The 115,343-nt window shown below is 71.0% G+C and carries 101 protein-coding genes and 4 tRNA genes (2 of these 105 running past the window's edge); 76 read left to right on the plus strand and 29 right to left on the minus strand.

The genetic code is table 11. The annotated features are described in order from the left end of the window. Positions 1 to 658: the 3' portion of a tRNA (adenosine(37)-N6)-threonylcarbamoyltransferase complex transferase subunit TsaD gene (gene tsaD / locus DEO23_RS12365; protein ID WP_109276341.1), read on the plus strand. 407 nt of this gene lie to the left of the window's left edge; the window shows 658 of its 1,065 coding nt (coding positions 408-1,065); its start codon lies off the left edge, out of view; the stop codon is at positions 656 to 658. Positions 659 to 736: 78 nt separating this feature from the next. Beyond that, positions 737 to 809: transfer RNA gene (locus DEO23_RS12370), tRNA-Arg, on the plus strand. A 91-nt stretch (positions 810 to 900) separates the two neighbouring features. Here the strand turns inward: DEO23_RS12370 and DEO23_RS12375 are convergent. After that, positions 901 to 3,150 (minus strand): bifunctional alpha,alpha-trehalose-phosphate synthase (UDP-forming)/trehalose-phosphatase, encoded by a 2,250-nt coding sequence (locus DEO23_RS12375; RefSeq protein WP_109276342.1) that lies wholly within the window; start codon positions 3,148 to 3,150, stop codon positions 901 to 903. Positions 3,151 to 3,549: 399 nt separating this feature from the next. Here DEO23_RS12375 and lysA point away from each other — a divergent pair, with 399 nt between their 5' ends. The 5 genes from lysA (at position 3,550) to rho (ending at position 10,821) form a co-directional block, all read left to right on the plus strand. Beyond that, complete coding sequence (gene lysA / locus DEO23_RS12380; protein ID WP_165831830.1) at positions 3,550 to 4,962, plus strand: diaminopimelate decarboxylase; 1,413 nt, start codon at positions 3,550 to 3,552, stop codon at positions 4,960 to 4,962. A gap of 144 nt (positions 4,963 to 5,106) precedes the next feature. Then, entirely contained in the window at positions 5,107 to 6,432 is a 1,326-nt protein-coding gene (locus tag DEO23_RS12385; protein WP_109276344.1) for a homoserine dehydrogenase, read from the plus strand. Positions 6,433 to 6,437: 5 nt separating this feature from the next. Beyond that, complete coding sequence (gene thrC, locus DEO23_RS12390) at positions 6,438 to 7,496, plus strand: threonine synthase (protein ID WP_109276345.1); 1,059 nt, start codon at positions 6,438 to 6,440, stop codon at positions 7,494 to 7,496. A gap of 10 nt (positions 7,497 to 7,506) precedes the next feature. After that, complete coding sequence (gene thrB / locus DEO23_RS12395) at positions 7,507 to 8,421, plus strand: homoserine kinase (RefSeq protein ID WP_109276346.1); 915 nt, start codon at positions 7,507 to 7,509, stop codon at positions 8,419 to 8,421. 270 nt (positions 8,422 to 8,691) lie between these two features. Further along, positions 8,692 to 10,821: a transcription termination factor Rho gene (gene rho / locus DEO23_RS12400; protein ID WP_109276347.1), complete on the plus strand. Its 2,130-nt coding sequence runs from the start codon at positions 8,692 to 8,694 to the stop codon at positions 10,819 to 10,821. Positions 10,822 to 10,968: 147 nt separating this feature from the next. Here rho and DEO23_RS12405 read toward each other — a convergent pair whose 3' ends face one another. Genes DEO23_RS12405 through DEO23_RS12415 form a run of 3 tightly spaced genes read right to left on the minus strand, consistent with a single transcriptional unit; the run spans position 10,969 to position 14,209 of the window. Beyond that, positions 10,969 to 11,934: a carbohydrate ABC transporter permease gene (locus DEO23_RS12405; protein WP_109276348.1), complete on the minus strand. Its 966-nt coding sequence runs from the start codon at positions 11,932 to 11,934 to the stop codon at positions 10,969 to 10,971. Continuing rightward, on the minus strand, positions 11,934 to 12,920 hold the full coding sequence (locus tag DEO23_RS12410) for a carbohydrate ABC transporter permease (RefSeq protein ID WP_109276349.1): 987 nt from the start codon (positions 12,918 to 12,920) through the stop codon (positions 11,934 to 11,936). The genes DEO23_RS12405 and DEO23_RS12410 overlap by 1 nt, the downstream gene beginning before the upstream one ends. Then, on the minus strand, positions 12,917 to 14,209 hold the full coding sequence (locus tag DEO23_RS12415) for an ABC transporter substrate-binding protein (protein ID WP_109276350.1): 1,293 nt from the start codon (positions 14,207 to 14,209) through the stop codon (positions 12,917 to 12,919). The genes DEO23_RS12410 and DEO23_RS12415 overlap by 4 nt, the downstream gene beginning before the upstream one ends. Before the next feature lie 237 nt (positions 14,210 to 14,446). Here DEO23_RS12415 and DEO23_RS12420 point away from each other — a divergent pair, with 237 nt between their 5' ends. The 17 genes from DEO23_RS12420 (at position 14,447) to DEO23_RS12500 (ending at position 30,352) form a co-directional block, all read left to right on the plus strand. Continuing rightward, the gene (locus tag DEO23_RS12420) at positions 14,447 to 16,450 is read left to right on the plus strand and encodes an aldo/keto reductase (protein WP_109276351.1); all 2,004 of its coding nucleotides are present in this window, start codon (positions 14,447 to 14,449) and stop codon (positions 16,448 to 16,450) included. Further along, a complete protein-coding gene (locus DEO23_RS12425; RefSeq protein WP_240613386.1) occupies positions 16,447 to 17,451 on the plus strand; it encodes a LacI family DNA-binding transcriptional regulator in 1,005 nt (334 codons plus the stop codon). Before DEO23_RS12420 ends, DEO23_RS12425 begins: the two co-directional genes overlap by 4 nt. A 198-nt stretch (positions 17,452 to 17,649) precedes the next feature. Continuing rightward, positions 17,650 to 17,862, plus strand: a complete 213-nt coding sequence (rpmE, locus tag DEO23_RS12430; RefSeq protein ID WP_109276352.1) for a 50S ribosomal protein L31 — start codon at positions 17,650 to 17,652, stop codon at positions 17,860 to 17,862. Positions 17,863 to 17,965: 103 nt separating this feature from the next. Continuing rightward, complete coding sequence (gene prfA, locus DEO23_RS12435) at positions 17,966 to 19,099, plus strand: peptide chain release factor 1 (RefSeq protein WP_109276353.1); 1,134 nt, start codon at positions 17,966 to 17,968, stop codon at positions 19,097 to 19,099. Continuing rightward, positions 19,096 to 20,040 carry a peptide chain release factor N(5)-glutamine methyltransferase gene (gene prmC, locus DEO23_RS12440; RefSeq protein ID WP_240613387.1) on the plus strand — a complete coding sequence of 315 codons (945 nt, stop codon included), beginning with the start codon at positions 19,096 to 19,098 and terminating at the stop codon, positions 20,038 to 20,040. The genes prfA and prmC overlap by 4 nt, the downstream gene beginning before the upstream one ends. A 5-nt stretch (positions 20,041 to 20,045) precedes the next feature. Continuing rightward, positions 20,046 to 20,987, plus strand: a complete 942-nt coding sequence (locus DEO23_RS12445; RefSeq protein WP_109276354.1) for an L-threonylcarbamoyladenylate synthase — start codon at positions 20,046 to 20,048, stop codon at positions 20,985 to 20,987. Next, complete coding sequence (locus DEO23_RS12450) at positions 20,984 to 22,117, plus strand: MraY family glycosyltransferase (protein ID WP_109276355.1); 1,134 nt, start codon at positions 20,984 to 20,986, stop codon at positions 22,115 to 22,117. Before DEO23_RS12445 ends, DEO23_RS12450 begins: the two co-directional genes overlap by 4 nt. A gap of 1 nt (position 22,118) precedes the next feature. Further along, positions 22,119 to 22,622, plus strand: coding sequence for a Cg1360 family ATP-synthase-associated protein (locus DEO23_RS12455; protein WP_109276356.1), 504 nt, complete (start codon positions 22,119 to 22,121; stop codon positions 22,620 to 22,622). Positions 22,623 to 22,895: 273 nt separating this feature from the next. Next, complete coding sequence (gene atpB, locus DEO23_RS12460; RefSeq protein WP_165831831.1) at positions 22,896 to 23,741, plus strand: F0F1 ATP synthase subunit A; 846 nt, start codon at positions 22,896 to 22,898, stop codon at positions 23,739 to 23,741. Between the two features lie 64 nt (positions 23,742 to 23,805). Further along, positions 23,806 to 24,039, plus strand: coding sequence for an ATP synthase F0 subunit C (gene atpE / locus DEO23_RS12465; RefSeq protein WP_109276357.1), 234 nt, complete (start codon positions 23,806 to 23,808; stop codon positions 24,037 to 24,039). Between the two features lie 11 nt (positions 24,040 to 24,050). After that, on the plus strand, positions 24,051 to 24,599 hold the full coding sequence (locus DEO23_RS12470) for a F0F1 ATP synthase subunit B (RefSeq protein WP_109276358.1): 549 nt from the start codon (positions 24,051 to 24,053) through the stop codon (positions 24,597 to 24,599). A gap of 9 nt (positions 24,600 to 24,608) precedes the next feature. Then, the gene (locus tag DEO23_RS12475) at positions 24,609 to 25,424 is read left to right on the plus strand and encodes a F0F1 ATP synthase subunit delta (protein ID WP_109276359.1); all 816 of its coding nucleotides are present in this window, start codon (positions 24,609 to 24,611) and stop codon (positions 25,422 to 25,424) included. 78 nt (positions 25,425 to 25,502) lie between these two features. Then, on the plus strand, positions 25,503 to 27,128 hold the full coding sequence (gene atpA / locus DEO23_RS12480) for a F0F1 ATP synthase subunit alpha (RefSeq protein WP_109276360.1): 1,626 nt from the start codon (positions 25,503 to 25,505) through the stop codon (positions 27,126 to 27,128). Positions 27,129 to 27,200: 72 nt separating this feature from the next. Beyond that, complete coding sequence (locus DEO23_RS12485) at positions 27,201 to 28,115, plus strand: F0F1 ATP synthase subunit gamma (RefSeq protein ID WP_109276361.1); 915 nt, start codon at positions 27,201 to 27,203, stop codon at positions 28,113 to 28,115. 47 nt (positions 28,116 to 28,162) lie between these two features. Then, complete coding sequence (atpD, locus tag DEO23_RS12490; RefSeq protein WP_109276362.1) at positions 28,163 to 29,638, plus strand: F0F1 ATP synthase subunit beta; 1,476 nt, start codon at positions 28,163 to 28,165, stop codon at positions 29,636 to 29,638. Then, positions 29,635 to 29,904, plus strand: coding sequence for a F0F1 ATP synthase subunit epsilon (locus DEO23_RS12495; protein ID WP_109276363.1), 270 nt, complete (start codon positions 29,635 to 29,637; stop codon positions 29,902 to 29,904). The genes atpD and DEO23_RS12495 overlap by 4 nt, the downstream gene beginning before the upstream one ends. A gap of 16 nt (positions 29,905 to 29,920) precedes the next feature. Then, on the plus strand, positions 29,921 to 30,352 hold the full coding sequence (locus tag DEO23_RS12500; protein WP_109276364.1) for a DUF2550 family protein: 432 nt from the start codon (positions 29,921 to 29,923) through the stop codon (positions 30,350 to 30,352). A gap of 19 nt (positions 30,353 to 30,371) precedes the next feature. Here the strand turns inward: DEO23_RS12500 and DEO23_RS12505 are convergent, their stop codons facing one another. Continuing rightward, positions 30,372 to 31,610: an N-acetylglucosamine-6-phosphate deacetylase gene (locus tag DEO23_RS12505; RefSeq protein WP_109276365.1), complete on the minus strand. Its 1,239-nt coding sequence runs from the start codon at positions 31,608 to 31,610 to the stop codon at positions 30,372 to 30,374. 37 nt (positions 31,611 to 31,647) lie between these two features. Then, entirely contained in the window at positions 31,648 to 32,373 is a 726-nt protein-coding gene (gene nucS / locus DEO23_RS12510; RefSeq protein ID WP_109276569.1) for an endonuclease NucS, read from the minus strand. Positions 32,374 to 32,546: 173 nt separating this feature from the next. Between nucS and DEO23_RS12515 the strand changes: the two genes are divergently transcribed. The 3 genes from DEO23_RS12515 to DEO23_RS12525 are packed head-to-tail and all read left to right on the plus strand — an operon-like array spanning position 32,547 to position 35,683. Continuing rightward, a complete protein-coding gene (locus DEO23_RS12515; RefSeq protein ID WP_133249876.1) occupies positions 32,547 to 33,689 on the plus strand; it encodes a hypothetical protein in 1,143 nt (380 codons plus the stop codon). After that, on the plus strand, positions 33,686 to 34,729 hold the full coding sequence (locus DEO23_RS12520) for a DUF8094 domain-containing protein (protein WP_109276367.1): 1,044 nt from the start codon (positions 33,686 to 33,688) through the stop codon (positions 34,727 to 34,729). Before DEO23_RS12515 ends, DEO23_RS12520 begins: the two co-directional genes overlap by 4 nt. A gap of 48 nt (positions 34,730 to 34,777) precedes the next feature. Further along, positions 34,778 to 35,683, plus strand: a complete 906-nt coding sequence (locus tag DEO23_RS12525) for a co-chaperone YbbN (protein WP_109276368.1) — start codon at positions 34,778 to 34,780, stop codon at positions 35,681 to 35,683. A gap of 6 nt (positions 35,684 to 35,689) precedes the next feature. On the opposite strand, the gene glgB is transcribed toward DEO23_RS12525, so the two are convergent. Then, a complete protein-coding gene (gene glgB / locus DEO23_RS12530) occupies positions 35,690 to 37,903 on the minus strand; it encodes a 1,4-alpha-glucan branching protein GlgB (protein ID WP_165831832.1) in 2,214 nt (737 codons plus the stop codon). A 4-nt stretch (positions 37,904 to 37,907) separates the two neighbouring features. After that, the gene (locus tag DEO23_RS12535) at positions 37,908 to 39,941 is read right to left on the minus strand and encodes a maltotransferase domain-containing protein (protein WP_109276369.1); all 2,034 of its coding nucleotides are present in this window, start codon (positions 39,939 to 39,941) and stop codon (positions 37,908 to 37,910) included. Between the two features lie 195 nt (positions 39,942 to 40,136). Between DEO23_RS12535 and DEO23_RS12540 the strand changes: the two genes are divergently transcribed. From DEO23_RS12540 to DEO23_RS12580, 9 genes are all read left to right on the plus strand, one after another. Then, a complete protein-coding gene (locus tag DEO23_RS12540; protein WP_476695648.1) occupies positions 40,137 to 41,198 on the plus strand; it encodes an AAA family ATPase in 1,062 nt (353 codons plus the stop codon). 13 nt (positions 41,199 to 41,211) lie between these two features. Then, complete coding sequence (locus DEO23_RS12545; RefSeq protein ID WP_109276370.1) at positions 41,212 to 42,108, plus strand: DUF58 domain-containing protein; 897 nt, start codon at positions 41,212 to 41,214, stop codon at positions 42,106 to 42,108. Beyond that, entirely contained in the window at positions 42,095 to 42,586 is a 492-nt protein-coding gene (locus DEO23_RS12550) for a hypothetical protein (RefSeq protein WP_240613388.1), read from the plus strand. Before DEO23_RS12545 ends, DEO23_RS12550 begins: the two co-directional genes overlap by 14 nt. Beyond that, positions 42,577 to 43,599, plus strand: coding sequence for a vWA domain-containing protein (locus tag DEO23_RS12555; protein WP_109276371.1), 1,023 nt, complete (start codon positions 42,577 to 42,579; stop codon positions 43,597 to 43,599). The genes DEO23_RS12550 and DEO23_RS12555 overlap by 10 nt, the downstream gene beginning before the upstream one ends. Before the next feature lie 10 nt (positions 43,600 to 43,609). Next, complete coding sequence (locus DEO23_RS12560) at positions 43,610 to 44,629, plus strand: vWA domain-containing protein (protein ID WP_109276372.1); 1,020 nt, start codon at positions 43,610 to 43,612, stop codon at positions 44,627 to 44,629. Continuing rightward, complete coding sequence (locus DEO23_RS12565) at positions 44,626 to 45,612, plus strand: hypothetical protein (RefSeq protein ID WP_109276373.1); 987 nt, start codon at positions 44,626 to 44,628, stop codon at positions 45,610 to 45,612. Before DEO23_RS12560 ends, DEO23_RS12565 begins: the two co-directional genes overlap by 4 nt. Continuing rightward, positions 45,590 to 46,765 (plus strand): cysteine desulfurase family protein, encoded by a 1,176-nt coding sequence (locus tag DEO23_RS12570; RefSeq protein ID WP_109276374.1) that lies wholly within the window; start codon positions 45,590 to 45,592, stop codon positions 46,763 to 46,765. The genes DEO23_RS12565 and DEO23_RS12570 overlap by 23 nt, the downstream gene beginning before the upstream one ends. Positions 46,766 to 46,888: 123 nt before the next feature. Continuing rightward, positions 46,889 to 47,968: a tRNA 2-thiouridine(34) synthase MnmA gene (gene mnmA, locus DEO23_RS12575; protein ID WP_109276375.1), complete on the plus strand. Its 1,080-nt coding sequence runs from the start codon at positions 46,889 to 46,891 to the stop codon at positions 47,966 to 47,968. After that, positions 47,965 to 49,119, plus strand: coding sequence for a uroporphyrinogen decarboxylase/cobalamine-independent methonine synthase family protein (locus DEO23_RS12580; RefSeq protein ID WP_109276376.1), 1,155 nt, complete (start codon positions 47,965 to 47,967; stop codon positions 49,117 to 49,119). The genes mnmA and DEO23_RS12580 overlap by 4 nt, the downstream gene beginning before the upstream one ends. 75 nt (positions 49,120 to 49,194) lie before the next feature. Here the strand turns inward: DEO23_RS12580 and DEO23_RS12585 are convergent, their stop codons facing one another. The 3 genes from DEO23_RS12585 to DEO23_RS12595 form a co-directional block, all read right to left on the minus strand. Next, positions 49,195 to 49,860, minus strand: a complete 666-nt coding sequence (locus DEO23_RS12585; protein ID WP_109276377.1) for a DUF6320 domain-containing protein — start codon at positions 49,858 to 49,860, stop codon at positions 49,195 to 49,197. Beyond that, complete coding sequence (locus DEO23_RS12590) at positions 49,857 to 51,341, minus strand: alcohol acetyltransferase (RefSeq protein ID WP_109276378.1); 1,485 nt, start codon at positions 51,339 to 51,341, stop codon at positions 49,857 to 49,859. The genes DEO23_RS12585 and DEO23_RS12590 overlap by 4 nt, the downstream gene beginning before the upstream one ends. Positions 51,342 to 51,486: 145 nt before the next feature. Then, complete coding sequence (locus DEO23_RS12595) at positions 51,487 to 52,647, minus strand: YeiH family protein (RefSeq protein ID WP_109276379.1); 1,161 nt, start codon at positions 52,645 to 52,647, stop codon at positions 51,487 to 51,489. A 70-nt stretch (positions 52,648 to 52,717) separates the two neighbouring features. Here DEO23_RS12595 and DEO23_RS12600 point away from each other — a divergent pair, with 70 nt between their 5' ends. Further along, positions 52,718 to 53,638 carry a LysR family transcriptional regulator gene (locus tag DEO23_RS12600; RefSeq protein ID WP_109276380.1) on the plus strand — a complete coding sequence of 307 codons (921 nt, stop codon included), beginning with the start codon at positions 52,718 to 52,720 and terminating at the stop codon, positions 53,636 to 53,638. A gap of 197 nt (positions 53,639 to 53,835) precedes the next feature. Here DEO23_RS12600 and DEO23_RS12605 read toward each other — a convergent pair whose 3' ends face one another. Both DEO23_RS12605 and DEO23_RS12610 read right to left on the minus strand, forming a co-directional pair. Beyond that, positions 53,836 to 55,404, minus strand: a complete 1,569-nt coding sequence (locus tag DEO23_RS12605) for an HNH endonuclease signature motif containing protein (protein WP_165831833.1) — start codon at positions 55,402 to 55,404, stop codon at positions 53,836 to 53,838. Between the two features lie 222 nt (positions 55,405 to 55,626). Beyond that, positions 55,627 to 56,229 (minus strand): GNAT family N-acetyltransferase, encoded by a 603-nt coding sequence (locus tag DEO23_RS12610; RefSeq protein WP_240613389.1) that lies wholly within the window; start codon positions 56,227 to 56,229, stop codon positions 55,627 to 55,629. A 53-nt stretch (positions 56,230 to 56,282) separates the two neighbouring features. Here DEO23_RS12610 and ligA point away from each other — a divergent pair, with 53 nt between their 5' ends. From ligA to DEO23_RS12625, 3 genes are read left to right on the plus strand one after another with little or no spacing between them, the layout of a single operon-like run. Continuing rightward, positions 56,283 to 58,763: an NAD-dependent DNA ligase LigA gene (ligA, locus tag DEO23_RS12615; protein ID WP_109276383.1), complete on the plus strand. Its 2,481-nt coding sequence runs from the start codon at positions 56,283 to 56,285 to the stop codon at positions 58,761 to 58,763. 25 nt (positions 58,764 to 58,788) lie between these two features. After that, positions 58,789 to 59,667: an RCC1 domain-containing protein gene (locus DEO23_RS12620; protein ID WP_240613390.1), complete on the plus strand. Its 879-nt coding sequence runs from the start codon at positions 58,789 to 58,791 to the stop codon at positions 59,665 to 59,667. A gap of 4 nt (positions 59,668 to 59,671) precedes the next feature. Beyond that, on the plus strand, positions 59,672 to 60,268 hold the full coding sequence (locus DEO23_RS12625) for a TIGR03086 family metal-binding protein (protein ID WP_109276384.1): 597 nt from the start codon (positions 59,672 to 59,674) through the stop codon (positions 60,266 to 60,268). Positions 60,269 to 60,312: 44 nt separating this feature from the next. Here DEO23_RS12625 and DEO23_RS12630 read toward each other — a convergent pair whose 3' ends face one another. From DEO23_RS12630 to DEO23_RS12640, 3 genes are all read right to left on the minus strand, one after another. Beyond that, a complete protein-coding gene (locus DEO23_RS12630) occupies positions 60,313 to 60,594 on the minus strand; it encodes a hypothetical protein (RefSeq protein WP_109276385.1) in 282 nt (93 codons plus the stop codon). 41 nt (positions 60,595 to 60,635) lie between these two features. Next, entirely contained in the window at positions 60,636 to 62,924 is a 2,289-nt protein-coding gene (locus DEO23_RS12635) for a RecQ family ATP-dependent DNA helicase (protein WP_109276386.1), read from the minus strand. Between the two features lie 102 nt (positions 62,925 to 63,026). Continuing rightward, complete coding sequence (locus DEO23_RS12640; protein WP_109276387.1) at positions 63,027 to 63,212, minus strand: hypothetical protein; 186 nt, start codon at positions 63,210 to 63,212, stop codon at positions 63,027 to 63,029. Between the two features lie 173 nt (positions 63,213 to 63,385). On the opposite strand from DEO23_RS12640, the gene DEO23_RS12645 reads away from it, so the two are divergent. The 8 genes from DEO23_RS12645 (at position 63,386) to DEO23_RS12680 (ending at position 74,528) form a co-directional block, all read left to right on the plus strand. Next, a complete protein-coding gene (locus tag DEO23_RS12645; RefSeq protein WP_165831835.1) occupies positions 63,386 to 64,372 on the plus strand; it encodes a RelA/SpoT domain-containing protein in 987 nt (328 codons plus the stop codon). Positions 64,373 to 64,438: 66 nt separating this feature from the next. Further along, positions 64,439 to 65,290 carry a GNAT family N-acetyltransferase gene (locus tag DEO23_RS12650; protein WP_109276389.1) on the plus strand — a complete coding sequence of 284 codons (852 nt, stop codon included), beginning with the start codon at positions 64,439 to 64,441 and terminating at the stop codon, positions 65,288 to 65,290. 105 nt (positions 65,291 to 65,395) lie between these two features. Then, the gene (gatC, locus tag DEO23_RS12655) at positions 65,396 to 65,692 is read left to right on the plus strand and encodes an Asp-tRNA(Asn)/Glu-tRNA(Gln) amidotransferase subunit GatC (protein WP_109276390.1); all 297 of its coding nucleotides are present in this window, start codon (positions 65,396 to 65,398) and stop codon (positions 65,690 to 65,692) included. Positions 65,693 to 65,694: 2 nt separating this feature from the next. Continuing rightward, positions 65,695 to 67,218 (plus strand): Asp-tRNA(Asn)/Glu-tRNA(Gln) amidotransferase subunit GatA, encoded by a 1,524-nt coding sequence (gene gatA, locus DEO23_RS12660; RefSeq protein ID WP_109276391.1) that lies wholly within the window; start codon positions 65,695 to 65,697, stop codon positions 67,216 to 67,218. Further along, positions 67,218 to 68,729: an Asp-tRNA(Asn)/Glu-tRNA(Gln) amidotransferase subunit GatB gene (gene gatB, locus DEO23_RS12665; RefSeq protein WP_109276392.1), complete on the plus strand. Its 1,512-nt coding sequence runs from the start codon at positions 67,218 to 67,220 to the stop codon at positions 68,727 to 68,729. The genes gatA and gatB overlap by 1 nt, the downstream gene beginning before the upstream one ends. A 434-nt stretch (positions 68,730 to 69,163) precedes the next feature. Further along, entirely contained in the window at positions 69,164 to 70,729 is a 1,566-nt protein-coding gene (locus tag DEO23_RS12670; RefSeq protein ID WP_109276393.1) for a pyridoxal phosphate-dependent decarboxylase family protein, read from the plus strand. Continuing rightward, positions 70,726 to 72,096, plus strand: coding sequence for a lysine N(6)-hydroxylase/L-ornithine N(5)-oxygenase family protein (locus DEO23_RS12675; RefSeq protein ID WP_109276394.1), 1,371 nt, complete (start codon positions 70,726 to 70,728; stop codon positions 72,094 to 72,096). Before DEO23_RS12670 ends, DEO23_RS12675 begins: the two co-directional genes overlap by 4 nt. 53 nt (positions 72,097 to 72,149) lie before the next feature. Continuing rightward, a complete protein-coding gene (locus DEO23_RS12680; protein ID WP_109276395.1) occupies positions 72,150 to 74,528 on the plus strand; it encodes a GNAT family N-acetyltransferase in 2,379 nt (792 codons plus the stop codon). A 15-nt stretch (positions 74,529 to 74,543) separates the two neighbouring features. Here the strand turns inward: DEO23_RS12680 and DEO23_RS12685 are convergent, their stop codons facing one another. Beyond that, entirely contained in the window at positions 74,544 to 75,377 is an 834-nt protein-coding gene (locus DEO23_RS12685; protein ID WP_109276396.1) for a helix-turn-helix transcriptional regulator, read from the minus strand. Positions 75,378 to 75,455: 78 nt separating this feature from the next. On the opposite strand from DEO23_RS12685, the gene ilvD reads away from it, so the two are divergent. Next, a complete protein-coding gene (ilvD, locus tag DEO23_RS12690; RefSeq protein WP_109276397.1) occupies positions 75,456 to 77,291 on the plus strand; it encodes a dihydroxy-acid dehydratase in 1,836 nt (611 codons plus the stop codon). Here ilvD and DEO23_RS12695 read toward each other — a convergent pair. The 4 genes from DEO23_RS12695 to DEO23_RS12710 are packed head-to-tail and all read right to left on the minus strand — an operon-like array spanning position 77,261 to position 81,443. Beyond that, complete coding sequence (locus DEO23_RS12695; protein WP_109276398.1) at positions 77,261 to 78,241, minus strand: sulfite exporter TauE/SafE family protein; 981 nt, start codon at positions 78,239 to 78,241, stop codon at positions 77,261 to 77,263. The two genes, ilvD and DEO23_RS12695, sit on opposite strands and share 31 nt — an antisense overlap. Before the next feature lie 57 nt (positions 78,242 to 78,298). Continuing rightward, positions 78,299 to 79,633 carry a sulfate adenylyltransferase subunit 1 gene (locus DEO23_RS12700; RefSeq protein ID WP_109276399.1) on the minus strand — a complete coding sequence of 445 codons (1,335 nt, stop codon included), beginning with the start codon at positions 79,631 to 79,633 and terminating at the stop codon, positions 78,299 to 78,301. Further along, complete coding sequence (gene cysD, locus DEO23_RS12705) at positions 79,633 to 80,541, minus strand: sulfate adenylyltransferase subunit CysD (RefSeq protein ID WP_109276400.1); 909 nt, start codon at positions 80,539 to 80,541, stop codon at positions 79,633 to 79,635. The genes DEO23_RS12700 and cysD overlap by 1 nt, the downstream gene beginning before the upstream one ends. After that, positions 80,538 to 81,443 (minus strand): phosphoadenylyl-sulfate reductase, encoded by a 906-nt coding sequence (locus DEO23_RS12710; RefSeq protein ID WP_109276401.1) that lies wholly within the window; start codon positions 81,441 to 81,443, stop codon positions 80,538 to 80,540. Before DEO23_RS12710 ends, cysD begins: the two co-directional genes overlap by 4 nt. Positions 81,444 to 81,939: 496 nt before the next feature. Here DEO23_RS12710 and DEO23_RS12715 point away from each other — a divergent pair, with 496 nt between their 5' ends. From DEO23_RS12715 to DEO23_RS12740, 6 genes are all read left to right on the plus strand, one after another. Beyond that, positions 81,940 to 83,697 carry an acetolactate synthase large subunit gene (locus DEO23_RS12715; RefSeq protein WP_109276402.1) on the plus strand — a complete coding sequence of 586 codons (1,758 nt, stop codon included), beginning with the start codon at positions 81,940 to 81,942 and terminating at the stop codon, positions 83,695 to 83,697. 3 nt (positions 83,698 to 83,700) lie between these two features. Further along, positions 83,701 to 84,279, plus strand: coding sequence for an acetolactate synthase small subunit (gene ilvN, locus DEO23_RS12720; RefSeq protein WP_109276403.1), 579 nt, complete (start codon positions 83,701 to 83,703; stop codon positions 84,277 to 84,279). A gap of 113 nt (positions 84,280 to 84,392) precedes the next feature. After that, positions 84,393 to 85,424: a ketol-acid reductoisomerase gene (ilvC, locus tag DEO23_RS12725; RefSeq protein WP_109276404.1), complete on the plus strand. Its 1,032-nt coding sequence runs from the start codon at positions 84,393 to 84,395 to the stop codon at positions 85,422 to 85,424. A gap of 258 nt (positions 85,425 to 85,682) precedes the next feature. Next, positions 85,683 to 87,290 carry a phosphoglycerate dehydrogenase gene (gene serA, locus DEO23_RS12730; RefSeq protein ID WP_109276405.1) on the plus strand — a complete coding sequence of 536 codons (1,608 nt, stop codon included), beginning with the start codon at positions 85,683 to 85,685 and terminating at the stop codon, positions 87,288 to 87,290. A gap of 103 nt (positions 87,291 to 87,393) precedes the next feature. Then, positions 87,394 to 88,446, plus strand: coding sequence for a 3-isopropylmalate dehydrogenase (locus DEO23_RS12735; RefSeq protein WP_109276573.1), 1,053 nt, complete (start codon positions 87,394 to 87,396; stop codon positions 88,444 to 88,446). Between the two features lie 56 nt (positions 88,447 to 88,502). Beyond that, entirely contained in the window at positions 88,503 to 89,594 is a 1,092-nt protein-coding gene (locus tag DEO23_RS12740) for a branched-chain amino acid aminotransferase (RefSeq protein WP_109276406.1), read from the plus strand. Positions 89,595 to 89,625: 31 nt separating this feature from the next. Here the strand turns inward: DEO23_RS12740 and DEO23_RS12745 are convergent, their stop codons facing one another. Then, positions 89,626 to 90,201, minus strand: a complete 576-nt coding sequence (locus DEO23_RS12745) for a TetR/AcrR family transcriptional regulator (protein WP_133249877.1) — start codon at positions 90,199 to 90,201, stop codon at positions 89,626 to 89,628. A 171-nt stretch (positions 90,202 to 90,372) separates the two neighbouring features. Between DEO23_RS12745 and DEO23_RS12750 the strand changes: the two genes are divergently transcribed. Both DEO23_RS12750 and DEO23_RS12755 read left to right on the plus strand, forming a co-directional pair. Next, the gene (locus DEO23_RS12750; RefSeq protein WP_109276408.1) at positions 90,373 to 91,170 is read left to right on the plus strand and encodes an FAD-dependent monooxygenase; all 798 of its coding nucleotides are present in this window, start codon (positions 90,373 to 90,375) and stop codon (positions 91,168 to 91,170) included. A 138-nt stretch (positions 91,171 to 91,308) separates the two neighbouring features. Further along, on the plus strand, positions 91,309 to 91,587 hold the full coding sequence (locus DEO23_RS12755; RefSeq protein WP_133249878.1) for a hypothetical protein: 279 nt from the start codon (positions 91,309 to 91,311) through the stop codon (positions 91,585 to 91,587). A gap of 15 nt (positions 91,588 to 91,602) precedes the next feature. Here DEO23_RS12755 and DEO23_RS12760 read toward each other — a convergent pair whose 3' ends face one another. The 4 genes from DEO23_RS12760 to DEO23_RS12775 are packed head-to-tail and all read right to left on the minus strand — an operon-like array spanning position 91,603 to position 94,477. Further along, complete coding sequence (locus tag DEO23_RS12760) at positions 91,603 to 92,181, minus strand: AAA family ATPase (RefSeq protein WP_109276410.1); 579 nt, start codon at positions 92,179 to 92,181, stop codon at positions 91,603 to 91,605. Position 92,182: 1 nt separating this feature from the next. After that, positions 92,183 to 92,716 carry a GNAT family N-acetyltransferase gene (locus tag DEO23_RS12765; RefSeq protein WP_109276411.1) on the minus strand — a complete coding sequence of 178 codons (534 nt, stop codon included), beginning with the start codon at positions 92,714 to 92,716 and terminating at the stop codon, positions 92,183 to 92,185. A 31-nt stretch (positions 92,717 to 92,747) separates the two neighbouring features. Further along, complete coding sequence (locus DEO23_RS12770; RefSeq protein WP_109276412.1) at positions 92,748 to 93,413, minus strand: hypothetical protein; 666 nt, start codon at positions 93,411 to 93,413, stop codon at positions 92,748 to 92,750. Continuing rightward, entirely contained in the window at positions 93,410 to 94,477 is a 1,068-nt protein-coding gene (locus DEO23_RS12775; protein ID WP_109276413.1) for a CPBP family intramembrane glutamic endopeptidase, read from the minus strand. Before DEO23_RS12775 ends, DEO23_RS12770 begins: the two co-directional genes overlap by 4 nt. A 250-nt stretch (positions 94,478 to 94,727) precedes the next feature. On the opposite strand from DEO23_RS12775, the gene DEO23_RS12780 reads away from it, so the two are divergent. From DEO23_RS12780 to DEO23_RS12805, 6 genes are all read left to right on the plus strand, one after another. Next, complete coding sequence (locus DEO23_RS12780) at positions 94,728 to 95,480, plus strand: OBAP family protein (RefSeq protein ID WP_109276414.1); 753 nt, start codon at positions 94,728 to 94,730, stop codon at positions 95,478 to 95,480. A gap of 123 nt (positions 95,481 to 95,603) precedes the next feature. After that, positions 95,604 to 96,362 carry a class I SAM-dependent methyltransferase gene (locus DEO23_RS12785; protein WP_109276574.1) on the plus strand — a complete coding sequence of 253 codons (759 nt, stop codon included), beginning with the start codon at positions 95,604 to 95,606 and terminating at the stop codon, positions 96,360 to 96,362. A 94-nt stretch (positions 96,363 to 96,456) separates the two neighbouring features. Then, positions 96,457 to 96,864: a YciI family protein gene (locus DEO23_RS12790; RefSeq protein ID WP_109276415.1), complete on the plus strand. Its 408-nt coding sequence runs from the start codon at positions 96,457 to 96,459 to the stop codon at positions 96,862 to 96,864. Positions 96,865 to 96,894: 30 nt separating this feature from the next. Continuing rightward, complete coding sequence (locus DEO23_RS12795; RefSeq protein WP_109276416.1) at positions 96,895 to 98,097, plus strand: RNA polymerase sigma factor; 1,203 nt, start codon at positions 96,895 to 96,897, stop codon at positions 98,095 to 98,097. 10 nt (positions 98,098 to 98,107) lie between these two features. Beyond that, positions 98,108 to 98,665 carry a glycine cleavage system transcriptional repressor gene (locus DEO23_RS12800; protein ID WP_109276575.1) on the plus strand — a complete coding sequence of 186 codons (558 nt, stop codon included), beginning with the start codon at positions 98,108 to 98,110 and terminating at the stop codon, positions 98,663 to 98,665. Beyond that, a complete protein-coding gene (locus DEO23_RS12805) occupies positions 98,665 to 99,435 on the plus strand; it encodes an NTP transferase domain-containing protein (protein ID WP_109276417.1) in 771 nt (256 codons plus the stop codon). The genes DEO23_RS12800 and DEO23_RS12805 overlap by 1 nt, the downstream gene beginning before the upstream one ends. An 87-nt stretch (positions 99,436 to 99,522) precedes the next feature. On the opposite strand, the gene DEO23_RS12810 is transcribed toward DEO23_RS12805, so the two are convergent. Then, on the minus strand, positions 99,523 to 102,072 hold the full coding sequence (locus tag DEO23_RS12810) for a DEAD/DEAH box helicase (protein ID WP_109276576.1): 2,550 nt from the start codon (positions 102,070 to 102,072) through the stop codon (positions 99,523 to 99,525). A 137-nt stretch (positions 102,073 to 102,209) separates the two neighbouring features. Between DEO23_RS12810 and DEO23_RS15980 the strand changes: the two genes are divergently transcribed. Both DEO23_RS15980 and DEO23_RS12815 read left to right on the plus strand, forming a co-directional pair. Then, complete coding sequence (locus tag DEO23_RS15980; RefSeq protein ID WP_133249879.1) at positions 102,210 to 102,434, plus strand: hypothetical protein; 225 nt, start codon at positions 102,210 to 102,212, stop codon at positions 102,432 to 102,434. A gap of 156 nt (positions 102,435 to 102,590) precedes the next feature. After that, the gene (locus DEO23_RS12815; RefSeq protein WP_240613392.1) at positions 102,591 to 103,604 is read left to right on the plus strand and encodes a trypsin-like serine peptidase; all 1,014 of its coding nucleotides are present in this window, start codon (positions 102,591 to 102,593) and stop codon (positions 103,602 to 103,604) included. A 137-nt stretch (positions 103,605 to 103,741) separates the two neighbouring features. Here DEO23_RS12815 and DEO23_RS12820 read toward each other — a convergent pair whose 3' ends face one another. Further along, the gene (locus DEO23_RS12820) at positions 103,742 to 104,734 is read right to left on the minus strand and encodes a 3-methyladenine DNA glycosylase (protein ID WP_420808027.1); all 993 of its coding nucleotides are present in this window, start codon (positions 104,732 to 104,734) and stop codon (positions 103,742 to 103,744) included. Positions 104,735 to 104,869: 135 nt separating this feature from the next. Between DEO23_RS12820 and DEO23_RS12825 the strand changes: the two genes are divergently transcribed. From DEO23_RS12825 to DEO23_RS12845, 5 genes are all read left to right on the plus strand, one after another. Further along, positions 104,870 to 105,646 carry a fumarylacetoacetate hydrolase family protein gene (locus tag DEO23_RS12825; protein ID WP_109276419.1) on the plus strand — a complete coding sequence of 259 codons (777 nt, stop codon included), beginning with the start codon at positions 104,870 to 104,872 and terminating at the stop codon, positions 105,644 to 105,646. A gap of 95 nt (positions 105,647 to 105,741) precedes the next feature. Further along, positions 105,742 to 107,271: a glutamate--tRNA ligase gene (gene gltX / locus DEO23_RS12830; RefSeq protein WP_109276420.1), complete on the plus strand. Its 1,530-nt coding sequence runs from the start codon at positions 105,742 to 105,744 to the stop codon at positions 107,269 to 107,271. 279 nt (positions 107,272 to 107,550) lie between these two features. Continuing rightward, positions 107,551 to 107,622: transfer RNA gene (locus DEO23_RS12835), tRNA-Gln, on the plus strand. Positions 107,623 to 107,662: 40 nt separating this feature from the next. After that, positions 107,663 to 107,735, plus strand: a tRNA-Glu gene (locus DEO23_RS12840). A 104-nt stretch (positions 107,736 to 107,839) separates the two neighbouring features. Beyond that, positions 107,840 to 107,912, plus strand: a tRNA-Glu gene (locus DEO23_RS12845). A gap of 481 nt (positions 107,913 to 108,393) precedes the next feature. On the opposite strand, the gene DEO23_RS12850 is transcribed toward DEO23_RS12845, so the two are convergent. After that, positions 108,394 to 109,128 carry an IclR family transcriptional regulator gene (locus DEO23_RS12850; RefSeq protein ID WP_109276421.1) on the minus strand — a complete coding sequence of 245 codons (735 nt, stop codon included), beginning with the start codon at positions 109,126 to 109,128 and terminating at the stop codon, positions 108,394 to 108,396. Positions 109,129 to 109,286: 158 nt separating this feature from the next. Between DEO23_RS12850 and leuC the strand changes: the two genes are divergently transcribed. The 6 genes from leuC to DEO23_RS12880 form a co-directional block, all read left to right on the plus strand. After that, positions 109,287 to 110,768, plus strand: coding sequence for a 3-isopropylmalate dehydratase large subunit (leuC, locus tag DEO23_RS12855; protein WP_240613393.1), 1,482 nt, complete (start codon positions 109,287 to 109,289; stop codon positions 110,766 to 110,768). Between the two features lie 117 nt (positions 110,769 to 110,885). Next, positions 110,886 to 111,491: a 3-isopropylmalate dehydratase small subunit gene (gene leuD / locus DEO23_RS12860; protein WP_109276422.1), complete on the plus strand. Its 606-nt coding sequence runs from the start codon at positions 110,886 to 110,888 to the stop codon at positions 111,489 to 111,491. 126 nt (positions 111,492 to 111,617) lie between these two features. Further along, on the plus strand, positions 111,618 to 112,934 hold the full coding sequence (murA, locus tag DEO23_RS12865; RefSeq protein ID WP_109276423.1) for a UDP-N-acetylglucosamine 1-carboxyvinyltransferase: 1,317 nt from the start codon (positions 111,618 to 111,620) through the stop codon (positions 112,932 to 112,934). Between the two features lie 5 nt (positions 112,935 to 112,939). After that, a complete protein-coding gene (locus DEO23_RS12870) occupies positions 112,940 to 113,632 on the plus strand; it encodes a DUF2867 domain-containing protein (protein WP_109276424.1) in 693 nt (230 codons plus the stop codon). 61 nt (positions 113,633 to 113,693) lie between these two features. After that, positions 113,694 to 114,695 carry an NAD(P)H-dependent glycerol-3-phosphate dehydrogenase gene (locus DEO23_RS12875; protein ID WP_109276425.1) on the plus strand — a complete coding sequence of 334 codons (1,002 nt, stop codon included), beginning with the start codon at positions 113,694 to 113,696 and terminating at the stop codon, positions 114,693 to 114,695. 13 nt (positions 114,696 to 114,708) lie between these two features. After that, positions 114,709 to 115,343 carry the 5' portion of a D-alanine--D-alanine ligase family protein gene (locus tag DEO23_RS12880; RefSeq protein WP_109276426.1) on the plus strand. The gene runs 481 nt beyond the window's last position, so 635 of the gene's 1,116 nt are visible here — the first part of the coding sequence; its start codon is at positions 114,709 to 114,711; its stop codon lies off the right edge, out of view.

Below are 115,343 nucleotides of genomic sequence, written 5' to 3' on the forward strand. Positions count from 1 at the left end.
CATCGTCTCCGGTGGGCACACCTCCGTCCTCCACGTGAAGGACCTGGTGCGCGACCCCATCGAGCACCTCGGCGACACCCTGGACGACGCCGCCGGCGAGGCCTTCGACAAGGTCTCCCGCCTGCTGGGCCTGGGATACCCGGGTGGCCCCGCGATCTCCAAGGCCGCCGTGGGCGGGGACCCGGAGGCCTTCTCCTTCCCTCGCGCGATGCTGCGGCCCGGCGACGCCCCCTACGCCTTCTCCTTCTCCGGTCTGAAGACCGCCGTGGCGCGCACGGTCGAGACCATCGAGCGCGCCGGCGACGCCGTCCCGGTCGCCGACATCGCCGCCTCCTTCGAGCAGGCGGTCGTGGACGTGCTGGTCACCAAGTCGCTGCGTGCGGTCCAGGAGAAGGGCCTCGAGACCCTCGTGATCGTCGGCGGGGTCGCGGCGAACCAGCGTCTGCGGGCGGTCGCCCAGGAGCGCTGCGACGCCGCGGGCGTCGAGTTGCGGATCCCGCCGATCCGCCTGTGCACCGACAACGGCGCGATGATCGCCGCCGTCGGCGACCTGCTCGTGCGCGCCGACGCCGAGGCTGACGGGCTCGGCATCGCCGCGGACCCCTCGGCCGTGCTGCACGGCGCGCAGCTGCCGCTGCCTGCCGGCTTCCAGGTCTGAGACCTGTGCCTCACTCCCGGCGACGAGCCCGGGTGCGGACGTGCACGACCGCGTCCTCGCGCTAGACTGGCTCGGTCCGCCCGCGTAGCTCAGTGGATAGAGCGTCTGCCTCCGGAGCAGAAGGTCGTAGGTTCGAATCCTGTCGCGGGCACCGGAAGAGCCCCCGGCCCCGGATCCTCGAGATCCGGGACCGGGGGCTCCGTCGTGCGTCCGGGGAGGGACCGACGCCCGCGCCGGGCCCGTCACCTCTCCCTGCGCAGCTCCAGCAGACGCTCGAGCACCTCGGCGACGTCGTCGGTGTCCTCGATCCGGAACGACGCGGACGTGTCGCCCTCGCCGATCCTGATGCCCAGGTCCTCGTCGGTGAGCTCGGCGAAGACGTTCTCGTCGGTCACGTCGTCCCCGAGGTAGAGCACCGCGTCGGCGGCGGCCGCCCGGGCCAGGGCGCGCACCGCGGTGCCCTTGTGCGAGTCGACCACGGAGAACTCCACGACCTCCTTGCCCGGCGTGACCGTGACGTCGGGGAGCGTGCGCGCGTACTCGAGGGCCGCCTCGGTCGCGTTGCCCGCGCCGCGGCCCCTGGCCTGACGGGTGTGCAGCACGGCGGAGGCAGGCTTTACCTCGACCTCGGAGCCGGGGTACTGGTCGGCGATGTTCTGCAGGCGGCGGGTGATCGAGTCCAGGAGGCTCTGGCGGTTCTCGTCCATGGTGATCGTGCCGGCGTCGAGCACATCGGCATGGAGGTCCGAGGGCAGGGCGCCCACCTCGGCGCCGTGCGAGCCCACCAGGGCGACCGAACTGGGCATGCCCGCATGGTGGTGGAGGTTCTCCAGGGCACGCCCGGAGACCAGGGCGACGTTCACCCCCGAGAGCTCGGTGAGGTCACGCAGGGCACCCATCGACCGGGGGTCCGCCTGCACGGCGTCACGGTCGGCGACGATCGGCGCCAGGACCCCGTCGAAGTCCGAGGCCACGAGGATCCGGGGGGTCCTGGCGAAGGAGGCGAGCGCGTCGTCGAGCTGTTCGCGGCCCGGGGCGTCATGACCGCTCAGACGCACGGTCCGTTCCACCGGGGCGGCGGGGGAGCCGGCGTTCTGCAGCTCCTCGAGGAACGCCCGCGCCCACGACTGCACGTCGTGGTCGAGCACCTGACGCCGCAGGGAGGTCATGGCCTCGTGCTGCTCCTCGGCCGGCATCGTCAGGGCCCGCAGGGTCGCGGACTTCAGCTCGTCGATGTCATGGGGGTTCACCAGCAGGGCGGCCCGGAGTTCGTCGGCCGCTCCCGCGAACTCCGAGAGCACCAGCACGCCCTGCACGTCCGGACGGGAGACGACGTACTCCTTGGCCACCAGGTTCATGCCGTCGCGCAGAGCCGTCACCAGGACGACGTCGGCCGCCATGTACAGCGCCGTCATGTCCTTGCGGTCGAAGGAGCGGTGCAGGTAGGAGATCGCGGGGCGCCCGATCGGGGCATGGTCGCCGTTGATGCGCCCGACGGTCAGCTCGACCTCGTCGCGCAGCTGGCGGTAGGCGTCCACGCGCTCGCGGGACGGTGTGGCAACCTGGACGAGAACGGTCTCCCGGGGGTCGATCACGCCGTCGTTCAGCAGCTCGCCCCAGGCCTTCAGGCGGTGACGGATGCCCTTGGTGTAGTCCAGGCGGTCAACGCCCAGCACGATCTTCTTCGGGGAGCCGAGCTCCCGCCGCAGCTGCGCGGCGCGCTCGTGGATGTCCTGATCGTCGGTGAGCTCGGCGACCGCCTCGGTGTCGATCGAGATCGGGAAGGTCTGGGCGGTGACCTCACGGGGCTCGACGGCGCCGATCCCGGGGACGGTCACCGTGCGCTGGTCGATGTGGGAGCCCAGCAGCTGGCGCACCGCGTTGAGGAAGTTCAGCGAATCGCTCTCGCGCTGGAAACCCACCAGGTCCGCGCCCAGCAGGCCCCTCAGCACCTGGTTGCGCTTGGGCAGCTGGCTGAACAGCTCGACGGGCGGGAAAGGGATGTGGTTGAAGAACCCGATGCGTACGTCGGGCCGTTCGGAGCGGATCATCTCGGGGACCAGCTGCAGCTGGTAGTCGTGCACCCAGATGGTGCCACCGGGGGCCGTCACCGCGGCGGCCTCGTGCGCGAAGCGCCGGTTCGCACTCACGTAGGTGTCCCACCAGGTGCGGTGGTAGACGGGGTCCACGATCACGTCGTGGTAGAGCGGCCACAGGGTGGCGTTGGAGAAGCCCTCGTAGTACTTCTCGATGTCGGTCCCGTCGAGAGCGACGGGGTAGAGGTGCATGCCGTCGGCCTCGAAGGGCTCGGGCGCCTCGCCGGGGGAGCCGGCCCATCCCACCCAGGCCCCGGAATCCACACCCCGCATGACGCTCTCCATCGCGGTGACCAGGCCGCCGGGGCTCGTCACCCACTCGGTGGCGCCGTCGGGAAGGGTCTTGGCGTCGACCGGGAGCCGGTTGGCGACGACGACGAGATCATGAGTGGGCATGGGGGCCTCCTCGGGGTGGTGGATGACACCGACGACACTAGCAAGTGGGCGGGGTCACCCGGACCGCCCGGCCGTCGCGGACGGACACTCGCAGCGGGGGAGCAGATCATCCGTTACGCGCGCGCTGACCTGCGACGTCGGTGGTGGTCGGTGCGTGCTGTCCGAGCACGGGGCGAGCACCGCACCCCGCCCGCACGGGACGGGAGGTGCACGTTCCGGGCGCGCGGCCTCGTGCGGGGCCTCAGAGCGTGGACGCGCTCTGCGCAGCGCGGCGCCCGCCGCATAGGCTTCCCCGGGAGTTCTGTGCCGCGGCCCTCTGCGCCGCCCGGTGCGGCACGGCCCGCCCGGACCCCTCAGCCCGACCCGCCGACCAGCCCGACCCAGAGGAGGCCTCGCGCCATGCGAGCCCATGAAGCAGGAGCACTGCACGGCAACGACGCCGCCCCCACCTGGCTGCCCTATCCCGCCGACGTCAACGCCCTGATCCCCGGGCTCTGGTCCTCGACCTGCCGCAGGGACGCCGAGGGCGCCCTAGAGGTCGGAGGGGTCAGCGTGACGAGGATCGCCGAGGAGGCAGGGACCCCGACCTTCGTGGTCGACGAGACCGACTTCCGGGAGCGCGCCCGCGCCTTCCGGGACGCCTTCGCCACGGCCTTCGCCCCGCACGCCGGAGCCGACGTCTACTACGCGGGCAAGGCCTTCCTGTGCGGCGCGGTCGCCCGCTGGGTCCAGGAGGACGGGCTGGGGCTGGACGTCTGCACCGGCGGTGAGCTCGCGATCGCCCTGCGTGCGGGCTTCCCCGCCGAGCGCATCGCCCTGCACGGCAACAACAAGTCCGACAGCGAGATCCGGCGCGCGCTCGAGGCGGGCGTGGGCCGGATCGTGATCGACTCCCTGCCCGAGATCGAGCAGGTCGCCGAGATCGCCGGCCAGCTCGACGTCACCGCTCCGGTGATGCTGCGCGTCACCACGGGCGTGGAGGCGCACACCCACGAGTTCATCGCGACCGCCCACGAGGACCAGAAGTTCGGGCTCTCGATCACCTCCGGCGACGCCTTCACGGCCGTGCAGCAGGTGCTCGCGAGCGACCGGCTCGCCCTGCACGGGCTGCACTCGCACATCGGCTCCCAGATCTTCGACGTCGGCGGCTTCGAGGTCGCCGCCCGGCGGGTCCTCGACCTTGTCGCCCGGATCCGGGCCGAGCTCGGCCACACGATCGACCACCTCGACCTCGGCGGCGGGTTCGGCGTCATGTACAACACCCAGCACACGCCGTCGACCCCGGAGCAGCTGGCCGGCGGCATCGCGGGGATCATCGAGAAGGAGTGCCACGAGCTCGGGCTCGAGGTCCCGCACGTGGCCTTCGAGCCCGGTCGCGCGATCGCCGGCCCCTCCACGCTGACCCTGTACGGCGTCGGCACCGTCAAGGACGTCCGGCTGGGCGGGCCGCACCACCGTCTCTACGTCTCGGTCGACGGCGGGATGAGCGACAACGTGCGCACCGCCCTGTACGACGCCGACTACTCGTGCCTGCTGGCGAGCCGCGTCAGCGACGAGGCCCCCGAGGTGGTGCGCGTGGTGGGCAAGCACTGCGAGAGCGGCGACATCGTCGTCAAGGACGAGTACATGCCGCTCGACGTGCAGCGCGGCGACCTCGTCGCCGTCCCCGTCACCGGCGCGTACTGCTACTCCCTCGCCTCCAACTACAACCACGTGCCCCGCCCTGCGGTGATCGCCGTCAAGGACGGCCAGTGGCGCACCCTCGTGCGCCGGGAGAGCGAGGACGACCTGCTGGCCCTCGACGTCGGCTGAGGACGACCGGTCGAGGGACCTCGGCCGAGGACACAGAGCGACCCATGGCGACCCGTTCGCTCGTACGGTGCGGATACAGTGCAGCGTGACCGCAGGCCACACCGGACATCGCGTCGCCACCCGGAGAACGCGGAAGGACCCCTGATGACAGATCCCCTGCCCGACCACGCACCGCTGCGCGTCGCCGTCCTGGGCGCCGGCACCGTCGGAGCCGACGTGCTGCGTGTGATCCGCACCAGCGCGGACGCGCTCACCCATCGCATCGGCGCCCCGCTCGAGGTCACCGGGATCGCCGTCACCGACCTCGCCCGGGACCGCGGGGAGCACGTGGACCGCCGGCTCCTCACCGACGACCCGGCCCTCGCGATCCGCGACGCCGACATCGTCGTGGAGCTGATGGGCGGCATCGAGCCCGCCCGCACCCTGCTGCTGGAGGCCATGGCGCACGGCGCGAGCGTCGTCACCGCGAACAAGGCCCTGCTCGCCAAGGACGGGGTCGCCCTCTACGAGGCGGCCGACGCCAACGGCGTGGACCTCCACTTCGAGGCCGCCGTCGCCGGGGCGATCCCGCTGGTGCGCCCGATCCGGGAGTCCCTCGCCGGCGACCACATCCAGAAGGTGCTGGGCATCGTCAACGGCACCACCAACTACGTGCTGGATGCGATGACGCGCACCGGCGCCTCCTTCGACGACGCGCTCGCGACGGCGAAGGAGCTCGGATACGCCGAGGCCGATCCGACGGCGGACATCGAGGGCCACGACGCGGCAGCGAAGGCCGCCATCCTCGCCTCGCTGGCCTTCCACACCCGGGTCTCCCTCTCCGACGTCCACTGCGAGGGCATCACCACCGTCACGCCGGAGGACATCGCCGCGGCCGGCCGCATGGGCCGGGTCATCAAACTGCTCTCGATCGTCGAGCGCGTCGAGGAGGAGGGCACCGAGCGGGTCTCGGCCCGCGTGTACCCGGCGATGCTGCCCGACAGCCACCCGCTGGCCTCGGTCTCCGAGGCCTACAACGCGGTGTTCGTCGAGGCGGACGCCGCCGGCTCCCTGATGTTCTACGGCCAGGGTGCGGGCGGTGCGCCCACCGCCTCCGCCGTGCTCGGGGACCTCGTGACCGTCGCCCGTCAGCGCGTCCACGGCGGATTCGGCCCCCGGGAGTCGCGCTACGCGGACCTCGGCATCATCCCGCTCGACGGGCTGCGCAACGCCTTCTACGTCTCGCTGACCGTGCAGGACAAGCCGGGCGTGCTCGCCGAGGTGGCCGGCACCCTGTCCTCCCACGGCATCTCGATCTCCACGATCCACCAGGAGACCGTGCCCGCTGCGGAAGGCGATCCCGAGCGCGCCCGGATCGGCATCGCGACCTACCGGGCGCTGGAGTCCGCACTGGAATCGGCGCTCGACGACCTCGACAGCTCCGGCGCGGTCCTGGGCATCGATTCCGTCATCCGCATCGAAGGAGAATGACACGCATGGCACACCAGTGGCGCGGCGTCCTCGCCGAGTACCGCGAGCACCTCCCGTTCTCGGACGAGGACACCCTGCTGACCCTCGGTGAGGGCGGCACCCCGCTTGTGCACTCGCCGACGCTCTCCGCGACGGTCGGGGCCGACGTGCACATCAAGGTCGAGGGCATGAACCCCACCGGCTCCTTCAAGGACCGGGGCATGGTCTCGGCGATGAGCAGGGCCGTCTCCGACGGCGCGAAGTCGGTCGTGTGCGCCTCCACGGGCAACACCAGCGCCTCGGCGGCGGCCTACGCGACGCGGGCGGGCATCACCTGCGCGGTGCTGCTGCCCCAGGGCAAGATCGCCGCCGGCAAGCTCGCGCAGGCCGTCGTCCACGGAGCCCGGCTGATCCAGGTCGAGGGCAACTTCGACGACTGCCTGGAGATCGCCCGCAAGCTCGACGCCGCGCACCCGGTCGAGCTGGTGAACTCCGTGAACCCGTTCCGCCTGCAGGGCCAGAAGACCGGTGCCTTCGAGGTCTGCGACGCGCTCGGGAAGGCCCCGGACATCCACGTCCTGCCGGTCGGCAACGCCGGCAACATCTCCGCCTACTGGATGGGGTACACCGAGTACCGCGACAAGGGCATCACCTCGTCCGCCCCTGCCATGTGGGGCTTCCAGGCCGAGGGCGCGGCGCCGTTCAAGGCCGGCCGTCCGATCACCGACCCGGAGACCGTGGCGACCGCCATCCGCATCGGCGCACCGGCGTCGTGGAACCTCGCCGTGGCCGCCCGGGACGACTCCGGAGGACTCATCGACGCCGTCTCCGACGAGCAGATCCTCGACGCCCAGGGGCTCCTGGCCTCGGAGGTCGGGATCTTCGTCGAGCCCGCATCGGCCGCGGGCGTCGCCGGGCTGCTCCAGCAGGCCGACAAGGGCGAGGTCCCGCGCGGCGCCACCATCGCGATCACCGTGACGGGCAACGGCCTCAAGGACATCGACACCGCCCTCAGCCGCCAGGACCTCACGCCCACCGTGATCCCGGTGGACGTCGAGGCGGCGGCCGAGGCGATGGGTCTGTGAGGAGCTGCAGGTGAGGATCTCGACCGAGCGGGTCGCCGTGCGCGTGCCCGCCACCAGCGCGAACCTCGGCCCCGGCTTCGACGCCCTGGGACTCGCGCTGGCCCTGCACGACGACCTGGAACTGGAGGCCACGACCGGCCCCGTGGAGGTCACCGTCGAGGGCGAGGGCGCGAAGGACGTGCCGACGGGGGAGGAGCACCTGGTCGTCCGGGCCCTGCGCCGCGGGCTCGACCATGCCGGTGCCCCGCAGGTCGGGGTGCGCCTGCACTGCCGCAACCGCATCCCCCACGGACGGGGCCTGGGCTCGAGCGCGGCCGCGACCGTGGCCGGCCTGATGCTCGCGCGCCAGCTGCTCGGCGACCCCGAGGCCCTCGACGACCAGTCGGTGCTCGACCTCGCCACCGAGATGGAGGGCCATCCCGACAACGCCGCGCCCGCGCTGCTGGGCGGTGTCGTGCTCTCCTGGACGGACCGCGTGGGCGCCCGCGCGGTGCGGCTGCAGGTCGCCCCCGATGGCATCGACCCCGTCGTGCTGCTGCCGTCGGCGACGCTGGCGACCAGCTCCGCGCGCTCGCTGCTGCCCGAGACGGTCCCCCACGCGGACGCCGCCTTCACGGCGGGCCGGGCGGCGCTGCTCGTCCACGCCCTCGCCACCGACCCCGCGCTGCTGCTCCCGGCGACAGAGGACCGTCTGCACCAGGACCATCGAGCACCCGGCATGCCGCAGAGCGTCGAGCTCGTGCGGGTGCTGCGCAGCGAAGGGTACCCCGCCGTGATCTCCGGCGCCGGTCCGTCGGTGCTGGTGATGGCGGGCGGTGACGGTGCCCTCGCTCCGCTCGTGCGCCGTGTCGTCGACGATCCCACGGGATGGCGGATCGCCCGTGTCGGACTCTCGTCGAACGGTGCAGTGCCTGTGGTACCTTGAATCCGCGTCCGATCACGTGATCGGCCCGGCACTGCGCCGGCGACCACGACCCGGAGACCACCGCACCGAGAGTGCTGAACGGTCGAGGGTGAGGACGTACCCCAGAGATTCCCCGGCGACGCCGCATTCGTGTGCTCCCGTGCGCGAGAACGCACGGCCGCCCCGGGGAGAGGACTGCCGTGGATCCCGTCGGCATCGCCGGCCCGGTCGCTGGGCAGCCCACGCACTCATCACGGACGCGCAGCGCGCGATCCACAGGAAGGAACCTGGGTGAACGACACCACCGCACCGCAGGGCGACAGCGCGTCGCTCGCGGCGAAGAAGCTTCCCGAGCTGCAGCAGATCGCTGCGGGTCTCGGCATCAAGGGGGCGCGTCGCCTCCGCAAGGGCGAGCTCATCGACGCGATCACCGGCGGCGGCTCGCCGCGTGGCAACTCCGCCCCCGCCGACGGCGCCGACGCGGCCACCTCCGCGCCCTCGCAGGCTCCGGCCGAGAAGGCGGCGCCCCGCAGCGAGGAGCCGAGCCGCCAGGCGCCGGCCCGCGCTCCCCGCACGATCCAGGAGCCCTCCGCGGCCGAGCCCGCCGGGTCCCTGGAGCTGGGCATCGAGCTCCCCTCTCGCGAGGGCGACGAGCAGACCTCGGGTCAGGAGCGCGCGGAGAAGCCGCAGCGCGAGGACCGTTCGGACCGACGTGACCGCGGCGAGCGCCGGGATCGCGACTCCGGCAGGGGTCGTGGCGAGCGCGAGGACCGCGGCGGCCGCGAGGACGCCGGCGACCGCCCCGAGCGCGGGGACCGCAAGGACCGTGGCGACCGAGGTGATCGCAACGACCGGAACGATCGTGGCGACCGCAACGACCGTGGCGACCGCAACGACCGTGGCGACCGCTCGCGCCGCAATGACCGCAACGACCGTGGCGATCAGGGCGGGCGCGGCGAGCGCCCCCGGCTCGAGGACATCGAGCTGCCCGATCGCACGGGTGAGGACACGGATATGGGCCGGAACGACCGTGAGCACGACCGCGAGGACCGCGGTGGGCGCAACAACGACCGCGACGGCGAGGACGGGCGCAACCGCCGGTCCCGCAACCGCACCCGGGATCGCAAGCGCCGGGGTCGCAACGGTGGCGAGAACCCTCAGCAGGAGGGCAACACCAGCGACGACGAGCAGGTGCGCGAGGGCGAGGAGCTGGTGAGCGTCGCCGGCATCCTCGACGTGCGCGACAACAACGCCTACGTGCGCACCACGGGCTACCTGCCCGGTGCGAGCGACGTCTACGTCTCCATGAACATGGTGCGCAAGAACGGGCTGCGCAAGGGTGACGCGATCACCGGCCTGGTGCGCGCCCCCAAGGACGGCGACGACCAGCGCAACGACCAGCCCCAGCAGGGCGGCGGCGGAGGGCGCAACCGCCGGGGTCGCAACAACAACAACCAGCAGGGCAAGTACGCGCCGCTGCTGCAGGTCGACACCGTCAACGGGCTCAGCATCGACCGTGCCAAGCAGCGGGTGGACTTCTCCAAGCTCACCCCGCTGTACCCGGACGAGCGACTGCGCCTGGAGACCGCCCCGAACGCGATCGCGCCGCGCATCATCGATCTGGTCTCTCCGATCGGCAAGGGCCAGCGCGGTCTGATCGTCGCGCCCCCGAAGGCCGGCAAGACGATCATCATGCAGCAGATCGCCAACGCGATCACCACGAACAACCCCGAGGCCCACCTCATGGTCGTGCTCGTCGACGAGCGCCCCGAGGAGGTCACGGACATGCAGCGCACGGTCAAGGGCGAGGTCATCGCCTCGACCTTCGACCGGCCCGCCTCGGACCACACCATCGTCGCCGAGCTCGCCATCGAGCGCGCCAAGCGTCTGGTGGAGATGGGCAAGGACGTGGTGGTGCTGCTGGACTCGCTCACGCGTCTCTCGCGGGCCTACAACCTGGCCGCACCGGCCTCGGGCCGGATCCTCTCCGGTGGTGTGGACGCCTCCGCGCTCTACCCGCCGAAGCGCTTCTTCGGCGCCGCCCGCAACATCGAGAACGGCGGCTCGCTGACCATCCTCGCCTCGGCGCTCGTGGAGACCGGGTCGAAGATGGACGAGGTGATCTTCGAGGAGTTCAAGGGCACCGGCAACATGGAGCTGCGTCTCTCGCGCAACCTCGCCGACAAGCGCATCTTCCCGGCCGTGGACGTCAACGCCTCGAGCACCCGCCGCGAGGAGGAGCTCATGGGCAAGGAGGAGCTGGCCATCATGTGGAAGCTCCGCCGCGTGCTCGGCTCCCTCGAGCAGCAGCAGGCGCTCGAGCTGCTGCTGGAGCGGACCAAGAAGACGCAGTCGAACACCGAGTTCCTGATGACCGTCTCGAAGAACACCCCCAGCGTGGGCGGCCGCTCGGCCGACTGACGCCGGCGGCGCTCTCCCGGGCACCGGCCCGCGAGACCGAACGCTGCGTCGGTGGCGGAACGATCGACTCGTCCCGCCACCGACGCAGCGTTCGTCGTTCTCCGCCCGGGGTGAGGCCGAAGGGCGAGGAAGGATGCTCCCCGGTCCTCACCCCTTGAGGGCGCCCGCCGCGATGTTGGCGATGAAGTGTCGCGAGCCGATGATGAACACCCCGATCAGCGGGAGCACGCTGACGAGCGCTCCGGTCATCACCATCCCGTAGTCGGTGAGGTAGAGGGAGTTGAGGTTCTGCAGCGCCGTCTGCAGGGTCTGCCGCCCGGGGTCCACCAGCACGATCAGCGGCCAGACGTAGTCGTTCCACGCCGTGATGAAGGTGAAGATCCCCAGGAACGCGAGGCCTCCGCGCAACATCGGCACCCCGATCCGCCAGTAGGTGGAGAAGAACCCCGCGCCGTCGATGCGTGCCGACTCGATGAGCTCGTTCGGGATCGCGGACGCGGCCATCTGGCGCAGCAGGAAGATGCCGAAGGCGTTGGCGGCGCCCGGCACGATGAGCGCCTGCAGGGTCCCCACCCATCCGATCTCGGACATCAGGATGAAGCTCGGCACGAGCGACAGGCTCCCCGGGATCAGGAACGTCGCGATCATGACCACGAACAGCACGTTCTTGCCCGGGAAGTCGAACTTGGCGAAGGCGAAGGCGGCGAGCGAGTCGAAGAACATCACCAGCACCGCGCACGCTCCCGCCACGACGATGGTGTTCACCAGCGCGGAGACGATGTCGATGCTCGAGGTCAGGTGGCGCAGGTTCTCGGCGAAGTGGCTGCCGAACGTCAGCTTGGGCGGGTACCCGAAGATCTCCGCGGACGTCGATGTCGACATCACCGCCAGCCAGTAGAAGGCGAACACCGAGAGCAGGACGCCCAGGATCACCAGCAGGTGGGTGAGGACGGCTTCCAAGCGGGAGCGGGCGATCGCCGCGCGGTCGGCCCTGGTGCGACGGGCCCTTCGCGCCCGCGGGGGCGTCGAGGAGGTCGGCGACGGCGAGGGGGACGCCGTGGAGCCGGAGCTCGTGGGGGCCGTCGGCCGATGTGTCGGTTCCGCAGCGGTCATCAGCGGGTCCTCCTGGTGCGGGGGCGGCGCGGGGTCTCGGATCGCTCGCTCAGCAGTCGCCAGTTGATGATCGCGAACACCGAGGCCAGCACGAACAGGGCCCAGGCGATCGCGGAGCCGTACCCGAAGTCGAACTGGGTGAAGGCCTGGTTGTACTGGTACAGCACGATCGTCATCCCGGCCTCGCCGTTGCCGCCGGCATCGCCCAGCAGCACCTGCGGCTCGGTGAACAGGCTCAACCCACCCACCGTCGAGGTGATGACGGTGAACAGGATGATCGGGCGCAGCAGGGGGATGGTGACCCGGGTGAAGATCTGCCACGTAGAGGCGCCGTCGGTCTTGGCGGCGTCGTAGAGGTCGGTGGGGATGGACTGCAGCCCGGCCAGGTAGATGATCGCGTTGTACCCGGTGAAGCGCCAGATCACCATCACCGCGATCGTCACCTTGATGCCCCAGCTGCTGGAGAGCCAGGGGACGCTGTCCAGGTGCAGCGCCGTCAGCGCCGAGTTCACGATCCCGAAGGTGTCGGAGAAGACGGATCCGAACACGATCGCCATCGCGACCATGCTGGTGACGTTCGGGAGGAAGAACGCGACGCGGTAGATGCCGCGGAAGCGGATGTTCTGGTGGAGGAGGAACGCGATCACGAGCGCGAGGAACAGCATCGGGACGGTGGAGAGGATCCAGATGATGAAGGTGTTCGCCACGGCGTTCCAGAACCGTGAGTCCTGCACCAGGTAGACGTACTGGGACAGGCCCGCGAAGTGGATGTCGCCCATGCCGTCCCAGTCCGTGAAGGACAGCACGATCGAGAAGACGATGGGGAACAGGCCGAACACCAGGAACAGCACGTAGAACGGTGCGATCGCGAGGTACTGCGGCCAGTGCGTGAGGATCCCGCGCCAGCCGCGGGCACGGCTGCGAGGGACGGCGCCGTCCCCCGTGCGCAGCGGAGCGGCGGCGGGCGGGGCGTTCAGGGCGCTCATGACAGGACCCCTCTCTTGCGCAGTGCCTTCTCGGCGGCGGCGGTGGCGTCTGCCCAGGCGCGGTCCGGATCCTTCCCGGCCGTCTCGACGTTGGTGATCTCGAGGGTGAAGTACCCCGAGATGACGCTCTCCCAGGTGCTGATGAACGAGGTGGGGACGTGTTCAGCGGCGCGGGAGAAGAACTCGAGGGGATCCTGGTCGCCGAAGAACCTCCCGCCGTACTTCATGGTGTCGCTCGCATAGGAGTCCGGCGCCGAGGGGAAGAGCTGGACGTCGTTGTAGGCCTCGGCCTGATGGGCCGGGGTGTTGATCCAGCGGATGAAGGCGAAGGCACCCTCCGGGTCCTTGCAGGTGTGGGGGATCGCGGCGAACGAGCCACCGGAGTTGCCCGGGCGCACGGGTTGATCGGCGATGCGCCACAGCCCTTCGGAGTCGGGCGCGGACTCCTGCAGGACCTGCGACCACCAGGCCGCGTTGACGCTCCCGGCGATCTTCCCGCTGGACCACCCGGCGTTCTGATCCGTCTTGCGCGCCTCCGGGATCCCCGCGGTCACTTTCGCGGAGATCGCGGCCATCGCGGTGTCCCAGGCCTCGCGGACCGCGGAGCCGTCCTTGGTGTAGAGCGGGGCGTCCTGCTCGTCGAGGTAGCGCTCGGCGCTGGCGTTGAGGAACTGCTCGTAGATCGACTGGGCCGTGGTGACCAGAGCCGAGCCCGTGGCCTTGCGGAGCTCGGCGCCGAGGTCGATCCAGTCCTTCCAGGTGCGGACGGCCTCGGAGACCTCGTCGGGCGAGGTGGGGAGACCGGCCTGCTCGAACACGTCCTGGCGGTAGAAGAAGCCCGTGGGGCCGATGTCGAGCGGGAAGAAGCAGAAGCGGTTCTCGGGGGTGGTGCCCAGGTCCCACTTCCACGGGTAGTAGTCGCTCGCGTACTCCTTCGCACCGAGCTCGTTCATGTCCAGGAACTGGTTCTCGTTGCGGAAGTAGAGAGCGTTGTTGGAGTTGATGTAGGTGATGTCGGGGATGTAGGCGCCGCCGGCCAGGCTCGTGCGCAGCTTCGTGTCGAAGGTCGTGCCGATGGCGTCGGCACGCACGTGGGACGCCGTGCCCGGGATCGAGCGCGCGGCCTTCGTCAGCAGCTCGGGGCTCGCGGACCTGTCCCAGTACCACAGCACCAGCTCGTCGGGATCCTCCGAGATGGTGGGGGAGGTGCCGCAGGCGGCGAGCGGGGCGGTCAGCAGACCGGTGACCCCGGCGGCCCGCAGCAGCGCGCGTCGCGTCGGTGATGTCATGAGCTCTCCTCATCGTCGAGCAGGCTGGCCGTGAACGTTCACGGGTGGCTGGACTATCGCAGTCGCCCCTCCCGGTGTCAAGCATCGCCGACAGGGTCGCGTCGGTTCCGTGGTGGGCTCGTCGCCCGTCGGCTCCGACCGTCCGACGCCATTGCCGATGGCCTGTGCCGCGTGTAGCGTGACCGCTGTCGTGAACGTTCACGACCCTCGGAACACCATCGACAGTGAGGTCAGCCCATGAGCACCCGACTGCGCTGGGCCGTGCTCGGCCCCGGCTCCATCGCCCGCCGATTCGCGAGCCAGCTCCCGCACAGCGAGCACGGTGTGCTGGTGGGGGCCGGCAGCAGCGATCCCGCGCGTGCTCGCGCCTTCGCCGAGGAGTTCTCCCTCGAGCAGGGGCCGGACAGCGTGATCGGCAGCTACCAGGACGTGCTCTCCTCGCAGGTCGTCGACGCGGTCTACGTCTCCACCGTCCACACCGGGCACGCGCAGCTGGCGATCGCGGCGCTCGAGGCCGGCAAGCACGTGCTGTGCGAGAAGCCGCTGGCGCCCAACCACGGCACGGCGATGGCGATCGCGGACGCCGCCCGCCGCAGCGGACGCGTCCTGCTCGAGGCCTTCATGTACCGCTTCCACCCGCAGACGATCCAGGTGCTGGACCTGGTGCGCGAGGGTGCGATCGGTGACCTCGTCCACGTCGACGCCTCCTTCTCCTTCGACACCGGTGGACGCGAGGGCCGGCTGTTCGATCCCGCGATCGCCGGCGGGGGCATCCTGGACGTCGGCTGCTACCCGCTCTCCTTCGCGCGGTTCGTCGCCGGTGCCGCCGAGGGACGCGCAACGCTGGACCCGACGGGCCTCGTCGGCGCCGGCAGCCTCGGCCCCACCGGCGTGGACGAATGGGCCACGGCCCAGCTGACCTTCCCGGGCGGCGCCACCGCGAGCCTGCGCACGGGCGTGCGCCTCGCCGACCCGCAGGGCGCCACCGTCACCGGCACCCGCGGCGTGATCCGGCTGAGTGACCCCTGGACCCTCGGCGAGGACACCGTGATCGGCGTCGACGTGGTGGGGGAGGAACGGCGCGAGATCGCCGTCGAGCGGGCCTGGCCCTATGCCCTCGAGGCCGATGCGCTGGCCCGGGCGGCCGCGGCAGGGGAGGGTGAGGTGCCGGAGGTCGACCTCGCCTCGAGCCTCGCCCAGGCCCGTCTGCTGGACTCCTGGCGCGAGCAGATCGGCCTGCGCTACCCCTTCGAGCGGGAGGACGCCGCGATCCCCACGGTCTCGGGGCAGGCGCTGCGGGTGCGGGAGGACGCCGCCATGCCCTACGGCGAGATCCCCGGGGTCGGCAAGCAGATCTCCCGACTGGTGATGGGCTGCGACAACCAGCCGGACCTCGCCCATGCCTCCGCCCTCTTCGACGCCTTCGTCGAGTCCGGGGGCACCACCTTCGACTCCGCCTACATCTACGGCGGCGGCCATCACGAGGAGCAGCTGGGCCAGTGGATCACCAACCGCGGGATCCGCGAGGACGTCGTGGTCATCACCAAGGGTGCGCACACCCCGCACTGCGATCCCGAGTCCCTCACGCGCCAGCTGCTGGAGTCCCTCGAGCGCCAGCAGACCGACTACGCCGACCTCTACATGATGCACAGGGACAATCTCGACATCCCCGTCGGCGAATTCGTCGACGTCCTGAACGAGCACCTCGAGGCCGGCCGGATCCGCGCATTCGGCGGCTCCAACTGGACACCGGCACGCATCGACGAGGCCGATGCCTATGCCCGAGCCCACGGGAAGCAGGGTTTCAGCCTGGTCTCCAACCACTTCGGCCTGGCCGAGGCGCTCGACGTGCCGTGGGCGGGCTGCGTCCATGCCACCGACCCGGCATCCAAGGCCTGGCTCGAGCAGCGACAGATCCCGTTGTTCCCGTGGTCGTCCCAGGCGCGGGGGTTCTTCACCGGGCGGGCGGCCCCGGAGGACCGCTCCGACGCGGAGCTGGTGCGCTGCTACTACTCCGACGCCAACTTCGAGCGGCTCGAGAGGGCCCGTACCCTCGGGCGTGAGTTCGGTGTGCCGCCCACCGCGATCGCCCTGGCCTACGTCCTCGCCCAGCCCTTCCCGACCTTCCCGCTGTTCGGTCCGCGATCGATCACCGAGATGCGATCCTCTATGGAAGGCCTCTCGGTGCAGCTCACCGCCGAGCAGGTCGCCTGGCTGGACCTGCGGGAGGAGACCGTGTGACATCGAGGGGCGGGGCGGGGCGCACGTCCGACGGGGTGGATCGTCGCGCGACGATCGTGGACGTCGCCGAGCGGGCAGGGGTCTCCCGGCAGACCGTCACCCGGGCCATGAACGACATGCCCGGCATCAGCTCCGCGACGCGGGAGCGCGTGCTCGCCGCGGCGGACGAGCTGAACTACCGCCCCTCCCGCTTCGGGCGCGGGCTGGTCTCCCAGGGGCCGCCGACCCTGGGGCTGCTGGTCAACGACCTCGGCAATGCCTTCTTCCCCGAGATCGCCGTCGCCGTGATCCGCGAGGCCACCACCCGCGGGTGGAACGTCGTGGTCTCCGAGTCCGACGGCGGGGGCGACCCCGCCACCGTGGCCGGGGAGCTGATGCGACGGGCCGACGCGCTGCTCGGGTACAGCCTCCCGGAGGCGGCGGACGAGGCCGTGCCCGCCCGCATGCCCCTCGTGCGCCTGGACCTGCCCGAGGGCGGGTCGGGGGCGGCAGGGGTGCGCTTCGACGACTCCGCGGCGCTGACGGCCCTCGCCGACCATCTCGGCCGCCAGGGCTGTCAGGACGTGGTCGTGCTCGACACCGCGCGCGGAGAGCCCAGCGGTCGCGCGCAGCGGCTGCGAACGGCGATCGGCGCCGTGGTGGAGCGGGCGCGCGTCGAGCCCCTCGCGGACGGCGGGCCCACCGTCCAGCTCGACGCCGCGCTCGCAGGCGGTGCCGATGCGCTGGTCGCCTGGAACGACGTGGGTGCCCTGCAGGTGCTCAAGCAGCTGCGGGCGCGCGGCGTGCGGGTCCCGGAGGACGTGCGCGTGGCGGGCGTGGACGGGTTGGCCCTGGGAGCCCTGGTCTCCCCGGAGCTGACCACGATCGGGGTGGACCAGGCCACGGTCGCCCGCGAGGCCGTGGACGTGGTCGACGGCCTGTACACAGGCCGGCTGAGCGCGGGGGAGGAGCGCGCGGTGCGCACCGTCCCCTACCGGCTGATCGTGCGCGAGTCCGCCTGAGGCCCCGACCGTCGGACGATCGACCACGCCCCCGGGCTCATCCTCGGGCGCACGCCCGGGCACACACCCGGTGGGGAGTTCGTCACCCCCGCGGACCGAAGGGTGTGCCGGCGCGCCCGTGCGTGGCACAATCGGGCGTCGGTTCTGGTTCACGGTGCCCGTCGGGCACCGACCCAGCGACCCCGAGAAGGAGTGATCATGAAGGCGAACATCCACCCGGATTACCACGTGACCCAGGTGACCTGCACCTGCGGCAACACGTTCACCACCCGCAGCACCAAGGGCGACGGCGAGATCCGCGCCGAGGTCTGCTCGGCCTGCCACCCGTTCTACACGGGCAAGCAGAAGATCCTGGACACCGGCGGTCGCGTGGCACGCTTCCAGGCCCGCTACGGCAAGAAGTCCAGCTGACAGAGCTTCCGACGCCGGCGGTTCCCCCAGGGGAGCCGCCGGCGTCGTGTCATCCCGGCCCTGTGCGCGCCCGAGCGCCGGGCCCTTGATCCGAGGAGCGGCCGTGGCGCACCCTGCCGACGAGCTCGAGGGGCTCCCGCAGGAACGACTGCGCGCCCTCGAGGCGGAGCACGCCGACCTCGAGGAGCGGATGGCCGCCCCCGATCTCCACGCCGATGCCGCCCGCGCACGCCGCGTCGGCCGACGCTACGCCGAGGTCGACCAGATCATCACCTCGCTGCGTGCTCTGCGCGGTGCCCGAGAGGATGCCGCGGCCGCCCGCGAGCTCGCCGCCGAGGACCCGGACTTCGCGAGCGAGGCCGACCGCCTCGAGTCCGAGGCCGCCGGGCACGCGGACCACCTCCGCGAACTGCTCGCCCCGCGCGACGAGGACGACTCCCGCGACGTGATCCTCGAGATCAAGGCGGGAGCCGGCGGCGAGGAGTCCGCCCTCTTCGCCGCAGAGATGCTGCGCATGTACCGCCAGTACGCCCTGACCAAGGGGTGGAGCGTCGAGGTCATCGACTCCACCGACTCGGACCTGGGGGGTCTGCGCGACGCCACGGTCTCGGTCCGCGCCGCCCGCTCGGGGGCCCCGGCGGACGGGGTCTGGGCCCATCTCAAGTACGAGGGCGGGGTGCACCGCGTGCAGAGGGTCCCGGTGACGGAATCCGCCGGCCGCATCCACACCTCGGCCGTCGGCGTCCTGGTCATGCCGGAGGCCGACGAGACGGACGAGGCGGAACTGCTCAGCGAGCAGATGGCGCCGGCGAATCTCCGCATCGACGTCTTCCGCTCCTCCGGGCCGGGCGGGCAGAGCGTGAACACGACCGATTCCGCCGTCCGGATCACCCACCTGCCCACCGGCATCGTGGTCTCCTGCCAGAACGAGAAGAGCCAGCTGCAGAACCGCGAGCAGGCGCTGCGGATCCTGCGGTCACGACTGCTGGACGCCCGCCGCGCCGAGCAGGACGCCGAGGCCGCCGCGAGCCGTCGCTCCCAGGTGCGCACCGTCGACCGCTCCGAGCGGATCCGCACGTACAACTTCCCCGAGTCCCGCGTGACCGACCACCGCACCGGCTTCAAGGCGGGCAATCTCGAGCAGGTCCTCGGCGGCGACCTCGATGCGCTGATCGACTCCTCCCGCCGCGCGGAGGCCGAGGAGCGCCTGCGCAGCGCCGCGGAGGCGGAGCTGTGAGCACGTCGGGCGTCCCGCGGGACGTCGCCCCGAGCCTCGCGGAGGACCCGCAGACCGTGCGGCTCGCGCTGCGCGAAGCCCTCGCCCGCGCCACGCGGCGCCTGGGGGAGGCTGGGATCGTCTCGGCCAGTGCCGAGGCGCGCAGCCTGCTCGGCGCGGCGGCCGACTGCACGGGCCCGCTGGTCCTGCTCGACGCCCTCCCCGCGGACTTCGCCGAGCGGCTCGAGGAGCTCGTGGCCCGGCGGGAGGCGCACGAGCCGCTGCAGCTGATCCTCGGCAGCGCCCCGTTCCGTCGTCTCGAGCTGGAGACGGCCCCCGGTGTGTTCATCCCTCGACCGGAGACCGAGGTCGCCATCGACGTGCTGCTGGAGCACGCCCGCGAAGAGCGGGTCACGACGGTCGTGGACCTGTGCACCGGCAGCGGGGCGATCGCCGCGGCCGTCCTCGACGAGGCCCCCGCCGCCCGCGTGATCGCGGTCGAGATCGACGCGGCCGCGCGCGACCTCGCCGCCCGCAACCTCGCCCGCATCGCATCCGGACGGGCGGAGGTCCGGGCCGGGGACGTGACGGATCCGGACCTGCTCGGTGACCTCACCGAGGTCGACGCCGTCCTGGCCAACCCTCCCTACATCCCCTCCGGTGCGATCCCGCGGGACCGCGAGGTCACCGATCACGACCCCGCCCGCGCCCTGTACGGCGGGGGAGAGGACGGCCTGGACATTCCGCGCGCCGTCGTCGCTCTCGCGGCCCGGCTGCTGCGCGACGGGGGCCTGCTCGTCATGGAACACGCCGACGTCCAGGGCGCGGCCGCCCGAGAGGTCGCCGCGGCGACCGGAGCCTTCCGCGCCATCCGCACCGTCCGTGACCTCACCGGGCGCGACCGCTTCCTGGTCGCGGTCCGGGAGATCACCGGGCGCCCCCACCACGAGATGAGAGACTGAGCGCCGTGAGCGTGTACGACACCCGAGACGAGACCACCCGCGACGACGCCCTGCAGGCCGCGCACGATGCGATCCGCGACGGCCTGCTGATCGTCCTCCCCACCGACACCGTCTACGGCATCGGGGCCGACGCGTTCACCCCGGACGCGGTCCAGGCGCTGCTGGAGGCCAAGGATCGTGGGCGCGACGTCCCTCCGCCGGTGCTCGTCGGGGATCCCGCGGTCCTGCTGGGGCTCGCGGTCGACGTCCCCGAGTACGCCGAGCGCCTGACCGAGGCCTTCTGGCCCGGCCCGCTCACCCTGATCCTGAACGCCCAGCCCTCCCTGAACTGGGATCTGGGCGAGACCCGCGGCACCGTCGCGCTGCGGATGCCGGACGACGAGATCGCTCTCGAGCTCCTGCGCCGCACCGGACCTCTCGCCGTCTCCAGCGCCAACCGCCACGGCCGGCCCTCCGCGCTCAGCGTCATGGACGCGGCCACCCAGCTCGGCGACCGTGTCGAGGTGTACCTCGAAGGCGGCCCCGCGCGCCTGGGCACCGCGTCCACGATCATCGACACCACGGTCGAGCCGGCCGAGATCGTGCGCGAGGGAGCGCTGACCCGCGAGCAGATCGTGGAGGCCGTCGGCGACATCTTCACCGTCCCCGCGACCGAGGAGCCCGCGACCGAGGAGTCCGCGAGCGACGAGGCCGCGAGCGACGAGGCCGGGACGGACGCCCCCCGGGCCGCCGAGGAGAGCGCTCCGGAGGGCGAGAGGGTCGAGGGCATCGGCGACGACGCCTTCGCGGCCGCCGAGGCCGCACCGCTGAGCGCGACCGCCCCCGAGGACGGCGCGTCGGCGGGGGAGGGCCCGGCACCCGAGGGCGAGTGGACCAGTGCCACGGGTGATGCGCCCGAGGCAGCGAGGGATGCAGGCGACCCCGGCAGCGGGGACCGCCCCGCGTGAGGATCTGCCTGTTCGTCCTCCTGCTCGCGGCGGCGGTGACCTTCCTGGTCACGCCCGCTGTGCGCCTGATGGCGCGTCGCCTGGGAGCGATGACGGCCGTGCGCTCGCGTGACGTGCACACCGTCGTCACGCCGCGGCTGGGAGGTCTGGCGATCCTGGTCGGCGTGGCCGCGGCCATGCTGATCGCCAGTCGCATCCCGTTCCTCCACGGCCTGTTCCACGAGTCCAGTCAGCCCTGGGCGATCCTGATCTCCGCCGCAATCGTCGCGCTGCTCGGCGCGGCCGACGACAAATGGGACCTGGACTGGGTCACGAAGCTCGCCGGCCAGGTGCTCGCGGCACTGCTGCTCGCCGCCGAGGGCGTACGGCTGGTCTCCCTGCCGATCGGCGGGGTCACCCTGCTCTCCTCCCGCAGCGCGATCATCCTGACGGTGCTGGTGGTCGTGGTCTCGATGAACGCCGTGAACTTCGTGGACGGCCTCGACGGCCTCGCCGCCGGGGTGATGACGATCGGGGGCATGGCGTTCTTCGTCTACGCCTACCTGCTCACCCGCAGCGCCTCCACGACCGACTACTCCTCGCTCGCCGCGCTGATCACGGCCGCCATGGTCGGGGCCTGTCTGGGCTTCCTGCCGCACAATCTGCCGCGGGCGAAGATCTTCATGGGCGACTCCGGGTCGATGCTGCTGGGCCTGCTGCTGGCCGCGAGCACGATCACCGTGACCGGGCAGGTCGACACCGCGCAGCTCTCCGACGCGAAGGTCATCGGGCAGTTCCTCCCGATCCTGCTGCCCATCGGCGTCATGTTCATCCCGTTCCTGGACTTCGTGCTCGCCGTGGTGCGCCGCATCGGCTCGGGCCACTCGCCGTTCCATGCCGACAAGCTCCACCTGCACCACCGTCTGCTGGACATTGGCCACTCCCAGCTCGGCGCCGTGCTGATCATGTACCTGTGGGCTGGAGTGATCTCGGTGGGCATGCTGCTGCCCGCCCTGGTCGACATGCGCTCGGTGGTGATCTTCTGGGGCATCGGCGTGCTGGTCGCCGTGATCCTGACGATCGACCCCGTCACCCGCATCCGCCGCCGATCCGCCCACCGCGCTCACGCCCATGCCCGCACCGAGGACTGAGATGCCCGACGAGAACCCCCGCCGCCCCGCTCGTACCGACGCCGACGCCGGCACCGCTCCCGGCGGCGACGCGATCGCCCGTGCCCGCGCCCACAACGACCGTCTGCTGATGCGCGCCCTGCTGCGCGCGATCCTCGCCGGCATCGTCATCGACCTACTCGTGATCGCCGCCGCGGCGACCCTCGGGGGCGCCGGCGCGCTGCCCGGCGCGCTGGTCGGGAGTGGCCTCGCTCTCCTGGTGACCCTGCCCACACTGGTCAGTGCCCGGATCGCTCGCCCGCTGCCCGCGACCTCCTCCGCTGTCGTGCTCATGGGCAGCTGGTTGGTGAAGATGTTCCTGCTGGTCATAGCCCTACTGCTGCTCGGTGACGCCGCCTGGCTCTCGCGCCCGTGGCTCGGCCTCGCGCTGCTCGCCGGGGCGCTCGTGGCGGCGGTCACGGAGGCCGTCGGAATGGTGCGCAGCAGGGCCCGTCTGGAGGTCGCCGAACACCCCTCGGAGCAGTGACGCTCTGATATGCTCGAGGTGTCTTCGCGCGGCCCGGATCGGGGTCCGTGACGCTCCGCATCCCACCCCCACGGGGTGACCGATGCCCACGGTGAGTCATGATCCCGGTGCCCCCGCCTCCCCCCGCCCGGCCCCTGGTCGCGGCATGGCGGCACCCCGTGCGACATACCCCGGTCCCTTGCCGGGGGTGACTCGGACACTGCACGACCATCCATACCGCTGACGCCAGCGACGGCCGAGGCCATCGGGCCCTGGGTCCGGCCGCAGCTCGCGGTGGCCCGGATACCGACACGACGACCACGGGAGATCGCGCTGAACACCGCCGACGCCACTCCGTCCCTCCTCGCCGAGGGGTTCGAGTTCCACTCGCCGAGCATCGCCGAGTTCTTCCCGCACGGGATCCTCTTCGCGGGCACGCCCTTCGAGTTCAACCGTGTGCAGCTCGTGCGCCTGATCATCCTGGTGGTCGTGCTGACGGTGATGGCGATCATCGCCTCCCGCGCCAAGCTCGTCCCCGGCCGCGCCCAGAGCGTCGTCGAGATGATCATCGAGTTCGTCGACCACTCGATCATCGAGAACACGCTCGGGCTGCGCGAGGGCAAGAAGTACGCCCCGATGCTCGTGACGATGTTCTTCTTCATCCTCTCGATGAACCTCGCGGGCGTGATCCCCGGCCTCAACCTCGCCGGCACCTCCGTGATCGGCCTGCCGCTGCTGGCGGCCCTGTGGACCTTCGTCGTCTACATCTTCTTCGGCATCAAGAAGCACGGCCTGGGCGGCTACCTCAAGCACGAGACGATGCCCCCCGGCGTGCCGAAGCCGATCTACCTGCTGCTGATCCCGATCGAGTTCCTGCAGCTCGCGGTGATCCGCTGGGCCTCGCTGACCATCCGACTGCTCGCGAACATGGTCGCCGGGCACATCATGCTGGTGGTGTTCATCGGGCTGACGCAGGGGCTGCTGTTCTCCGGCAGCGCCCTGATCGCGGTCGCGCCGTTCTCCGGCGCTCTCGCGATCGGGATCTACGGCTTCGAGATCTTCGTGGCCGCCCTGCAGGCCTTCATCTTCACCATCCTGACCGCCGTGTACATCAACATGGCGACGTCGGACGAGCACTGACCCGTCCGACCTGCTTCACCCCAAGCGCGCCGTCCTCCCGGTCGGCACAACGAAAGGAAACCCTGTGGACGCCACCACCCTCGCAGAGCTCTCCGGCAACGTCGCGTCGATCGGCTACGGCCTCGCGGCCATCGGCCCGGGCATCGGCATCGGTATCATCGTCGGCAAGACCGCTGAGGCGACCGCCCGTCAGCCCGAGCTTCGCGGCGCCCTGCAGTCGACCATGTTCATCGGTATCGCCTTCACCGAGATCCTGACGCTGCTGGCGATCGTCACCGGCTTCCTCTTCCAGAGCTGAGGACCCCACCCATGATTCTCGCCGAAGGTACAGAGGGTGAGGTCCCGGGCTGGAAGATCCTGGTTCCGGAGCCCCAGGAGATCATCTGGTCGCTCTTCTTCCTGGTCATCTTCGCCGTCATCTTCACCAAGTTCATCCTGCCGCGGCTGAACGCCGTGCTCGACGAGCGCTCGGAGAAGATCGAGGGCGGTCTGAAGAAGGCCGAGGAGGTCCAGCAGCAGGCCGACCAGCTCAAGAACGAACAGGAGCAGGAGCTCGCTGCGGCTCGCCAGGAGGCGGCCTCGATCCGCGAGAAGGCGCGTGCCGACGGCACCGCCATCATCGAGGAGGCCAAGGCACGCGCCGAGGCCGAGAACGAGCGCATCCTCACCGCCGGGCGCCAGCAGCTCACGGCGGAGCGCACCACCGCAGCGGCACAGCTCAAGGGAGAGGTCGGAGCGCTCGCGAGCGACCTGGCCTCCAAGATCGTCGGCGAGTCCCTCACCGACGACGAGCGCTCCAGCCGCGTGATCGACCGGTTCCTGGACGACCTCGAGTCCTCCCAGACCGCGACCCGATAAGGACACCAGATGCGAGGAACCTCCTCCACCTCCCTGCGCGAGGTGACCCAGCGGTCCCACGAGCTGCTGCGCGGCGACGACGTGTCGCTGCCGCAGGTCGCCGAGGAGCTGTTCGCCATCGCCGACGCGATCGACTCCAGCAATCAGCTGGTGCGGATGCTCAGCGACGGCGGCCGGCCGGCCTCGGTCAAGCAGGACGTCGTGACGTCGCTGTTCGCCGATCGCGTCGGCCCCGTCGCCTCCGAGCTCGCCCGTGAGGTCGTGGGCCGTCGGTGGTCCGAGCAGGAGGACGTCCTGGACGCCCTCGAACAGCTCGGCGTCGAGGCGCTGCTCGCGCAGGCCGCCCACGAGGGCGTGCTCGAGCAGGTCGAGGAGGAGCTGTTCCAGATCTCCCGCGTGATCGACGAGAGCGGACCGCTCAGCGGTGCCCTCGACGGCGCCCGTGAGGACCCCGAGGCGCGCACGGGTGTCATCGATCGCCTGCTGGGCGCTCGTGCACTCCCGCTCACCGTCGCCCTCGCGCGCCGAGCCGTGGGGCGTCGCACCGACGTCAAGCCCGCTCGCAGGCTGCTCGGCTTCGCCGAGTTCGCCTCCGCGCGTCGTCGTCGCCTGCTGGCGATCGTGCGCACCGCGCGGGAGCTCAGCGACGAGCAGCAGTCGCGCCTGGCCTCGATCCTCACCCGTGCCTACGGGCGCGAGGTGCAGATCAATCTCGAGCTGGACCCGGAGGTCGTCGGCGGCCTGCGCGTGCAGGTCGGGGACGACCTCTACGACGCGACGGTTCTCGCGCGCCTGGCCCAGGCACGCACCCGCCTGGTGGCCTGACGGCCGCGCACCGACGACCCCTCATCTGACGACCACCGCCCCCCTTTGTCGGGGCAGAGAAGGAAGCGAAGCACCGCGATGGCTGAGCTCACGATCCGCCCGGAGGACATCCGGAACGCCCTGGACACCGCCGTGTCCACCTACCAGGCCGAGACCCCCGACCGCGAGGAGATCGGCCGCGTCACCGAGTCGGCCGACGGCATCGCCCGCGTCGAGGGTCTGCCCGGCGTCATGGCCAACGAGCTGGTCCGCTTCGCGGACGGCACGCTCGGTCTGGCGCTGAACCTCGAGCTCCGCGAGGTCGGCATCGTCGTCCTCGGCGAGTTCTCCGGCATCCAGGAGGGCCAGGAGGTCCGTCGCACCGGTGAGGTGCTCTCCGTGCCCGTCGGCGACAAGTTCCTGGGCCGCGTGGTCGACCCCACCGGCGCCCCCATCGACGGCCTCGGCGAGATCGAGTCGGACAGCCGGCGCGCCCTCGAGCTGCAGGCCCCGACGGTCATGCAGCGCAAGAGCGTCAAGGAGCCGATGCAGACCGGCATCAAGTCGATCGACGCGATGACCCCGATCGGCCGCGGTCAGCGTCAGCTGATCATCGGCGACCGCCAGACCGGCAAGACCACCATCGCCCTGGACACGATCCTGAACCAGAAGGCGAACTGGGACTCCGGCGATCCCGACCAGCAGGTGCGCTGCATCTACGTGGCCGTCGGCCAGAAGGGCTCGACGATCGCCTCGGTGCGCGCGACCCTCGAGGAGGCCGGAGCGCTCGACTACACGACGATCGTCGCGGCCCCCGCCTCCGATCCCGCGGGCTTCAAGTACATCGCTCCCTACGCGGGCTCGGCCATCGGCCAGCACTGGATGTACGAGGGCAAGCACGTCCTGATCGTCTTCGACGACCTCACCAAGCAGGCCGAGGCCTACCGTGCGGTCTCCCTGCTGCTGCGTCGCCCGCCGGGCCGCGAGGCCTACCCCGGCGACGTCTTCTACCTGCACTCCCGTCTGCTCGAGCGCTGCGCGAAGCTCAGCGACGAGATGGGTGGCGGTTCAATGACCGGTCTGCCGATCATCGAGACCAAGGCCAACGATGTCTCGGCCTACATCCCGACCAACGTCATCTCGATCACCGACGGCCAGGTCTTCCTGCAGTCCGATCTGTTCAACGCCGACCAGCGTCCCGCTGTCGACGTCGGCATCTCGGTCTCCCGCGTGGGCGGCTCGGCCCAGATCAAGGCGATGAAGTCGGTCTCCGGCACGCTGAAGATCTCCCTCGCCCAGTACCGCGACCTCGAGTCCTTCGCGATGTTCGCCTCCGACCTGGACGCCGCCTCCAAGCAGCAGCTGAACCGCGGCGCCCGTCTGATGGAGCTGCTCAAGCAGCCCCAGAGCTCGCCCTACCCGGTCGAGGAGGAGGTCATCTCGATCTGGGCCGGCACCACCGGCAAGTTCGATGACATCGAGGTCGAGGACGTCCGCGAGTTCGAGGGTCTGCTGCTCGAGCACCTGCGCCACAACGGCAACGTCCTCGAGGACATCCGCACCTCGAAGAAGTTCTCCGACGAGTCCCAGCAGGAGGCCGCCGACCTGCTCGATCAGGTCAAGCGTGACTTCCTGGCCGGCAAGGGCCAGGCGTCCGAGGTCACCGACGTGAACGAGAGCGCCGAGGACGAGGACATCGACCAGGAGCGCATCGTCCGCGGATGATCCGGTCCGACGCCCACCCGTGAGGGCAGGGCGTCGCCGGGACCAGGCCGGAGCATCCCGCGAAGGAGAGACATGGGAGCACAGCAGAGGGAGTACAAGAAGCGGATCACCTCCGCTCAGGGCATGAAGAAGATCTTCAAGGCCAAGGAGATGGTCGCGGCATCGCGCATCGCCAAGGCCCACGCCCGGGTGCTCGCGACCACGCCGTACGCGGACGCGATCACGCGTGCGATCGGGGCCGTCGCGACCCATTCCGGGGACGTCGATCACGCGTTCCTCGACCAGGAGCGCAGCGAGACGGGTCGCGCGGGGATCGTGCTGATCACCGCAGACCGCGGTATGACCGGCTCGTACTCGCACAACGCGATCCGCACCGCGGAGGAGCTCGCCAACCGTCTGATCGACGAGGGCAAGAAGCCCGTGCTGTACGTCGTCGGGCGCAAGGGCGAGACCTACTACACCTTCCGCAACCGTCCGCCGGTGCAGTCCTGGGCGCCGTACTCGGAGTCCGAGATCCCCGCTCTCGGCCACGACATCGCGCAGCGTCTGACCGACGACCTGCAGAGCGAGGACCCCGAGATCCACCTCGACGAGGCCTACCTCGTGGGCACTCGCTTCGTGAGCCGCTTCCAGCAGGTCGCACGGGCGACCCGCCTGGTGCCGCTCGAGGTTGTCGACGCCGCCGAGGGGGAGGGCTCGCCGCAGTACCCGCTCTACGAGTTCGCGCCGGATGCCGAGTCGGTCATGGACGAACTGCTGCCGCGCTACCTCGAGTCGCGCATCGTCAACCTGCTGCTGCAGTCGATGGCGTCCGAGCACGCCGCCACCCAGCGCGCGATGAAGACCGCGACGGACAACGCCGAGCAGCAGATCCGTAAGTTCACCCGTCTGGCCAACTCGGCACGCCAGGCAGAGATCACCCAGGAGATCTCGGAGATCGTCGGCGGCGCCGACGCGCTCTCGGGATCCGGTCGCACCGAACGCTGAGCCGCCGCACGCGCTCCGAGCGCCGGCCTGACATTGGAGAGAACCTTATGAGCACCGCAGTCACCACCGACCCCGCTGCCGCCCCGGCGGAGCAGGGCACCGGCCGCATCGCCCGCGTCACCGGCGCGGTCGTGGACATCGAGTTCCCCCCGGGGAACATCCCCGAGCTCTACAACGCCCTGACCACGGATGTCCAGGTCGAGGGCGCGGGTCTCGAGCCCACGGTCCTGACCCTGGAGACCGCCCAGCACCTGGGTGACGGCATGGTGCGCGCGATCGCGCTCAAGCCCACCGACGGTCTCGTGCGCGGCCAGGCCGTGACCGACACCGGCGCGCCGATCTCGGTCCCGGTCGGCGACGCCACTCTGGGCACCGTGTTCGACGTGGTCGGCAACGCTCTGAACCTCCCCGAGGGCGAGTCCCTCCAGGTCTCCGAGCGCTGGCCCATCCACCGCACCGCCCCGAACTTCGACCAGCTCGAGTCGAAGACCACGATGTTCGAGACCGGCATCAAGTCGATCGACCTGCTGACCCCGTACGTGCAGGGCGGCAAGATCGGCCTGTTCGGCGGCGCCGGCGTGGGCAAGACGGTCCTCATCCAGGAGATGATCTACCGCGTGGCCAACAACCACGACGGTGTCTCCGTGTTCGCCGGTGTCGGCGAGCGCACCCGTGAGGGCTGGGACCTCATCGAGGAGATGACCGAGTCGGGCGTCATCGAGAAGACCGCTCTGGTCTTCGGCCAGATGGACGAGCCCCCGGGCACGCGACTGCGCGTGGCGCTCTCGGCGCTGACCATGGCGGAGTACTTCCGTGACGTCCAGAGCCAGGACGTGCTGCTGTTCATCGACAACATCTTCCGCTTCACCCAGGCGGGCTCCGAGGTCTCCACGCTGCTGGGCCGCATGCCCTCGGCGGTGGGCTACCAGCCCAACCTGGCCGACGAGATGGGCGTGCTGCAGGAGCGCATCACCTCCACCCGCGGCCACTCGATCACCTCGATGCAGGCGATCTACGTCCCGGCCGACGACTACACCGACCCGGCCCCGGCGACGACCTTCGCCCACCTGGACGCGACCACCGAGCTCTCCCGTGAGATCGCCTCGCGCGGTCTGTACCCGGCGATCGACCCGCTGACCTCGACCTCGCGCATCCTCGACCCGCGCTACGTGGGCCAGGAGCACTACGACGTCGCCAACCGGGTGAAGCAGATCCTGCAGCGCAACAAGGAGCTGCAGGACATCATCGCGATGCTCGGCGTGGACGAGCTCTCCGAGGAGGACAAGGTGACGGTGGCCCGTGCCCGCCGCATCCAGCAGTTCCTCTCGCAGAACACCCACCTGGCCAAGCAGTTCACCGGCGTGGACGGCTCGGACGTGGCGCTGCGCGACACCATCGAGTCCTTCAAGGGCATCTGCGACGGCGAGTTCGACCACATCCCCGAGCAGGCGTTCTTCAACGTCGGCGGCATCGACATGGTGATGGAGAACTGGCACAACCTCCAGAAGGAGCTCGGAGAGTGAGCACCCTCGAGGTCACCTTCGTCTCCGCCGATCGCACCGTGTGGAGCGGGCAGGCGGCGCAGGTCGTCGTGCCCGCGGCCGACGGGTCGATGGGAATCCTGCCCCGCATGCAGCCCACGCTCGCGATCCTGGATCGCGGCGCGGTGCGCATCATCGGCGAGGACGGCGAGGCCACCGAGCGTGACGTCGAGGGCGGTTTCGTCTCGATGGACGGCGACGTGGTGACGATCGCCGTCGATCACGCCGCTCGGGCCTCGGCCAACTGAGGCGACGAACGCGGCCATGACCCACGTGAACGTCCCGATCACCCTGGTGGTGGTCGGGGCGTTCGTCGTCCTGCTGGCGCTCGCGGTGCTGGTGCGCTCGATCGTCCTCGCGCGGGGCTTGCTCGACTGTTACCTGTGGAGGCCCGCGGCGCGGCAGGGTCGTGGGGTCTGGCGCGGAGGACGGCTGCGCTTCTCCTCCGAGGGCCTGTATTGGCGGCGCTCGGACGCCCTGCTGCCGGGCGGGGAGGTCGCCCTGCGCCGCAGCGAGATCCTCGACGTGGTGCGCCACAGCATCGAGGGCGAGGATGAGGGGGAGCGAGCCGAGCTGGAGTTCCAGGTCCGGGGGCGCGAGCCGGTGTGGCTGATGGTCCCCTTCACCACCTCTTCGGCGGTGATCGCCTGGCAGGAGGCGGCACCCACGGGTGCCGTCCGCGGCGACGCGGACTGACGCCCGCAGCGCGGGAGGATCAGTCGGCGCGGGCGGTCTCGACCAGCTCGCCCCCGCGGACGACCTGCACGGGACGCAGGTGCTCATCGACCAGCAGCACGTCCCCTCGCAGCCCTGCTCGCAACGACCCGATCTCGTCCTGCGCGCCCAGAACCTGGGCCGGCACGGCGCTCGCGGCCCGCACGGCCGTGGTCAGATCCACGCCCGCCTCGCGCACGGCGAAGCGCACGACGTCGATAAGGTGCGCGGTCCCTCCGGCGATCGACCCACCCTCCGCGAGGGTCGCGACGCCGTCCTCGACGGTGACGTCGAGGGCCCCGAGGCGGTAGCTGCCGTCGGCCATCCCGGCGGCGGCCATCGCATCGGTGATCAGCACCAGGGAGTCCGGGGCGGCGATGTCGAAGACGTGTCCCACGGTCTCGGCGGCCAGGTGGACGCCGTCGGCGATCACCTCGCCCACCAGGTGGCCCTGTGCAGCGGCGTCCAGGGCGGCGAGAGCGGGGCCCGGGTCGCGATGGTGGATCGGACGCATGCCGTTGAACAGATGAGTGGCGGTGGGGCGCGGGGATCGGCCGTGGGAGCGGCGCAGGGCGTCCCCGGCCGTGGCGATCGCCTCGCGCATCTGCGTGCTCGAGCAGTCGGTGTGCCCCAGGGAGGGGACGGCGCCGCCCTCGGCGAGGGCGCGCACGACCTCGTCGGCGTTCGCGGTCTCCGGGGCGACCGTCATCGTCGCGATGGCCCCGTCCGAGATCTCGCAGAGCCGGCGCACGAGCGCGGCATCGCCGGAGCTGATGTGCGAGGGGTTCTGGGCGCCACGGCGCACCTCGGAGATGAAGGGCCCTTCGAGGTGGATCGCTGCGACCTCGCCCTCGCCCACCAGGGAGGTCAGCATCTCGACCCGCGAGGTGAGCTCCTCGGCGGAGGCCGTCACCAGCGAGGCGACCAGGGAGGTGGTCCCGTGGCGACGGTGCTCGCGGACCGCGACCAGCGCCTCCTGCTGATCGTCGCAGTCAGGGAAGGAGGCACCGCCGCCGCCGTGGCAATGGAGGTCCACCAGGCCCGGCAGGATCAGTCCGGGGTGGTCGATGGTGCGGGCTGCCTCGTGCGACGGCGCGGCCTCGGCGCTCCCGACGAAGAGGATCCGGCCCTCGGCGATCAGGACGAGCGCATCTGTCACCACGCCCTGCTCGAGCAGGGCGGTGCCGCGCAGGGCCAGCTCGGCCTGCAGGGAGGGCTCGTGGCGGTGATCGGCGGGCATCGGTGCTCCTTCGCGGACGGGACGTGGGGGAGTGGCCTCAGAACAGACGGCTCTCGGCATCGTCGATGCCGCGCAGCGCGTCGTAGTCGAGGGTCACGCAGTCGATGCCGCGATCGCCCGCCAGCACCTTCGCCTGCGGCTTGATGGCCTGGGCGGCGAACATGCCGCGCACCGGGGCGAGCAGCGGATCGCGGTTCAGCAGCTCGAGGTAGCGAGTGAGCTGCTCGACGCCGTCGATCTCGCCGCGGCGCTTGATCTCGATCGCGACGGTGCCGCCGTCCGCGTCCCGCGCCAGGATGTCGACCGGACCGATCGCGGTGGGGTACTCGCGTCGCACCAGGGACCAGTCCTCCCCGAGGGTCTCGATGTTCTGGGCGAGGAGAGCCTGCAGGTGGGCCTCGACGCCGTCCTTCTGCAGACCGGGGTCGATGCCGAGCTCGATGGACGTGTCCTGCAGGATCTCCACCAGGCGCACCCGCAAGCGGTCCCCGGTCTTGTCGTGGACGACGTCCCACTCCTGGACCCAGTCCTCTTCGGGAAGGGTCGCCGCTGCGTCCTCGGCCGCGTCCTCGGCGTCGGCGCGATCCGTCACGCGCAGGCGGCAGGGAGGGCTCATCCAGTTCAGCGGCTTGTAGCTGCCGCCGTCGGAGTGGACGAGCACGCTGCCGTCGGCTTTGACGATGAGCAGGCGCGTGGCCAGGGGCAGATGAGCGGTGAGGCGGCCGGTGTAATCGACCGAGCACTTGGCAACGACGAGACGCACCCGGTCAGCGTACGGCAGTGCACGCATGCTCCGGGCATCGCAGCGCGCGTGCTCACGCTCACGCTCGGGCGCGAAGAGGGTGTGCTCGCGGCCCGTCTCTCGTATCGTGAGAGGGATTCGGTGCGAACGAGGAGATCGTCATCATCTACAAGATCATTGCTAGCGTCCTGGTGGTGCTGGGGCTGGTGGGGCTCCTCCTGGGGCGCCTCGGCGAGACCACCTGGGCGCCGTCCCCCGAGCGCACCGCGAGCGTCGACCTCTCCGACGCCGGCCCCGCCGTGGTCATCGACCCGGGCGTGCTGTACGTGGGCGGCACGCAGGGGACCGTGAAGGTCACCGGCTCCTCCGACGTCTCGGTGATCACCGCCTCGAACCAGGACATCGACGCCTACCTCGACGGCACCGCGTACACCCGGATCACCGGGCTCTCGGACTGGCAGACGCTGACCACCGAGGCCGTGGACGCCGACGGCGAGGACACGATCTCCGATCCCACGCACTCCGACCTCTGGCGCAGCGTGGAGACGACGAAGAGCCCCGCCTCGATCGACATCGCGGACTTCCACGCCGAGGAGACCGAGAAGTCCCCTCAGCCGTACCGCGCGATCCTCCTGGTCACCGACGGGAAGTCGGCGGGCGCGGACAGCGTGTCGATCACCTGGCCGGTCGACGAGACCAACGAATGGGTGCCCTACGCCTACGCCGCGGGAGCGACGCTCCTGATCGTCGGCCTGGTCATGCTCGTGGTCTCCGTCGGCTCCTCGCGCCGCAAAGCAGGCGCCACGGCCGGGCGCGGCGGTGCGGGCACCGCAGCGGTCGGCGCAGGCGCCGCGGGCACGGCGGTCGCCGCCGACCACGCGCACCGCGACGACACCGATCCCCAGGACGGGGACCGGGACGCGGAGCAGGAGCAGCAGGACCGGGACGCCCGGCCCGATCGGGACGCGGACGCGGACCACCACCAGGGACAGGCTCCGGAGCCCGAGACCGAACGCCTGGACCACCTGCAGGACGCCTCGCAGGAGAGCGACGAGCAGGGCGCCGCGGTCGAGCCCGCGGACGAGGCGACGACGGAACCCGCCGCCGAGCCCGCCACGGAGCCCACCACGGAGCCCGCCGCCGAGGAGGACGTCTGGGGGCCGACCGCGCCCATCACCGTCGGACCCGGCCAGGGCGAGCGCTCCGGTCACGAGTCCGCCGAGGGGTCGGAGGATCCCACCGAGGTCCTCGACCGCGTCGAGGACCCGGCGACGCCCCCGCGTCGCCCGCACAGGCACCGCGCGAGCACGCCGGAGACCGAGGAGGAGCAGCGATGAGCGCAGTCACCAGGCGCGTCGTGCTGAGCGGCGCCGGCGCGATGGCGCTGGGCGGGCTGCTCGCGGCGTGCGGGTCGAAGGAGGACGCCCCACCGGCCGTCCCCTCCGGACCCGAGCTCGAGAGCCCGACCCCCGCGGTCACCGGCGACCAGATGTCGGCCTACCTCGGCGACATCCACGACGCCCTGAAGGCGGCGGACGAGGACCGAAAGGCCGGGGAGCTGGCGCCCCGCGTCACCGGCTCGGCCGCCTCCTTCCGCAAGGCCACCTACGCCATCATCGACAAGGACAAGGGCTGGGCGAAGAAGGCTCTCACCCGTCCGGGTCAGAAGGCCGTCGTCCCAATCACCTCGACCTCCGAGGACTTCCCGCGCACCGCGCTGGCCCTCGTCGAGGCCGACGGTTCCTCCGATGCGGCGCCCTACTTCATGATCCTGCAGCAGAAGGACGCGAAGTCGCCCTACTCGACGTGGGGCTGGGCGCAGCAGGTCGCCGGCATCGACATGCCCACGGTCCCCTCCGCCCAGGTCGGCAGCGCGGCGGTGACCGCCGACGAGAAAGACCTGCTGGTCACGCCGAAGGAGGCGCTCGAGCTCTACGCCGCGGTGCTCTCCTCGGGCGACAAGAAGGACCGCAAGCACCAGCTCGCCGACGACCCGTTCAAGCAGACCACCTTCGAGCAGATCTGGAAGGAGCGTCGCGAGCTGAACAAGGGCGTCGACAAGGACGAGATCGGTACCATCCACGAGGAGTACACCCCCGTGAAGGGCGAGGTCGGCGGGCTGCGCACCGACGACGGCGGCGCGATCGTCCTCGGCACCCTCACCTCGACGCGGAAGCTGTCCATCAACGAGGGGTCGAAGGTCAGCTACGGCGAGGACAACATCTACACCACGATCATCGGCGCCCGGACGTTCACCAAGGAGTACTCACGCGACTACGGCACCACCGTCGCCCTGTACATCCCGCCGAAGGGCTCCGAGAAGAAGATCCAGCCGATCGGCGCCACCCGCGCCGTTCTCGACGCCCGCGGCGAATGAGCCCCTGCCGTCGCCGCACCCGCACCACCGATCGTTGAGGAGAACCCCATGACCGATCCCTACGGCGTCATCGACCTGTCCTCCCTCAAGAAGCCCGCCGGCGAGGCCGGCAGCGGCTCCACCGGCCAGTACGAGGTCACCGTCGAGGAGACGAACCTCGAGCAGGTCATCCAGGACTCCCAGACCACCGCGACCGTGCTCGTGGTCACTAGCAGCCGCGTGCCCGGCATGGACGAGTTCCTCGCCGCCCTGCGCAGCGCCGTCGACGCGAAGTCGGGCGCGCTGCGCCTGGCGGTCGTGGACGCCGACGCCCAGCCCCGCGTCGCCGCGGCCCTGCGCGTCCAGCAGCTGCCCACCCTGATGCTGCTCCTGCAGGGGCAGATCCAGCCGGTCGCCGAGTCGATCGTCCCCGAGGAGCAGCTCGCCGGGCTGATGGACCAGGTGGTCCAGGTCGCCCAGCAGACGGGACTGGACACCGCAGGGGCCGACGCCGCCGCGGCGTCCGAGGCCGAGGAGGGCGAGGCGAGCCCGCAGGCCGAGCTCCCGCCCCTGTTGCAGACGGCCTACGACGCGATCGAGGCCGGGGACCTCGAGGGCGCGCGCACCGCGTTCACCGAGCACCTGAACCAGAACCCCGCCGACTCCGAGGCGACCGCCGGGCTCGCCACCGTCGACCTCATGGATCGCACGAAGGACGCCCAGCTGGAGGCTGCCCGCACCGCGGCCGCCGAGCACCCCGAGGACGTCGACGCCCAGCTGCTGGTCGCCGATCTCGACATGCTCGGCGGGCACGTCGAGGACGCCTTCTCCCGGCTCCTGGACCAGCTGCGCGGGGCCGACGCCGAGTCCCGGGACCGCCTGCGCGCGCGCCTGCTCGAGCTGTTCGCGGTCGCGGGTCCGGAAGATCCGCGCGTCGGCCCGGCGCGCAAGCGCCTGGCGAACCTCCTGTACTGAGGCGCCTCAGCCCCGGGACGCGGGGCGCAGCACGAGCGCGCCGAGCGGAGGCACCGTGAGCCGGACCGAGTGTGCGTACCCGCCGGCCGGGACGTCCTCGGCATCGACCCTGCCCAGGTTCCCCACGCCGCTGCCGCCGTAGACCGCCGCGTCGGAGTTCAGCACCTCGTCCCACGCCCCGCCCAGCGGCATCGGGACGCGGTGCTCGTGCCAGGGCTCGGGGGAGAAGTTCAGGACCACCACGAGTGGGTTCCCGCCGCGGTCACGGCGCAGGAACGCGACCGTGTCGTGCTCGGCGTCGTCGGCCAGCAACCAGGCGAAGCCGTCGGGATCCTGATCCAGCTCGGAGAGCGCGGGCTCCTCGCGCAGCAGGGCGTTCAGGTCCGTCACCAGGCGCTGGATCCCGGAGTGCATGTCGTGCTCGAGCAGCCACCAGTCCAGGCCCGTCGACTCGTTCCACTCCGAGGACTGCCCGAACTCGCAGCCCATGAACAGCAGCTGCTTGCCCGGGTGCGTCCACTGCAGCGCCAGGTAGGTGCGCAGCGTGGCGGCCTGCTGCCAGTCGTCCCCCGGCGCCTTGCGCAGCAGGGGCTTCTTCCCGTGCACGACCTCGTCGTGGGAGATCGGCAGCACGAAGTTCTCGGAGTACTGGTAGACCATCGAGAACGTGAGCTCGCCGTGGTGGTACTGCCGGTGCACGGGATCCTCGCCGATGTACTCGAGGGTGTCGTGCATCCAGCCCATGTTCCACTTGAAGCCGAAGCCCAGGCCGCCCGCGTCGGTGGGGCGTGTGACCCCGGGGAAGGACGTGGACTCCTCGGCGATCATCACGATGCCCGGCGCGCGCTTGTACGCGGTCGCATTGGTCTCCTGCAGGAAGGCGATGGACTCGAGGTCCTCGCGCCCGCCCTCACGGTTGGGCACCCACTGGCCGTCGTCCCGGGAGTAGTCGAGGTAGAGCATCGAGGCGACCGCGTCGACCCGCAGCCCGTCGACGTGGAACTCCTCGAGCCAGTAGCAGGCATTGGCGACCAGGAAGTTGCGCACCTCGCTGCGTCCGGTGTCGAACACGTAGGTGCCCCAGTCGGGATGCTCCCCGCGGCGGGGGTCGGCGTGCTCGTACAGCGGTGTGCCGTCGAAGCGGGCGAGGGCCCACTCGTCCTTGGGGAAGTGGGCGGGCACCCAGTCCATGATCACGCCGATGCCGGCGCGGTGCAGCGCGTCGATCAGGTGGCGCAGCTCGTCGGGGGAGCCCCAGCGGGAGGTGGGGGCGTAGTACCCGGTGACCTGGTACCCCCAGGAGCCGCCGAAGGGGTGCTCGGCCACGGGCATGAACTCCACGTGGGTGAAGCCCGTCTGCTGCACGTACTCCACCAGCTCGGTGGCCAGGTCGCGGTAGCTGCGGCCCGGCCGCCAGCTGCCCAGGTGCACCTCGTAGATCGACATCGGGGCGGTCAGCGGATCGTGCTGGGCGCGCTCGGCGAGCCAGGCGTCGTCGCCCCACTCGTAGCTGCTCGAGGTGACGATCGAGCCGGTGGCCGGAGGGATCTCGGTGCGTCGCGCCATCGGGTCGGCCTTGTCCCGCCACTGGGCATCGGCCCCGAGGATCCGCAGCTTGTAGACGGCGCCGTCGCCCACCCCCGGGACGAACAGCTCCCAGACACCGGAGCCGCCGAGCGAGCGCAGCGCGTGCCCACGACCGTCCCAGCCGTTCAGATCGCCGATCAGCTGCACGGCACGGGCGTTGGGCGCCCAGACGGAGAAGGTGGTCCCGGCGACGCCGTCGATCTCCCGCACATGGGCGCCGAGCACCTGCCAGAGCTCCTCGTGGCGGCCCTCGCGGATCAGGTGCAGATCCAGCTCGCCCACGCTGGGCAGGAACCGGTAGGGCTCCTCGAGCTCGACCGGCTCGGCCCCCGGGGCCCAGGTCACCCGGATGGTGAAGGCGTCGAGGTGGGGACGGTCCACGGCCGTCACCCAGATCCCGTCATACTCGTGGCGCATCGGGTGCACGGTGCCGTCGGGCAGGGCCAGCGCCACCTCGTGGGCCAGCGGCCTCAGCGTGCGCACGGTGACGCCGCCGTCGTAGGTGTGCACGCCCAGCACGGAATGCGGGTCGTGGTAGCTGCCGGTCGCGGTGGCGCCCAGCTCGTGGGCACCGACCGGCATCTCACGGGGAGCGCGGCGCGCCGTGCTCGGGGTCGGGGCGCTCGGGGTCATGGGGTCACTCCTTCGTGCGGACCACGCGCAGCACGTGCGCGGGACGATCGGTGGGGGAGAGGATCACGAAGGGGTCCTCGTCCCAGGTGAAGCGCTCACCGGTCAGCAGGTCCTCGACCTCGAACGGGGCCTCGACGTCGAGCGCCGCGAGGTCCAGGTGGATCGTGCTCGCGGTGCCGGCGTCGAAGCGGGTGAGGGAGACGACGAGGACGGTGTCGGCACGGCCCGAGTCGGTCTGCGAGCCGTCGAGATGCTTGGAGAAGACGACGACCTGCGGGTCCTCGGCCTCGTGGAAGACGATCTCGGTGAGGGTCTGCAGGGCGGGGTGCTCTCGGCGGATCAGGTTCAGCTGGGTCAGCAGCGGCTCCAGGCTCACCCCGCGCTGGAGCGCCCCCTCGAAGTCCCGCGGCCGGTACTCGTACTTCTCGTTGTCGATCTGCTCCTCGGCGCCCGGCCGCGGCACGTCCTCGACCAGCTCGTAGCCGGAGTAGATCCCCCAGGTGGGCACGAGCGTCGCGGCGAGGATCGCCCGCAGGCGGAATGCGGCGCGACCACCGGCGCTCATGAACGGGGTGAGGATGTCGTGGGTCGTCGGCCAGAAGCTCGGGCGCATGTAGGGGGCGGACTCGGCGAGCTCGAGCAGGTACTCCCGCAGCTCCTCGGGCGTATGGCGCCAGGTGAAGTACGAGTAGGACTGGTGGAAGCCGACCTTGCCCAGCGTGTGCATCATCGTGGGCCGGGTGAAGGCCTCGGCCAGGAAGATCACCTCGGGGTGCTTGCGGTCGAACTCCGCCAGCAGCTCCTGCCAGAAGCGCACGGGCTTGGTGTGGGGGTTGTCGACGCGGAACAGGGTGACGCCGCGCCGCACCCATCCCTCGAGCACGTCGCGGATCGCCGCGTACAGGCCGTCGTAGTCGGTGTCGAAGCTGAGCGGGTAGATGTCCTGGTACTTCTTCGGCGGGTTCTCCGCGTAGGCGATGCTGCCGTCGGGCCGCACCACGAACCATTCGGGGTGCTCGCGCACCCACGGATGGTCGGGGGAGCACTGCAGGGCGATGTCGAGGGCGACCTCCAGGCCCAGCTCCCGGGCGCGGCCGACGAACGCCTCGAAGTCCTCCATCGTCCCCAGGTCCGGGTGGATCGCCTCGTGCCCGCCGTCGGCCGAGCCGATCGCGTACGGCGAGCCGGGGTCGCCAGGGCGAGGATCGAGCGTGTTGTTGCGGCCCTTGCGGAAGGTCTCGCCGATCGGATGGATCGGCGTCAGGTAGGCGACGTCGAAGCCCATCGCCGCGACCCGGTCGAGCTCGCCGGCGGCGCTGCGCAGGGTGCCGCCGATCCAGCGGCCCTCGGAGAAGCGGGCACCGACCGAGCGCGGGAAGAACTCGTACCAGGAGCCGACCAGCGCGAGGCGGCGGTGCACGATCAGCTCGTGCGGACCGTGGACGGTGACGCCCTCGCGCAGCGGCCGCTCGGTCAGGACGCGGCGGAGGTCCTCCGCGAGCGCCGGGGCGACGCGCGCGGCGGGCGAGAGGGACGTGGTCCCCAGCGACGCCAGGGCCGCGCGCACCACCGGTGCGTCCTCCGCGGGCCGCTCGCCGTCCTCGATCTCCGCGAGCACGCGCGTGAGCACCTGCTGTCCCTCGGCGATCACGAGGTCCTCGTCGATCCCCGCCGGGATCTTCACCTCGGCCACGTGAGCCCAGGTCGCGTACGGGTCCGCGAAGGCCTCGACCGAGAAGGACCAGTGCCCGGGGGCATCCGGCCGGATCCGCGTCTCCCACAGGTCCAGACCCGGGTTCGCGGACTCCAACGTCCTGCGGGTGGTGCCGCCCTCGGGGTCCCGCAGCACGAGCTGCACCCCCATGGCGTCGTGCCCCTCACGGAAGGCGTTGGCCCATACCCGCACGCTCTCGCCGACGGCGCACGAGGCGGGGAAGCGGTCGTCGTCCACGACCGGTCCCGCCGCCATCACCGGGATCCGGCCGATGCCGGCGGACAGGGAGCTGTCCGTCCGCGCGGAGGGTGACGTGGGGGCCATGGACGCTCCTGTTCACTGGGTCTGTCGGGGTGACCGCGATCTCATCCGCCCCGCCGGTCGCCTCACGATAGCCGTTCGCATGCTGTCGCGGGCGCCCCGTCCGACCACCTCCGGAGAGGATAGGATCGACGAGGTGCCGGGTGATGCGGCGCCCCGCACGCCGCACGATCCCACGCGACGGGAGTACGCCCGCAGATGAGCCAGCAGCCACAGGAGAGCCCCGCGCATCCGGCCCCCATCCGGGCCGAGGCGTCCTTCGCGCCCGGGCAGCCCGCGATCCCGCCGGCGAACATGGAGCGCGCGGGCGACATCGTCCGGGCCATCACCGAGGTGTTCCAGTCACGGGTGGTGGGCCAGGAGAACCTGCGCCGTTCCCTGCTGGCCGCGCTCGCCGCCGGTGGCCACGTGCTGCTCGAATCGGTGCCGGGCCTCGCCAAGACCACGGCCGCCTCCGCGCTCGCCTCGGGGATCTCCGGCACCTTCTCCAGGATCCAGTGCACGCCGGACCTGATGCCCAACGACATCATCGGCACGCAGATCTTCAACTACGGCTCCGGCACCTTCACCACGCAGCTGGGCCCCGTCCACGCCAACGTCGTGCTGCTGGACGAGATCAACCGCTCGAGCGCGAAGACCCAGTCGGCGATGCTCGAGGCGATGCAGGAGCGCCAGACCTCGATCGGCGGGGAGATCCACCGCCTGCCCGAGCCCTTCATGGTGCTCGCGACCCAGAACCCCATCGAGGAGGAGGGCACGTACGTCCTCCCCGAGGCGCAGATGGACCGCTTCCTGATGAAGGAGGTGCTGACCTACCCGCGTCCGGGCGAGGAGCACGAGATCCTGGACCGCTCCACGAGCGGCACCCTGACGGCGCCGCGCACCGCAGCCCGCACCGTGTCGCTCGAGGACATCCGCTTCCTGCAGGAGATGGTCGACCAGGTCTACGTCGACCAGACCGTCAAGCGCTACATCATCGACCTGGTGTTCACGACCCGCGGCTCCGGGCCGCGCCCGGTCGCCAACCTCACCCAGAGCGTGCGGGTGGGCGCGAGCCCTCGCGGCTCCCTCGCCCTGATGCGGGTCGGCCAGGCCAACGCCCTGCTCCACGGGCGGGACTACGTCACCCCGGACGACGTGCGCGCCATGCGCTACGCCGTGCTGCGCCACCGTCTCGTGCTCACCTTCGACGCGATCGCCGGCGGCGTCACGCCCGAGCAGATCATCGACGCGGTCTTCCACGCCGTGCCGATGCCCTGAGCGAGGAGCAGGCATGGCGACCTCGCTGCTGACCCGCGTCAAGGCGCAGGTGGACCTGTACACCTCGAACCGTGCGCGCGGGCTCATCCAGGGGCGCGGCAGGTCGCTGTTCAAGGGCAGCGGCGAGGACTTCGACGACCTGAAGTACTACCAGCCGGGCGACAAGATCTCCGACATCGACTGGAAGGCGACCGCCCGCAGCGGCGAGCCGCTGATCCGCCAGTTCAACGAGGAGCGGGTGCGCCACCTGTCGATCGTGGCCGACACGTCCTCGGCGATGGCGACCCGCGCGGCCGACGGCACCTCCAAGCGCGACGCCATGGTCACCGCCGCAGGGCTGGTGTGCTTCCTGGCCCAGCAGAACGGCGACCTGGTGAGCCTCGTGGCGGGGTCGCAGGCGCGCCCCGTCCAGCTGCCCTCCCGCTCGAGCGACGGCCACCTCGAACTGCTGCTGCGCACCATCCAGCAGTCCACCAGCGCCGCCTCGGAGCCCTCGGACGTGTCCTGGCTGCTCGAGCGGGCCTTCCGCGTCACCTCCCGCTCGACCCTGATGACGCTGATCACCGACGAGGCGCATCCGGCCATCGAGGACCACTCGATCCTGCGCCGGCTGACCACCCGCCACGACGTGCTGGTGATCCGGATCGGGGACGCCGACCCCTTGCAGCCCGCCGACCTCGACCACGAGGTCGTGGACGTCGAGCAGCCGCGGGAGATCTCCGAGCTCGCCCGGGTCTCCCCGCGGGTCGCCCGGGACGTGGAGAACTACCGGCGGGCGCGACGGGAGGCCACCGGCGAGATGCTCGACGGCCTCCACGTCACGCACCTGCTGACAGGGGGAGAGGACGCCGTCGTCGCCGACATGATCGCGATGCTGCGCGCGAGGGAGTACCGCCATGCCCATGCGTGAACTCCTGGCCGACCCCTCGCCGGAGACGATCATCGACCCGCCGCAGTACTCGATCGCCTGGCTGATCCTCGCGGTGCTGTGCCTCATCGTGATCGCGGCCGTCGTGGTCGCGGTGCTGCGGATCTCCCGCGCCGTGGTCGCCCGCCGTGCGTACCGTCTGCGCCCCGACGAGCCCGAGGGGCTGAAGGCCGAGTTCCTGCGCGCGGTCAACGACATCGGGTCCCGGCACGAGGACGGGGTCCTCGACGCCCGCGCCGGGCACCACGAGCTGACCTCCGTGATGCGTCGCTTCGTGCGCCGCACCACCGGGCACGACGTCACCAGCCAGGATGTCGGCTCGCTGCTCGCGGATCCGCGCACCCATGACGTCGGCGCCCTGATCGGCGATCTCTACGAGCCCGACTTCGCCCCCTCCAGCGACGTGGGCCTCGAGGAGTCCGTGCACCGTGCGCGGGAGGTGATCCGGCGATGGTCATGACGCTGTGGTGGGTGGCCCTGCTGCTGCTGGTCGCCGGGATCGTGGTCTGGGCGATCACCTTCTGGCACCGCCGCTCGATGCACAAGGCACCGGTGCTGGTCGCGAACTCCGCCTTCCTCGAGCGGGTGCCCAGCTTCGTGCGCAGCCAGCGCTTGGCCCGGGCGCTGCGGGTGGTCCAGGTCGGCATCGCCGTGCTCGGACTGCTGGCCGCCTCCGTGCTCGCCGGACGCGTCGCCACCGAGCGCGTGCAGACGCCCGAGTTCGCCGACCGCGACATCGTGCTGTGCCTGGACATCTCCGGCTCGATGTACGAGTACGACACCCAGATCCTGCAGACCTTCGCGGACATGGTCGACGACTTCCAGGGGGAGCGGATCTCGCTGTCGATCTTCAACTCGACCTCGCGCACGGTGTTCCCCCTGACCGACGACTACGACCTGGTCCAGCGTGAGCTGAAGGAGGGGGCCGAGGCCATCGACTTCGACGAGTTCGGGTACCGACTGGGCAACCGGGACTACCCGCAGGAGAAGGTCGAGAAGTATGCCGACTTCGTCGAGGGCACCCGCGGCATCGACGACCAGGCCTCGGTGATCCCCGACGGGCTGGCCTCGTGCGGCCAGCTCCTCGACCACGCGGAGACCGACCGCAGCCGCTCGATCATCTTCGCGACCGACAACGAGGTCAACGGCGAGCCGATCTTCAGCCTCGACGAGGCGGCGAAGTCCGTCCGCGACCGCAACATCGACCTCTACACGTTCTACCCCGGGGCCTACGAGTGCGGCGACGAGTGCTTCGACGAGCTCAAGAGCGTCACCGAGAAGCACGACGGGACGCTCTACCAATCCTCGGACCCGAACGCGATCCCCTCGATCATCACCGAGATCCAGCAGACCCAGGCCCAGAAGATGGGCGCGACCCCGACCCTGATCCGCACGGATCACCCGCTGTTCGCCTTCGTGTTCACCCTGCTCGCCCTGGTGGGCGTGCTGGTCGTGGGCTGGCGGAACCGGTGAGGGGGAGAGCATGCACCTGGAGCATCTGATCCCGCTGTGGGCCACGATCCTGATCTTCGTGCCCCTGCTCGCGCTCGCTGTAGTGATGATGGTCCGCCGGCCCCGCCAGCGCTGGGCGTGGGTGCGCCGGGCGCTGATGGTGGCTCTGCTGGCCGTCATCGCGCTGCGCCCCGCGACCTACACGGAGACCGAGCAGACCCAGCGGATGAACGCCAACGTGTTCTTCGTGGTCGACCGCACCGGGTCGATGAACGCCGAGGACTACGCCGACGGGACGCCGCGCCTGGACGGCGTCGAGCGCGACATGGACAGGGTCATGTCGATGACGAAGGGCTCGCGCTACTCGATCATCTCCTTCGACTCCACGGCCGCCTCACAGCTGCCCCTGACCACCGACGCCGGGGCCGCACAGGCCTGGATCGACACCCTCAGCACCGAGCCCACCGCCCATTCCAAGGGATCGAACGTCGACCGTCCGCTCGACACCCTCACCGAGGCGGTCTCCGACGCCCGGACGGACGACCCCGACTCCCAGGTGCTGGTCTACTTCCTGAGCGACGGCGAGAACACCGACGGCAAGGACTCCCAGAGCTTCGATCAGCTGAAGCCGATGGTCGATGCGGGCGGCGTGCTCGGCTACGGGACACCGCAGGGCGGACCGATGCGGGCCTCCGGAGCCGGCACCGACGGCGAGTACATCACCGACTCCTCGGGGAAGAAGGGCACCTCGAGGATCGACGAGAAGCAGCTGCAGACCATCGCCGACCAGCTGGGCGTGCCGTACCTGCACCGCACCGATCCCGAGGCGGCGATCGAGGGCACCATGGACGGGATCGACCTGAAGCCCGTGCCCATCGAGTCGCGACGTGACGTCGCGAGCTTCCGTGACTGGTACTGGATCGCGGCGATCCCCCTGGCCTGCCTGTTCATCTGGGAGCTGGGGGAGATGACGTATCGTCTGCCCCGTCGGCGCGATCGGCGTGAGCTGACGTCCGTGCGGGAGCGCGCCGGGGAAGGAGATCTCCGATGAGTTCCACCCTCGCCTCGCCCGACGCCCCGCAGACCGACGGCGCCGGTGGTGCCGACGAGGTCGAGCGCCCTCTGGAGGCACCCGAGCCGCGCCGTCCGCAGGACTACGGCCTGGACACCGCACTGCTGCGCCGGATCCGCCTGATCGCCTTCGCGATCGTGGGGATCCCCCTGCTCGTCCTGGCCCTCCTCGCCGTGCGCTTCGTGACCATGCCGCTGACCCAGGCCTGGCACGGAGCCGCCTACGGCGACGGCAAGTACCCCCAGGCGATCGAGCGACTGTGGCCCGTGCAGAACGGCAACTGGTTCGAGCCGTACCTGCCGCACCTGAGCAAGGGCACGGACCTGCTCCAGGACGGCAAGGACGCCGAGGCCGAGACGGAGCTGCGCACCGCTCTGAAGGAGTGGGAGGGCCACATCGACATCAACGCCCCCCAGCACGCCCAGTGCAAGATCCTCAACAACCTCGCGATCTCCATCGAGCGCCAGGCCAACCAGATCGAGGACGCCGGCGACCGTGCCGATCGCCTCCACGAGGCCGAGCAGGTGCTCGAGCCCTGCGCCGGTGGGGGCGGCGGCGGTGAGGGAGAAGGCCAGGGCGGTGGCGGCCAGGGCGAGGGCCAGGGCGGCGAGGGCTCGGGTAACGAGGACTCCGGCACCACCAAGGGCAACGGCGAGCGGGTCGAGAAGGAACGCAAGGAGGCCGACAAGGAGGCCGGCAACGATCCCGACGCCCGCGAGAAGGGCGAGGAGAAGGGCGGCTCCGGCGACCAGGAGAAGGGCGACGGCGGCGCGATGGACCCGGGCGAGCCCAAGAAGGACGACCCCGAGGGCAAGGGGCCCGACGAGGAGAAGCCCACCCAGGGAGACTCGGAGGACCAGAAGAAGTCCGAGGACCTCGACGAACGCAACAAGGACGCGAACTCGGGCGACGGCGAGGACTCGCAGGACGGAGACAGCAGTGACCCTTCCCAGCCCTGGTGACCGCGTCTACATCGACCACGCGGCGACCGCACCGCTGCGCCCCGAGGCGCGCGACGCCTTCCTCGCCGCCTCCTCGCTGCCGGGGAACCCGACCTCCCGCCACGGCTCCGGCCGGCACGCCCGCGGCGTGCTGGACGATGCGCTGGAATCCCTCGCCGACTCCCTGGACGTGCCCGTCTCCTGGTTGACGCTGACCTCCGGCGGCACCGAGGCGGACAACATCGCAGTGCGCGGCGCCGCGCTCGCCGCGCACGCGGCCGATCCCTCCCGCCGGGCGGTCGCCGTCTGCGCGACCGACCACCCGGCCGTGCTGGAGACCGCGCGCTCCCTCACCCCCACCATCGAGGACCGCGAGATCGCCGTCTCCGCGGAGGGACTGCTCGATCTCGACGCGCTGCGCGGGGCCCTCGCCCCCGGCGACGTGTCCGTCGTCAGCGTCGCCCTGGTGAACAACGAGACCGGCGTGATCCAGGACCTCGAGGCGATCACCGAGATCGCCCATGCGGCGGGCGCGCTCGTGCACACCGACGCCGTCCAGGCCACCAGCCACGTCCCGCTCCCGGTGCACACGGTCGACATGCTGAGCCTGACCGGCCACAAGATCGGCGCGCCCGTCGGGGTGGGGCTGCTCGTCGCGCGCCCCGACATCCCCTTCGTCGCCGGGCTGACCGGCGGCGGCCAGCAGCGGGGCGTGCGCCCCGGGACCCTCGACGCCCCGCACACCGCCTCTCTCGCCGCCGCGCTCGAGAGGACGCTGGCCGACCGCGAGGCGGAGTCCGCGAGGCTGGGTGCGCTCGCCGAGCGCCTGCGCGAGGGGATCCGTGCGATCGATCCGGAGGCCGTGGTGACCGCGGCCGCGGCGCCGCGCAGCCCCCACGTGGTCCACGTGATGCTGCCCGGCTGCGACCAGGACGCGCTGCTGCTCATGCTCGACCAGCAGGGGATCGACGCCTCCGCGGGGTCCGCCTGCTCGGCGGGCGTGACCCAGGCCAGCCACGTGCTGATCGCCATGGGGGTCGACCCGGACCTGGCCCGCGGCGCCCTGCGGCTGTCGCTGGGCTGGTCCACGCAGGACGGCGACGTGGACCGCGTGCTCGCGGCCCTGCCCGAGGCGATCCAGCGCGCCCGCGCCCTCGGTGCGCTGACGCGGTGAGCGGTGCCGCGGTGAGCAAGCGCTCGTCGCCGCGCACACCGCGCACCGGCCTCGCTTCGTAGACTGGACCGGCCGCCCGGCCCGAGAGCTCCGCGCGGCAGCTGAGCAGGAGGCGAGGATCCCATGAAGGTGCTGGCAGCGATGAGCGGCGGCGTCGACTCCGCGGTCGCGGCCGCGCGCGCCCACGAGGCCGGTCACGAGGTCGTCGGCGTGCACATGGCGCTGTCGAAGAACCGTGCCGAGACCCGCAGCGGCTCCCGCGGCTGCTGCACCGTCGAGGACGCGGCCGACGCCCGCCGCGCCGCCGAGCGCATCGGCATCCCCTTCTACGTCTGGGACCTCTCCGACGACTTCCACGATCTCGTGGTCGAGGACTTCCTCTCGGAGTACGCCGCCGGCCGCACCCCCAACCCGTGCGTGCGCTGCAACGAGCACATCAAGTTCGCGACCCTGATGGAGCGCGCCCGCGCGCTGGGCTTCGACGCCGTGTGCACCGGCCACTACGCCGACGTGCGCGCCGACGGGCCCGACGGCGCGCCGTCCCTGCACCGGGCGCGTAACCTCCCCAAGGACCAGTCCTACGTGCTCGCGGTGATGGGCCCCGAGGCCGTCGCGCGCTCGGTCTTCCCGCTGGGAGCGTTCGAGGACAAGGAGGCCGTGCGCGCCGAGGCCCGTGAGCGCCGGCTCGGGGTCTCCACCAAGCCCGACAGCTACGACATCTGCTTCATCGCCGACGGCGACACCCGCGGCTTCCTCGAGCGCAACCTCGGCGAGGCACCCGGTGAGGTCGTCGACGCCGACGGCACGGTCCTCGGCGAGCACCGCGGCACCCACGGGTTCACCGTCGGCCAGCGCCGCGGGCTGGGCCTCGAGCGCCCCGCCGCCGACGGCGCACCCCGGTACGTCGTCGACGTGAAGCCCGAGACCCGGCAGGTCGTGGTGGGGGCGGCCGAGCTGCTCTCGACGACCCTGCTCGAGGCGTCCGCGCCGATCCCCTTCGAGCCGCTCGCCGCCGGCCGCGAGGTGAGCGCCCAGATCCGAGCCCACGGCGAGGCCCTGCCCGGCATCATCGAGAGGGCCGACGACCGCCTCGTGGTGCGGCTGAGCTCCCCGGTGCGCGGGGTCGCCCCCGGCCAGACCCTGGTGCTGTACGACGGGGACCGGGTGATCGCCTCGGCGACCCTCGAGCGTCGCGCCGCATGAGCGCCCTGGTCACCCTCGCCGGCGACGGCACCTGGCGGATCCCGACGGACGAGCGCGCCCGGGATCTCGACGAGAACACGCTGCGCCTCGAGGCGCTCACCCGTCTGCGCGGCCTGCTGGGCGACGACCTCGAGGACCAGATCGCGACCCGGCTGTTCCTCCCGACGGTGCTCGGGACCGGCGGCGGTGGCGGGGTCCCCGAGGCCGCCCGGCACATGCTCCCGCAGTCCCTGGCCCTGCTCGCCGGCACCACCGGCGACCTCACCAGCTACGGGTGGCGGATCGGTCCCGGGGCGGGCCGTGCCTGGCGTGTGGCTGGTGAGCTCCACGCACGGGTGCTCGAAGCGGCCCGGATCGCTCTCCTCGGGTACGAGGGACCGCTGCAGGTCAGCGCCCTCGGTCCGCTCACCCTCGCAGCCTCCACGTTCCTGGCGTCCGGGGAGCGCACCCTCAGCGACCGCGGCGCGCTCCGCGATCTCCCGCACCTGCTCGCCGAGGGCCTGGCCGGCGAGGTGGCAGCGGTCCGCTCCCACGTGCCCGGAGCCGACGTGCACCTGCACCTCGACGACTCCGCCGCGATGCCGGTGCTGGCCGGGCGCATCCCCACCCCGTCGGGCTACCGCCGCTACCCGGCGCTGCCCGCACCCGAGATCGGCGGGCTCTGGCAGGTGCTGCTGGAGGCCCTCGGCGAGAGCGCCGACCTCGATCCCGGACGGATCACCCTGGCACCGGGCACCGAGCCCTCGCTCCTGGGGGCTGCCCGCACCGCCGGCGCCCGCCACCTGGCGTTCTCGCCCGCTGCGCTCCCGGTCATCGGCGGGCAGGGCACCCGCGGCGCCGGACACGGCACCGGACGTCGCACCTGGGAGGACCTGGCCGAGGCGAGGGAGGCCGGCCTCGAGCTCGACCTGGTCCTCGACCCCCGTCGCGCCGAGCCCGTCCTCGAGGCCGTGGCACACAGCTGGCGGGAGCTCGGCTACGGTCCGCGGGAGCTGGCGGGCTTCACCCTCATGGCGCACCGTCCGGCCTCCGCCCGCTCGGCGACGGCCGACCCGGCTGCGGAGGGTGCGCACGACGACCTGCTCGGCGAGGACGATCTGCGGGCGCTGATGAGGGTCGCCCCGTCATGGGCGGAGCGCATCGAGCGCTAGGGGCCGCAGAGACGCGCGAGGATGCGGAGACGTACGGGGCCGCGCGGGCGTCGGAACGCAGTGACGTGCAGGTCCTCAGAGGTGCAGGCGCTTGCCGAACTCGTGGCGCATCTCCCCGCCCCGCTCGACGAAGAGCATGGCGAGGGTCAGCAGTGCCACGGCCACGCAGATCGCCGAGGGGATGGGCGTGGTGACCCATCCCAGCAGCAGGAAGACGATCGGAACGATCCCCAGTCCCGCGGTCAGGGATCCGTAGACGACATGCTCTCCTGCCTCATGGCGGACCGTCTGCTCGAGGATCGCGAGCGCCACGATCGCGCAGGCGCACACGATCGGCACCGCGAAGCTCAGCGACCAGCTGTTCCATCCGGTGAGATAGTCCCAGTAGGTGCACACGAGGGAGATGACCACCACCAGCTGCAGGGTCCCGCGTGCCAGGTGACGGCGCCCTCGCACCGCCATCAGCGTCACCAGCCACATGGTGCACACGCCCAGCCACACCGAGCGCTCCGCACCGAACTGGCTGGGCCGGTGCCCGAGCCACAGCTGCACCACGAAGGACAGGGCGATCAGGGCGAGCGAGACCAGCACGAGGATCCGCAGCAACCGGCGGCGGGAGAACCGCAGAGGAACGCTGGGCAGCGGGTCCGGGGAGGGATGGCCGAAGAGCTGTGCTCCGCACAGCGGGCACCGGTCCCACTCGCCCTCGATGCCGGCAGCGCAGGCCGCGCAGCGCCTCATCCCGCGACCTCCTGCAGCTCGTGCTCGGTGACACGCGCGGCCGCGACCCGCACCGGGACCCCGCGGTCGGTCAGCGAGCGCACGAACTCCCGCACGTGGTCCGTCTGGGTGAACGGGGAGGTGAAGGTGACCGTGAAGTCCTCGCCGTGGGAGATCGCGCAGAACTGCGGGCGCACCGCCGAGACCTGGAAGAGCACCCGGCCCACCTGTGAGGCCGCCGGCTCGGGGAGCACGACCCGTCCGAGATTGGAGACCGCGACCGAGAGACGCCTGTTCTCGCGAGCATTCACCCATCCCAGGACCAGGTCCTTGAGCGGGCGCGGCACGATCCGCAGCAGCGGGGAGCGCTCGACCCGGATGAAGCGCGCGACCTTCGGGGCGAGCGCCCGGGCGTTCGCCTGGGGCCGGAACTCCGCCTCGAGCGAGCGGGAGATCGCGCCGGGCTCATCGGCCGGGGACCCCGGCCGGGCGTCGAAGGTGTGCGCGATGCGGATCGTGGCGAAGAAGTTCCGGGCACTGGTGGAGGGGAAGAACTGGCGCAGGTTCACCGGCACCGAGGCGCTCAGGGTGCGCCGTGCGCCGAGTCCGCCCGAGGAGGCGCGCACGGCATCGAGGAACAGCGCCGTCAAGAACATCGTCGGACTCGCTCCGGACGCCTTGGACTCCGACAGCAGCGCGGACGTGGGCATGGTCAGCTCGATGGCGCGGGTACGGAGATCGGGCGTCCGCGTGCCGCGCACCCGGTGGATCCTGCGAGGATGCCCGGTCCCGGCATCGGAGCCGGTCCCGGTGCCGGATCCGTCGGCCCGTGCATCAGCGGAAGGGCTGGGGGAGAGCCCCTGCAGGCCCAGTGGTGCCGGCGCAGCGGCGGAGGCGAAGGCGTCCGCGAAGCGCGATGACCGACCACTGCGCCGACGGCGACGACGGAAGTAGTGCGCGAAGCTGTCCGGCTCGAGCTCGTACGGGGAGAACGAGGCGATCTCGGGGGCCGGTGGAACGGTCCCCGAGGGGCCGGGGGCCGGGTCGGTGGCGGAGTCCCCGGGCACGCTGCTCGCGGCGGCGGACAGCGTGCGCTGCGCGTACTCGGTGAGCAGGTCCGTGAGGAACCAGAGCCCGCCGGTGCCGTCCGAGAGCGCGTGGAAGACCTCGAGGATGATCCGCCGGCGATGGTGCATGACGCGGAAGAGGAGGCCGAGCCGGCCCGCCTGGTAGAGCGGGGCGCAGGTGGGGCCGCGTTCGGGCTCGACTCGTGGCCGCAGGTCGCTGTCCTGGAGGTAGTACCAGAACACGCCGCGTCGCAGCACCGCGTGGTAGAGCGGGAAGCGCTCGAAGGTCGCATCGAGGGCTTCCTGCAGGATCCCCGGATCCACCGGTTCGTCCATCTCGGCGCTCAGGCGGAACACCTTCGTGTCCACGTCACTGCGGGCGGCCAGGAAGATGTTCGAGGCGTTGTCCAGGCGAACCCAGGAGCGACGGTTCACTGCCGCCTGCCGGAGGGGCCGGGGGAGCCGGCGGGGACGTCGCCAGGCAGTGCCGGCTTCAGCGTGCGCGCATCCCGCAGCGTCTGCGACGGGAGTGCGGGGTATCGGTGCATACCGACAGCCTACGGACCGCCGGAACGTCGCGTCAGGCGGCCACGAGAGCACCGGCCAGGCCGACGGCCGCGACGATCGCCGTCACCAGCGCCGCGAGGACCGCGGGTCGTCCGCCGACCTGTCGCAGGAGGCGCACGCGCACACCGGTGCCCAGGGCGAACATGGCCGCGGCGAGGAAGAGGGACTGGACCGGCTTCGAGACGTCGACGAGCGCATCGGGCACCACGCCCGTGGAGCGGATGCACACCATGACGACGAACGCGAGGACGAAGTAGGGCACGAGCGGCTGACGACGCACGGAACGGGGCTGATCCGAGGTGCTTCCGCCCGCGTCGCCGATGGCGGTCGTGGCGTCCACCCGCGCGGCACGGCGCTCGAGGCCCGTCAGGACGGCGATCACCGGTGCGAGCATCAGCACACGACCCAGCTTCACCAGCACCGCGATGCCCAGCGCGCCGCCTCCGACGAGCTCTCCCGCCGCCACCACCTGGGCGACTTCGTGGATCGAGGCGCCGGCCCAGGTCCCGGTGGTTGATGCGTCCAGGCCCATCAGGCGGGCCGCCAGCGGGAGCAGCGGGATCATCAGCGACCCGAACACGACGACCAGCGCGACGGCCATGGCGATCCGGGTCTCGAGGCGCTCGTCGGCCTCCTGCTGGGACTCACCGTCGCGGCGTCGGGCCGTGATCGCCCCACCCGCGGCGGCGACGGCCGCAGCCCCGCAGATGGAGAACCCGCAGGAGATCAGGAGCGCTTGCTGAGCCGGGATCTTCAGCGCGCGGCCGATCAGGACGCCGCTGAGCATGCCGATGGTGACCACGGCGATGATCAGGACGATGGTCAGGGGGCCGAGCGCGACCACGTCGCCGATCGCGAGCTGCAGGCCGAGCAGCACGATGCCGATGCGCAGGACGGGCTTGGCGGCCACGTCGAGCCCGGGCCTGGCGACGTCGGGCAACAGGCCCAGGTTCGCACCGAGCGCGCCCAGGACGATCGCGGTGAGCGCCGGCGAGGCGATCGGGACCAGCTGGGCGAGACCGAAGGCGAGAGCGGCGACCGCGAAGGCGAGGAGGAGCCCGGGGAGCGCGCGGCCGGCGCGGAAGCGGCCTCGCGGCGCAGACGAGGGAGCGGAGGAGGGTGTCGCTGCCGGCGCTGAGGTGCGAAGACCGGGCGGAGGGGTGGCCTGGGGCATGACTCCACCCTGTCGCCGGCTGCTGTCGGGCAGTAGTGGGCGATCTGCTGCACCTCATATCATCGGCGATATGCCTCTGCATGACGCGTCCCGTCCCGACATGGCCTCGCTCGAGCTGCTGGTGGCGGTTGTCGACCTCGGCAGCGTCTCGGCTGCGGCGAGCGCCCTCGGCCTCGCCCAGCCCAACGCGTCCCGGCAGCTCTCGCGCCTGGAGCGCCGTCTCGGTGCGCGCCTGGTCGAGCGTGGAGCGCGCGGATCGGAGCCGACGGCCGCGGGCAGGGCCGCCGTCGAGCACGCGCGACGCGTGCTGGATGCGGCCGATGGTCTGGTCGAACAGGTCAGGGCCGCGAGCGGCTCCGGGCCTCTGAGGATCCTCGCCTCGCAGACCATCGCCGAGCAGCTGATGCCCACGTTCCTGGCCGCGCTGGCGGCGGACTACCCCGAGGGCGCCGTCACCTTCGAGGTGGTCAATACGGCCGGGGTGCTCGCGGCGCTGCGCCGCGGCAGGGGCGAGCTCGGCTTCATCGAGGGGCCGGACATGCCGCAGGAGCTGCAGACCCTGGAGGTGGCGCAGGACGAACTCGTGGCGGTGGTGGCTCCCGAACATCCCTGGGCGACGGACTCGGGAGTACGGGAGGCGGGACTGGATGCGGACACCCTCGCGGCGACGCCTCTGGTGGTGCGGGAGGAGGGATCGGGGACCCGCGACGTGCTCGCACGTGCTCTGGCACCGCGCCGGCTGGCCGAGCCCGCGCTCGAGCTGCATTCGAACGCCGCGGTGCGCACAGCGGTCGCAGGACGCGCGGGGTGCGCCGTGCTCAGCAGGCTCGCCGTCGCGAGGGAACTGCGGGAAGGACGGCTGGTGGAGGTGCCGGTGCGAGGCGTGGACATGACCCGCTCACTGCGCGCGGTGTGGAGGGGCGTCCTGCCCGGCCGGGTCGAGGGCGCGCTGCAGGCAGTGATCGCGGAGTTCGGTGATCGCGGCAGGTAGTCCACGGCGCCGCCATCTCCGGCTCGGGCACGGCGCGATCCTGGTGATCCGTCGCCGAGTATTCGCCCGAGCACGACTCGTACCCGGTGCACATGCTTCATTCGAAGCAGTACGGCCGGGTGCGGTCGATCGGTGATCAGTCGGTGCAGGCGGGAATGCTCGGCGCAGAGGTGAGTGTCCCGTGGGGAGTGGCTCGGTCAGAACGGCGGCGGTGGCGCCGGGGCCGATGGCGGGGACGTTCCCGGCGGGCGTTCGGGCGGAAGCCCGTCCCGTGCCCGCCGGTGCTTGGTGCGTGCCTCACGGAGCTCGTCCCAGGCGTGCTCGAGGTCGGCGACGACGTCGGGCGTGGCCATGTCGGTGTCGTCCTCGAGGAACACCCGCAGCCCCTCGCCGACGTCCCACAGGGTGCCGCGCCGGTCGGTGGGGGAGTCGTGCGGCTCCACTCGGACGGGATCGATCACGCCGGCGGTCTTCATCGCGTGGTGCTGCCAGCACAGCAGGTGCAGGTTCCCGACGGACGTCGATCCGCCGGAGGCCGGATGATCGTGATCGAACTCGACGACGTGGTCTGCCTCAGTTGCCAGGGTCGCCGAGCGGTCGCAGCCGGGGAATCCGCAGGTGCCCCTGCGGTCGCGCAGATGTTCGAGCATCGCCTGCGTGGGTCGGTAGCGATCGGTGGGCAGCGGCAGGAACTCCCCGCCCGCGGGATCTGTGAGGATCCGTTCCCAGTCCGCCTGGCCGGCCGCGAGATCGCGAGCCATGTCGGCAGGGATCGGGATCGCACCGTCCAGCAGGCCCGGGGCGTCGTCGTGCCCCATCAGGGTCATGACCGGGATGGTGACACCCAGCCGGAAGCGTTCGGCAGGGACGTGGACCCGCGGGGTGTCCGGTGCGGTGAGGGTGGTCAGCAGGTAGCGGATCCTCGCGAGAGGGAGGGGCATCCCGGTCTCGAGCACCTCGCCCTCGGGATCCCAGGGGATCGGGGAGCCGTCCTCGAGGGCGTGTCGCTGGGCGTTCTGAACGGCCCTGGCAGCGGTATCGAGGCGGCGCGCGTAGGCGACGACCTCGTGCGAGGGGCCCTGGATGCGGATCGCAGCGAGTCCGGGCACCGGCCCCTGCTCGAGGTCGACGCGGCGACGGTTCTCGGGTGCGAGGTGCGGTGGGAGTTCACGTCGGGAGAGGATCCGGGCGATCACGGAGCCCAGGGACCGCGTGAACTGCTCGGGGGCGATTCCCACGTCCCAGAACCTCACCGTCACGTCGACCACGGCCATCTCGTCGTCGGTGAGGCCACTCGTGCGGGTGAGCAGCTCGGTGAACCACGCGGCGGGGAAACGTCCCTCGCCCAGGAGGCCATGGGTGTGGGGGAGCAGGTCGACGGCGCGATGAGCATCGCGGATGCGGCGCTGGGCCTGGTCGATCGTGCAGCGCAGTGCGGTCGCCACCGCGATGTCCTCGCAGCGGATGGCGTCGCGATCGGCTTCGGGGAGGTGACGTCCCTTCCAGGACAGCGCGAGCATCCGCTGGCCGTGCGCCAGCTCGCGGGCCTCATGGACGCCCTGGTCCCAGATGGTCTCCACCCGCTCGTCGACCGCGACGGTGGGCGACACCTGGACGTGGCGGGACGCGTTCTGACGGGTGACCGGGGTGCGTGTGGTGGCGCTCAGGAGGGGGACGCACGGGAGCGAGGCGCAGTCCTCGGTGGGAACGGGCCCGAAGACGTCGTCGTCCGTGAGGATCAGCTGCTCCGTTCCGGGATCGGTCATCGTCATCGTGCTCACCCCCTCGTGGCCTCTAGGGCGCATTGTTCGGCGCCCTTCGAACTGTTCGTCCGATACCTCGAGCCTAGGACGGGGTGAGAGGAAACCCCAGGGCACGTCGCGAATTGTGGAGAAGTCGGGGTGCAGGACGGAAGGTGGCTCCGATTGTGGAGAACCGGACTCGAACGGTCACCCGGCGCGGGTGCACCGACGAGTATTTCCGGACCATCACACGCCGTCGTCCTGGCGCCCAGTATCGCCGTCGAGCCCCCGGGCCATCACCACCCGTCGGCCGTGACGATCGAGACCCACGGCCTGCTCCGCCTCGACCAGCCGGCGGTGGAACGGCGTGTCGATCGGCGGGACCTCCCGGAACCCGCAGCGCTCGTAGAAGGGCGCGTTCCAGGGCACGTCGGCATAGGTGCGCAGTGTGATCCGGCGGTGCCCCCGTCGACGTGCCCAGGCGCAGCAGGCCTCGACGAGCCGGGAGCCGATCCCGCGTCGTGCGTGGGAGGGAAGCACCGCGAGCTGCTCCAGGTGCGCCTCGCCCTCAGCGCCGCGACCTTCCCCGTCTTCAGCGCCGGCCTCGAGCACGTGAGCGAAACCGACCACCCGCTCTCCCGACCTGCCGCCATCAACCGTGCCGGTCTCGACGGCCACGATCACCACACCCGGCTGCGTAGCACGGTCCTCGCCGGCCTCCCTCGGCTCCGGTCCGAAGGGATCGGGACCGAACAGCTCGACGAACAGGGCATCGCCCGCGGCCTCGATCTCCTCGAGCGGAGGGAGGTCCGATGGCGTCGCCTCGCGAAGAGTGATGGTGGGATCCACGCGGCACACCCTAGGGCGCCCCGGCGCCGATCGCCCTCTCCTCATCCGCGACCATGGGGGAGAATGGCGGGGTGAGTGGAGACAAGACGCCTGCACAGACCCCGTCGGCCGACGACGCCCGCGACGACGCCCCCGACGAGGGCACGCGTGACGCGCAGGAGCGGATGGCTGAGCTCACCGCGCAGATCGAGCAGGCGATCGAGGACTACTACGTCCACGACGCGCCGACGATGGCCGATGCGCAGTACGACGAGCTGGAGCGAGAGCTCAAGGAGCTCGAGGCGCAGAACCCGCAGCTGGCGAAGGCGGACTCGCCCACGCAGACCGTGCACGGGGACGTCGCCGCGGGGTTCGCGCCCGTGGAGCACCTCGAGCGGATGATGAGCCTGGACAACGCGTTCAGCCTCGAGGAGGTCGACGCGTGGGCGGTGCGCGCCGGGGAGGGGCTCGGCGAGGGCGCCGAGGCCCACTACCTCAGCGAGCTCAAGATCGACGGGCTCGCGATCGACCTGATCTACGAGGACGGCGTGCTGACCCGGGGCGTGACCCGTGGTGACGGGCGCGTGGGGGAGGACGTGACGCGGAACGTCCGCACGATCGACAACGTGCCCGAGCGCCTGGACACGAAGAACCCACCGGCGGTCCTCGAGGTCCGCGGTGAGGTGTTCTACCCGACGGCCGCCTTCGAGGAGCTGAACGAGCAGCGCCGGGAAGCCGGGCTGCAGGAGTTCGCGAACCCCCGGAACACAGCGGCCGGCTCCCTGCGCCAGAAGGATCCGGATGTCACGGCCTCGCGGGCGCTCGCCGTCTACGTCCACGGCATCGGTGTGCACGAGGGCGTCACCCTGGCGTCCCAGTCCGAGGTCTACGAGCAGCTCAAGGACTGGGGCCTGCCCACCTCCCCGCACTGGCGGGTGCTGGACTCCCTGAAGGAGGTCCACGAGTTCATCGAGCACCACGGCGAGCACAGGCACGACGTCGAGCACGAGATCGACGGGATCGTGCTGAAGATCGACTCCTTCGCCCAGCAGCGGCGACTGGGATCCACCTCGCGGGCACCGCGCTGGGCGATCGCCTTCAAGTACCCGCCGGAGGAGGTGACCACGAAGCTCCTGGACATCCCCGTGAACGTGGGACGCACCGGGCGCGTCACCCCGTTCGGTCTGATGGAGCCGGTCAAGGTCGCGGGGTCGACCGTGCAGCTGGCGACGCTGCACAACCAGTTCGAGGTCGAGCGCAAGGGTGTGCTGATCGGTGACACCATCGTGCTGCGCAAGGCCGGTGACGTGATCCCCGAGATCCTGGGGCCCGTGGAGGCCCTGCGGGACGGCAGCGAGCGGGCCTTCGTGATGCCGACCGACTGCCCCGCCTGCGGGACCCCGATCGGTCCGGCGAAGGAAGGGGACAAGGACTGGAGGTGCCCGAACTCGAAATCGTGCCCCAGCCAGGTCACCGGCCGCATCGAGCACGCCGCCTCCCGTGGCGCCTTCGACATCGAGTCGCTCGGCGAGGAGAGCGCCATCGCGCTCACCGACCCCGACAAGCGCCGGGCCGAGGCCCTCGCCGCGCTGCGCAGCGGGCACTACGTCTACCTGCCGATCCGTGAGGCCGCGGACGCCGAGCTCGAGAACTTCGTGGTCCTCAAGAACGGCCAGGAGGTCGAGGGGGCCGACGGCGTCCCGCTGCTGCGGATCACCAGCGAGGACGATCCTCTGCTGCCGCCACTGCAGACCCCGGTCGTGACCACGGGCGCGAACCTCTTCGACCTGACGGCCGAGGACCTCCGGGACGTGTCCGTGTGGCAGCCGGAGCGGCGCGACGGGGAGGTCACGGGCGACTGGCGCATCCAGCCCGCCTTCTGGTCACGGCCCACGTTCCGCCACTACAAGCGCGAGAACGCCTGGAAGCAGCAGAAGGCGTCCTCGACGCTGAAGAACACCGAGGTGCTGAGCGACGAGCTCGAGAAGGCGAAGTCCAAGGAGCTGTGGCGGGTGCTGGTGGCGCTGTCGATCCGGCACGTAGGTCCGACGGCGGCGCGCTCGCTGGCGACCGCGTACGGCTCGATGGATGCGATCCGCGAGGCCGACCTTGCTCAGCTCACCGAGACCGACGGCGTGGGCGGGATCATCGCCGAGAGCGTCCACGAGTGGTTCGAGCTCGACTGGCACCACGAGCTCGTCGACGCCTGGGCCGCCTCGGGCGTGCGCATGGTCGACGACGTCGAGGAGGGCTTCGTGAAGACCCTCGAGGGGCTCACCGTGGTGGTGACCGGAGGACTCGACGACTTCACACGCGACGGCGCCAAGGAGGCGATCATCTCCCGCGGCGGCAAAGCGTCGGGCTCGGTCTCGAAGAAGACCGACTTCGTGGTCGTCGGCGAGAACGCGGGCTCCAAGGAGGACAAGGCGCGGGACCTCGGGCTGACGATCCTCGACGAGGACGGCTTCAAGGACCTGCTGGAGAACGGACCATCCGACGACGGCGCCTCCGAGGACGGCGCCTCCGACAAGGACTCGGCCGACGACGCGTCATGAAAACCCGGACGCGGAGGACGCGGCGGTGATCGCGCCCCTGCGACCGACCCACCGCGTCCTCGCCGCCGGCCCACGGCACTCCCTCGGCATCCGCCCCGACGGCACCGCGCTCGCCGCCGGCGCCGATCCCGAAGGAGCCGAGCACGTCGGGAACTGGACCGATCTCGTCTCCGTCGCCGCGGGCGGGGTCCACGCTGCCGCGAACACCGGGCGATCCCACTCCCTGGGCCTGCGGTCCGACGGCACCGTGCTCGCCGCCGGATGGAACGCCCAGGGCCAGTGCGAGGTCGCCGAGTGGTCACGGGTCGTCGCGATCGCGGCCGGGTGGCGACGCAGCGTCGGCGTACGGTCCGACGGCACCGCGCTCGCCGTGGGCCGCGCCGGCGAGGGCGCCTGCGGCGTCGGGACCTGGCGCGAGATCGTCGACGTGTGCTGCGGGGACTGGCACACGGTCGGTCTCGCCGCCGACGGCACGGCTCGGGCAGCGGGGAACAGCCGCCGTGGGCAGTGCGACGTCGGCCAATGGGGTGGGCTGCGCGCCGTCGCCGCCGGGCACCTGCACACCGTGGGGCTGACCGCGAAGGGCACGGTAGTGCTGGCGGGAGACCACGGCGACGGCCGCGGAGCCGTCACCGAGTGGGCCGGGATCGTCGCGATCGCGTCCGGGAGCCATCACGTGCTCGGGCTGCGGGAGGACGGGAGCGTCCTGTCGACGGCGCCCACGCCGACGGGCCGCTGTGCATCGGCCGCGGGGACGGACGTGGTGGCGATCGCCGCCGGAACCGCTCACTCCCTCGCCGTGCGCGCCGACGGCACGGTGGCAGCGGCAGGGGACGACAGCTGGGGCCAGTGCGCGGTCGATGACTGGTTTCTCCTACCGACTGTCCCGGCTCTGGCACGGTAGGCACATGACCTCTCCGCGCGATCTCAGCCCCGCTGCCGTACAGCTCGCCGCGCTCGCCCGGGGTGTGCGGGAGGACGATCTGCTGTGGCCGACGCCGTCATCGAACTACCTGGTCGGAGACCTGCTCGAGCACGTCGACGGGCTCTCCCGCGGACTGCAGGCCGCCGCGCGGAAGGAGTCGGTGCCCCAGGACGAGCTGCGCGACGGGGACCGTCACCAGCTACGTCCAGGGTGGGGCGATCGGATCACCGAGCAGCTGGACCATCTCGTGCGGGCATGGGCCGAGCCGGATGCCTGGGAGGGGGAGACGGTCGAAGGTGGCGTGCCGCTCCCGGCGTCGATGGCAGGGATGTTCGTCCTGGACGAGCTCGTCGTCCACGGATGGGAGCTGGCGCGAGCGACCGGGCAGCCGTTCGAGGCCTCGGCCGAGGACGTGAGCGCGCTCATCGCCTTCCTGGAATCCCTGCCGCCGATGGAGGACTCCGAAGGACTGTTCGATCCACCGGTGCCGATCGCGGACTCCGCGCCGGCGCAGGATCGGCTCATCGCACTGACGGGACGGGATCCGTCGTGGAGCGACGGTTCGGCTCCAGCACGCTGACCTATCGTCAGGTCGAGCCCGGCCGATCGTTCCTCGGCCTCTCCTCAGCCCAGCCCCTTCTGACCGGCCCACCTCGACGCCGCCTCCCTGGCACCCGCCTCGATGAGGTCGTGCAGCTCGGGGGAATCCGGCACCGAGAAGGAGACGTAGCCGCCGCGACCACCTCCGACAGGACGCCCGTAGGCCTTGGCCGCGAGCGTCGCGTCCGGGAGCAGCCGCACGGTGATGCTCGTGAGCCGGAACTCCTGGCCCCGCCGCTCATCGGTCCACTGCAGCTCCTCGGGCACGGCGATGTTGATCGCCAGGGCGCTCACGTCCACGGTCATCTCCTGCTCCTGCCGACGTCCGGATTCACCGAGCGTACGTCTCACGCCTCCTGCGCGAGCGCGAGCGGCAGCACTTGCCCGGACCCGGCGCGGCGCAGCAGACGCGCCGCGATCGTGACGGTCCAGCGCGTGTCCACGACGTCGTCGACCAGGAGGATCGGCGCGCCGTCCAGGGCGTCGAGGCGCTCCTGGAGCTCGGGGGTGACGACGAAACGGTCCCATAGTGCGGCGACCCGGAAGGCGCTGTTGCGGGCGCCGTGCAGGGGACCGGCGTCCGGGGCGAGCCCGAGCGATCCCAGGTCCTCGAGGCGGCCGATCGAAGCGATGCCGGTGGCGAGGGACCGCACGAGCTGGGGCCTCGTGGTGGAGGGGACGGCGACCACCCCGACCGGGCGCTGGTCCCAGTTCCACTCCTTGAGGACCTCCACGATGCGGGAACCGATGGCCGAGGGCACGGTTGCGTCGATCCGGTTCCCGTCCTCGTCGGTGCGCAGCAGCCCCCGCAGGGGCACCGCCCACCCCAGGTCCGACATCCGGGCGATCACTCGGCCTTCCTCGCTGCGCTCCTGGAGCGGGATGTTCCCCTTGGGCGGGGCCCCCGATGCTCCGCCGACGTGCAGCTGGTCGAGACCCTGGGGCCACTTCTTGCGCGGCTCGACGGGCACGCCGACCCTTCCCAGGAGCGCCGTGACCTGGGCGTCGGCTCCGTCGGAGGAGCCGTCGCCCGGGATCTCTCCCGCGGGACCGCCGCTCGACGGCGACGAAGCCGGGTCCTCGGGCGAGGGATACCAGGCGCCCGCGCAGACGTCGCAGCGACCGCACGGGACGGCGCTGGTGTCATCGAGCTGGTGGGCCAGGAACACCATGCGGCACTGCGCCGGGTCCACTGCGACGGCCTCGGGCCCGCTCTCGTCACGGCCCAGGCGCTCGTAGTCGAGCATCGCCTGCTGCTCCTGCCGGCGGGTGCGGGCGACGTTCTCGTAGCGCTCGGCGTCGTACTCCCACGGGCGGCCGGTCGCGATCCACCCGCCCTTGACCGCCTCGACCGCGCCGTCGACAGCGAGGACCTTCAGCAGCAGCTCGAGGGCAGAATGGCGCACGTCGACGCGGGCCTCGATCGCCGGGGTGCTCAGCGGTGCGTCCGACTCCGCGAGCGCGGTCAGCACCTGTGAGGCAGAGTCCTGAGAGGGCATCGAGGCCGTGGCGAAGTACTCCCAGATGGCGCGGTCCTCGCGGCCGGGCAGCAGCAGCACGTCGGCGCTGTCCGTCGCACGGCCGGCGCGGCCGACCTGCTGGTAGTAGGCCACGGGCGAGCTCGGCGCCCCGAGATGGATGACGAAGCCGAGGTCCGGCTTGTCGAAGCCCATGCCCAGGGCGCTCGTCGCGGCCAGCGCCTTGATGCGGTTGTCCTTGAGATCGGCTTCGAGCTGCGCACGGTCCTCGGCATCGGTGCGGCCCGTGTACGCGCGCACCGGGCGGTCGGGCCGGTTCAGCAGGGTCGCCAGGTCCTCGGCCGCGGAGACCGTCAGCGTGTAGATGATCCCCGAGCCCTCGAAGGAGTCGAGGTGGCGCACGAGGTAGTCCAGGCGCTGACGATCATCCGGCAGCGTCAGCGAGCCCAGGCGCAGCGATTCCCGCGTCAGCGGACCGCGCAGCGTGAGCACGCCGCCCGCGGTGCCGTCGGGCGCCTGGGCGGTGACGCCGAGCTGCTCCTCGACGTCGGCCACCACACGGGAGTTGGCGGTGGCGGTGGTCGCGAGCACGGGGACCTGCGGTCCGAGCTGGGCCACGAGGTCCCGCAGGCGCCGGTAGTCGGGCCGGAAGTCATGACCCCAGTCGGAGATGCAGTGCGCCTCGTCGATCACCAGCAGTCCGCAGCGCTCGACGAGGTGGGGGAGCTGCTCCGCGCGGAACCGCGGGTTGACCAGTCGTTCGGGCGAGACCAGCAGGACGTCGATCTCGTCGGCCGCGAGACGCTGCTCGATCTGCGACCACTCCGTCGGATTGGCCGAGCTGATGGCCTCGGCGCGCACGCCGGCCCGGGCGGCGGCCGAGACCTGGTCGCGCATGAGGGCGATCAGCGGGGAGACGATCAGCGCCGGTCCCGCACCGCGGCGACGCTGAAGCAGGGCCGAGAGGAAGTAGACGGCGGACTTGCCCCAGCCCGTGCGCTGGACGACGAGAGCGCGACGGTGCTCGTCCACGAGCGCGGCGATCGCCTCGAACTGGCCGGGGTGGAAGGCGGCGTCCTGCCTCCCCGTGAGCGCACGCAGCGCCTCGAGGGCCTCGGCGTGCAGCTGCGGATGGGTCTCGGCGGCGCTCGCTGTCATGGGCGCCAGTGTGTCATCGGCCGACGACATCCTCGCGGGACGGCGCGACCGATGTGGACGATGGCAGGCGGGGGAGGAGCGTCGTGCTCACGCCCGTGCCCTTCACTCCCCGCGGTGCATCCGAGCCGACGTGCTCTCGCCCTCACGCAGCGGATCCTCCTTGGTGGCCAGGGCCTGGCGCATGCGCGCCTCGAGCTCCTGGGCCTCGCGGATCGCGGGATCGTCGGACAGGTCCTTGCCGTCCTCCGGATCGTGGGAGTGGTAGTCGATGTTGGGGTCCAGAGACATGCGATCACCTTCGACGCTGAGAGGTATCGGGGACGAGAGGCACGATTGTATCCGCCGGACGTTTCGGAGGCACGGGGGCCTGCAGTTGCGAGCCCCGTGGTTTCCGATACGTGGTCAGAGGGCTGGTGTAGAGAAGCGACGAGGCAGCGAACTGCAGCCGTATGTCTAGAATCGTGAAGGCCGGACGCGAGGGGGCGAAGACGGTCGATATGAACACCGCAGAAGAAGTTGAGCAGATCTACAGACGCCGCCGAAGAGTCTGGGTGGATGCACTTCACCAGGTCAACAGCTGGCTCGAGCGACAGTGTGCCGCCGCCCTGGACGATGCCCAGGACAAGCATCGTTTGGAGGTCCACGAGGGGCGGATCAAGGACGAGCGACGAGCGACGGCAAAGCTCCTGCGGAAGTTCGATGACGATGTGGGAGATCCATCGTCCAACGATCTGGAAACCCTGATCCACGATCTTGCGGCGACGAAGGTGCTGTGCAAGTCGACTCGAGATCAGGAGTTGATCACGCAGCGACTCGCGGACGAGGCCGCACGGTCAGGTTCCGGGATCCGACTCGCAGAGAGGCCGAAACACTACGCCCGTGAGCCGAAGCCGTCCGGGTACAGAGCGAACCACTTGATCTTCGAATGGGACGTGGCGGGAGAGCGGCCGGCGATCGTCGAGGTTCAGATCAAGACGCGCCTTCAAGATGCTCGGGGAGAGCTGACGCACGAGAACTCCTACAAGCCCGGTTCTGCTATCCAGAAGACGCCCTTCCATGACGAGGTGGCGCTCACCATGGCCAACTTGCTCGCCGAGGTCGATCGGCTGGCTGACTGCGTCGCTGACGACATGGAGGGAGCGATCGATCAGGCGAATGATCAGGCATCTACCGCCCCGGAGGAGTTGGCGAGGGTCGATCTGGCGGTGACAGATGTGGTTGTGGTTAACACCGGCCCTCGTTACGCGCTGGCGGAAGACAAGAATGGTGAGCGAGGACTGATTCGTGCGGTCGATGTGCGGGACCTGGTCGGTGAGAGCGGGATGATTGATGTGGATGATTACGTCCGGGCCGAGGATCGACTGCGCGTCGCAGTCGTCAATGATGGCGAGAAGCGGTTCTACAAGCCCGAAGCGCTTGCGCCCCATTCGGCCGCCTCCGATGAGTGACAGCTTGCTCGCGGGGCGCCTAGTGGGCCACGTCGGACGCGTTCCGTGCTCGTCTACGATCGAACAGTGACTCCGAAGACCAGCAGGTCCAGCCGAACGAAGCGCAAATCCGCGGGCGCCAGGAGGACGGACCAGTTCTCGAATGACCGCCTCGTCGAGACCCTCGTGGCGGGATGGCGCCCGCTCTCGCGCCTGGACGTGGACGGCTTCGCGATCCTGCGATCGCGGGGAGTGAGCCGGCGCGCCAACTGCATCGTCCCGATCGACCCGCCGAGCGACCCCGAGGGTCTGGCCGCGGCGCTGGACCGCGTGCTCGCACTCTCCTCGGCCTCCGGTGAGCGCGAGCTGGTGCGGATCCTGCCCGATCACGGGCACGAGGGTGTCGACGCTGCTCTCGCCGATCGCGGCTTCACGATCGAGGCGCCGTGCGACCTCCTCGAGCTGCCTCTCGATCAGAAGCTGCCCGCGCCCGATCCCCGCGCACGGATCGAGACCGGCCCGCTGCCCGAGGACTGGTTCACGGCCTCGTGGAGGCTGTCGCCACGTGACGGGGACGGGGCGCGCGAGACCCTGCACGACATCCTCGCCGGGACGCCTGCCGTCCACGTAGCGATCGACGAGGAACCTCCCGAGAGCGGGGCGGGTTCCGGCGTGACGCTGATCGCTGTCGGCCGCGCCGCCCTGGTCGACCACGGCCGCGCCCGATCGGCCGTGCTGAACCAGATCGCCACCGATCCCGACCACCGAGGCGAGGGCCTCGCGACCGCCGTCGTGGGGACTCTGCTCGCCGCCGCGTCCGTGCAGGGCGCCACCCGTGCTCTGCTCGAGGTCGAGACCGACAACGCTGCCGCGCTCGCCCTCTACCGCAAGCTCGGGTCCCGTCGGATCGGTGCGTACCACTACCGGGTGGAGGAATGAGCCCCCGCCGGCGCGCGAAGAGTTCGTCCCGACGTCACCAGGGGCAGAGGCGATCACGGGCGGCGCCGTCCGACCGGCGCCGCGTCGGCCCCTAGAATGGATCTCATGCCAGCGATCGGACGAGAAGACGTCGCACGCCTCGCCGACCTCGCACGGATCCAGCTCAGCGATGACGAGATCGCCCGCTACGCGGGCGAATTCGACGCCATCATGGACGCTGTCGCATCCGTCTCCGAGGTCGCCACCGAGGACGTCCCCGCGACCAGTCACCCCATCCCCATGACGAACGTGTTCCGCACGGACGTCGTCACCGCGACCCTCACGCAGGAGGAGGCGCTCTCGGGCGCCCCCGAGGCCGAGGACGGCCGCTTCGAGGTCCCGCAGATCCTGGGGGAGGAGTGAGCATGACCCAGAACTCCCAGAGCACCGACCCGACGCGCCTCAGCGCCGCAGGGCAGGCGAAGGCGCTCGCCGACGGCGACGTCACCTCCGAGCAGCTGACCCGCGCCCACCTGGATCGCATCGGGGCCGTCGACGGCGACCTCAACGCCTTCCTCCACGTGAGCGAGGACGAGGCCCTCTCGACCGCGCGCGACGTCGATCAGCGGCGGGCGGCGGGCGAGCAGCTTCATGCGCTCGCCGGTGTGCCGATCGCCGTCAAGGACGTCGTGGTCACCAAGGGCATGCCCACCACCGCGGGCTCGAAGATCCTCGAGGGCTGGGTGCCGCCCTACGACGCGACCCTGGTGGAGAAGCTGCGCGCCGCGCGGCTGCCGATCCTGGGCAAAACCAACATGGACGAGTTCGCGATGGGCTCCTCCACCGAGAACAGCGCCTTCGGGCCCACCCGCAACCCCTGGGACCGCGACCGGATCCCGGGCGGCTCGGGCGGTGGCAGCGCCGCGGCCGTCGGCGCCTACGAGGCGCCCCTCGCGATCGGCACCGACACCGGCGGCTCGATCCGTCAGCCCGCCTCGGTCACCGGCACCGTGGGCGTCAAGCCCACCTACGGGTCGGTCTCGCGCTACGGGCTGATCGCGATGGCGAGCTCGCTCGACCAGGCCGGTCCCTGCACGCGCACCGTCGAGGACTCCGCGCTGCTGCACGAGCTGATCGCCGGGCACGACGCCCGCGACTCGACCTCGCTTCCCGAGCACGTCCCGGGCTTCGCCGAGGCGGCCCGTCGGCAGGACGTCAAGGGCCTGCGTGTGGGCGTCATCGAGCAGCTCGAGGGCGAGGGCTTCGCCCCCGAGGTGCGTGCCCGCTTCGAGGAGTCGCTCGCCCAGCTCGAGAGCGCCGGCGCGGAGATCGTGCGGGTCTCCTGCCCGAACTTCGAGTACGCGCTCGGCGCCTACTACCTGATCATGCCCTCGGAGGCCTCCTCCAACCTCGCCAAGTTCGACGGCATGCGCTACGGCATGCGGGTCGTCCCCGAGGACCATCCGACGGCCGAGTCGGTCATGAAGGCCTCCCGTGGCGCCGGCTTCGGCGACGAGGTCAAGCGACGCATCCTGCTGGGCACCTACGCGCTCTCGGCCGGGTACTACGACGCCTACTACGGCAGCGCCCAGAAGGTGCGCACGCTCGTGCAGCGCGACTTCTCCGCCGCCTTCGAGAAGGTCGACGTGCTGGCCTCGCCCACCGCGCCGACCGTCGCCTTCCGCCTCGGCGAGAAGACCGACGACCCGCTGGCGATGTACATGAACGACATCGCCACCATCCCCGCGAACCTCGCGGGCGTCCCGGGGCTGTCCCTGCCCAGCGGGCTCGCGGAGGACGGCCTGCCCGCCGGCATCCAGTTCCTCGCCCCCGCCCGGGCCGACGAGCGCCTGTACAGGGCGGGCGGCGCCCTGGAGGCCCTGCTCGAGGACTCCTGGGGCGGTCCGCTGCTGGATCGGGCCCCTGCTCTGGCCGGAGAGGTGAAGTGATGACGACCATCGAGACCGACCTCGTCGACTACGAGGACGCGACCGACCGCTACGACCCGGTGCTCGGCATCGAGGTGCACGTGGAGCTGGGCACGGCGACCAAGATGTTCGACGGTGCGCCCAACATCTTCGCGGCCGACCCCAACACCGCGATCACGCCGGTGAGCCTGGGCCTGCCCGGCACGCTGCCCGTGGTCAACGAGAAGGCCGTGGAGTACGCGATCCGGATCGGCCTCGCGCTGAACTGCGAGATCGCCGAGTCCTGCCGCTTCGCGCGCAAGCAGTACTTCTACCCGGACCTCACCAAGAACTTCCAGACCTCCCAGTACGACGAGCCGATCGCGCACGACGGCTGGGTGGACGTGGAGCTCGAGGACGGCGAGATCGTGCGCGTGGAGATCGAGCGCGCCCACATGGAGGAGGACGCCGGCAAGTCCACGCACGTGGGCGGCAGCGGCCGCATCCAGGGCGCGACCCACTCGCTCGTGGACTACAACCGCGCGGGCGTGCCGCTGGTGGAGATCGTGACCCGTCCGATCCCGGGCGTGGGCAAGCGGGCCCCCGAGGTCGCCGCCGCCTACGTGCGGACCCTGCGGGACATCTTCCGCTCCCTCGACGTCTCCGAGGCGCGGATGGAGCGCGGCAACGTCCGCGCCGACGTCAACGTCTCCCTGCGCGAGAGCGCCGAGGCGCCGCTGGGCACGCGCACCGAGACCAAGAACGTCAACTCCTTCCGCTCGATCGACCGCACCGTGCGCTACGAGATCTCCCGCCAGGCGGGCATCCTCGATGCCGGGCAGCACGTGGTCCAGGAGACCCGTCACTTCCACGAGGAGGACGGGCACACCAGCGCCGGGCGCGTGAAGTCCGACGCCGAGGACTACCGCTACTTCCCGGAGCCGGACCTCGTGCCCGTCGCCCCCAGCCGGGAATGGGTCGAGCAGCTGCGCGCCACCCTGCCCGAGCTGCCGGCGGCACGCCGCCGGCGACTGCGCGAGGAGTGGGGCTTCAGCGACCTGGAGATGCGCGACGTGGTCAACGCGGGCGCCCTCGACGTCATCGAGGCGACCGTGGAGTCGGGCACGAGCGCCCAGAGCGCCCGCAAGTGGTGGATGGGCGAGCTGGCCCGGACCGCGAGCGAGCAGGGCGTCGAGCTCGACGAGCTCGCGGCCACCCCCGCGCAGATCGCCGAGCTGCAGGGCCTGATCGACGAGAAGAAGATCAACGACAAGATCGCCCGGCAGGTCCTCGGCAAGGTGCTCGAGGGCAGCGGCGACCCGTCGGCCATCGTCGAGTCCGAGGGGCTCGCGGTCGTCTCCGACGACTCCGTGCTCACCGGCGCGGTGGACCAGGCGATCGCCGACAACCCCGACGTGGTCGCCAAGATCCAGGGCGGGAAGGTGCAGGCGATCGGTGCCCTCATCGGCCCGATCATGAAGGCCACACGCGGGCAGGCGGATGCCGGCCGCGTGCGCGAGATCATCATGGAGAAGCTGGGCGTCCAGGGCTGATCCCCTCGAAGCACTGCGCTGGAGCGCCGTACCCCTCGTGGGTGCGGCGCTCCTGTCGTTCCAGGACCGCCGTCGGGAGGTGAGTTCCCCACCGCCTCATCCGGCCTGCTCGAGGACCTCCGATCCCGAGCTCTCGAGCTCGGGCCGGAGCGCCCCAGGCGTCGATCATCCGGTAGGCGGTCGACGGTCTCGTCGGCAACGATCCTCCGTGATCCGTGCCAGGACCCTGCTCCGCCGCGAGAAGCACCTGCACTGCCGGAATCAACCGATATGGGCGCTGTCCTGCGGGTCCTTCGGCCGCCGTTGAACTGTCGGCTATCTCATGAGGCCTCACGGAAGGCTTGCGCGGGCCGTCCGCGACGCACTTAGGGTAGGCATCCCTCAACGGGTGTGGGGCGGGCACCCGTCCCACCGGCAGGAAGGTTTCGACCCCCATGTCCCAGCTGCTCCCGCAGACCTCTGCGCACGAGCTCCCGGCATCCGCCGGACACCTCCCGACCCACGCCGCCGCTCCCGGCTCCCGCACGACGGGATCCCTGCTCACCGGCGACAGCGCGGACGACTACGCCGATCTCCTGCACGACGTCGTCGACACGATCGCGGCCCGCTTCCGCACGGTCGACGCCCCGTCGAACGGGCCGGATCGTGCTCGCCTCGAGGACCTCGTGGACGCGGTGGACCTCGATGGCAGCGGGATCGGCAACCGCGCGGCCCTCGCCGAGGCCGATGAACTCTACGCGGCGAACGCCGTGTGGTTCCACCACCCGTCCTACCTCGCGCACCTGAACTGCCCCGTCGTGCTGCCCGCCGTCGCGGCCGAGGCCATGCTGGCCGCCGTGAACACCTCGGTCGACACCTTCGACCAGTCCCTCGTGGGAACCCTCATGGAGCAGCGGCTCGTGCGCTGGACCACTGAGCAGGTCGGGTTCGAGGACGGCGACGGCGTCTTCACCTCCGGTGGCACGCAGTCCAACCTGCAGGCGCTGTTCCTGGCGCGGGAGCGCGCCCTGCGCGAGGATTCGCGACCGCGGCCCGAGGCCCTCGCGAGCCTGCGGGTGCTCACCACGGAGGCCAGCCACTTCTCCGTCGCCCGCTCCGCGCTCCTGCTGGGTCTGGACACCGACGCCGTGATCGCGGTCGACTCCGACGCCGAGGGCCGGATGGACCCCGAGGACCTGCGGGCACGGCTCGCGGATCTCGCGGACGAGGGCGACCTTCCGATGGCAGTCGCCGTCACCGCCGGCACCACCGACCGGGGCATCATCGACCCGTTGGCGCGCATCGCCGAGGTGTGCGAGGAGGCAGGGGTCTGGCTGCACGTGGACGCCGCCTACGGAGGCGGCCTGCTGGTCTCGGAGCGTCGGCGCCACCTGCTCGCGGGCATCGAGCTCGCAGACTCGGTGACCGTCGACTTCCACAAGACGTTCTTCCAGCCGGTCTCCTCGAGCGCGATCCTGGTGCGCGAGCCCGCCCACCTGCGGGCCGCCGCCTGGCACGCCGACTACCTCAACCCCGCCGCGGAGGCCGCCTCGCAGGAGGCCGAGCCCAACCAGGTCGACAAGTCCCTGCAGACCACGCGCCGTTTCGACGCGCTCAAGCTGTGGACGACCCTGCGCTCGCTCGGCGCCCAGCGCCTGGGCGAGATGGTCGACGCCGTGTGCGATCTCGCCACCGAGGTGCGCGGTCTGCTCGAAGCCGATCGCGACTTCACCGTGCTCGGCTCGAGCGACCTCAGCACCGTGCTGTTCCGCTTCCAGCCCGGCGACGTGGACGACGCCACGGCCGACAGCCACGTCGCCCTCATCCGCCGCATCCTCTTCCAGTCCGGGCGGGCGATGGTCGCACGCACCACGATCGACGGCACCCCGTGGCTCAAGCTCACGCTGCTGAACCCCGAGACGACCGTCATGGACGTCGCCGCCGTGCTCGACCTGGTCCGGGCCACCGGGCGGGGGCTGCTCGCCGGCAGCCGCCTGGCCACCGAGGGGAGCGCCCGATGAGCGCCGCCGATCCGAGCGCGCCCGCGCAGGGCGCCGACGACGCGCACGTCCACGACCTCGTCGGCATCGGCATCGGCCCCTTCGGGCTGGGCATGGCCGCACTCAGCGATCCCCTCGAGGACGTCGACGGGATCTTCCTCGACCAGGCGCCGGCCTTCTCCTGGCACCCCGGGATGATGCTGGACGGGGCGACCATCCAGGTGCCCTTCCTCGCCGACCTGGTGACGATGGCAGATCCCACCTCCCCCTACTCCTTCCTGCAGTTCCTGAAGGAGACGGGCCGGCTGTACCCCTTCTTCATCCGTGAGTCGTTCTACCCGCTGCGCTCCGAGTACGACCGCTACTGCCGCTGGGTCGCCGACAAGCTCGGCACCCTGCGCTGGGGCCGGCGCGTCAGCTCGGTCGCCGAGGAGGGTGAGCACCTGCTGGTCACGGCGGACGTGCTCGACGAGAACGGCGCCGTCGTCGGCCAGGAGCAGCACCGGGGGCGCCACGTGGTGCTCTCCGTGGGCACCGCACCCGTCCTGCCTCCCGCCCTGGCCGGCCTGGCCGAGCAGGGCGAGGGCGACGATTCGGCCCCGCCGGTCCTGCACAGCTCGCAGTACCTGCCCGCTCGCGAGCAGCTGCTCGAGTCGGGGTCGGTGACCATCGTGGGCAGCGGGCAGTCTGCGGCGGAGATCTACCGCGACCTGCTCGAGGAGGCCACCGAGCGCGGGACCCGCGTGGACTGGGTGACCCGCTCACCACGCTTCTTCCCGATGGAGTACACCAAGCTGACGCTCGAGATGACCTCGCCGGAGTACACCGACTTCTTCCGCTCCCTGCCCGAGGAGCGCCGAGAGACCCTCGGCCGGGAGCAGCGCTCGCTGTACAAGGGCATCAGCGCCGACCTCGTGGACGAGATCCACGACCTGCTCTACCGCCTCACGCAGGGAGGTGCCGAGGCGCCGACCACCCTGCTCACCGACACCGCGGTGACCGCCGCACGCTACGACGCCGAGAGCGGGGAGCACGTGCTCACCCTCGAGCACGGCGAGCTCGGCACCCGCCGCGAGCACCGCACCGGGGCCGTGGTCGCCGCGACCGGGTACCGCTCGGGCGCCCCCGCACTGCTCGCCCCGCTCGGCGAGCGGATCCGGCGGGACGCGAAGGGTCGGCTCGACGTCACCCGCGAGTACACGATCGACGACCAGGAGCGGATCCACGTCCTGAACGCCGAGGAGCACACCCACGGCGTGACCGCGCCCGATCTCGGCTTCGGCCCCTGGCGCGCGTCCGTCGTGCTCGCCGCGATCACCGGCCGCGAGCCCTACCCGATCGAGCGTCGCATCGCCTTCCAGACCTTCGGCCTGCCCGCTGACGACTGACCCGGCGCACCGCGCGCCCCGCACCTTCCACGCAGGACCCTTCAGGAGACCCCGTGCAGATCGATTTCCGCCCCCTCGACCCCGACCGCGACGCGTCGCGGCTCCACGCCTGGCTCACCGATCCGCGCGCGCGGTTCTGGGAGATGACCGACCACTCCCCGCAGCAGGTGAGCGACTACCTGCGCGAGATCGACGCCGACCCGGCCCAAGCCGGGTGGCTGGGAACGATCGCCGACGGCGGGGGCGAGGAGGTCGTCTACGTCGAGACGTACGATCCCACGATCCTCATCCCCGCGAAGGAGCTGACCCCTCGGGCCGGCGACCTCGGCATGCACCTGCTGACCGGGCCGCCGGCCGGGGAGCCGCAGCGCGGTTTCACCCGGCAGGTGATGGGCGAGGTGATGCGCTTCTGCTTCGAGCAGCGCGGCGCCGAGCGCGTGGTCGTCGAGCCCGACCATCGCAACACCGCGATCCTGGCCAAGAACGCCGCCGCGGGCTTCCGCCTGCTGCGCGAGATCGACCTGACCGCCGACGGCCACACCAAGCGCGCGGCCCTCAGCATCTGCACCCGTGAGGACTTCGCCGCCTCGCCGCTGGGCGGCGGTGCGCCCGACCCCCACGCCCACCTGCGCCCGGACGTCGCCGACGCCGTGCACCGTCACCTGCTCGCCAAGGCCGTCGCGGAGTTCTCGCACGAGCGGATCCTGGAGCCCGCAGAGCTCGGCGACGACTGGTGGGAGCTGACCGTGCCGCGCTCCGAGGACGCCACGTCGGACGAGGCGGCGCACGTGCGCTACCGGTTCCGCGCGCGCGTGCTGCCGCTCGAGCACTGGCTCATCGAGGAGGACTCCCTGGTGCGGCTCGAGACCGGGGGAGAGAGCAGCCCCGGGGTGGCCCCGATGCACGCCCCGATCGACGTGCTCGAGTTCGTGGTCGCCTTCCAGGACGTGCTGGGGATCCCCGACGACCTGGTCTCCACGTACCTCGAGGAGCTCGCCTCGACCTTCGCGGCGGCCTGCGCCAAGCTCCACGACGCCCGCGAGGGACATCGGCCGAGCTCCGAGGACCTGCTCGGTGCGGGACTCCAGCAGATCGAGGCGGCCATGACGGAGGGGCACCCCGGGTTCCTCGCCGGCAGCGGCCGCATCGGCTACTCGCTCACCGACTACCGCGACTTCGCCCCCGAGCAGGGACGTCGCACGCGCCTGCAGTGGGTCGCGGTGCGCCGCGAGCTCAGCCACCTCAGCCTCGGCGAGGGATACGGCGCCGCCGACCACCTCGCGGGGGCGCTCAGCCCCGAGGAGCGCGAGGGCTTCGACTCCCGGATCGCCGATCGCGGGCTCGACCCCGCCGACTACCACCTGATGCCCATGCACCCCTGGCAGGTCGACCACCGCCTGTCGCTGACCTTCGCGGCCGACGTCGCCCGGCAGGACCTGGTGCCGCTCGGGGCGGGCGGCGACGAGTTCCAGCCCCAGCAGTCCCTGCGCACCTTCTTCGACCTCACGCGGCCGGGCGCCCCGTACGTCAAGGTCGCGCTGGCCATCCAGAACATGGGCTTCCTGCGCGGACTCTCCCCGCACTACATGCGTGACACCCCCGCCATCAACGACTGGGTGCACGGCCTCGTCCAGGGCGATCCCGAGTTCGCCGACCTCGGCTTCTCGGTGCTGCGCGAGCGCTCGGCGCTCGGCTACACGGGCGACGTCTACCACCGCACCCGCACCACGAACCCGCACCGCAAGATGCTCGCGGCGCTGTGGCGGGAGAACCCGCTGCCCCTGCTCGGCGAGGGCGAGCGGGCGATGACCATGGCGGCCCTGCTGCACCGGGACCACGAGGGGGTCGCCTTCGTCTCCCGCATGATCCGCGCCTCGGGCATCGCCCCCAGCACCTGGGTCGAGGACTACCTCGGCGCCTACCTCCAGCCGCTGGTCCACGCCCTCCTCGCCCACGACGTCGTCTTCATGCCGCACGGGGAGAACCTCATCCTGCGGGTGAAGGACCAGCGCGTGGTGGGTGCGTTCATGAAGGACATCGGCGAGGAGACGGCCGTGCTCGGCCCGCGCTCGCTGTCGGAGAACATCGAGCGGATGCGGGCGAGGGTCCCCGGGGACGAGAAGGCCCTGTCGATCTTCACCGACGTGTTCGACGGCGTGCTGCGCCACCTCTCCGGCATCCTCGATGCCGACGGCCTGCTGGACGCGCAGTCGTTCTGGCGTCTGGTCGCCCGCAGCCTCGACGCCTACGAGTCCCGCCACCCGGGCCAGGCCCGCGGGCTGGCCGGCGACGTGGACCTGCGCAGCGGTGCGTTCGCGCACTCGTGCCTGAACCGCCTCCAGCTGCGCAACACGCTGCAGATGGTCGACATCGGCAACCAGGCCGAGTCACTGCTGTACGCCGGGACGATGCCCAACCCCGTGGCGCGCTGAGGGGCACCGAGGGCGTCAGCCCTCCTCGCGCAGTCGCCTCACCCCGTCCGGGCTCGCGCAGTCCTGCGTGGGAAGGTAGGCGACGATGTGCAGGTCCTGCACGTCCTGCGGGACGAGGTTGACCTGTTCGAAGACGAGGTGGCCGCCTCGGGGGTGCTCGAAGGTCCGCACCCTCGAGGCGAAGCGCTCGACCTCGTGGGCGTCCCATGCGCGCGCGAAGTCGGGGCTGACGGCGCGCAGGTGCGTCACCAGGCGCACGTGCTGGGGCCCGCTGATGCGCCCGCCGGCCTCCGCGCGGTACTCGGCGAGGAACTGCCGGCTGGTGTGCTCCCACTCGGGGAGCATGTCGCGCACCCGTTCGTCGGTGAAGATGAACTGCAGGAGATTGCGCTCGGCCGGATCGGCGTCGAGCACGCCGGGGAACAGCCCCTCGTAGCTGCGGTTCCAGGCGGCGATGTCCCAGTGCGCGGTGAGGGCGAAGGCCGGCGCAGGGTCCAGGGTGTCCAGCAGGTGCTGGACGTGGGAGGGCACGGGCTCGGGCTCGGCCAGGTCCGGTCGCGGCCGCGGGGTGAAACCCGCCAGGCCGAGCACGTAGTCGTGCTCCGCCTCGGTCAGGTGAAGGTTCACCGCGACGGCGTCGATCACCTGACGTGAGGGATTGATGTCGCGTCCCTGCTCGAGCCACGTGTACCAGGTGACCGAGACGCCCGAGAGGAAGGCGATCTCCTCGCGCCGCAGTCCCGTCGTCCGTCCGCGTCCCACGGGCGCCAGGTCGTAGTCGGAGCGCTCGACCTCGTTGCGGCGGCGGCGCAGGAAGCCGCCGAGTTCCTTGCGGGAGGGATCGTCCATGCGCTGAAAACTATCAGTTCCACCACTAGTAGTAACGCCGTCTTGGTGCCTGACCTGCCCACGTGGCTAAATGGGCATATGCCCCAACTGCGCTCTCGAACCTCGACCCATGGCCGCAACATGGCCGGTGCCCGCGCCCTCTGGCGCGCGACCGGCATGGAGAAGTCCGACTTCGGCAAGCCGATCGTCGCGATCGCGAACTCGTACACCCAGTTCGTGCCCGGCCATGTGCACCTGAAGAACATGGGCGATCTCGTCGCAGGCGCCATCAAGGAGGCCGGCGGCGTCGCCAAGGAGTTCAACACGATCGCCGTGGACGACGGCATCGCCATGGGCCACGGCGGCATGCTCTACTCCCTGCCCAGCCGGGACATCATCGCCGACAGCGTCGAGTACATGGCCAACGCCCACTGCGCCGATGCGCTCGTGTGCATCTCGAACTGCGACAAGATCACGCCCGGCATGCTGATGGCCGCGATGCGCCTGAACATCCCGGTCGTCTTCGTCTCCGGCGGTCCAATGGAGTCCGGCAAGCCCGTGGAGGGCGTGGTCGACCACCGCCTGGACCTCGTGGACGCGATCGCGATCTCGGCCGACGAGTCGGTGACCGATGCCCAGCTCGCCGAGATCGAGGACAACGCCTGCCCCACCTGCGGCTCCTGCTCGGGGATGTTCACCGCGAACTCGATGAACTGCCTGACCGAGGCGCTGGGCCTCTCGCTGCCCGGCAACGGCACCACGCTGGCCACCCACGCGCTGCGCAAGGAGCTGTTCCTGCGCGCCGGGCGCACCGTGGTGGACCTGTGCAAGCGCTACTACGGCGACGACGACGAGTCCGTGCTCCCGCGTAACATCGCGACCAAGGCGGCGTTCAGCAACGCCATGAGCCTCGACGTCGCCATGGGCGGATCGACCAATACCGTGCTGCACATCCTCGCCGCCGCGATCGAGGGCGGGATCGACTTCGGGCTCGAGGACATCGACCGCCTCTCGCGGTCCGTGCCGTGCCTCTCGAAGGTCGCGCCGAACAGCCAGAAGTACCACATCGAGGACGTCCACCGGGCGGGCGGCATCCCCGCGATCCTCGGCGAGATGAACCGGGGCGGACTGCTGGACCACTCGGTCCACTCCGTGCACTCTCCCGATCTCGACAGCTGGCTGGGGGAGTGGGACATCCGCAGCGGCGAGACCAGCGAGGAGGCGAAGACCTTCTTCCGGGCTGCACCGGGCGGGGTGCGCACCACCCAGGCGTTCTCACAGGCCAACCTCTGGGACGAGCTCGATCTCGATGCCGAGGGCGGGGCTATTCGCGCGGTCGCGCATGCCTACACCAAGGACGGCGGGCTCTGCGTGCTCAAGGGCAACCTCGCGACCGACGGCGCCGTGATCAAGACCGCGGGCATCACCGAGGACCTCTTCCACTTCGAGGGCACGGCCGTCGTCTGCGATTCGCAGGAGGAGGCCGTCCAGAAGATCCTCGACAAGACCGTCAAGGAGGGCGACATCGTCGTCATCCGCTACGAGGGGCCCCAGGGCGGGCCGGGCATGCAGGAGATGCTCTACCCGACCTCGTTCCTCAAGGGGCGCGGGCTCGGCAAGGCCTGCGCGCTGATCACCGACGGGCGCTTCTCCGGCGGCACCAGCGGAGTCTCCATCGGCCACATCTCCCCGGAGGCCGCCGAGGGCGGGCTGATCGGTCTGGTCGAGGACGGCGACAGGATCATCATCGACGTCGACACCCGCAAGCTCGAGCTCGACGTCCCCGAGGACGAGCTGACCCGGCGTCGCGCGGCCAAGGGGAGCCTGCCCTGGAAGCCCGAGAGCCGGGAGCGCCAGGTCAGCCAGGCGCTCAAGGTGTACGCGCACCTGGTGCGCTCGGCGACCTACGGCGCGACGCGCCGTCCGCTGGACTGACCGGCGGAGGGCTCCTCCGCCCGGCGCGCCCCTGCACTGCGCGTCTCACTCCCGCGCTCCTCGCCCTGGTCCCGGCCGCGCTGCACCCGCAGCCGCACGGCGACCAGGGCGATGAGCACCAGGCCGAGTCCGATCAGGCCGAGTTGCACGCCCGCCGTGAGGCCCTCGCCCACTCCCAGGGTGCCGAGCAGCGTCGGCAGGTTCAGGGCGAGGATCAGCGAGCCCACGGCGACGCCGAGGACGGGGGCCGGCAGGCGGCCTGCGAGACGAGCGGCGAGCGGTGCCGCGAGCACCCCGCCCAGCAGCAGGGCGAGCACGATCGGGTAGTCGATCCCGCCGAGGCCCAGGCCGACGAGGAAGCCGAGGGTCGCGCACACGGTGACCACGAACTCGGCCGCCGAGACCGTCCCGATCACGCGGCGCGGCGGCAGCGGAGCGGCTGTCAGCAGGGCGGAGGTGACGACCGGCCCCCAGCCGCCTCCGCCCACCGCGTTGACGGCGCCGCCGACCGCGCCCAGCGGCATCAGCCAGCCCGGGTGCCAGCTGCCGAGTGGGGGAGCGGTGGCCTCGTCGGCCGCGCGCGTCCTGCCGCGCAGGAACCGCAGGATCACCCGGGCGCCGAGCACGGTGAGGATCCCGGCCATGATCGGAGTCGTGACGTCGGAGGGCAGGGCGGTGAGCAGGAGGGCGCCGGCCAGACCGCCCACGCCGCCCGGGATCGCGAGGCGCCCCAGCACCTGCATGTCGACGTTCCCGCCGCGGTGATGAGCGAGCCCCGAGGTGAGCGTGGTGCCCAGCTGCGCGATGTTCGCGGTCGCGCTCACCAGCGAGGGGGCGACCCCGACGGCGAGCAGGATGGAGGCGGAGGTGACCCCGTAGCCCATGCCCAGGGAGCCGTCGACCATCTGGGCGGCGAAGCCGGCGAGGGCGATCATCAGCAGCTGGGGCATGTCGGCGCTCCTTGCTCGGTGCTGGCTTCTCCGTGTCCGGTTCCCGGCTCCGCGCTCTCAGCTCCCGAGCGTGCCGTCGACCATGCCCGCGGCGAGGGTCGTGCCGTCCTGCGGGTCGATCACCACGAGCGCACCGCCCTCCCGTGAGGTCGTGTACGACTCCAGGGGCAGGGGACGGGCCAGTCGGAGCGTCACCTCGACCAGGTCGTTGAGCTCGGCACGGTCGGCCTCGGTGCGGGTCAGCGAGGCGATGTCCAGGCGGCCGTCGATCGAGGTCACCTTCGCGGCCGCCGTCGCGGTGCCGTGGGCGATCAGCACCCGCGCACCGGGAACGAGCGGGGACCCTCCGAGCCAGCACAGGACGGCGCGGACCTCGTCGCCGGATTCCGGCAGCGTCCCGGCCGCGCCCAGCAGATCGCCGCGGGAGACGTCGACCTCGTCGGCGAGCTCGAGGGTGACCGACAGACCTGTCTCGGCGCGCAGGACCGGCCGACCCGCCTGCCAGATCGCCGTGACCTCGCTGCGCAGTCCCGACGCGGCGACCTCGATCGGGTCCCCGACCTCCACGGCGCCGGCGGTGACGAGGCCGGCGAAGCCGCGGAAGTCCTGCATCGTCGGGTCCACGGCGCCCTGCTGCGGGCGGATCACCAGCTGCACGGGCATCCGGAAGAATTCGTCGGCCTCGTGGGCGAGCGGCGGCAGCTCCTCGAGGAGGTCCAGGAGCGTCGGTCCCTCGTACCAGGGAGTCCGCGTCGAGCGGAGGACGACGTTGTCACCGTGCAGTGCCGAGACCGGGACGGCGGTGGTCGGGGGCAGCGCGAGGACGTCGCCGAGGGCGGCGAGATCGCGCTCCACGCTCTCGAGGACCTGCTCGGGCTCCTCGACCAGGTCGATCTTGTTGATGGCCACGACCACGTGCCCCACCCGCAGCAGGGCGCTCACGGCGAGGTGGCGGCGGGTCTGCTCGACGATGCCGTGGCGCGCGTCGACCAGCACGATCACCGCATCGGCCCGGGAGGCGCCGGTGACCATGTTGCGCGTGTACTGCACGTGGCCGGGGGTGTCGGCGAGGACGAAGGATCGGGTGGGGGTCGCGAAGAAGCGGTGGGCGACGTCGATCGTGATGCCCTGCTCGCGCTCGGCGCGCAGGCCGTCGGTGAGCAGGGCGAGATCGGCGAGCTCCCCGGCCCAGCCGCGCCGGCGGCTGGCCTCGGTGACGGCTGCGAGCTGATCGGCCATGACCGACTTGGTGTCGTGCAGGAGGCGTCCGATGAGGGTGGACTTGCCGTCGTCCACGCTGCCCGCGGTCGCGATCCGCAGCAGGGTCGTGGACTCCGTGAGGCGCTCGATCTCCCGCGCCTCGGCCTCCTGGGTCCCCTCGGTCGTCGTCATCAGAAGTACCCCTCCTTCTTGCGGTCCTCCATGGCGGCCTCGGAGAGGCGGTCGTCCGCACGGGTCGCGCCGCGCTCGGTGAGGGTGCTCGCGGCGACCTCCGCCACGATCGCACCGACGTCGGCGGCGTCCGAGGGGACGGCGCCGGTGCAGGACATGTCCCCGACGGTCCGGTAGCGCACGCGGCGCACGCCGACCGTCTCGCCCGGGCGGGGCGCGGTCCAGGGGCCGGGGCTCAGCAGCATGCCGTCGCGTTCGAAGACCTCGCGCTCGTGCGCGTAGTAGAGGGAGGGCAGGTCGACGCCCTCGCGGGCGATGTACCGCCAGACGTCCAGCTCGGTCCAGTTCGACAGCGGGAAGACACGCACGTGCTCGCCGGGGCGGTGGCGCGTGTTGTACATGCTCCACAGCTCGGGACGCTGGTTCTTGGGGTCCCACTCGCCGAAGGCGCTGCGCAGGGAGACCACGCGCTCCTTGGCACGGGCCTTGTCCTCGTCGCGCCGACCGCCGCCGAAGACCCCGTCGAAGCGGCCCTCCTCGATCGCATCGAGCAGGGGGAGGGTCTGCAAGGGGTTGCGGGTGCCGTCGGCACGCTCCCGCAGGCGCCCGTCGTCCAGGTAGTCCTGGACCCGTGCGACCACGATCTCCGTGCCGTACTTCTCGGCCGTGCGGTCGCGGAAGTCCAGGACCTCGGGGAAGTTGTGGCCGGTGTCCACGTGCAGCAGCGGGAAGGGCACGGGTGCCGGCCACACGGCCTTGGCGGCCAGGTGCAGCATCAGCATCGAGTCCTTGCCGCCGGAGAACAGCATCACCGGGCGCTCGAGCTGGCCCAGGGCCTCGCGGATGATGTGGATCGCCTCGGCCTCGAGTGCGTCCAGGAGGGTCGGTGCGGTGGTCACCTGGGTCATCGGCGCTCCCCGGATCGGTGGTGGTCGACGGGGGTGAGGGTGATCCGGTTGCGCACCGAGATGGGTTCGTCCCTGCTCCCCTCGTCGGCGAGGTCGTCCTCGGCGTCGTCGCCCGCGTGCAGACCGCACTCGGTCTTCTCGAAGCCGGCCCAGCGGCCGGCACGCGGGTCCTCGCCGGGAGCGACGCGGCGGGTGCACGGCGCGCAGCCGATCGAGGGGAAGCCCTGCTCCAGCAGCGGGTTCATCGGGAGGTGGTGCTCGTAGCCGTACCCGTTGACCTCCTCGAGGGTCCAGGTGACCAGGGGGTTGATCTTGACCAGCCCGAAGGCGTCGTCGAAGGTGACCAGCGGGGAGTCGGCACGGGTGGGGCCCTCGTCGCGGCGCACGCCGGTGATCCAGGCGTCGTAGCCGGCGAGGGTCTCGCGCAGCGGCGTCACCTTGCGCATCGCGCAGCACAGACCGGGGTCGCGGTCGTGCAGGCGCGGTCCGTGCTCGGCGTCCTGCTCGGGGACCGAGGCCTTCGCGCGCACGTCGACGATGTGCACGTCGAGCTCGCGCTCCACGCGGTCTCGGGTCTCGAGCGTCTCGGCGAAGTGGTAGCCGGTGTCCAGGAAGAGCACGTCGACCCCGGGCGCCTGGCGGGCCACCACCTCGGGGAGGACGGAGTCGGCCATCGAGCAGGCGACGGCCAGGGAGTCGCCGAAGGTGCGAGCGGCCCAGGCGCTCGCGGCGGCCGCGATCTCCTGCGGGGTGCCGCTCGCCTCGATCGCGGCGAGCTCGGCGGCGCCCTCCTCGGCGAGCCGGCGGAGGCGTTCGGTCCGTGCCTGGTCCGACGCGGACGCGTCGCCTTCGCGCGGGTTCTCGCGTGGTCGGTCGTCGGAGCGAGCGGGGGAGGTGCTCACGGTGGCTCTCCTTCGCCTGAGAGGGCCGATCGGTCGGTCGCCGCGGACCCGGAGGACCGGCGACGAGTGCCCTCACCCTAGCGGCGTCGGCCCGGGGGATGCCGGACGGCGATCGGGGAAGGGGCAGCAGCACACCTGCCGTTCACCTGCTCGTCGTCCGCACGTGGCGCGCCTCGGCCCACCGGACCGGTGATCAGGCACGCGCCCTCGTCCCCGCCGACGGGTCCACGAGGCGAGGCGCCCATCTCGCAGGATGGACGGTTTGCCGCGGCCATGTGGGGCGCACTACAGTCGCCATCATGCAGACGATCATTCTCGTACTTCCAGAGCGCGGCTGACGCCACCGTTCACTGCGAGACGTCCCGCGCGCCCCTCGAGAGCCCCAGGCCGAGGGGCTTTTTGATGCCCACGCGGGGCCGAGCCGCGCATCGGGTGGAGCGGGGGAGGTCGGCCGAGGATCTGCACAGCCCCATCCGCGAAGACCGAAGGAGTTCCGATGACAGGCGAGAGAGTCACCGGCGCCGCATCACTGATCAAGTCGCTCGAGCACGCAGGGGCCGACGTCGTCTTCGGCCTCCCCGGCGGCGCCATCCTTCCCACCTACGACCCGCTCATGGACGCCGAGACGCTGCGCCACATCCTGGTGCGCCACGAGCAGGGCGCCGGGCACGCGGCGAGCGGGTACGCGCACGCGACCGGCAAGGTGGGCGTGTGCATGGCGACCTCGGGTCCGGGAGCGACCAACCTGATCACCGCCATCGCCGACGCCCAGATGGACTCCATCCCGATGGTCGCGATCACCGGTCAGGTGGGCTCGGTGTTCATCGGCACCGACGCTTTCCAGGAGGCGGACATCGTCGGCATGACGATGCCCGTGACCAAGCACAACTTCCTGGTCAAGGACCCCGCCGAGATCCCGACGGTCATCAAGCAGGCCTTCGAGATCGCCTCGACCGGCCGCCCCGGGGCCGTCCTCGTCGACGTCACCAAGGACGCCCAGCAGGGCATCACCGAGTTCGTGTGGCCCGATGACGTCAGCCTCCCCGGCTACCACCCCGTGACCGAGCCGCCGGTGAAGGACGTGCGCGCGGCCGCCGAGCTGATCATGGCCAGCGACCGCCCCGCCTTCCTCGTCGGCGGCGGCGTGATCCGCTCCCGCGCGAGCGAGCAGGTGCGCGAGCTCGTCGACCTCATGGACGCCCCGATCACCACCACCCTGATGGGGCGCGGCGCGCTCCCGGACTCCCATCCCCATCACCTGGGGATGCCGGGCATGCACGGCACCGTGGCCGCGGTCTCCGCGCTGCAGCGGGCCGACCTCATCATCGCGGTCGGCGCGCGCTTCGACGACCGGGTGACGGGCAGGCTCGACTCCTTCGCCCCGCGCGCGAAGGTCATCCACATCGACATCGATCCCGCGGAGATCGACAAGAACCGTCACGCGGACGTCGCCCTGATCGGCGACGCGGGAGCGTCGGCGACGGCGCTGACCGCCGAGCTGCGCGAGCGGATCGAGCGCGAGGGCGCTCGCGACCTCGGTGACTGGTGGCAGCTCCTGGACATGCTGCGCGAGACCTACCCTCTGGGGTGGACCGCCACCGAGGACGGCCACACCGCGCCGCAGAAGGTGATCTCCCGGATCGGGGAGCTGTCCGGACCGGAGTCGATCTTCGTCTCCGGCGTCGGCCAGCACCAGATGTGGTCCAGCCAGTTCATCCACTACGAGCGCCCGAACTCGTGGATCAACTCCGGGGGCCTGGGCACGATGGGCTACTCGGTGCCGGCCGCGATGGGCGCGAAGGTCGGGGCCCCCGATCGCACCGTGTGGGCGATCGACGGCGACGGCTGCTTCCAGATGACCAACCAGGAGCTCGCGACCTGCGTCATCAACGACATCCCGATCAAGGTCGCGGTCATCAACAACAGTTCGCTTGGCATGGTGCGCCAGTGGCAGAACCTGTTCTACGAGCGCCGGTACTCGCACACCGACCTCAACACCGGACACGGCACGCGCCGCGTCCCGGACTTCGTGAAGCTCGCCGACGCCTACGGCGCGGTGGGGCTGCGCTGCGAGCGGGACGAGGACATCGACGCCACGATCCAGCAGGCCATGGAGATCAACGACCGCCCCGTGCTCATCGACTTCCAGGTCAGCGCGGACGCCATGGTGTGGCCGATGGTGCCATCCGGCGTCTCCAACGACGAGATCCAGATCGCCCAGGGCATGAGCCCCGAGTGGGAGAGGGACATCTGAACCATGACCGCTACACAGGATCAGCCCGACACCGACTCCACGCACTCCGCGCGCACCTTCTCGATCGCGCCCCCGGACACCCAGACCCTCTCGGTTCTGGTGGAGAACAAGCCCGGCGTGCTCACGCGCGTCTCCGCCCTGTTCGCTCGGAGGGGCTTCAACATCTCCTCCCTCGCCGTGGGGCCGACGGAGCACCCGGAGATCTCGCGCATCACCGTGGTCGTCAACGTCGCCGAGCAGCCGCTCGAGCAGATCGTGCATCAGCTCGACAAGCTGGTGAACGTCCTGCGCATCGTGCATCTCGAGCCCCGCCGCACCGTCCAGCGCGAGCTGGTGCTGGTCAAGGTGGGGGCGGACAACGCGACCCGCACCTCGGTCCTCGAGATCGTCCAGATGTTCCGCGCGAAGGTCGTCAACGCCGGTGCCGAGGCGGTCACCATCGAGGCCACCGGCACCGAGGACAAGCTGATCGCGCTGCTGGACATGCTCGAGCCCTTCGGGATCCGCGAGATCGTCAAGTCCGGCGCGGTCGCGATCAGCCGCGGGCCCGGGTCGCTCGTGGACGAGGTCCTCGAGGACTGAGCGCAGTCTCAGATACCGAAGTCCACTTCTCAACACGTAAGACATCCCAGGCTGTCCCCGGACTACGATGGAACCGTCGCCCGAACAGCCGACAATCAACGAAGGAGCACACTGTGGCCGAGATCTTCTACGACGACGACGCCGACCTGTCCATCATCCAGGGCAAGAAGGTCGCGATCGTCGGCTTCGGCTCCCAGGGCCACGCCCACGCGCTGAACCTGCGTGACAGCGGCGTCGAGGTCGCCATCGCGCTGCGCGAGGGCTCGAGCTCGACCCAGAAGGCCCAGGAGCTGGGCTTCGAGGTCAAGAACGTCGCCGACGCGACCTCGTGGGCCGACGTCATCATGATCCTCGCGCCCGATCAGAACCAGCGCACCATCTACGCCGAGTCGATCGAGCCGAACCTGGGCGAGGGCAAGGCGCTCGCCTTCGCCCACGGCTTCAACATCCGCTACGACTACATCAAGCCCCCGCAGGGCGTGGACGTCATCCTGATCGCCCCCAAGGCGCCCGGTCACACCGTGCGCCGCGAGTTCGAGGGTGGCCGCGGCATCCCGGACATCGTCGGCGTCGAGCAGGACGCCTCGGGCCAGGCCTGGGACCTCGCGCTCAGCTACGCCAAGGGCATCGGCGGCACCCGCGCCGGCGTCATCAAGACCTCCTTCACCGAGGAGACCGAGACCGACCTGTTCGGCGAGCAGTCCGTCCTCTGCGGCGGCGTGAGCCACCTCGTCCAGGCCGGGTTCGAGACCCTCACCGAGGCCGGCTACCAGCCCGAGATCGCCTACTTCGAGGTCCTCCACGAGCTCAAGCTGATCGTGGACCTGATGAACGAGGGCGGCATCACCAAGCAGCGCTGGTCCTGCTCGGACACCGCCGAGTACGGCGACTACGTCTCCGGCCCGCGCGTGGTGACCGACGAGACCAAGAAGGCCATGAAGGGCGTCCTGTCCGACATCCAGGACGGCTCCTTCGCCCAGCGCTTCATCGACGACCAGGACAAGGGTGCGCCCGAGTTCAACGAGCTGCGCGAGAAGGAGGCTGCGCACCCGATCGAGAAGGTCGGCAAGGAGCTGCGCGGCATGTTCTCGTGGAACAACGACCAGCTCGACTCCGACTACGTGGAGGGCAGCGCCGCGCGCTGATCCTCGCACCGAGCGAGTCAGGCGTCGGCCGGGACGTCACGGCGGGTCCTTCCTTCGGGGAGGGCCCGCCGTCGTCGTGGTGGTGTGTGCGGGACGCGGCGAGTGCTGCGTCCTGCCCGCCCCGCTGCCGTCGTCACCTCGCGATGTCTCACCCGCTGATCCCCCTGACCGTATGCCGGACAGGCCAGTAGGGTGTCGCTGTACCCGTCGCTCCCGAGGATGCGTGCGACGACCATCATCCGTACCGGAGGAGATTCCGTGACGCGTCCCGTCGTGCTCATCGCAGAGGAGCTGTCGCCCGCGACCCTCGAGGTCCTGGGGTCCGACGTCGAGATCACCCACGTGGACGGCACCGACCGTCCCGCACTGCTGGCAGCGGTGAAGGAAGCCGATGCGCTCCTGGTGCGCTCCGCGACCCAGGTCGACGCCGAGGTCTACGCCGCGGCCGACCACCTCAAGGTCGTCGCCCGCGCGGGCGTGGGCCTGGACAACGTCGACGTGCCCGCCGCCACCAACGCCGGGGTCATGGTGATCAACGCGCCGACCTCGAACATCATCTCCGCTGCAGAGCTCGCGATCACCCTGATCCTCTCCTCGCTGCGCAATCTCGGCCGGGCCGACGCCTCCGTCAAGGACGGTCGCTGGGAGCGCAAGCAGCTCAGCGGTGTCGAGCTGTTCGAGAAGACCGTCGGGATCGTCGGCTTCGGCCGCATCGGACAGCTCGTGGCCGAGCGCCTCCGGCCATTCGGTGTGCACCTGCTCGCCTACGACCCCTACGTCAACCACGCCCGTGCGGCCGATCTCGGCGCCCGTGTGGTCGAGCTCGACGAGCTGATGCGCGAGTCCGACGTGGTCAGCGTGCACATGCCGCGCACGCCCGAGACCGTCGGCCTAATCGGCGCCGAGCAGTTCGCCCTCGCCAAGCCCTCCCTCCACGTCGTCAACGCCGCCCGCGGCGGTCTGATCGACGAGGAGGCGCTGTACGACGCGCTCAGCAGCGGGAAGATCGCCGGCGCGGGTCTCGACGTCTACTCGAGCGAGCCGCCGGCGCAGTCCGAGACCGCCGCGAAGCTGCTCGAGCTGCCCAACATCACGCTCACGCCGCACCTCGGCGCCTCGACCGCCGAGGCGCAGGAGAAGGCCGGCGTGGCCGTGGCGCGCTCCGTGCGCCTGGCGCTCGCGGGTGAGCTGGTGCCCGACGCCGTGAACGTGGCCGGCGGCGCGATCGACGACCTGGTGCGTCCGGGCATCGCCCTCGCCGACCGCCTGGGCCAGCTGTTCACCGCGCTCGCGGGCGAGGGCCCCGAGCTGCTCGAGGTCGTGGTGCGCGGCGAGATCGCCTCCCGCGACGTCACCGCCCTGAAGCTGTCCGCCCTGCGCGGCGTCTTCCGCCAGGTCGTCACCGAGCAGGTCAGCTACGTGAACGCCCCCGTCCTCGCCGAGGAGCGCGGTATCCGCGTGGACCTGGTGACCAGCGAGGACTCCCAGCGCTTCCGCAACGTCGTGCAGATCCGCGGCACCCTGCGCGACGGCCGCGTGGTCTCGGTCTCGGGAACCCTCTCCGGCACGGACCAGGCGCAGAAGCTCACCGAGGTCGACGGACTGGACCTCGACGTGCCCTTCAGCGACCACCTGCTGCTGATCACCTACCAGGACAAGCCCGGCCTGGTGGGCGCCTACGGCGCCATCCTGGGCGACGCCGGCATCAACATCGCCGGCATGCAGGTCTCCCGCCGCGGGGAGACCGCCGGGGGAGAGGTGATCGTGGTCCTCACCCTCGACCAGAGCGTCGACCAGGACCTCGCCGAGCAGATCGGTGAGAAGGTCGGCGCCGCCGCCAGCGTCGCCGTCGACATCACCTACTGAGTCCGCAGCAGCACGACCCGTGCCCGTCGGCCGGTCGGACACACCCCGCCGGCCGACGGACACCCCCTCACCCGCAGATCCGATGAAGGAGAACGCAGAGACCATGAGCAGCACGCAGAGCATCCGACTCGCCGTCATCGAGGGCGACGGGATCGGCCACGAGGTGGTCCCCGAGGGGCTCAAGGTGCTGCGCGCGGCTCTCGAGCCCGATGGCGTCGAGGTCGCCACCACGGACTTCGATCTCGGCGCGGGACGCTGGCACCGCACCGGTGAGACCCTCACCGACGAGGACATGGACGCTCTCGCGACGCACGACGCGATCCTGCTGGGCGCCGTGGGCGACCCCGACATCCCCTCGGGCGTGCTCGAGCGCGGGATGCTGCTCAAGCTCCGCTTCGGCTTCGACCACTTCGTGAACCTGCGCCCCACCCGGCTCGCCCCGGGCGTGACCTCGCCGCTCGCCGACCCGGGCGACGTCGACTTCGTGGTGGTCCGCGAGGGCACCGAGGGCCCCTACGTGGGCAACGGCGGCACCATGCGCGAGGGCACCGATCTCGAGGTCGCCACCGAGGTCTCGCTGAACACCGCCGTGGGCGTCGAGCGCGTGGTCCGCTTCGCCTTCGAGCAGGCCGAGGCGCGGCGGAACAAGCTCACCCTGGTCCACAAGCACAACGTGCTCGTGAACGCCGGGCACCTGTGGCGCCGCATCGTCGAGAAGGTCGGCTCCGAGCACCCGGACGTCGAGGTCGACTACCTGCACGTGGACGCCGCGACCATCTTCCTGGTCACCGATCCGGCACGTTTCGACGTGATCGTCACCGACAACCTCTTCGGGGACATCCTCACCGACCTCGCCGGTGCCATCAGCGGCGGCATCGGTCTCGCCGCGAGCGGCAACATCAACCCCACCGGGGCGTTCCCGTCGATGTTCGAGCCCGTGCACGGCTCCGCCCCCGACATCGCGGGCCAGCAGAAGGCCGACCCCACCGCGACCGTGCTCTCGGTCGCCCTCCTGCTCGAGCAGCAGGGTCACGCCGCTGCCGCCGCCCGGGTGCGCGCGGCGGTCGAAGAGGACCTCTCCCGCCGTGGGGAGCTCGGGGAGCGGAGCACCGCGCAGATCGGCGACGCGCTGGTAGCCGGCGTACGCAGCCGCTGACCTCCGACAGCCGCACGCCCGCCGTATCCTGCTCGAGTCGTCCCGAAGGAGCCCCGATGTCCACCCTGTCGTTCCCCCTCTCCGATCCGTCCCGTCAGCAGTCCGATGCGGACCGCGATGCGGTGCTCGCGAAGCCCGGCTTCGGCGAGCACTTCACGGATTTCATGACCCATGCCCGCTGGACGGTCGATGACGGCTGGACCGGCGGTGAGGTGGTCCCCTTCGCGCCGATCTCGCTGAGCCCGGCTGCGGCGGTCTTCCACTACGCCCAGGAGATCTTCGAGGGGCTCAAGGCCTTCCGCCACGCCGACGGGTCGGTGTGGACCTTCCGCCCCGAGAAGAACGCCGAGCGGCTGCAGCGCTCGGCGCGGCGCCTCGCCCTGCCGGAGCTGTCCACCGAGGACTTCCTGGCCTCGCTGACGGCGCAGGTCTCGGCCGACGAGCCCTGGGTCCCGGCGGCCGGCGGTGAGGACTCGCTGTACATCCGCCCGTTCATGTTCGCCTCCGAGGCGTTCCTGGGCGTGCGCTCGGCCCACCAGGTCGACTACTACGTGATCACCTCGCCCGCGGGCGCCTACTTCCCCCGGGGCGTGCAGCCGCTGGTGGTCTGGGTCTCCGACTCCTACGCCCGCGCCGGCGCCGGCGGCACCGGCGCCGCCAAGTGCGGCGGCAACTACGCCTCCTCGCTGCTGGGCAAGAAGGAGGCGGCCGAGCACGGCGCCGACGAGGTGCTGTTCCTGGACTCCGAGACGCACACCAGCATCGACGAGCTCTCGGGCATGAACGTCATGGCGATCACGAAGGACGGCCGCATCCTCACCCCCGAGCTGACCGGCGCGATCCTCGAGGGCGTCACCCGGGACTCGATCCTGCAGCTCGCCCGCGACCGGGGCCTCGAGCCCGCCGAGCAGAAGATGTCGATGGACTGGGTCACCGAGAACATCGCCTCCGGCGAGATCACCGAGATGTTCGCCTGCGGCACCGCCGCGGTCATCAACCCCATCGGCGAGTTCCGCTCCGAGAAGGGATCATGGACCATCGGCGACGGCGGCTCCGGCGCGGTGACGCTGCAGCTGCGCGAGGAGCTCACCGGCATCCAGCAGGGGAGCGTCGAGGATCGTCACGGGTGGTTGCACAAGCTCGCTTGAGCGCGACGGCGCTCTGCCGACCGGCCCCCGTTCAGGCCGGCCGGTCGGCGGGACGCAGCCCTCGGATGTAGGTGTCCACCAACCACGCTCTCTGGTCGGGCAGGAGCTGCTCCATGACGTGGGGCAGCGGCCTGGTGACGATCGCGAGACCCGAGAAGAATCGCTCCGCTGAGACGTCCTCGTCGAGCAGCCCTTCCCGACGTGCACGATCACAGGCCTCACTGACGAGGGCGCGCGCCGGATCGGCGTGCCCGTCCACGGATGACCGCAGGGTCGACGAGCTCAGCACCCGGGCCTCGACCTGGTAGGCGAGCGCACCGAACTCCAGTGCCCCGAGCGCACGAACGAGACCGGTCCACGCACGTGCTGGATCGTCGTCCCAGCACTCCAAGTGCTCCCGGGTGATCGCGGCGACCCTCGAGAAGGCTTCCCCCAGGACGCCGACGAGAAGGTCGTCGGGAGTCGGGAAGTGTCGGTACAGGGTCGCGATGCCGACCCGTGCGGCCTGGGCGATCGCGCGCATGGGCACCTCCGGCCCCTTCTCCGCGTACATTCCCCACGCCGATTGGAGGATGTCGCCCCGTTTGGCACGTGCATCGGATCTCACGGTGGCGCCTCCCGTCTTGTGCCCGGTGTCACCGGGATCTCGAGTCCAGCTGCTGGCGTCAGTCTATCCGGAGCAGTATGCTCCAATTACAAGTGGAACAAGGTGTTCCGACTGTCAGGCGATCGCGTGCAGCAGAGGACGTGATCGACGTGCGGAAGAGGAGGCATCGACATGGAGCAGAGGACGCGCCCCCGGGCGCTTGTCGTCGGGCTGGGCATCAGCGGTATCTCGAGTGCGCTGGCACTCCACCGGGCGGGCTGGGATCCGCTGATCATCGAGCGCGCTCCGGAGCGCCGGACGGGCGGCTATTTCATGGCCGTCTTCGGTTCCGCCAAGAAGGCCGCGGAGGACCTGGGGATCGGGGGCCGCCTCGTGGACCACAGGCCCCAGGAGACGATGACCTACTCGATCGACCGTGACGGCCGCCGTGCCCCCGGACGCAGCTTCGCCGACATCCCGGTCGACCCGTATCTGACGATGCGCGGGGACGTCGAGAGCGCGGCCTACGACACCCTGATCGCAGCAGTTCCCGACGTCGAGATCCGCTACGGCACCGTTCCCGTGGCGCTCGAACAGGACGAACGTGGCGTCGACGTGACGCTGCGCAGCACTGCGGGCTCCGAGACCGTCGATCACGTGGAGCTCGTGGTCGGCGCCGACGGCGTGCATTCGAGCATCCGCCGTCTCGCCTTCGCGCCCGACAGCGTTGCCCTGCGGCCCCTCGGGTCGATGATCTGCGCCTTCGCTCTCAACGACGACCTGCCGACGCTGCCTCGAGGAATCTCGGCCAGCTTGACCGAGGCTCGGCGTTCCTTCCACGTCTACCCCTTCGACGACCGTCCCTCGACCGTGTTGTTCTCGTATCGGACCGATGACGTGCGAGCGGAGATGTCGGTACCGCCGGCGGATCGACTGCGGGAGGTGTACGGCCCCAGGCTCGGGCCAGTTCTCTCGGCGGCGATCGAGTAGCTGGAGGACGGTCGGCCCACTCAGTTCGGTCCCACCGAGCAGGTCGAGCTGGACTCCTGGCACCAGGGTCGCGTCGTCCTCGTCGGGGACGCTGCATAGTGCCCGACCCTGTATTCGGGAATGGGGGCGACCTCGGGCATGGCCGCGGCGAATCTGCTGGGGCTGCGCCTCCGGGGCCGTTCCGACGACGTGGCATCAGCCCTCGACGGATGGGAGGAGACGTTGCGTCCCTACATCACCAAGTACCAGAAGATGGGCCGCGACGGTCTGGACTTCTTTACCCCGGCGAGCCCTGCGGCAGTGCGAGCCCAGTCCCGTCGCATGGCGCGCATGCGCGCCCCGATCGTCTCGGCCATGTTCTCGCGTTTCGGCGGCCTCCTTCCGCAGATGCGACAGAGGGAGGTGCACCTGGTGTGAGCCCGGGCCCGGTGGTCAGTGAGCTGACCCGGTATCCCCGGACGTGCGCTGCTCCCGCTGCGCTGCGTCGCGGACGCCCTGGAGGTCGTCGAGCACCCGCCTGACCAGGGCGTCCTCGCTCAGTTCCTCGCCGAGGACCATTTCACCGGGTACACGGAGGAGATCGTGCTCGCGATACCAGGACGAGACCTCCTGCTGGCTGACATGGTCGGCGATGGGCTTCCTCGCGTGGCGCCGCAGGGTCTCGGGGAGGGACACATCGAGGTAAAAGACGAGTGAGGGGCCGTCATGCTCGTCCAGCAGATCCTGAAACATCTCGCCGTAGCGCTCGGCGCCGAAGATCCCCTCGACAACGGTGATGCGGCCGATCGACAGGCAGTGACGCGCCATCGCCGTGATCAGTCCGGTGGTCTCGCTCGGTCCCTCATCGCGCTCCCACAGGAGCTCCCGACGCACGTGATCCTGGCCGATCACGGCTACCTCCGAGCGGGGGAGCTCGCGCTGCACCCGTCGCGCCACGGTGGATTTCCCCGAGGCCGAGTTTCCTCGCAGGATGACGAGAGGGGGCGCCCCTGAGCGTTGCCGGCACTTCACGTCAGAGCCTCGAGAACGGCTCGGCGTAGCGGAAGACCCCGGTGAAGCCGTCGTACGCCCCGAGCGGCCGGACCTGGAACGCTGCTCCCCAGGTGGGGTCCGGCGCCTGGATCCCGAGGTCGGCGGCGGGGGAGAAGCCGAACCTGCTGTAGTAGGCGGGATCGCCCAGCAGGGCGATGAGCTGTTCGCCCCGCTCGTCCGCGGCGTCGATCAGCGCGGTCATCAGGGTGCTGCCCACGCCCTGTCGCTGAAGCTCGGGCGCCACGCTCAGGGGGCCCAGGCCGAGGGCGTCGTAGCTCTCCACGTGGGCACGGGTGGCGACGACATGGCCGACCACCCGGCCCTCGTGCTCGGCGACGAGCGAGAAGCCCGGTATCCACGCCTCGTCGTCCCGCAGCAGGCCGACGAGCGTGGCCTCTCCCGGAGCGCCGTCCGCTTCCTGGGGCGGCGCGCTGTGCTCCTGGCCCCAGAACGCCTCGGCCGTGACGGTCCGTATCGCGAGGGTGTCCTCAGAGGTCTCCGGTCGGATCAGCACGGGTCCACTGTCGTTCACGGATCAGGGGGAGTCAACGACTCCGGTGCTCCGGGGCGGCGGGGTCCGAGTCCGCCTGCTCCGGCTCTGCGAAGTCGTAGTGCAGTCCCAGCAGACGGCCGTCGGCCGTGAGGCTGACGCGCACGACCGCATCGGTCCGTTCGCGGTGCTCCCGCGCATGCACGACGGTGACACGGGCGATCACTCGCGCCTCGGGCGCCGAGCGGGAGAGCCTGCGCCCGAAGATCGGCTCGACGCCCGCGAGCACCGGCGCGATCCCTCCCTCACCGAGAACCCGGGCCAGGTGCGGGCCGGCGATCCGGTCGAGGAGTTCGGTCCCGCCCGCCACCGCCTGGTCCATCACCTCGGCGGCGAGGCCGACCAGGGCAGGATCGGGTGGATCGGCCGCGGCGAGCACGCGCCGGGGAGGGGAGGAGAAGCGCTTCTGGGCCGCCTGCCGGGTGATTCCCAGCAGGGCGCCGATCTGCGTCCACGACATGTCCTGATCGCGCGCTGACGCCACCAGTCGATGCAGCGTCCTGTCGGCGGTGGCCACCAGGTGCGCTGCCGCGGCGACGGACTCCTCGCCGGACAGCTCGGCACTCTCCAGGGCGCTGGTGCACAGGGAGGCGCCGAAGCGCAGCTCCTCGCGGAGCTGCGCGTCCGGGTCCGCCGTGCGGTGTGGGTTCTCGGTGCTCACGCGCTCAGTCTGTCCGAGTGCGCCGGGGTTGTCAGACCGTGCACGATCGGGGCGCGGGTGCGCCACGGGGCGATCACGATCCCGGCGAGGGCGACCAGTGCGATGCCCACCACGCCGAGGACGGTGTCGATCAGAGGGTCGATGGCGGCACCGGTGCCCGCGGTGCTGACGAAGCCGAGGACGGTCGCGCCCAGGGAGTTCACCGCCGAATGCGCCCACGCGGCGGGGATCGGGTTCCCGCCCGCCCGGTCGGTGAGAGCGCAGAACAGCAGCGACAGCGCGATGCACGGCAGGATGAACATCGGGATCGCGATGTAGCGCGCCACGCCGCCGTAGTTGTAGCCGATCAGCATGATCGGGAGGTGCCACAGCCCCCAGATCGCGCCCATCACGAGCATCGCGCGCACCCGTCCCAGGGGACGCAGAGCGGGCCAGAGCCACCCCCTCCATCCGATCTCCTCGCCGAGTGCGGCGACGAAGGTGATGACGAGGCCGAGCAGCGAGCTCACGAGCGCCACCAGGACGAAGGCGATGGCGGGAACGTCGGTGCCGGCCATGTCGGACACCTGCCGGGTGCCCATCTCGATCCAGGTCCGTCCGGTCAGGTCGCCGGGCACTCCGCGCAGCACCATGATCACCGCGCTCAGCGCGTGCACCACGACGACCGCCACGACGGCGATCAGCGACCACACCACGATGCTCCGCCAGCGACCGCGGAAGCGCAGGCCGACCCGGGTGCGCCAGCTCGTCCGCTCCACGCCCTTGGCGAGGATCAGTGATGCGATGGCGGGTGCCCACATGCCCACGGCGATCACGGGGGTGAAGAGCGGGCTGGAGATGCCATCGGAGAGGAACCAGAAGGGCAGCGCGAAGAGGGCCAGGATCGCGTAGCTGATCAGGATGAACAGTCCCACCCGCTTCCAGGGGACCTGGTCGTGGACGACCGGCGGGACGACGGCGGCCCGGGGGCGGGAGTTCTCCCGCTCCGAGAGATGCGCCGCAGGGGGCTCGAGGGGGTCGGGACGATCGGAGGTCGGTGCCGGATCTGCGTGTGAGGTGCTCATGCCCTCGACGTTCCGCCGCCAAGCACCCTGTGTCAACGTTTGGTGGACAGCTCTAGCGGGACGTCGCGATGAGAGGCGACGAAAGACGAGGGGGCGGGATCGAGGGGACTGCGGGAGGGTGGTGGCGCGGCACCGACCATGGTCTGAGCCGGCTCAACGTCGAGGCGGCTCCCCGCAGACGTCGGTGGTCCGAGGCGTCGAGCGTCCTCGTGCCCGTGCGCAGGTGCAGCAGAGCCTTTTAGGGTGGAGCATGGCACTTTCATCGACCAAGAGCTTCTCCGGTGGACTCGTGCTCGGCGTCGGCGCCGTTGCAGCGGCTCTCGCGGGAGGCAAGGCCCTGAACGCTCTGAGCACGAGCCGAGGCCACCCCTGGAAGCACAGGGCGCTCGATCTGGGATCTGCTTTCTTGCAGCGGAAGTATCCGCTGGACGCGATGAGCACGTACCTGGACGGTCTGCACATGTACGCCGATGACACCGGACGCCAGGTGCACGCTGCTCACTTCTGCATCCATCTGGAGCACGACCTGCACCAGTGCGTCATCTTCGACCGCAATGCTCGTGACGCCCGTCTGATCGGCATCGAGTACATCATCAGTGAGGACCGGTTCCGCGCTCTGCCCGACGAGGAGAAGACGCTGTGGCACAGCCATCACTACGAGATCTCGTCCGGCATCCTCACCGCTCCGGGCGTCCCGGAGATCGCCGAGCATGCGTACTTCGAGGACCTGGTGAAGACCTACGGCAAGACCTTCCATACCTGGCAGTACGACGTCCACGAGTTCCCCTACGGCGCTCCGCAGCTGATGATGGGTTTCACCGAGGACGGTCAGGTGCGGGAGGACCTGCTCCGAACGCGAGACCGTGAGGTCGGGGTCTCGACAGAGCGCAACCGCGAACGCCGCGGCGACATCCCCGTCCCCGAGGTGGCACAGGGCGCGAACGCCTGGGAGAGCGGGCGAGTGATGCAGACGGCTCTGCAGGAGAGAACCGTGAGGCGGTAGTCCGGAGACCGGCCGGTGCCGCAACGCTGGGGTCGGGATCCGCCGGCCCGCAGGAGGGCGGTGGCGCGGGGCCGACCATGGATTGATCTGGCCCTGATCGACTCGGCCCCCTACGGTGAGGCGATGAGATCGGACTTCGAGGACCTCCTGGAGGTCGGCGCCTCGGCCGACGTCTCCGGATGGGACTTCTCCTGGCTCGAGGGCCGCGCCACCGAGGAACGGCCTCCGTGGGGCTACGCCCGTCTGCTCGCCGAGCAGCTCACGACCGCCACGGCGTCATTGGACATCCAGACCGGCGGGGGAGAGGTCCTCGCCGAGGCCGGGACGTTCCCGCCGGTCGCCGTCGCCACCGAGTCCTGGGCACCGAACATCGCAGCAGCGACGGCACGGCTGCACCTGCGCGGCGTCGCCGTGGTCGCCGACCCCGACGAACCGCCCCTGCCCTTCGCCGACGGCGCATTCGATCTGGTGACCAGCCGCCATCCGGCGACCATCCACTGGACGGAGATCGCACGGGTCCTCCGACCGGGCGGGACGTACCTCGCCCAGCACGTCGGCCCGGCGAGTGCCTTCGAGCTGATCGAGTACTTCCTCGGACCGGCGCCCGACGCCAGACGGGGCCGCGACCCGGAGGTCGAGTGCGCCGAGGCCCGCGCGGCCGGTCTGGAGATCCTCGACCTGCGCACGGCACGGCTGCGGATGGAGATCTTCGATGTCGCGGCCGTCGTCTACCTGCTGCGCAAGGTGATCTGGTGGATCCCCGACTTCACCGTCGAGCGGTACCGGGATCGCCTTCGGGACCTCCACGAGCAGATCCGGGCCGACGGGTCCTTCGTCGCCCATTCCAGCCGCCACCTCATCGAGGCCAGGCGGCCGCGGTGAGATCCGATCATGGCCAGATGTCGAGAACGATCGATCGGCTCCGACCCAGAGGTGAATGCGACCAGAATGGGCCGCACGAGCGAAGGGGACCGTCATGGCCAAGTACCTGCTTCTCAAGCACTACCGCGGCGCACCGCGCGGGGTGAACGACCACCCGATGGACACCTGGACACCGGAGGAGGTCGACGCCCACATGGAGTACATGAACGACTTCGCCGACCGTCTCCAGGAGTCCGGAGAGTTCGTCACCAGCGGCGCGCTCGCCGACGAGGGCCTGTGGGTGCGCTACGGCGGGGAGGGGAAGCCGCCCGTCACCGACGGTCCCTTCGCCGAGACCAAGGACCTGATCGCCGGCGGCATGGTGATCGACGTCGACAGTCGCGAGCGGGCACTGGAGCTGGCGGCAGAGCTCTCCGCCGCACCGGGCAAGGACGGGAAGCCGATCCACGAATGGCTCGAGGTGCGCCCCTTCCTGGGTGAGCACCTGCGGGCCGACGGCTGAGTCCCGGTCGCGAGCCCGTCCGACCAGACCATGGACGAGCACCACCTGCGGGAGCTGGTCCCCGCGACGATCGCGATCGTGCGACGTCGCGGGGCCGACTTCGCCGAGGCCGAGGACGCGGTACAGGAGGCGCTCCTCCAGGCCGTGACGACATGGGCCCACGATCCGCCCCGTGATCCGCTGGGCTGGCTGGTGACAACATCCTGGCGCCGCCACCTCGACCAACTACGTGCCGAGGATGCACGTCGCCGGCGGGAGGAGCGTGCTGCACCGCATGACCCCGTGAGCGCCACAGGCTGGGGTGAGCGGAGCGATGTCACGGTCCCGACCACGGACGACACCCTCGACCTGTTCTTCCTGTGCGCGCACCCGGCGCTCTCACCCTCCGCGGCCACCGCGCTGACCCTGCGCGCCGTGGGCGGACTGACCACGGCGCAGATCGCCCGTGCCCACCTGGTCCCCGAGGCGACCATGGCCCAGCGCATCACGCGGGCCAAGCGTTCTCCCGCCGGGCGCCGCTTGGATGCGCCGGGGGACATCGCCACGGTGCTGCGCGTCCTCTATCTGATCTTCAACGAGGGGTACGGCGGCGACCTCGACCTCTCCGCCGAGGCGATCCGCCTGGCCCGGCAGCTGAACCTCGCGATCGATCATCCCGAGGTGGCTGGGCTGCTGGCTCTGATGCTCCTCCACCACGCCCGCCGACCAGCACGGTTCACCACCGGCGGCGCCCTCGTCCCCCTCGCCCAGCAGGACCGCGCCCTCTGGGACGGCACCGCGATCCGGGAGGCTGTCGGCATCCTGCAGGGCGCCCTCGCCCGGGACGCCCTCGGCCCGTACCAGGTGCAGGCCGCCATCGCTGCACTCCATGCCGACGCGCCCAGCGCCTCGCAGACCGACTGGGTCCAGATCCTCGAGTGGTACGACGAGCTCATGCTCCTCGCGCCGAGCCCCGTGGTGGCCCTCAACCGCGTCGTCGCTCTCGGCGAGGCCGACGGCCCCCGAGCCGCCCTCCTCGAGCTGGACACCATCCCGTCGAGCGTCCCCCGTCGCACCGCGACCGAGGCGCACCTGCGGGAAAGGACAGGGGAGCTCGAGACGGCGGCCGGGCTCTACGCGCAGGCGGCGAGAGAAGCGGACACCGTCCCGGAACGGGACCATCTCATGCGTCAGGCCGCGCGGCTGCGCACGCATCTCGGTCAGGAACGCGGGGGAGACGGCCCGGTCCTCTAGGCTCGTGCGCATGACACAACTCGTGCTGACCGCGATCGGTGAGGATCGCGAAGGACTCGTCTCGGCCCTCTCCCGCGTGGTCGAGGACCAGGGAGGCAACTGGCTCGACAGCCAGTTCGCGCAGCTCGCCGGCACCTTCGCCGGCATCGTGCTCGTGGAGATCCCCGAGGAGCGGGCGACAGCTCTCGAGGCGTCGGTCGCGGAGCTGCTCGCCGAGGTGGGGTGGAGCATCGAGGTCACCCGCGCCCCCGAGGGCGGGAGTGCCCATGGGGCCATCCCCGGGGAAGCAGCCTCGCCCTCCGCCGAGCCGCTGCGTGTGCGTCTGGTGGGCCAGGACCGACCGGGCATGGTGCGTCAGATCAGTCGCGCGCTCGCCGAGCAGGGCGTGAGCATCGATTCCTTCCGTTCCTGGACGACGGACACTCCGGAGGGCGGCGGTGTGCTGTTCGAGGCCGAGGCCCTGGTGCGCGTCCCCGAGAGCCTCGGCGAGGATGCAGTGCGCGATGCCCTCGAACCGCTCGCGAACGAGCTCATGGTCGACCTCGATCTCGAGCCCGCTGAGGCCTAGTGGTCTCCGCCAGCTCCTCCGGCTCCGCCGGCTCGTACGGCTCCGCCAACTCCTCCGGCTCCGCCGGCTCCTCCGGCGCAGGCCAGCACCACGCGCCCACGGCCCCGGGGACGTCGTCCGCCCCTGCGCTCATCGTCCTCGCCGGTGGTGGTGCCCGTCGGCTCGGCGGGGTCTCCAAGGCCGAAGTCCTGCTGGGCGGCCGCCGACTCGTGGACATCGTGCTCGACGCCGGCGCGGACTGCGTTCCGCGTGTGGTGGTCGCGCCCGCGGAGGTGGAGGTCCCGAAGGGCGTGCTGCACACTCTCGAGGATCCGCCCTCGGGTGGGCCGGTCGCCGGCATCGCCGCAGGTCTTGCGGCGCTGCGCCGGGCGATCGATGAGAGAGGGGCCAGCGGTGCTGCGTCGAGCGGCGCGCACGAGGCGCCGGGCCCCGACGACGTCCTCATCCTGGGGTGCGACATGCCGGGGGCGGATCTGCTCGTCGGTCCGCTGCTGCGGGCACGCGAACACGCACGCGAGCAGGTCACGGCAGCGGACGGGGTCGTGGCGTGCGGCCCGGACGGGCGCCGCGAGATGCTCGCCCTCCTCGCCGGCCGCGAGGCGATCGAGCGAGCACTGGAGGAGGGTGGGGCTCGTGATCGGTCCGTGCGGTCCGTCCATGCCCACCTCGACCTCCACGCCGTCGCCGTGCCGGTGGAGGCGCTGCAGGACATCGACACCTGGGACCAGCACGCCGCATGGCAGAGGCGCCTCGGCGATGACGAGGGCTGAGCGCGACCCGCGGACCGGCGGCAGGGGTTCGGCGACGGGGTCGAACCTCCGGTAGCCGAGCTCCTGGGCGCGCCGTCTCGGGTCGCCTCAGAGCGCCCCGAACTCGCCCACGTGGGTGATCGCCAGGACAGGCTCCCCGGCCTCGTCGGTCGCCTCGAGGTCGAGCTCCGCCTCGATGCCCCAGTCGTGGTGGCCGTCGGGGTCGTCGATCACCTGACGGATGTGCCAGACCTTGGACTCCTCGCGGATCTGCAGCAGCTGCGGGGAACGGGCCGAACCGTCGATGCCCACGTTGTCGTAGGCGTCGTAGTACTCGTCCATCGCCTGCGCCCAGGCCTTGCGGTCCCAGCCCGAGGCCGCGTCGAGCTCGCCCAGTCGCTCCTCGCGCTCGAAGGCGAAGTGCTCGACGCGCTGCCACAGGGCGGCGCGGACCATCTGGCGCAGCACCCGGGTCTGGGCCGAGAGGCCACGGGGGGAGGTGGGGCGGACCTCGCTCGCGGCGTCCTCGTCCTCCTCGGGGTGTGTGAGGGCCTCCCATTCGTCAAGCAGCGAGGAGTCGATGCCGCGCACCAGCACACCGAGCCACTCGATGACGTCCTCGAGGTCCTCGGTGCGAAGGTCCTGGGGGATCGTGCGGGAGAGCGCGCGGTAGGCGTCGGAGAGGTAGCGCAGCACGATGCCCTCGGAGCGCTGCAGGCCGTAGCGCTGCACGAACTCGCTGAAGGTCTGGCCGGTCTCGTAGATCTCGCGGACGATCGACTTGGGGGAGAGGTCGCCCTCGCGCACCCAGGGCCGGTTCCTCCGGTAGATCTCGAGAGCGGCCTCGAGATCCTCGGCGAGCGGCTTGGGCCAGGTCACCTCGTCCAGCAGGGCCATCCGCTCGGTGTACTCCACGCCGTCGGCCTTGAGCTCCGCGAGCAGCTCGCCCCGCGCCGCGTTCTGCTGGGCCAGCAGGATCTGCATCGGGTCCTCGAGGATCGCCTCGACGATCGAGACGGTGTCCATCGTCAGCGACTCCGACTCCTCGTCGAGCGAGTCGATGACCGCGATCGCGAAGGGCGCCAGCGGCTGGGTCATCGTGAAGTCCAGCTGCAGGTCCTCGACCAGCGAGATCCGGCGGCCCAGATGGTCCTTCTCGGTGAGGGTCTCGACGATCTCCGCCTCCTTGAGGCCGCGGAAGATGTCGGTGGCCTGCTTGATCAGCCGCAGCTTCTGGGTGCTGGTCTGGTGGGACTCCATGATCAGGTGCCGTGCGGAGGCGACGGCGCTGCCGGGCCGGGCGATCAGGGCGAGCTCCATCGACGGGGTGATCTGCAGGTGCGGGCGCAGCGTCTCCGGCGGGGACTCGATCAGCTTGGTCATGTTCTGCTCGGTCCAGTTGACCGCGCCCTCGGGGATCCGGGGCTTGGGCTCCTTCTTGCGCTTCTTGGCGTTGTTGGGCGCCTTGCCCGCCTCCTCCCGTGCCTTAGCCCGGGCCTGCTCCTTCGCGAACTCGACGGCCCACTCCGGGGCCTGCACCACCACGTGACCGACAGTGTCGAACCCGGCGCGTCCCGCACGGCCGGCGATCTGGTGGAACTCCCGGGCGTTGAGCAGACGCATCCGCTTGCCGTCGAACTTCGCCAGACCCGTCAGCAGCACGGTCCGGATCGGCACGTTGATGCCGACGCCGAGGGTGTCGGTGCCACAGATGATCTTCAGCAGCCCCGACTGGGCGAGCCGCTCCACGAGACGCCGGTACTTGGGGAGCATCCCGGCGTGATGGACCCCGATGCCCTGGCGCACGAGCTTGGAGAGGATCTGGCCGAAGCCCTTGGAGAAGCGGAAGTCGCCGATCAGGTCCCGGATCCGATCCTTGTCGCCCTCGGCGAGGATCTTCGTGCCCATCAGGGCCTGCGCCTGCTCGAGGGCGTCCTTCTGGGTGAAGTGGACGATGTAGACGGGGGCGTCGCGGTCCTCGAGGATCGTCTGGATCGTCTCCGGCAGCGGGTCGAGGGACCAGCGGAAGTCCAGCGGCACTGGACGCGGGGCGTCGTCCACCACGGTCACCTCGCGGGCCGTGCGGGCCTCGAGGTCCTCGACGAAGAAGGAGACGTCACCGAGGGTCGCGCTCATCAGCACGAACTGGCAGGACGGCAGCTCGACGAGCGGCACCTGCCAGGCCCAGCCGCGCTGCGGGTCGCCGTAGTAGTGGAACTCGTCCATGACCGCCACGCGGACGTCGGAGGTCGGCCCGTCGCGCAGGGCGTGGTTGGCGAGGATCTCGGCGGTGCACACGATGATCGGGGCGTCGTGGTTCACCGAGGAGTCGCCGGTCATCATGCCGACGTTCTCGGCGCCGAACATCGCGACCAGGTCGAAGAACTTCTCGGAGACCAGGGCCTTGATCGGCGCCGTGTAATAGGCCTTCTGGCCACGGGCCATGGCCGCGAAGACGGCGGAATAGGCGATCGCGGTCTTGCCCGATCCGGTCGGGGTCGCGGCGATCACGTGATCACCCGCGGCGATCGCGAGCAGCGCCTCCTCCTGATGCGGGTACAGGGTCCGACCGGCCGATTCCTGCGAGGCAACGAAACCGTCGACGATCTGCTCCTGATCGGCGGGCGCAGGGGGCAGGAACGGGGTCAGGGAAGCCATGGGGACAGTCTGCCAGGGGCGTGGGGGACGGACGCCCTGAGGGCGCACGGATGCGATGATCATCTGACCTCGCTCGGGCACCCACCTGCTCCCAGGTCGACCGCCCGAGCGGGATCGACCGCGACAGGAGGACAGTGATGACCCCACGACGATCGGACGACCCGGCAGCACAGGCGCGCGAGAACGAGGCGCCGTCGGCCTCGGAGTACTGGGACGAGGCGCGCCGTCGCGCCGCGCGACCCGCCGAGATCCGCCGCGATCCGACATCTTCGGACACGAATTCTCGATCCGAGGACGATCCTGTCGACCCCGAGGACACCGATCGCTGTCCCACCTGTGGAAACGGCGATACCCGCAGCTGAGGAGGGGTCTGTTCGATACCGGTTTCCTCTTCAGGGGACGTGTCCCGCCTTGTCCGGATGCACCCGTATGGCGTGACTTTGTGTAACGGATCACATGGATTAGCGTGACGGCCGCGGCCCCGTCGGGACCGCCCCATCCCTGTGAAAGGACACACGGTGACCACTCCTCACACCGCCCCGACACCCACCGATCCCCCTCAGACCTCGCGGCTGCGCCGCTGTCTCCATCTCGCCGGCGGCGGTCTCTTCGCCGCCGGCCTCGTCCTGGGAAGCGCCTCGATGGCGAGCGCGGGCCCCGACGACGACGTCTGGGAGGGCGACAGCGTCCAGAAGCCCGTCAGCGAGCAGAAGGCGGCGCAGGAATACTGGACCCCCGAGCGCATGGAGAACGCGAAGTCCGCGGACAACCTGGTCTCGGACAAGGACGCCCCCTCGGGTGACGTCAAGAGCTCCGATCCCTCCGAGGTGCCCTCGCAGAAGGCGGATCCCGCCGTGCAGACCAGGTCGGCCACCTCGGAGAAGACGGCCGCCGGCACCGACCACATCGGCAAGGTCTTCTTCACCCAGGGCGGCAGCGACTACGTGTGCTCGGGCAACGCGGTCTCCTCCGGCAACAAGAGCACCGTCGCCACCGCCGGCCACTGCGCCAACGAGGGCGGCACGTGGGCCACCAACTGGACGTTCGCCCCCGGGTACGACCACGGTGACACCCCCTACGGCCTCTGGACCGCTAGCGACCTCTACTCGACCCAGCAGTGGATCTCGAGCGAGGACATGAACTACGACGCCGCCTTCGCGGTCGTCCAGCCCGAGAGCGGTTCGGACACGCTCACCGACGCCGTCGGCGGTTCCGCCCTGTCCTTCAACGGACCGCGCGGTGAACAGGAGACCTCCTACGGCTACCCGGCCGCGGCGCCCTTCGACGGTGAGTCCCTCGAGAACTGCCAGGCCACCGCGACCGACGACACCGTCGGCGACACCGACGACCTGGCCATCGACTGCGACATGACCGGCGGCTCCTCCGGTGGCCCCTGGTTCCTGGGCAGCGACGCCTCGGGCTCCCAGAACTCGGTGAACAGCTTCGGCTACACCACCCAGCCGAACGTCATGTACGGCCCGTACTTCGGTGACGTCATCAAGTCCACCTACGACCAGGCATCCAAGTCCTGATCCTCGCGGACCTCATCACCTGCATCGGGTGGTAACCACGGACGGGCCGGCACCCTCGGGTGCCGGCCCGTCCCTGTCGTCCGTGGCTCGTGCGCACGCGCGTTCTGCGCTTCGTACAGGTCGGGCCGTCCGCGGCCTCAGTCGGACGGTGGGGTGACGAGCGCGGCGAGAGGTTCGATGACCTCGAGGATGCGTTCGCGCAGGACGTCCGCCCCGGCGGCGAGCTCCCGCTGCCGGCGCGCGTACTCGGCCTTCCCGCTCTCGCTCTCGATCGGCACCACGCCGTACCCCAGCGGGCGGACGTCGTAGGGGCTCGCCTCCATGTCCAGCACGCGAGTGCTGCGGGCGTGCTCGAAGCAGTCGAGCACGAGATCCGAGGGCACGAGCGGCACCAGCTTCATCGCCCATTTGTAGAGGTCCATGCCCACGTGCAGGCAGGCGGGGTTGTCGCGGCGCACCTGTGTCGCGCGCGTCGGCGTCAGGGAGTTCCTGGGGGTCGCGTCCTCGGTGAAGAACCGGAACGCGTCCACGTGCGAGCACACGAGACGCTCCTTCTCCACGACCGCGTCGGACCGCTCCCTGCCCAGGCGCAGCGGCAGGTCCTCGTGGCGCTGCGCCCCGTCGGGCAGGCGGTACACCATGGCCCACTCGTGCAGACCGAAGCAGCCGAAGTTCGGCCGACGCTCCTGGAGGGAGGAGGCGCGCAGCAGCCGGGCCATGAATCCCAGGGCGTCCGCCCGCTCCGCGAGGTACCGATCGACGTCGGCGCGACGCGCGATGATCTCGCCGGCTTCCTGGTCCCGGTACCACGAGCGCTCTCCCTCGTGGACGTCCCCGACGGTGCCCTCGTCGGCCCCCGGGTCGGCGGCGGCGTCGTAGGCGAACTGCCAACCGGGGTGCCAGCGGCGCAGACGGGCGGGGGAGAAGGGGTAGTAGGTGAACAGGAAGTCCTCGACGGGGTGCTTCTCCCCGCGTCGGCGACGCTCACGGTGTCCGGCGGTGAGGGTGTCGGCCCGCTCCTCGTGCGCGCGACGCTCCGCCGCGGCCTCGCTCGCCGCCAGGACCGTGCGCGGGGCCGCCACCCGGTCGGTGAGGACCGGCGGCTCCGGAGCGGGGTGAGGGAGGGGCACCGCCCCAGTGTGGCAGGTCGTCCGCGAGGGGTCGGCGCGCCGTAGGGCGCGCGGTCGGCCGGTGTGGTCGGGCCCGCCCGCCGCCGTGCGGGGCCGTCGGATCGCCCGGGCGGCCCGCCCGCCTAGACTGGAGGCATGCGCATCGCCCGATTCACCACCGGTGAGGACCCCAGTTTCGGCATCGTCCAGGAGAAGGACGGCACGGACTATGTCTACGGCATCACCGGAGACCCCCTGTACACGGAGATCCGCCCCAGCGGGAAGCGGTACCCCCTCGAGGACGTCCGACTGCTCTCTCCCGTCATCCCCCGCTCGAAGGTGGTGTGCGTGGGCAAGAACTACGCCGCGCACGCGGAGGAGATGGGCACCGAGGTGCCGGCCCAGGCCCTCTACTTCCTCAAGCCCAACACGGCCGTCATCGGCCCGGAGGACCCGATCGTCCTGCCCTCCTACAGCACCGAGGTCAGCCTCGAGGCCGAGCTCGCCGTCGTCATCCAGCGCATGGCCAAGGACATCGACCCCGAGCAGGTCGCCGACGTCGTCCTCGGCTACACCTGCGGCAACGACCTCACGGCGCGCGATTCCCAGCGCGCGGAGAGCCAGTGGTTCCGCGCCAAGACGTTCGACACCTCGTGCCCGCTCGGCCCCTGGATCGAGACCGACGTCGACCCCGCGGCCCTCGCGATCGGGTCGACCGTCGACGGCGACCTCGCCCAGCAGGGCACCACGGCCGACATGCTCCGCGGCGTGCCCGAGCTTGTCTCCGAGATCTCCCGTGTCACCACCCTGCTGCCCGGCGACGTCGTCATGACCGGGACCCCGGCCGGCGTGCGACCCGTCGCCGAGGGGAGCGTCATCGACGTGACCATCGAGGGCATCGGCACGCTGACCAATCCCGTCGTGCGTCGCTGAGAGGGCCCGTCGGCCCCGGCCTCGGCCCCGGCCCCGGCCCCGCACCACACCCCACCATTCGCCGTCAGCACGGCATCCTGAAGGAGAGCATCCGCGTGACCCACGCTCCCGCCACCGCACCCACCTCCGAGGCCACCGGCGCAGACGTGCGCGTGCGCTTCTGCCCGAGCCCCACCGGCACCCCGCACGTGGGCATGGTGCGCACGGCCCTGTACAACTGGGCGCACGCGCGCCACCACGGCGGCAAGCTCGTCTTCCGCATCGAGGACACCGACGCGGCGCGCGACAGCGAGGAGTCCTACCACCAGCTGCTCGAGGCCATGCGCTGGCTCGGCATCGACTGGGACGAGGGCGTCGAGGTGGGTGGCCCGCACGGCCCCTACCGCCAGTCCCAGCGCGGGGAGATCTACCGCGAGGTGATCGACAAGCTCACCGAGGGCGGCTTCATCTACGAGTCCTACTCCACGGCCGAGGAGACCACGGCCCGCCACCAGGCGGCGGGCCGTGACCCGCAGCTGGGGTACGACGGCTACGACCGCGACCTCAGCGAGGAGCAGAAGGCCGCCTTCCGCGCCGAGGGACGCGAGCCCGTCTGGCGCCTGCGCATGCCCGACGAGGACATCACCTTCGAGGACATGGTGCGAGGCGAGATCACGTTCAAGGCAGGGTCGACGCCCGATTTCGTGGTGGTGCGCGCCAACGGGCAGCCGCTCTACACACTCGTCAATCCCGTCGACGATGCGCTGATGGGCATCACCCACGTGCTGCGCGGCGAGGACCTGCTCTCCTCCACGCCACGACAGATCGCGCTCTACCGCGCGCTCATCGAGGTCGGCGTGACCGAGGTGATCCCGCGCTTCGGGCACCTTCCCTACGTGCTGGGCGAGGGCAACAAGAAGCTCTCCAAGCGCGACCCCGAGTCGAACCTGTTCAACTACCGCGAGCAGGGCTTCCTGCCCGAGGGCATGGTCAACTACCTCGCGCTGCTGGGCTGGGGCTACAGCGCCGACCAGGACATCTTCACGCGCGAGCAGATGGTCGAGCGCTTCGATGCGTCCGACGTCAATCCCAACCCCGCACGGGTGGACTTCAAGAAGGCCACGGCGATCAACGCCGACCACATGCGGATGCTGCCGCAGGCCGAGTTCACCGAGCGCATGGTGCCCTACCTCCAGGCGGCCGGCCTGGTGGCCGATCCGGTCACCGCGCAGGAGCGTGCGATCCTCGAGGCGGCCACGCCTCTCGTCCAGCCCCGCATGAACCTGCTGGCCGAGGCGCCCGACATGCTGCGCTTCCTCTTCACGGCCGACGGTGACCTCACGATCGCCGAGGACGCGACCAAGAAGATGGGCGAGAACCCCGCGGCGGTCATCGACCGCGCCATCACCGAGGTCGAGTCCCTCGGCGACGACGAGTTCACCACCGCCCGGCTTGAGGAGGTGCTGCGCGCCGCCATCGTCGAGGACATGGGCATCAAGCCCCGCTTGGCCTTCGGCCCGCTGCGCAGTGCGATCTCCGGCCGACGGATCTCCCCGCCCCTGTTCGAGTCGATGGAGCTGCTGGGACGCGAGTCGTCACTGGCTCGCCTGCGCGCCGGCCGAGAGGTGTTCGCAGGTCTCGCCTGAGGACCGTACGGCGGGGGCCTTGCGCGGGCGGGGTCGCGCGTCGGCGGCAGCCCGTGCGGTGTCGTCCGCGTGGCGTAGTCCTCAGGCCGTCAGCCTCTTCGAGGCTCTCCGATCGGGAAGAAACAGCGGTTGACCTGCGATGACGGTTCGAGGTGGGAGACCTCACAGCCCTCCGCCGGGCTGAGGCTTTGCTCGGTGGAGGGCGGAACGGGTAATGTTCCATTTCGTTGCGGCACTCGCGCCGAGGGCTCCGGTCCTCAGCAAAAGAGCCGCTGACCTTGGGGTATGGTGTAATCGGCAACACGACGGTTTCTGGTACCGTTATTCTAGGTTCGAGTCCTGGTACCCCAGCGCTTCACCCCTCGCTCGTGCGAGGGAGAACGAAGTCCGCGCCCCGTTCGTCTAGCGGCCTAGGACGTCGCCCTCTCACGGCGGTAACACCGGTTCAAATCCGGTACGGGGTACGAGCAGGCCTTCCGGGCCTGTCGCAGGTTCCCACCTGCAGCATGGATCTCGCATCCACTCGCCGGTCTCCGGATCGGCACCGTTGATCCTCGGATCGACGTAGGCCCCGTTCGTCTAGCGGCCTAGGACGCCGCCCTCTCACGGCGGTAACACCGGTTCAAATCCGGTACGGGGTACGAGCAGGAGCCGGCATCGTTCGCGATGCCGGCTCCTTTGTCGTTCGGGGGCGGGGGCGGCGGACCGGGCCGGAATCCTCTTGTGGGCCCTGTTGCCCGGATGGCTCGGGGCGTCGACGGGCCGGAGCTGACGGACCCGCCGGTTCGCTGGGCCTCCGAGGGACTCAGAGCGCATCGTGTGCCATATATGGCAGACGATGCGCTCTGAGTCCCGTCGAAGCCCTAGTTGACCGGGAGGAGCGGCCTTCCGGGCCCCCGGGCCGCCGGAGTGCCGGACCGCAGGGGATCTCGGGGTGCCCGGCACGTGAATGGGGCGTTGTCGAAGTGGCCGCCGGGCTTGCGAGGGACTAATAGCGCATCATCTGCAGTATTTCGCAGATGATGCGCTATTCGTCCCGTCCAGGCCACGCGCGAGGCCCTGGCGACCCGGCGCCCGGCTCCGCTTGCCCGCCCCGTCTCAGGAGCCCCGCCCCACCCCGCCTCAGGAACCGGCGCGGCGAAGGACTTCGCTGAGGTGGTTCGCCGAGCTGATGACGGCTGCGGCGTGCAGGCGTCCGGGCTGGCGGGTGATGCGCTCGAGGGGGCCGGAGACGCTGAGGGCCGCGATCACGCGTCCGCCCGGGCCGCGCACGGGGGCGGAGACGGAGCCGACGCCTGCCTCACGCTCACCGATGGACTGCGCCCAACCGCGGCGGCGCACGGCCGAGAGCATGGTGGCGGTGAAGCGCGCTCCGTGCAGGCCGCGGTGCAGACGGTCCGGCTCCTCCCAGGCCAGCAGGATCTGCGCGGCGGAACCGGCCTTCATCGTGAGCGTCGAGCCGAGCGGCACGGAGTCGCGTAGACCGATGGGCGGCTCGGCGCTGGCGACGCAGATCCGATGATCGCCCTGGCGGCGGTAGAGCTGGGCCGATTCGCCGGTGTGGTCGCGCAGGGCGGTCAGGACGGGCCCCGCGGCGGCGAGCAGGCGATCCTCGCCCGCGGCGGAGGAGAGCTCGCCCAGGCGCGGCCCCAGGATGAAACGCCCCTGCATGTCGCGCGCGACCAGGCGATGATGTTCCAGAGCGACCGCGAGGCGATGCGCGGTGGGCCGGGCCAGGCCCGTGGACTGCACGAGCTGCGCGAGGGTCGCGGGTCCTGCTTCGAGTGCTCCGAGGACGGTCGCGGCCTTGTCGAGCACGCCGACGCCGCTGCCGCCCTCTTCCGTGGTGGTGTCCATGCTCCGATACTGCCGTCTTATTGAGTGAGACGCAAGTGCGCAGTTGCAGCCCCCTGGTGACGATGGAGGGGATCCGATGCGTTGTCGGATGTGTCCCGGTGGGTGCGGGGCGCGGCCGGCGAGGGCGTCGGACGCACACGAAGGAAGGACAGGGAGCCATGGCGAGCACGCTCGCGGAGAAGGTGTGGAAGGACCATGTGGTGCGCCGCGGGGAGAACGGCGAGCCCGACCTGCTCTACATCGATCTCCAGCTCCTCCACGAGGTGACCAGCCCGCAGGCCTTCGACGGTCTGCGCCAGGAGGGTCGGCCCCTGCGTCGCGTCGACCAGACCATCGCGACCGAGGACCACAACACCCCCACGATCGACATCGACAAGCCGATCGCCGACATCACCTCGCGCACCCAGATCGACACCCTGCGCCGCAACGCGGAGGAGTTCGGTGTGCGCATCCATCCCCTGGGCGACCGTGAGCAGGGGATCGTGCACGTGGTCGGCCCGCAGCTGGGGCTGACGATGCCGGGCATCACCGTGGTCTGCGGGGACTCCCACACCTCCACCCACGGCGCGTTCGGCGCCCTCGCGTTCGGCATCGGCACCAGCGAGGTCGAGCACGTGATGGCCACGCAGACCCTGCCGCTGACCCCCTTCAAGACCATGGCGATCACCGTGGACGGCACCCTGAAGCCCGGGGTGAGCGCGAAGGACATCATTCTCGCGGTGATCGCGAAGATCGGGACCGGCGGGGGCGCGGGCTACGTGCTCGAGTACCGCGGCGAAGCGATCCGCTCCCTGTCCATGGAGGGGCGGATGACGATCTGCAACATGTCGATCGAGGCCGGGGCCCGTGCCGGCATGGTCGCCCCCGACGAGACCACCTTCGAGTACGTCAAGGATCGTCCCCATGCCCCGCAGGGCGAGCTGTGGGACGAGGCCGTGGAGTACTGGAGGTCGCTGCGCACCGACGAGGACGCCACCTTCGACGAAGAGGTCGTGATCGACGCCGACGAGCTCGAGCCCTTCGTCACCTGGGGCACCAACCCCGGCCAGGGGCTGCCGCTCTCGGCGAAGGTGCCCGCCCCGGAGGACTTCACCGACGACACCTCGCGGGCGAGCGCCGAGAACGCTCTGGCGTACATGGACCTGGTGCCCGGCACGCCGCTGAAGGACATCCGGGTGGACACCGTGTTCATGGGCTCCTGCACGAACTCCCGCATCGAGGACCTGCGGGCCTTCGTCGACGTCATCCGCGGCCACCAGAAGGACCCGGACGTGCGGGTGATGGTCGTCCCGGGCTCGGCGCGGGTGAAGATGCAGGCCGAGCAGGAGGGGCTGGACCGCGACATCCTGGCCTTCGGTGCCGAGTGGCGCGAGGCCGGCTGCTCGATGTGCCTGGGGATGAACCCGGATCAGCTGGCGCCGGGGGAGCGCTGCGCCTCGACCTCGAACCGCAACTTCGAGGGCCGACAGGGCAAGGGCGGGCGCACCCACCTGGTCTCGCCCGTCGTCGCCGCGGCGACAGCCGTGCGCGGCACCCTGAGCTCGCCCTCAGATCTCGGAGAGCCGGGCGACGTCGGCCCGGGAGGCAGGCCCTCGCGAGCGCCCGGCGTTCCCTCGGCGAACGGGCTGCGCACCGCCTGACCCGGCGACTCCCGCGCTCACGTCATCCAGCGCCTGAGCGCCTCACCGCCCCAGCGCCCGCCCCGCCCCGCGCTCACGCTCACCCGCCGGCCACACGACCTCACGAAGGATCCGACCATGGAGAAGTTCACCACCCACACCGGCGTCGGCGTGCCGCTGCGCCGCAGCAACGTGGACACCGACCAGATCATCCCCGCCGTCTACCTCAAGCGCGTCAAGAAGACGGGCTTCGACGACGGGCTGTTCGTCAACTGGCGCAAGGACCCCGACTTCGTGCTCAACCGCGAGCCCTACAGCACGGGTTCCGTGCTGGTCGCGGGTTCCGACTTCGGCACCGGCTCCTCGCGAGAGCACGCCGTCTGGGCGCTGCGCGACTACGGATTCAAGGCCGTGCTCTCCAGCCGCTTCGCCGAGATCTTCCGCGGCAACGCCGGGAAGCAGGGTCTGGTCGCCGCCAAGCTCTCGCAGGACGACATCGAGCAGATCTGGAAGATCCTCGAGGAGTCGCCCGGCGCCGAGGTCACTGTCGACCTCGAGAACCAGCAGGTCTTCGCGGGCGAGGCGACCTTCCGCTTCGACATCGACGACTACACCCGCTGGCGGCTGATGGAGGGCCTGGACGACGTCGGGCTGACCCTTCGCCACGAGACCGAGATCTCCGCCTTCGAGGAGCGTCGCCCCCGCTGGATGCCGCGGACGATCCCGGCGCGCACGGCCCCCTGATCCGCACCTCGCAGCACGGCGCGACGCGTCCGGAGGGCGTCCAGGCTCGGCCAGGCTCGCTCCGGTAGTGTGAAGCGATCCAAGGAAGGACCCCGGCCCGGGGTCCCCGAACGGCTCAAGGACGATATGACCTCGACATTCCACGTGCGCGGCGGGCGGCCCCTCAAGGGTGAGATCACCGTTCGCGGCGCCAAGAACCTCGTCTCGAAGGCGATGGTCGCCGCCCTGCTGGGCGAGGAGCCCAGCCTCCTGCGCTCCGTGCCGGACATCCGCGACGTCGCGATCGTCACCGAGCTGCTGAAGGTCCACGGTGTGAAGGTGGACCGCGACGTGGCGACCGGCCTGATCCGCATGGATCCCTCCAACGTCGAGCGCGCGCACGCCGCCGAGATCGACGCCCATGCCGGCAGCTCACGGATCCCGATCCTGTTCTGCGGCCCTCTGCTGCACCGCCTGGGCGAGGCGATCATCCCGGACCTCGGTGGCTGCAGGATCGGTGACCGCCCGATCAACTACCACCTCGACGTGCTGCGCGAGTTCGGTGCGCACGTCGACAAGCGCGAGCTGGGCATCCACATCACCGCGCCCAACGGCCTCAAGGGCACCAAGATCCACCTCGAGTACCCGAGCGTCGGGGCCACCGAGCAGGTCCTGCTCACGGCCGTGCGCGCCGAGGGCGTCACCGAGCTGACCAACGCCGCGGTCGAGCCCGAGATCGAGGACCTGATCGCCGTCCTGCAGAAGATGGGCGCTCTGATCACGCTGCAGACCGACCGCACGATCACCATCGAGGGCGTCGAGCGGTTGGGCGGCTACGAGCACGTGGCGATCCCCGACCGGATCGAGGCGGCCAGCTGGGCGTGCGCCGCTCTGGTCACCAAGGGCGATGTGTTCGTCCAGGGCGCCCAGCAGAAGCCGATGTCCACCTTCCTGAACGTCTTCCGCCGGATCGGCGGGGGACTGGACATCACCGACGACGGCATCCGGTTCTTCCATCCCGGCGAGCCGCTGCGCTCGATCGCGATGGAGACCGACGTGCATCCCGGGTTCATGACCGACTGGCAGCAGCCGCTCGTGGTCGCGCTCACCCAGGCCGAGGGCATCTCGATCGTGCACGAGACCGTGTACGAGAACCGCCTGGGCTTCACCAGCGCGCTGAACGACATGGGCGCGCGGATCCAGGTCTACCGCGAGTGCCTGGGCGGCTCGAGCTGCCGCTTCGGGTGGCGCAACTTCAACCACTCGGCCGTCATCTCCGGGCCCAAGGCCCTGCACGGGGCCGACATCACCGTCCCCGACCTGCGCGGCGGCTTCTCCTACCTGATCGCCGCGCTCGGCGCCGAGGGGATCAGCTCGATCCACGGGATCGACCTGATCGACCGCGGCTACGAGAGCTTCCGGGAGAAGCTCACCGCGCTGGGCGCCGAGTACTGGGAGGACTGACAGGCATGGCAGAGCAGCGCGACGAGACCCTCAACGGGCAGCTCGTGGACCGGCAGGACCGCAACGCTGACGACCCGTCCGCACGCGCCTCGCAGCAGTCGTCGGCCGGGGAGGGCGCCCAGGCGCCCAGCGGTGCGATCAGCTCGCTGGCGCTGCGCGACATCCCCGTCCCGGACTACTGCGACGTGGTGATCGTCCCGACCCGCGGTGTCGCCATCGAGGACCCCCGGGTGTGGGCCGAGGCGATCTTCTCCCACGAGAACACGCCGCTGAGCACCCGCGGCCTGCGGGCGCTGCGCGACGAGGCCGTGCGCCTGTTCGACATGGTCCCGCCGCCCGAGAAGCAGTACGTGGCCGACGAGGTGCGCGGCAGCGAGGCTCTGATCAAGGACGACGACCAGAACCTCTCGCTGCGGATCGGCGTCGCACTGCTCCCCGGCGGGGAGCTGCTGCAGGTCACCACCGCGGTGAAGTACCGATCGGTGCGCGGACGCCTCGCCTGGGCGCCCCGTCGGCTGATGCACGCCGCCGCCGTGAACGCCCTCGCCCGACGGGCACCGACCACGGTGCGCCGTCGGCAGGTGGGCCCGCGCACGACCGGCCCGGCACAGCTCTCCGAGCGCTCGGAGCGGCGCAGCATCTCGCGTGGCCGATTCCTGGGGCGCGCAGGCGGCCGCAGCACGGATCGCGACGCGTGATCGGGCGAGTAGCCGACGACGCCGCGCCGATGACCACCCGGCGCATCCGGGGCCTCGAACGATGACCCGCATCGCGGTGCTCGGCGCCGGCAGCTGGGGGAGCACCTTCTCGCTGCTGCTGGCCGACGCGGGGTGCGAGGTGGTGCTGTGGGCCCGCCGGGAGGAGACGGCCCGGGCGATCCGCCAGGCGCACCGCAATCCCGACTACCTGGGCGAGACCGCGCTGCCCGACGTCGTCACGGCGACCACCGACGTCGCCGCGGCGCTCGACGGGGCCGAGGGCGTCGTGCTCGCGCTGCCGGCCCAGAGCCTGCGGGCGAACCTGACGGCCTGGCGCGACGCAGGCACGCTGCTGCCCGAGGTGCCCGTCCTATCGCTGGCCAAGGGCATCGAGCGTGGCAGCGATCAGCGGATGAGCCAGGTGATCGCGGAGGCGGGCGCCGTGGACCCCGCGCGCATCGCCGTGCTCTCCGGGCCGAACCTGGCCGGGGAGATCGCCCGGCGTCAGCCCTGTGCGAGCGTGGTCGCCGCGCAGCACGAGGACCTCGCCCGCACCGTGGCCGGCTGGTGCGCTGCTCCGTCCTTCCGGTCCTACACCTCGACCGACGTGCTGGGCGTCGAGATCGCCGGGGCGGTCAAGAACGTCATCGCGATCGCGGTGGGCGCCGCCGCCGGCCTCGGCTACGGGGACAACACCCGCGCGAGCCTGGTCACCCGCGGGCTGGCCGAGATCACGCGACTCGGCGTGGCCCTGGGCGGGAGCGCCGGCACCTTCGCGGGCCTGGCAGGCATGGGGGACCTGGTGGCCACCTGCGCCTCCCCGCTCTCCCGCAACCACCGGCTCGGCCATGCCCTGGGACGCGGCCTGGACCTCGACGCCGCGGTGGACGAGGTCGGTCAGACCGCCGAGGGCGTGGCGACGGCACGGGCCGTCGACGAGATCGCCCGGCGGGCGGGAATCGACATGCCCATCACGCGGGGGGTCGTCGACGTGGTGGACCACGGCACACCCATCGAGCAGGTCACCACGGCGTTGCTCGCACGATCCGTCCGACCCGAATGACTACCCTGCCGCTATGACCTCCACGATCGCCCTCGTCTTCGGTGGCCGCTCCGGCGAGCACGGCATCTCCTGCGTCACCGCCGGCGGCATACTCGGCGCCGTCGACCGCGAGCGCTACGACGTCGTCGCGATCGGCATCACCCGCGACGGGCGCTGGATCCACGTCAGCGACGATCCCGCCGACTGGCAGCTGCAGGGGTCGATTCCGCCCGAGGTGCCGTCGGCCGGTGACGAGGTGCTGCTGCCCGCCGCGGCCAAGCGACCGGGCGAGCCCGTCACGCTGCGGGTCGTCCGTGACGGGCGCCTCCAGCCCCTCGCCGACATCGACGTGGTACTTCCCCTCCTGCACGGGGCCTACGGAGAGGACGGCACCATCCAGGGCGCACTGGACCTGCTGGACATCCCCTATGTGGGCAGCGGGGTGCTCGCCTCGGCGACCTGCATGGACAAGACCGCCACGAAGGCCGCTCTGGAGCAGGCGGAGATCCCTTCGGCACCGTCGATCAGCGTCCACGAGGACGAGTGGTCGGCGCGCGCGGACGAGGTCACGACGCGGGTGCAGGAGCGCCTGAGCGCCCCCTGGTTCGTCAAGCCCGCCCGCGCCGGATCGAGCCTGGGCGTCTCGCGCGTGACCGATCCCTCCGCACT

This window comes from Brachybacterium endophyticum (assembly GCF_003130585.1).
GTDB lineage: Bacteria > Actinomycetota > Actinomycetes > Actinomycetales > Dermabacteraceae > Brachybacterium > Brachybacterium endophyticum.

Coding starts and splice junctions, on each gene's coding strand:
- DEO23_RS12525 (WP_109276368.1), top strand. CDS start 34,778: ATGACCGATCCCTACGGCGTCATCGACCTGTCCTCCCTCAAGAAGCCC.
- DEO23_RS12640 (WP_109276387.1), bottom strand. CDS start 63,212: ATGTCTCTGGACCCCAACATCGACTACCACTCCCACGATCCGGAGGAC.
- DEO23_RS12455 (WP_109276356.1), top strand. CDS start 22,119: ATGCCCGACGAGAACCCCCGCCGCCCCGCTCGTACCGACGCCGACGCC.
- DEO23_RS12775 (WP_109276413.1), bottom strand. CDS start 94,477: ATGAGCACCTCACACGCAGATCCGGCACCGACCTCCGATCGTCCCGAC.
- gatA (WP_109276391.1), top strand. CDS start 65,695: ATGACCCAGAACTCCCAGAGCACCGACCCGACGCGCCTCAGCGCCGCA.
- DEO23_RS12385 (WP_109276344.1), top strand. CDS start 5,107: ATGACAGATCCCCTGCCCGACCACGCACCGCTGCGCGTCGCCGTCCTG.
- DEO23_RS12555 (WP_109276371.1), top strand. CDS start 42,577: ATGGTCATGACGCTGTGGTGGGTGGCCCTGCTGCTGCTGGTCGCCGGG.
- cysD (WP_109276400.1), bottom strand. CDS start 80,541: ATGACCCAGGTGACCACCGCACCGACCCTCCTGGACGCACTCGAGGCC.
- DEO23_RS12600 (WP_109276380.1), top strand. CDS start 52,718: ATGCCTCTGCATGACGCGTCCCGTCCCGACATGGCCTCGCTCGAGCTG.
- DEO23_RS12545 (WP_109276370.1), top strand. CDS start 41,212: ATGGCGACCTCGCTGCTGACCCGCGTCAAGGCGCAGGTGGACCTGTAC.
- DEO23_RS12535 (WP_109276369.1), bottom strand. CDS start 39,941: ATGGCCCCCACGTCACCCTCCGCGCGGACGGACAGCTCCCTGTCCGCC.
- atpA (WP_109276360.1), top strand. CDS start 25,503: ATGGCTGAGCTCACGATCCGCCCGGAGGACATCCGGAACGCCCTGGAC.
- DEO23_RS12700 (WP_109276399.1), bottom strand. CDS start 79,633: ATGACGACGACCGAGGGGACCCAGGAGGCCGAGGCGCGGGAGATCGAG.
- ilvD (WP_109276397.1), top strand. CDS start 75,456: ATGCCCCAACTGCGCTCTCGAACCTCGACCCATGGCCGCAACATGGCC.
- DEO23_RS12550 (WP_240613388.1), top strand. CDS start 42,095: ATGCCCATGCGTGAACTCCTGGCCGACCCCTCGCCGGAGACGATCATC.
- DEO23_RS12540 (WP_476695648.1), top strand. CDS start 40,137: ATGAGCCAGCAGCCACAGGAGAGCCCCGCGCATCCGGCCCCCATCCGG.
- DEO23_RS12405 (WP_109276348.1), bottom strand. CDS start 11,934: ATGACCGCTGCGGAACCGACACATCGGCCGACGGCCCCCACGAGCTCC.
- DEO23_RS12800 (WP_109276575.1), top strand. CDS start 98,108: ATGACACAACTCGTGCTGACCGCGATCGGTGAGGATCGCGAAGGACTC.
- lysA (WP_165831830.1), top strand. CDS start 3,550: ATGCGAGCCCATGAAGCAGGAGCACTGCACGGCAACGACGCCGCCCCC.
- DEO23_RS12670 (WP_109276393.1), top strand. CDS start 69,164: ATGTCCCAGCTGCTCCCGCAGACCTCTGCGCACGAGCTCCCGGCATCC.
- murA (WP_109276423.1), top strand. CDS start 111,618: ATGACCTCGACATTCCACGTGCGCGGCGGGCGGCCCCTCAAGGGTGAG.
- DEO23_RS12685 (WP_109276396.1), bottom strand. CDS start 75,377: ATGGACGATCCCTCCCGCAAGGAACTCGGCGGCTTCCTGCGCCGCCGC.
- DEO23_RS12810 (WP_109276576.1), bottom strand. CDS start 102,072: ATGGCTTCCCTGACCCCGTTCCTGCCCCCTGCGCCCGCCGATCAGGAG.
- atpD (WP_109276362.1), top strand. CDS start 28,163: ATGAGCACCGCAGTCACCACCGACCCCGCTGCCGCCCCGGCGGAGCAG.
- DEO23_RS12825 (WP_109276419.1), top strand. CDS start 104,870: ATGCGCATCGCCCGATTCACCACCGGTGAGGACCCCAGTTTCGGCATC.
- DEO23_RS12780 (WP_109276414.1), top strand. CDS start 94,728: ATGGCACTTTCATCGACCAAGAGCTTCTCCGGTGGACTCGTGCTCGGC.
- DEO23_RS12475 (WP_109276359.1), top strand. CDS start 24,609: ATGCGAGGAACCTCCTCCACCTCCCTGCGCGAGGTGACCCAGCGGTCC.
- DEO23_RS12740 (WP_109276406.1), top strand. CDS start 88,503: ATGTCCACCCTGTCGTTCCCCCTCTCCGATCCGTCCCGTCAGCAGTCC.
- DEO23_RS12415 (WP_109276350.1), bottom strand. CDS start 14,209: ATGACATCACCGACGCGACGCGCGCTGCTGCGGGCCGCCGGGGTCACC.
- DEO23_RS12715 (WP_109276402.1), top strand. CDS start 81,940: ATGACAGGCGAGAGAGTCACCGGCGCCGCATCACTGATCAAGTCGCTC.
- DEO23_RS12520 (WP_109276367.1), top strand. CDS start 33,686: ATGAGCGCAGTCACCAGGCGCGTCGTGCTGAGCGGCGCCGGCGCGATG.
- DEO23_RS12580 (WP_109276376.1), top strand. CDS start 47,965: ATGAGCGCCCTGGTCACCCTCGCCGGCGACGGCACCTGGCGGATCCCG.
- DEO23_RS12485 (WP_109276361.1), top strand. CDS start 27,201: ATGGGAGCACAGCAGAGGGAGTACAAGAAGCGGATCACCTCCGCTCAG.
- DEO23_RS12565 (WP_109276373.1), top strand. CDS start 44,626: ATGAGTTCCACCCTCGCCTCGCCCGACGCCCCGCAGACCGACGGCGCC.
- DEO23_RS12420 (WP_109276351.1), top strand. CDS start 14,447: ATGAGCACCCGACTGCGCTGGGCCGTGCTCGGCCCCGGCTCCATCGCC.
- DEO23_RS12605 (WP_165831833.1), bottom strand. CDS start 55,404: ATGACCGATCCCGGAACGGAGCAGCTGATCCTCACGGACGACGACGTC.
- DEO23_RS12850 (WP_109276421.1), bottom strand. CDS start 109,128: ATGGACACCACCACGGAAGAGGGCGGCAGCGGCGTCGGCGTGCTCGAC.
- DEO23_RS12785 (WP_109276574.1), top strand. CDS start 95,604: ATGAGATCGGACTTCGAGGACCTCCTGGAGGTCGGCGCCTCGGCCGAC.
- DEO23_RS12505 (WP_109276365.1), bottom strand. CDS start 31,610: ATGCCCGCCGATCACCGCCACGAGCCCTCCCTGCAGGCCGAGCTGGCC.
- DEO23_RS12500 (WP_109276364.1), top strand. CDS start 29,921: ATGACCCACGTGAACGTCCCGATCACCCTGGTGGTGGTCGGGGCGTTC.
- DEO23_RS15980 (WP_133249879.1), top strand. CDS start 102,210: ATGACCCCACGACGATCGGACGACCCGGCAGCACAGGCGCGCGAGAAC.
- DEO23_RS12630 (WP_109276385.1), bottom strand. CDS start 60,594: ATGACCGTGGACGTGAGCGCCCTGGCGATCAACATCGCCGTGCCCGAG.
- mnmA (WP_109276375.1), top strand. CDS start 46,889: ATGAAGGTGCTGGCAGCGATGAGCGGCGGCGTCGACTCCGCGGTCGCG.
- gatB (WP_109276392.1), top strand. CDS start 67,218: ATGACGACCATCGAGACCGACCTCGTCGACTACGAGGACGCGACCGAC.
- DEO23_RS12750 (WP_109276408.1), top strand. CDS start 90,373: ATGGAGCAGAGGACGCGCCCCCGGGCGCTTGTCGTCGGGCTGGGCATC.
- DEO23_RS12735 (WP_109276573.1), top strand. CDS start 87,394: ATGAGCAGCACGCAGAGCATCCGACTCGCCGTCATCGAGGGCGACGGG.
- glgB (WP_165831832.1), bottom strand. CDS start 37,903: ATGACCCCGAGCGCCCCGACCCCGAGCACGGCGCGCCGCGCTCCCCGT.
- DEO23_RS12625 (WP_109276384.1), top strand. CDS start 59,672: ATGACCTCTCCGCGCGATCTCAGCCCCGCTGCCGTACAGCTCGCCGCG.
- gatC (WP_109276390.1), top strand. CDS start 65,396: ATGCCAGCGATCGGACGAGAAGACGTCGCACGCCTCGCCGACCTCGCA.
- DEO23_RS12755 (WP_133249878.1), top strand. CDS start 91,309: ATGGCCGCGGCGAATCTGCTGGGGCTGCGCCTCCGGGGCCGTTCCGAC.
- DEO23_RS12585 (WP_109276377.1), bottom strand. CDS start 49,860: ATGAGGCGCTGCGCGGCCTGCGCTGCCGGCATCGAGGGCGAGTGGGAC.
- DEO23_RS12595 (WP_109276379.1), bottom strand. CDS start 52,647: ATGCCCCAGGCCACCCCTCCGCCCGGTCTTCGCACCTCAGCGCCGGCA.
- DEO23_RS12795 (WP_109276416.1), top strand. CDS start 96,895: ATGGACGAGCACCACCTGCGGGAGCTGGTCCCCGCGACGATCGCGATC.
- DEO23_RS12790 (WP_109276415.1), top strand. CDS start 96,457: ATGGCCAAGTACCTGCTTCTCAAGCACTACCGCGGCGCACCGCGCGGG.
- DEO23_RS12695 (WP_109276398.1), bottom strand. CDS start 78,241: ATGCCCCAGCTGCTGATGATCGCCCTCGCCGGCTTCGCCGCCCAGATG.
- DEO23_RS12375 (WP_109276342.1), bottom strand. CDS start 3,150: ATGCCCACTCATGATCTCGTCGTCGTCGCCAACCGGCTCCCGGTCGAC.
- DEO23_RS12635 (WP_109276386.1), bottom strand. CDS start 62,924: ATGACAGCGAGCGCCGCCGAGACCCATCCGCAGCTGCACGCCGAGGCC.
- rpmE (WP_109276352.1), top strand. CDS start 17,650: ATGAAGGCGAACATCCACCCGGATTACCACGTGACCCAGGTGACCTGC.
- leuD (WP_109276422.1), top strand. CDS start 110,886: ATGGAGAAGTTCACCACCCACACCGGCGTCGGCGTGCCGCTGCGCCGC.
- ilvN (WP_109276403.1), top strand. CDS start 83,701: ATGACCGCTACACAGGATCAGCCCGACACCGACTCCACGCACTCCGCG.
- DEO23_RS12675 (WP_109276394.1), top strand. CDS start 70,726: ATGAGCGCCGCCGATCCGAGCGCGCCCGCGCAGGGCGCCGACGACGCG.
- DEO23_RS12875 (WP_109276425.1), top strand. CDS start 113,694: ATGACCCGCATCGCGGTGCTCGGCGCCGGCAGCTGGGGGAGCACCTTC.
- DEO23_RS12410 (WP_109276349.1), bottom strand. CDS start 12,920: ATGAGCGCCCTGAACGCCCCGCCCGCCGCCGCTCCGCTGCGCACGGGG.
- DEO23_RS12470 (WP_109276358.1), top strand. CDS start 24,051: ATGATTCTCGCCGAAGGTACAGAGGGTGAGGTCCCGGGCTGGAAGATC.
- ligA (WP_109276383.1), top strand. CDS start 56,283: ATGGGGGAGAATGGCGGGGTGAGTGGAGACAAGACGCCTGCACAGACC.
- DEO23_RS12870 (WP_109276424.1), top strand. CDS start 112,940: ATGGCAGAGCAGCGCGACGAGACCCTCAACGGGCAGCTCGTGGACCGG.
- thrC (WP_109276345.1), top strand. CDS start 6,438: ATGGCACACCAGTGGCGCGGCGTCCTCGCCGAGTACCGCGAGCACCTC.
- DEO23_RS12560 (WP_109276372.1), top strand. CDS start 43,610: ATGCACCTGGAGCATCTGATCCCGCTGTGGGCCACGATCCTGATCTTC.
- leuC (WP_240613393.1), top strand. CDS start 109,287: ATGGCGAGCACGCTCGCGGAGAAGGTGTGGAAGGACCATGTGGTGCGC.